The following is a 112,365-nucleotide window of genomic DNA, read 5'->3' as shown; positions in this document are numbered from 1 at the left end:
GCGGCCAATGCGTCTTCACCCAATTGGGCATCAGGAAGTTCGCCGAAATCGGCTCCCAGCCGCGCGCGGCGGCTTCGGTGACGCCCTTCGAGAACGGCGCCACGGCCGTCACGACGATTTCGGGATGCGGGCGTTGCAACGGGCGCGGTACATAACCTTGGCCGATCTCCGTCATCAGCGTGCGCGACGTCGAGATATTCCAATATTTGCCCGCGAGCTCGTAAGGGGCGGCCTGCGACCACAAGGCGAGCACGTGGTTGATGCATTCCAGGAACATCTCGTTGCGATTTGCGCCGAGATTTCCGAACGCTTCCGCATCCGACAGAAGGCCGCCGGGGCTGATACCGAAGATGAAGCGCCCGTCGAGCAGATGATCGAGCATCGCGATCTGCGCCGCCACACCCACCGGATGCGAATTGGGCAGATTGACGGTGCCCGTACCCAGCTTGATGCGCTTGGTTTCGCTGGCGAGGCTGGCGAGGAACATCGCCGACGAGGTGATGTTCTCCGACAGATCGGTCGCGTGTTCGCCCGCATAGGCTTCGACGAAGCCAAGCTCGTCCGCGAGCAGAAACGCCTCGCGGTCTTCCCGGAGACTTTGCCGCCAATCCTTGTCGAGCGGATGGATCGGCATGGTGAAGAAACCGAGCTTCATGCGGGGCGCGCCTCAACGTTCTTGTTCGCCGCTATCTTTGGCAGCGAACCGCGCGGCTGCGAAATCATCAGTTCTGAATGCGCGCATCACGTTTTTTACTGGCCGATTGCTGCCTTCGGCTTTGAAGGCGCGCGGCGCACCGGTGTATGTTGGCCGCAATCACGATCGACGAAACGAGGAAACGATGCCCAAGACCGCGACCGCACCGGCGAACATGACGCCGCGCAAGCCGCCGCCCGCCCAGAAGGCAGGCAAAGGCAAATATCTGTTCAAGATGGCGAACCTCAAAAGCGTCGAGGCCGGCCCCGAATATTCGACCGCGCATGGAGCGGTCGTCGAAGGCGAACGCTTTATGTTCGGCTTGCTGCGCATGCCCAAGGGCACGGGTGCTGCGGCGCATCACCATCCGAACGAGCAATGGGTCTATATCATCGATGGCGAGCTTGCTTTCGAAGTGGACGGCAAGAAGGGCGTCGCGCGCCCCGGCTCGCTGCTTTATTTCCCACCCAACGCGGTGCATTCGACATTGGCCGCCCCCGATCGCGACGTCGTGTTCCTGACCGGCAAGGATTTGAGCCACGGTCTGTGGGGCAAGCCGGTCGATGCGAAGGCCGGACCCCGTCGCGCGAAGCCTGCACCCCGCGCCAAAACACCCGCGCGCCGCAAGCGTTGATCGCGATGCGTCTTAAAAACAAAGTCGCGATCGTCACCGGTGCGGCGCACGGCATCGGTGCCGCCATCGTGCGCGCCTTCGCGCGCGAAGGCGCCAAGCTCGTTGTCGGCGATATTCTGGACGACGAAGGCAATACGCTGGTCGCTTCGGTGAACAAGGAAGCGGGCGCGGATATCGCCACGTATATGCGCTTCGACGTGACGCAAGCAGCACATTGGAACGACGCCGTTTCGCTCGCCGAAAGCCGCTTCGGCAAGCTCGACCTTCTGGTGAACAACGCCGGCGTTCCCGGCCGCCCCGGCGTGGAAGACACGACCGAGGAAAGCTGGAACCGCACGATGGACGTCGATCTGAAGGGCACGTGGCTGGGCATGAAAGCCTGTATGCCGGCGTTCCGTCGGGCGGGCGGCGGGGCTGTCGTCAACACCTGTTCCAACTACGCGCTCGTCGCCTCGGGCCGCGCCACCGTCTATCACAGTGCCAAGGGCGGTGTTTTGAGTCTGACGCGCGCGGCAGCGGTCGAATACGCGCGCCAGAAAATCCGCGTCAACGCGGTACTGCCCGGCGTTGTCGCGACACCGCGCAACGCCACCCTGCCCGCCGATTGGGCCAAGACGCTGATCGATCAGACGCCGCTGGGCCGCATCGCCCAGCCGGACGAGATCGCGCCCGCTTATGTCTTCCTCGCTTCCGACGAAGCGTCGTTCGTCACCGGTACGTCGCTGGTCGTCGACGGCGGCTATACGTCGATCTAGGTCCCGCACGACATGGAAAAGACCGAAATCCGCGACGGCATGCGCATCTCCTGGGACGCGCCCATCACGATGGACGATGGCTTGGTGGTGCGCGCCGATATCTTCCGCCCGATCGCGCCCGGCCGCTATCCCGCGATCCTGACCTACGGACCCTACGCCAAGGGCCTCGCCTTCCAGGAAGGCTATCCGACGGCATGGAATCTGCTGGCAAGCCAGCATCCCGCCGCGTTGGAAGGATCGAGCAATCTCTATCAAAGCTGGGAGCTGGTCGATCCGGAGCGCTGGGTCCCGGACGGTTACGTGTGCGTGCGCGTCGATTCGCGCGGGGCCGGCCGCTCGCCCGGCTTCCTCGATCCGTGGTGCCCGCGCGAGACGCAGGATTTCTACGAGTGCATCGAATGGTGCGCGCGCCAGGATTGGTCGAACGGCAAGGTCGGCCTCAACGGTATTTCCTATTACGCGATCAACGCCTGGCAGGTCGCCGCGTTGCAGCCCCCGCACCTTACCGCCATGTGCGTGTGGGAAGGGGCCGCCGATTTCTACCGCGACATGACCCATCACGGCGGCATTTTGTCGACCTTCTTCGCCAATTGGTACGACATGCAGGTGAAGACCGTGCAGCATGGCGTAGGCGAACGCGGCAAGCGCAGCCGCGCCAATGGCGAACTCGCCTGCGGCCCCGAAACGCTGTCGGACGCCGAACTCGCCGCCAATCGCGCGAAATTCGGCGAAGACGTTCTTGCCCATCGCTTCGACGACGAATATCACCGCGCGCGCACGCCCGACTGGGACAAGGTGGTCACGCCTTTCTTGTCGGCCGCGAGTTGGGCGGGCCAGGGCATGCATCCGCGCGGCAATTTCGAAGGTTTCATGCGCGCCAAAGCGCCGCAGAAATGGCTCGAAATCCACGGGCTGGAGCACTGGACTCATTTCTACACGCCCTATGGCGTGGCGTTGCAGAAGAGATTCTTCGGCTATTTCCTGAAAGGCGAGCAGAACGGCTGGGACAAGGAACCGCGCGTACTAATGCAGGTGCGCCGCCCAGGCGAGCACTTCACGCCGCGCGGCGAGAACGAATGGCCGATCGCGCGCACGCAATGGACGCGCCTGCATCTCGATCCCGCGACGATGGCGCTGACCGAAGCCGTTCCGGCCGCGCAAGGCAAGATCAGCTACGCGACGATGGGCGATGGCTTGACTTTCCTGCTGCCCGCCTTCGACGAAGAAGTGGAGATCGCGGGGCCGTCCTCGGCCAAAATCTTCGTCTCCTCGCCCACGAACGACGCCGACATCTTCCTGGTGCTGCGCGTCTTCGATCCGCAGGGCAAGGAAGTCGTGTTCTCGGGCACGGTCGATCCGCACACGCCGATCGGCCAGGGCTGGCTGCGCGCCTCGCGCCGCAAGCTCGATCCGAAATTGTCGCTGCCCTACCGCCCCTATCACACGCATGACGAGGACCAGAAACTGGTTCCGGGCCAAGTCTACGAGCTCGACGTCGAAATCTGGCCGACCGGCATCGTCGTGCCGCCGGGCTATCGCATCGGCTTGACGGTGCGCGGCAAGGACTACGAATGGGACGGGCCGGGCGTGCGCAATTCCAGCTTCAAGAACGATCTGCGCGGTTGCGGCCCGTTTCTGCACAACGATCCGACCGACCGGCCGCCGGCGGTTTTCGATACGACGCTGACGTTGCACACCGGGCCCGGCACGGCGTCGAGCGTGCTGCTGCCCTTCATTCCCAAGAAAGCGTGAACGCATGACTTCCGTTGCACTGATCGGTCTGGGCTGGTGGGGCAAGATCATGGCGAGATTGATCGCCGAAAGCCCCAAACTGCGCCTCGTGCGCGCGGTCGATATCGATCCGGCCGGCGAAGCGATCGTGCGTCCGCTCGGCGCCGCGTTCTCGACGAACTATGCCGACGCGCTCGCCGATCCCGCCGTGCAGGCGGTCATTCTGTGCACGCCGCACGCCCAGCATCGCAAGCAAATCTTGGCGGCCGTCGCGGCCGGCAAGCATGTGTTCTGCGAAAAGCCGCTGGCGCTGACCCGCACGCATGCGGTCGAATGCGTCACCGCGTGCCGGAACGCCAAGCTGGTGCTCGGCATCGGGCATGAACGCCGCTTCGAACCGCCGATTTTGGAGCTGCGCAAGCTGCTGAGCGACGGCACGCTGGGCACGCCGTTGCAGATCGAAGCGAATTTCAGCCAGGACAAATTCCTGAGCCTGCCCGCCGATAATTGGCGCCTGTCGGCCGATAACGCGCCCGCCGGGCCGATGACGGCGACGGGCATCCATCTGCTCGATCTTTCGGTGAGCTTGCTCGGCCCCGCGCGCCGCGTGGTGGCGAATGTCGCCCAGCTCGGCAGCCAATTGCGCAACGGCGACACGCTGGGCGTGATGGTCAATTTCGCCAGCGGTGCGAATGCCCTGATCAGCGCGATGCTGGCCACACCGTTCGTCGGGCGCTTCGCGCTTTACGGCAACAAAGGCTGGGCGGAGGTCGTCGACAAGGCGCATCCCGAAGCCTCGGAAGGCTGGACGATGACGACCTGCCTGCGCGGGGAAAAGCGCGTATCGCGCGATTTCGCCGCCGCCCCGGCCGTGCTGGTCAATCTCGAAGCCTTCGCCGACGCGGTCGCCGGCAAGGCGCCCTATCCCGTCACCGATGCCGAACTGACCGGCACGATCGCGGCCCTCGAAGCCGTGTTCGCTTCGGCACGCAACGGCGGCACGGTCGAAACGGTCGCGGGCTGATCGCGATGGGCGAAGCCGATCCCGCCGTTTCGATCGATGCGTTCCGGGCGGGCATGTCGCGCCTGGGTGCTGCGGTCAATATCGTCACCACCGACGGCCCTTCGGGTAAGCATGGCATCACCGCCTCGGCCGTGTGCAGTGTGACCGACACACCGCCCACGCTGCTGGTCTGCGTCAACCGCAGTTCCAGCGCGCATGACGTGATCGTCGGCAACGGCGCCTTATGCGTGAACGTGTTGGGCCAAGGGCACGAAGATCTGGCGATGCGCTTCGGCAAGCCGGGTATCGCACCCGAGGAACGCTTCGCGGCGGATGCGTGGACGACGCTGGTGACGGGCGCCCCGCTACTGAAAAGCGCCACGGCGGGTTTCGATTGCCGGGTGATCGAACGCCACATGGTCGGCACGCATAGCGTGGTGATCGCGCGGGTGGTGGGCATCGCCAAGGCCGATCTCGGTCAAAGCCTGATCTATTTCGATCGCAGCTTCCATGCATTGCCGCCGCGCGCCGCCGCCCCTCGCGCATAGAGGCGGACGAAACGTTCCAATGAAAATGGCCCCGGTCGGTAACCGGGGCCTTTGTTCGTCGGGGCCGATGGTGGGCGAAGTCGGGCTCGAACCTACGACCCGCTGATTAAGAGTCAGCGGGCAGTCGGAGTTGTCGCCAGAGCTCAATCATGGCCTTTTGCGACGGCGGCACAGTTAACGCTCCGACGGAAAAGACACTTCGAGGGACTCTCAGTCCTGCGGAACGATTGATAAATCAATAGGCCAATGGCACTGAGACCGACTATCCGTCGTCATTGCGTTTGAGATATTTTGAAGCGGCAGCTAAACGCGCCGTCAACACATCTCGGCTTTCTCCAACTTTTCAGTTTCAGTGAATTGATTCGCAGCGACATGCATATTGTCTCGGAGAATTCCACTGGCGATTGGAGTGCTTTTCAGCGATGTCCAAAGATCCGAGTTCGAAACCTAAGAGCCGGCCTGCTTTACCTGACGATAAGCCGCTTGAAAATTTGGCCAAGGATCCGCTGGAATGCCTTCCGTTCGCCCCACCGGGATTGGAAAGCCCGATGGCAGCGCTAGCTACGCGGATGACACGGCCGGAGACGCTAGCGCTGATCGACCGTCAGATCGCGAAGCGGCGAGCGCGGATCTAGAGAAGCTCTAACACCGGAAGTTCGGGCGCTGTTTCAGCCGGGCGATAGAGATGCGAATGGTCACGCCTTCTCCGATCGGGCACATTCGAGACGCGCTTGCGTCACTACGGATTCAAACTCAGTCGACTTGCTAGGTTGTTAGGCCGATATGCGCCCAAGTCGCACTGCTTACAGATGTCCATATTATGGCTTCCCGCGCCCCCCAACCCAGGGCTGGCCAATACGTTACTCCTTGGCACAACGATGCGTTATCTCACGCCGTGCAGGCCGAAAGATGTCGCGCAATAACGCATTAAAATCAGTATTTTAACGCCGGCGCACGGCGATTTTAAGTCCCCCAGCCTTATCATTTATGCCGCGAACGTAACTAAGCGGAATGAGGGACATCATGACGATCTATCGAAGACTCTGGAAAACGGCGAGCGGCGCGATACGTCGCGCTTGGATTGTCGAATTGTATGTCGAAGGTCGTCGCTTTCGCCGTCAGTTCAAAACCCAAAGCGAAGCGGCCGCATTCGCTGAGTCTCCGGGTACAACAAGGATGAACTCAGGCGCGCAAGCTAGGCCATTGACCTTTTCTGCGGTGGCGGCGGCGTATGTACTGGAGCAGAAATCGGGAGGTCTAGAGCGGTCAACATACGACAGTTATCAGCGACAAATTCAGCGTCATATCGAGCCAAAGATTGGCAGTTTGATGATACGTTATATCGATCGAATGAAAGGTCTCGAGATACTCGACGAACTGAAATCTCAGCTGACGCCGAGATATGCGAAAGTTGTATTTTCTACTTTTAAAAGACTAATGAATTACGCGCATAATGTTGGCGCGATCGAACAGAACCCCCTGACTAATTTACGCTACAGCGCCAGTCGCGACAGCGGATCGATCCGGCGATATGAACGAGCCAAGGTTCCATCGAAGCTTTTGATTTCCGACTTACGAGATAGAATTGAGTGGGGTGACGAAATCAACTGGAACTACATTCGCCGCGCGGACGTCGTCGCTGTGCTAGGGCTATTCGCTGGACTTCGACCGTCCGAGACGCGCGGCCTGATGATCCGGAACGTCGTGTCGATCAATGATTCGCACTATGTGCAAATCCGACAGCGCGCTGACATTTTCAATAAGATTGGTGACGGCAAAACGCCTGCCGCATTTCGCGACGTTCCGATCTCCAATCGCGTATACGCGATGCTTCAGACATATATTCAACAGCAGGCCATGCCAAGAGATGGTGGGATAAGCTCGACGTTGCCGGCTGGCGAAAGTTCGGGGTTCAAAATTTCTATGAATTTCGGAAAGGGTTTGGAAAGCCAGCCATTACGTTGCATGGATTGAGACATGCGTATGCAAGCTTGGAAATTGAACGTGGTGTGACTCCTAAAGTCCTCCAGCAACGCATGGGGCACTCAAGCTATCTGACGACCACCGATCTCTACGGTCATCTTTGGAAAGATCGTACGCAAGACAAGAATGATGCTGAGGCCCTGGACTCAAAAGTCACGGAAATAGGCGAGATGCTCGATCTTGATTTTGAAGCGTTCTGATTTGCGGCCGTTATGTGAACCGAGCGGCGATCTTCTCGGCGATCATCAGCGTCGGTAGATTGGTGTTCGTCCGCACGATGCGCGGCATGATTGAAGCGTCGGCTACCGTCAGGCCACGGACACCGATCACAGCACCGCTTGCGTCGACGACCGCATCGGGATCGTCCGCAGCCCCCATCCGGCACGTGCCCGACGGGTGCCACGACGTGCCGACGATCTGGCGGATATAGGATTCGGTCGTCGCGTCGTCGCGCAGAATGTCTGCAAGCGACGCGCCGTCGGTGATGACATTGCGGATCACGAAACGTCGCAATGTCGCCGAAGCGTCCATCGCGATCGCGCCGACACTTCCCAGCAGCGCGTTGAAGGCGGTGGGCTTGCTCAGTTTCTCGATCAACGGCGACAGGCGCGACGGGAATACGTCCGACACCACGCCGGGACGCATCATCCCATCCAGAATATGCGCGACCAAGCGGAAGCCTTCGACGAGGCGGCGCGAATCGCGTGGATCGGACATGCCGTTGAAATCGATGATCGGATCGACGCCCGGATCGGCGGCAGCAAGCGTGAGTTGGCCGCGCGAGTACGGCAGGCACAGATAGGCGCGCAGCGAGCAGATGCGCTCGCCCACATCGTGCCACATCGAGCGTGCACCTCCCGACAGCACCATGTCCGATGGCTCGCAATCCGGCACACCCGAGCTGTAGCGCAGATAGGTCGATACGCCGCGCGACGGCTTCACGCCCCGCGCTTTGGGATCGACATAGGCCGAAATCGAAACGATCGGATGGTCCTGAAGATTGCGCCCCACGCCAGGTCGATGCGCGCGGATGTCGATCCCGTGCCGCGCCAATTCGGCTTGATCCCCGATCCCCGACAGCATCAGCAATTGCGGCGAGCGGATAGCCCCCGCGCTCAGAATCACGTGATCGGCGTCGATCCGCCGCGTTTCGCCGTCACGGCGAAACTCGATTCCGGCGGCGCGACCGTTTTCGATCGCGACGCGCAATACACGGGCGTTCGCAACAATCGATAGATTGGGCCGCGCACGGACCGCGTCGGTCAGATAGGCACGCGAGGCGGAATGACGCAGCTGTCCGTCATTGCTGAACGGCAGCGCGCCATACCCATCGCCGAACGGGCCGTTGAGATCGTCGAGGCGCTTATGGCCGAGCTGTGACCATGCACGCATATAGGCAAGCGTCGCCGCATCCCAGGTCTCGGGCGGCGCGCGCCTGATCTTGATCGGTCCCGCGTCGCCGTGCAGCGGTCCGCCGAAATCAAGATCGGTTTCGAGCTTGCGGAAGAACGGCAGAACCGAATCCCAGCCCCAACCTTTGGCGCCCGCGACCGCCCAATGATCGTAGTCGGCGGGCGCGCCCCGTAGCGAAATCTGGCCGTTGATCGTCGATCCACCGCCCAGCAGCATGCCTTGCTTGAACGCATGCTCCGGCCCGCCGACGGCGTGGCGCGCGCGCAACCCCGGCCAGAAATAGGCCGGATCGACAAAGGCACGCCCGCCATAGGTATCGGTCAGGTCTGGGCGACGCTCGGGATCGAGATCGGGCCCCGCCTCGACCAGCACGATGCGCCGGCGCGGGTCTTCGGAAAGCCGGGCGGCGAGCACGCTGCCCGCCGCCCCGCCGCCGACGATCACGAAATCGACGCGGCTAGCACCGTGTGCTGCGTCCATCGTGTTAATGCGTGCCGGACAGAATCGCCCCTTGCGCCGCGAGACCTTCACGCAACTGGCGCACCGGCACGCTGCGGATATTGCCCGGATCGTTGCCGCGCAGGCTGATCACCGCCCCCAAGCCCGCCGCTTCGCCCTGCGCCATGCATGGCCCCATGACGCGCGCAGAGCCGTGGCCTTCGCGATCGGCCGACATGCAACGCCCGGCGATATAGACGTTCTTCAAGCTCTTGGTCAGCAGCATGTCGTAGGGCATGTCGTAGGATCCGCCGTGCTTCACCGGGATGCGGACTTGCTTGATGCCGTCCTGATGGATGTCGATATGGTGGGAGCCCTTGCCGATCGCGTCGTCGCGCTTGCGCGCATTCAGCACGTCGTCGCCGGTCAGCACGTAGTCGCCGACGATGCGGCGCGTTTCACGAATGCCCAAGCGATGCGCCAGACCCGAGAAATGCGCGTTCTCGAAGCCGGGCACGCGCTTGCGCATGAACGCCACGCAATTCCACACCTGATCGACCAGGCCGTTGAAAGCCTCCGACAATTTCACCGTATCGGTCGCATCGATATTGGCGATTCGCGTCGTGTTGATCGACACCTCGCCGCGTTCCGCCGATACCGGGATAATGCCGATCAAGGCGGTCTCGTACTTCAGATCGCCGTTACGGATACCGTCTTGAATCAGCGGGCCGTTGCCTTTGACGAACACGGCCGGATGCCCTTGTTCGCGAAGCTTCTCGGCGCATTGGCGCGGCGTCAGATCCGAACCCATCCATTCGCTTTCGCCGACCGCGAGGTTCTCCGGCGCCTCGACGCAGAAATCGAGCAAGCGCTTGGAATCCACACCCGACATGCGGAACAGCATCGTCAGCGGCTGGAACTCGCCCTTGTCGTTGGAGATCATCGCCTCGGCGCCCGCCATCATCGCGACATCGCCATCACCCGAGCAGTCGATGAACACCTTGGCGGAAACGAGCGTACGCTGGCGCTTGTTGAGCACGACCACGCCGCGCACTTCGCCATTGTCCATCACCACGTCTTCGGCGAAGGAGTACATCCACACATGCACGCCGTGGCGGCGCACGACATTGGCGACGGCGATCTTCATGATCTCCGGATCGATGCACACGTACCAGATCAGGCGCCAATCCTTGATCGGCCCGATATAGCCGCCCAGTCGTTCGTGCTCGTCCAGAATCTCCTTCAGCACGCCGCCGACGATCCATTCGCCGCGCGCGTTCAATGCGCCGTCAACCGGCAGGCCAGTGATTAGCTCGCCGCCGATCATCGAGCCCGCTTCGAGCAGCAGCGTCTTGGCACCGTTCTTGGCGGCACTGATCGCCGCGGCGACGCCCGCACAACCGCCGCCCACGACGACGACGTCATATTCCGCGTGATGGAGTTTCTGAGCCATAGGGGTAACGTCTCTCCTTGGTATGGAACGATCAGGCCGCGCCGTGATGGCGGGCGATTCCGGTTTCAGCGTCGAACAAGTGAATGCGCGCGGGATCGAAGGCGAGCGACACCGCCTCCCCCTCGCGCGCCGTGAATTCGCGCGGATCGGCGCGCGCAACGATCTCGGCGCCCTCGGCGAGGCGCACGGTCAAAAACAGATCCGGTCCGGCAAGCTCGGCGAGTGCCACCGTTCCGCGCAGATCGCCCTTGTCGCGGCCGGGCGCGATCGCCTCGGCGCGCACGCCCATCCTAAGCTTTCCGCCGCCGAGCACGGCCGCCGACGGATGGAGCGCAACGGAACCGCCCGCGCACACGAAACGCGGGACGCCGCCTTGAACGCCGAGCTCGCCGTCGAGGAAGTTCATCTCGCGATCGCCGACGAAGTTCGCGACGAAGGCATTGGCGGGCCGGTCGTAAATCTCGGCGGGCGGAGCGACCTGCTGCAGCTTGCCGTGATTGAAGATCGCGATGCGCGACGACAGCGTCATCGCCTCCGACTGATCGTGCGTCACATAGACGATGGTCGAGCCGAGCTGGGCGTGCAGCGCCTTGAGGTCCCGGCGCATGCGGATGCGCAAGCGCGCGTCGAGATTGGACAGCGGCTCGTCCAGCAGGAACACTTTGGGGTCGCGTACCATCGCGCGGCCCAGCGCCACACGCTGCTGCTGGCCGCCCGAAATCTCGCGCGGATAGCGCGCGAGCAGCGCGCCGATACCCAGCGCCTGCGCGACCGCCTCGACCTTGCGACGGATTTCGCCGGCGTCGGGCTTGGGTTTGCGCGCCTCCAGCGGGAAGGCAATGTTCTCCATCACCGTGAGATGCGGATAGAGCGCGTAGTTCTGGAACACCATCGCCAGATCGCGCTTTTCGGGCGGGAGCGCCGTTACGTCGCGTCCGGCGATCTCGATTTTGCCGCCGTCGGCGTCGATCAAGCCCGCGAGCAAGCCTAGTGTCGTCGACTTGCCCGAGCCCGACGGGCCCAGCAGCGACAGGAACTCGCCCTCCGCCACGTCGAGATCGAGACCCGCCAACGCAACGACGGGGCCGTAGTTTTTGGAGACGCCGCTGAAACGTACAGCCGACATGGCTCAACCCTTCACGCCGCCGCCGGTCAAACCGGAGACGAAATGCCGCTGGAGAAACACGAAGATCGCGACGATGGGCACGATCGAGACGATGGACGCCGCCAAAAGCGGGCCCCATTCCCGGCCGTAGAAGCCGAGATAGAAATAGATCGCCACGGGGAAGGTTCGCGCGGTCTCACTCGACGTCATCGTCACCGCGACGACGAAGTCGTTCCAAGCGAAGACCAGCACGAACAAACCCGCCGCGACCAAGCCGGGTTTCGAAAGCGGCAGCACGACCTTGAACAGGGTGCGCGTCGGCGAGCAGCCGTCGACGCGCGCGGCGTTCTCCACCTCCACCGGCAGCGATAGGAAATAACCGTAGAGCATCCACACGACGACCGGCAGCTGGTAGGCCGAATAGAGCAACACGAGCCCCAGGCGCGTATCGGCGAGACCGGTGGCGCTGAGGAGCGTAAATGTGGGCACGAGCAACGAGGCGATCGGGATCGACATGACCGCAACGGTCGAGACCATCAACGTGTCGCGGCCGGGAAATCGGAAGCGCGCGATCGCATATCCGGCAAGCGCTCCCAGCGCCAACGTCAGGAGGACGCTTGCGGCCGAGACGGCGATACTGTTGGCGATGAAATAGGCTGCGTTGTCGGCGAAGATACGCACGTAATGCTCAAGCGTCGGATTCTCGGGCAGTAGGCGCGGCGGAAACTCGACGATCTTATCGGTCGGCTTCAGCGACGACAGAAAACCCCACAGGATCGGCAGCAGCGCGAACAATCCGATCAGCGCGTTGACCGCGAGGCGTGCCGCCTTACGGCGCAAAGCATGCGCGAAAACGTCGGTCATTATCAGAGCCTCCCCGCGCGGCGAAACAACAGAAGCAGCATCGCGACCAGCGCCAGATTGGCGAGGAACACCAGGATCGCCAGCGCGTTGGCCGGGCCCAGAATGTGGTCCTGGAAGCCGAGGCGGAACATGCGCAGCACCACCACCTCGGTTGAATTGCCCGGCCCGCCGCCCGTTAAGATCAGTGGAAACGTCAGGATGTTGACGAAGTGGATCAGCAGCCGGACGACCGTGATCAGGATGGGGATACGCAGCAGCGGCAGCGTGATGCGCCGGAAGCGCATCCACGCATCGGCGCCGTCCACGCGCGCGGCCAGATGCAGAGATGGCGGTATGCTTTTAAGGCCGGCGAGCAACATGATCATCGCGAAAGCCGCATCGCGCCACATCGCGTTGAACACCAGCGCCGCCATCGCGGATTTGGGATTGGCGAGGATCGATACATCGCCCATGCCTAAAGGCCCAAGGGCGAGTTGCGACAATCCCGCTTCCTGGGAGAAGAGCCATTTGAGAAGCATTGAGCCGACGAGCATCGCGATCATGTAGGGAACGAGCACGATCGCGCGCATCAGTGTGGCCGAACGTCCGTCGCGCTCCAGCCACAACGCCAATGCGAATCCCAATGCGAAGGTCAATATCAGCGAGAAGAAGGCGAAGATCGCCGTCGCAGCGAGGCTTCCCAGAACCTCGGGCGAGGTGACGACGCGCGCATAGTTGTCCCAGCCGACGAAGGATCGGATCTGGAAGAAACGGACATTGTGAAGGCTGTACCAGAAGCCGACCAGAAGCGGCCCGATCACCAAGCCAGCCTCCAGTGCCACCGCCGGCGCAATCAGCCGATACGGCACCCAAAATTCGGCGCGACGCGTTTCCATTGACCCAATCCCGTGGGACGGCGGCGGACGACACCCGAAGGCGCCGCCCGCGACCGGCCTTTACTGGCGTTCCTGTGTCGTGCGTTCGGCGATCTTCAGCGCGTCGGCGGCGCTGCGCTGTCCCAGCACGAGTTGTTGCGTGGCGAGATTAAAGTCAGCCAAGGTGCGCGACCAATTGCAGCGGCCGGGCATCATGAAGCCGTTCGTCGAGAACTCGTTGGCGACGAGGCGCAGCGGCGCATTCGCGGGTTCGGCCATCCGCGGATTCGCGGCGAGGCTTTTTAGCATCGGCACCTGACCGCCCGGCGACTGCCACAGCGCCATCGCGTCGGCATTTGTCATGTGATCGATGAACGCCGCCGCTTGCCGCAGACGCGGCGAGTTACGCCAAGCGACCGCGAACCAGCCTGTAATGACGGCCGGGCCGCCCTTCTGTGCGTTCCAACCCGGAATGCCGACTTGGGCAAGATCGTCCTTGTTCCAGCCCGCCGCCGTGCGCTGTATCTGTTCAAAACGGCTATTGGCGATGATCATCATCCCGTAGCGCCCGGCGGCGAACTGATCGATCGCATCGTCCGACGTCATCGCAACGGCCTCGCGCGGCGTGACGCGATGCTTGGTGATGAGATCGGCCTGCCAGGTAAGGGCACGCTCGGCCTCCGGCGTCGCGATGCGCGCCTTGCAGTCGTCGGTGAATATGCCGTTCTGCCCGCCGATCGCCGCGAGCACTGCCGGCGTCGCCGAGAAACGTTCGCTGGCGAGGCCGAGGCCAAGGCCCCAAATATCCGGCTGACCGTCGCCATTCGTATCCTTGGTCATGCGCTTGGCGGCTTCGAGAACGCCGTCCCAGGTCTTCAGGCTGTCGGGCGTCAAGCCCGTTTGCGCCAGAAGATCGCGCCGGTACATCAGCGTCCAAGTGATCGCCATCAGCGGCATGGCGAGCACCTTGCCCCCGACGGTCACGGCCTGCAGGGCCGCGGGTACGGCCAAATCGTCGCGCCGCTGCGCCGACCACGTATCGACCACCAGCGGCTTCAGATCGGCGGCCGCGTCGGTGTTGAGGATCAGACCGAGATTTTCGGCATTGACCCAGCCGATATCCGGCGCGTTGCGCGTGTTGTGGCCGAGCACGAATTTCTCTGCGAGCGTCGTCCACACCTGCGGCTCGACGCGGATCTTCACGTTCGAATTTTTCGCCTCGAACGATTCAATCATTTGTTTGAGCGCGGATTCCCGCCCGCCCGGTTTGGCGGGATCGAGGAACGTCCACATCGTCACCGTCGCCGGCGTCTGCGCCGCGGCGTTGCGCCAGATCGCAGGTACCGCCAGCGCACCTGCGCCGGCCAACGCGACGCGCCTCGTCACTTGGATGGTCATCGCTTCCTCCGTTATCGCGCGTTCGACGCGCTTGGTCAGATTTTGGTATCGAAATAGAGCTTCTCGACCCGATCGAAATGGCGCCGCATTTCCTTGCGCGCCTTCGCCGGATCCTGCGCCGCCAGCGCGGATATCAGGCGCTCGCGGAATTCCAGACCGTCGCGCCAGCTTTGGGAGTTTTCGACGTGGCGTCGTAGCAAATCCCACATCTCGCCTTGGCGCAGGCGCCAAAGCTCTTTGACGGCCCCCGCCAGGATCGAGTTGCCCGCGATTTCGGCCAAGCGCGCGTGGAAATAGCGATGCTCTTCCGAAGGCGACTTGCCGGCCTCGATCAACTTGCGCATGCGCGCAACGCAATCGCGAAGGTCTTCGATCTCAGATGTCGAGGCGCGGCGCGCCGCCATCTCAGCGATGGTCGTTTCGATCGCACGGCGCGCCTCGAATTGTTCGAGCGTGCCCGGCCCCAAATCCTTCGACGTCTCCAGCGGAAACACCGGCTTGCCACCGGAGGCGTCGCGCACATAGGTGCCGTCGCCGATCCGCGTTTCGATCAGGCCGGCGGCTTCCAGCGCGATCAGCGCCTCGCGGATCGACGGACGGCTGACGCCGAGTTGCTCGGCCAATTCGCGCTCGGCCGGCAACCGTGTGCCCGGCGCGAAACTGCCGTCGCGGATCAGCGCTTCGACCTGCTCGGCGATCTGTTCGTAAAGCCGTTTGGGCCGAACGACGGCGAGACGGCTGAGCGTTGCTTTGGGGGTCGGTTTCATCGACCCAAGAGAAATCACATTTTGGCCTTACCTGTCAAGTGGCCTTACCAATTTTTCGAAAACAACGATCGGTGCCTCGGACGTATCCGCATCGTTGGCGCGCGCTCGATATTGGATTTTGGCGGGGCAAGTGGACGACGAAATGCGCCACGGACGAAGGCTGGACGAAACACCTCCGCCATCCCTCGCCGTGCCCGCTTAAAGGACCGAATCTTGGATTCTGACTGCCTAGCTAGCAATCAATTTAGCTGCCCAATCAATTTCGAAACAACTTACTGATATTATTATAGTAAATCTAACTCACCAGCCCTGGCCCTTGGCGGAATTGCGGGTAGCAACCGCATTTTTTTCAAGTCTGGTCGGGTAGCTGGCAAAAACAGGCTGGTAGCTGCGCCAAAATCGAGGGAGCTGGCCATAGAACCCAGGTACCAACGCCCAAAGACGTCGTAGCTGCAAATTTGCGGCATGCGCGGGCGTCCAGTGCGCTGGGGCCCTTCCGGGGCCGCTTGACCCGACAACAAGCGCCGCGACCTAGCCAACGATCGCAACATCGCGCGCCGATAGCGCCTAATCTGTGACCCAGAAAAACGAATCCCTTGGTCGGGGGTTCAAATCCCTCCGCTGCTACCAAATCTTCCGTCCGGACTGGCTCCGCTGGAGCACTTCGGACACTCGAATAACCATCTGAAAGACATGAACGATCCGGAACGCACGCGGCGAGCGTCGCGCGCCAATGCCGGCTTGTCGAGTGGCGGGACAAGGCCGGACGAGTTGCGCGTCGAAGGGACAGTCATCATCGCCGCGCGGTTGGGAACCGCAACGCAGGTGACGCGACGCCCCAAGGTCATGCGCTTGCCGTCACGCCGCTCACCAGGATTCGTCGACCGCGAGATGGGCGACGCAATCGCCGCGTTCCACGCGGCCGTAATGGCGCCGGCACACGACAAACCCATCTTCCCGATAATGGCACGGCACGGGTGCGCGCGCCGGATTGTCGATGAAATGGACATGGCCGCAGAGTTGGCCCTTGCGCACGTTTTCGCCCAGATCGGTCGCGGGCTCGAAGAGGCCGGGCTCGGGCGCGAACACGTGCCACGCATCGCCGGGAACGCTGGCGCGGCGCGGCGGCGGCAATACCGCCCAATCCTTCGACTTTTCCATAATCCCCATCGCGACGAGTTGGCGGCGCAGGCCGCGCTCGACCATCGCCAACGCTTTGCGATCGACGGCACCCGTGCCGCCGAACTCACCGCCGAGGGCCGGCACGCCGCGATGCATCGCCGCGGCGGGCGCGAAGCGTATGTCGTTGCCGAGTTTCCAGATCAGCGCGAGATCGGGCGCGAAAGCGAGCAACGCATCGCGGCAGCGCGCATTCATCGCCGCATCTTTGCCTTCATGCATCGACGCGAAGGGCATGTATTCGAGCGAGCCGCCGCCCGAATGCAGATCGTGAAACAGATCGGCGCGCGGGAACAATTCGCTGTCGATGTAATAGGCGATCTGCTGCGTGACCGTGCCGTCGGGATCGCCGGGGAACACGCGATTGAGATTGCCGCCGTCGATCGGCGACACGCGCGCACCCTCCATCGCAGCGGGTAAATTCGCGGCCGGCAAAATGATGACGCGGCCTTGGATCTCCCCCGGTTCGAGCGCCCGGATCAACTTCGCGAGCGCGATCTGCCCTTCGTATTCGTCGCCATGATTGCCCGCTTGGAAAAACGCCGTCGGCCCCTTCCCGTTTTTGATGCAAGCGATCGGTATCATGATCCGGCCATAGGCGGATCGCGTCACCGAATGCGGCAAGCCAAGCCAGGTGACTTGCTTGCCGTCTTTGTCGAAATCGATGTCGCTGACGAGCCGCGTTGGTTTTCCCATTTTCTTCGCCCCTTCCGCGCAGCGGAACCGAAAGGCTATGCTGGCCGAAACATCAAATCCAGGGAGAAGAATAAAAATGCGCCTGTTCGCCGCGACGATCGCGACCGAGACGAATACGTTCTCGCCGCTGCCGACCAGTCTTGAAGCCTACAAGGAATGCGTCTTCCTGCGGCCCGGCGAACATCCCGACGATACGCCGCTGATGTGCACCGCCCCTTTATGGGTGGCGCGCAAACGCGCGAAAGCCGACGGCTTCACGCTGATCGAAGGCAGTTGCTTCGCCGCGAGCCCGGCGGGCACGACGAACCGCAAAGACTATGAGTTCATGCGCGACGAGATCCTCGACCAGTTGAAAGCCGCGATGCCGGTCGACGGCGTGTTGCTGGGCTTGCATGGCGCGATGGTCGCGCATGGCTACGAGGACGTCGAAGGCGACATCATCGAACGCGCGCGCGCGATCGTCGGTCCGAAATGCGTGATCGGCGTCGAACTCGACCCGCATTGCCATTTGACGCTGCGGCGCGTGAAGTTCGCCGACATCATCGTTCTCTATAAGGAATTTCCGCATACCGACGTCGTCGAGCGCGCGGAGGACGTGCTGAACCTCGTGCTACGCACGATCCGCGGCGAGATCAAGCCCGTGACGTCAGTCTATGATTGCCGCCAGATCCAAAGCTATCCCACGACGCTGCCTTTGATGCGCGCCTTCGTCGATCGGATGATCGCGATGGAAGGCAAGAACGGCATCCTGTCGATCTCCATCGGCCATTGCTTCCCCTATGCCGACGTGCCCGAGATGACGGGGCGTATTCTCGTCATCGTCGACGGCGACAAGAAACAGGCCGACAAGCTCGCGACCGAGATCGGCGAGGAATTCGTCGCCATGCGCGGCAAGACGATGCCCGATTATCTCGACGTCGATGGCGGCATCTCCGCCGCGATGGCGTTCAACGCCGCCCCGGTCGTGATGGCCGATCCCGCCGACAATGCGGGCGGCGGTGCGCCGTCCGACAACACGACGATCTTGCGCCGCTTGATCGAACGCGATGCGCAGGAAGCGGCGGTCGGGCCGATCTGGGACCCGATCGCGGTGCGCTTATGTTTCGACGCCGGGCTCGGCGCCACGTTCGCGCTGCGCTTCGGCGGGAAGATCGGCCCCGCCTCGGGCCAACCGATCGACGCGAAGGTTACGGTCGTCGGCCTCAAGCGCGATTGCCGCCAAAGCTTCGGCCCCACCCAAGTTCCGCTCGGCGACTGCGCGGCGGTGAAAATCGGCGGCGTCGAGGTCGTGCTGATCTCCAACCGCACGCAGGCGCTGGGGCTGGAGCTGTTCGAGAATGTCGGCATCGACCCGCGCGCACGAAAAATGCTTGTCGTCAAATCGACGAACCATTTCATGGCGGCTTTCGGCCCGATCGCCAAGAAGGTGATCTATATCGATTCCGACGGCCCGATCCCGCGGGACTACCGGAAGATTCCGTTCACGCGGATTCAACGCCCGATTTATCCGCTGGATCCCACAACGTCGCCGGGATTGATCTTCTGATACCATTCATATGACCAAACCGGCCTTGCCGCCCGATTAGGGCTATGACAAGCTCGTGCTGTAATTAAGGGCGAAACAAGGCCCCGACCTGATCTGGCGTACCCGCAGTATCTGTATTCGCAGTACCTGTCTTCGTACCCGCAGCGTCCTCAGCATCAAAACAAAAACAGGGAGGGTCACATGACCAAGATTGCGCGACGCACAATTCTCAAGAGCTCGGCCGCCGCGATGGCGGCCATGGCGGCCCCGTCGTTGGCGATGGCCCAAGCGCGGCCTTCGGCGGCGCGCACGATTCGCGCCGTGTTCCACGGCGACGTTCCCAGCTACGACCCGATCTGGACGACGGCGAACATGTCCGCCTATCACGGCGGCATGGTCTACGACACGCTGTTCGGCATCGACAGCAAGGGCGACGCGAAACCGCAGATGGTCAACCGCTACGATTACGACGCCGGCTCGATGACTTGGACCTTCGAACTTCGCCCCGGCCTCAAATGGCATGACGGGACGGATGTGACGACGGCGGACGTCATCCCGTCGATCAAGCGCTGGGCCGTGCGCGACGGCGGCGGCCAGCACATGATGCAACGCGTCAAGGATATCGCCGCGAAGGACGAGAAGACCTTCACCATTTCGCTCAAAGAGCGTTACGGCCTCGTCCTCGACGTGCTCGCCAAGACCACGACGCCGGTCGGCTTCATGATGCGCAAGAAGGAAGCCGAAACCGATCCGATGCAGAAGATCGAGACGGTCGTCGGTTCCGGCCCGTTCACGCTGAACCTGGCCGAGACGCGGCCCGGCACGCAGTATGTTTACGACCGCAACCCGAACTACGTGCCGCGCAACGAAGCGCCCAGCGGGATTTCGGGCGGCAAGGTCGTCAAGGTCGATCGCGTCGTCTTCGTCAATATGCCCGACAGCCAAACGGCCGTGGCGGCGTTGCAGGCCGGCGAAATCGACTTCTACGAAATTCCACAGGCGGATTTCATGCCGCAGCTGGAAGCCGATCGGAACATCAAGATCCAAGTCCTCAACGAAGTGGGCTTGGTCGGTCAGATCCGGCCGAACTTCCTGCATCCGCCGTTCGACAACGTGAAGTGCCGCCAAGCGCTGCTTTACTGCGTCAAGCAGTCGGACCACATGCGCGCGACGTTCGGCACGTCGAAATACGCGAAGGACACGCCGTCCTTCTTCGGCATGGGCACGCCGATGTCGAACGACGCGAATATCGGCTGGTACACGGGCGGGCAGAACTTCGCCAAGTCGAAGGCGCTGCTGGCCGAAGCCGGCTACAAGGGCGAGGAAGTCCTGCTGATGCAGGCGACCAACATCCCCTATATGAGCAACGCGGCCCAGCTTCTGGCCCAAGAACTGCGCCAAGGCGGCTTCAACGTCCGCGTCGAATCGATGGATTGGTCGAACGTCGTCCAGCGCCGCGCCAACAAGGCGCCGCCCGCGCAAGGCGGCTGGAACATCTTCATCACCTCGTCGGGCGGCACCGCCATCGGCCACCCCATCCTGCTCGCCGCGCACGCCGCGACCGGCGACAAGGCGTGGTTCGGCTGGCCGAGCGACGAAAAGCACGAACAGCTGCGTGCCCAATGGGCGGTCGGCGAAACCCTGGCCGATCGCCAGCGCATCGCCCGCGAAATCCAGGAGAACGCCTGGAACTTCGTGCCGCAGGTCTATTACGGCCAGTGGATCCAGCCGGCCGCGATGCGTACCAATCTCCAAGGTCTTCTGTCGGTCGCGGAGATCATTCCCTGGTGGAACGTCGAGAAGGTCTGATCGGCATTCCTTTTCGTTTCGCGTTCGAGCCGCCGATGCGCCCCGTTCGGGCGCATCGGTGCGCTTGGGAATAGCCGATGCTCGCATATATCGTCCGACGCATTTTGATGACCGTGCCGGTGATGACGCTGGTCGCGATCATCGTGTTCATGCTGCTGCATCTGTCGCCCGGCGATCCCGCCGCGATCATGGCGGGCGACAACGCCACGACCGACCAGATCGCCGCGATCCGCGCCAAGCTCGGCTTCGATCAGCCGCTGTGGAAGCAGTTCGCGCTGTGGTGCTTCGCCCTGATCCAAGGCGATCTCGGCAACTCGCTGTTCTGGGGCGATCCGGTGATCGTGCTGATCGGCCAGCGCGCCGAGCCGACGATCTCCCTCGCCCTCACCACCATCTCCTTCGCGGTCGTCGTCGCCGTGTCGCTGGGCGTGGTCGCGGCCGCCAATCCGGGCACTTGGATCGACCGAAGCGTCATGGGCTTCGCGGTGATGGGATTCTCGCTGCCGGTTTTCGTCGTCGGCTATATCCTGATTTTCGTCTTTGCCATCGATCTGCGCTGGCTGCCGGTCCAAGGCTATACGCGGATTTCGGAAGGGATCGGCCCGTGGCTTCACAATCTCGTCCTACCGTCGCTAGCACTCGGCATGGCTTATGTCGCTTTGATCGCGCGTATCGCCCGCGCGGCGATGCTTGAAGTCCTGTCCGAGGATTATATCCGCACCGGCAAAGCCAAGGGCGTGGCGGCACGCCCGCTGCTGTTGCGCCATGCGCTGAAAAACGCGGCCGTGCCGATCGTCACGGTGATCGGCATCGGCGTGGCGCTTCTGATCGGCGGCGTCGTGATCACCGAGACGGTGTTCAACATCCCCGGTGTGGGCCGGCTCGTGGTCGACGCGATCTCGCGCCGCGACTATCCGATCGTCCAAGGCGTGATCATGATCTTCGCCGGCATCTACGTGCTGGTGAATCTGCTGGTCGATCTGTCCTACACTCTGTTCGATCCGCGGATCCGGTACTGAGATGACAGCGCGCGAGATCGCCATCTTCGCCCGGCGCAACCCGACGATCGTCGCGGGTGCGACGATCTTGGCGCTCATGACCGTGATCGCGATCTTCGCGCCCTATATCGCGGGCGATCCGCGCCATATGAATCCGGTCAACCGGCTTCTGCCGCCCTCCGCCGCGTTCTGGTTCGGCACCGACGGTTTGGGCCGCGACATCTTCGCGCGCTGCGTCTATGGCGCACGCATCTCGTTGATCGTCGGCATATCCGTCGCAAGCGCCTCCGTCGCGATCGGCCTCGCCATCGGCTTGGCCGCCGGATATTTCCGCCGCCTCGACAACGCGATCATGCGCCTGATGGACGGCTTCATGGCCATTCCGGCCATTCTTCTGGCCATCGCGATGGTCTCGCTCAATCGCGCGACCGTCGCGATCGTGATCGTCGCAATCATCATTCCCGAAGTGCCGCGCGTCGTGCGTCTCGTGCGCTCGGTCGTCTTGTCGACGCGCGAACAGCCCTTCATCGAATCCGCAATTAGCGGCGGCGGCCGTTCGCTCAAAATCGTGCTGCGCCACATCCTGCCCAGCACGATCCCGCCGCTGATCGTCCAGGCGACCTATGTGACCGCCTCGGCGATCCTGATCGAGGCCGGGCTCTCTTTCCTCGGCGCCGGCGTGCCGCCGGAAACGCCGACCTGGGGCAACATGATCGCGTCGAGCCGCCTGCTGCTGGCGCGCGCACCCTGGACGATCTTTTTCCCCGGCCTGTGCTTGGCGCTGGTCGTCCTCGCGGTCAATCTGCTGGGCGACGGATTGCGCGACCGTCTCGACCCGCGTTTGTCGCGGCGGATGTGACGGCCATGTCCGAAACGCCCGTTCTTAAAATCGACGATCTCCGCACCCATTTCTTCACGCGCGATGGTGTGACGCGCGCCGTCGACGGCGTGACGTTCGAAGTCCGGCCGGGCGAGACGCTGGGCGTCGTCGGCGAAAGCGGTTGCGGCAAAAGCGTGACGGCGCTTTCCATTCTCGGCCTGCTGCCGCCGAAGATCGGCCGGATCATCGGCGGTTCGATCAAGTTCGAAGGCCGCGAATTGATCGGCCTCGACGAAGCCGAGATGCGCAAGATCCGCGGCAACAGCGTCGCGATGATCTTTCAGGAACCGATGACGAGCCTCAATCCGGTCTTCACCATCGGCGAGCAGATCGCCGAGGCCGCGATGATCCATCAAGGGCTCGACCGCGAAGCCGGGATCGCGCGCGCGGCGGAAATGCTCAAACTCGTCCGCATCCCCGACGCCGAACGGCGCGTCCACGATTATCCGCACCAATTCTCCGGCGGCATGCGCCAGCGCGCGATGATCGCGATGGCGCTCGCCTGCAATCCGAAGCTTCTGATCGCCGACGAGCCGACCACGGCCCTCGACGTGACGATCCAAGCGCAGATACTGCGATTGATGCTCGACCTCAAAGAGAAGATCGGCGCGGCGGTTATGCTGATCACCCACGATCTGGGGGTCGTCGCGCAAACCTGCCGCCGCGTGGTGGTGATGTATGCCGGCCGCAAGGTCGAGGAGGCCGACGTGCTCGACCTTTTCGACCGCCCCGCCCACCCCTACACCCGCGGTTTGATGGCCTCGATCCCGCGCCGCAACGCCGGGCGCGGCGGCCAGCGGCGCTTGTCGGAAATCCCCGGGATCGTGCCGAATCTGCGCGACCCGATCGCGGGTTGCGCCTTCGCACCCCGCTGCGCCCACGCGACCGACCGATGCCGTAACGAGCCGCCGCCGATCCGCCCATTGGAAAACGGCCATCTTGTCGCCTGCTGGGAAGCCGAAAAGGTGCTGGCGTCATGACCGAACGGCGCACCGTGCTGGAGGTCAAAGACCTCGCCAAGCATTTCGACGTGACGCGCGGTCTGCTGCGCCGCGTCGTGGCGAAGATTCGCGCGGTGGACGGCGTGTCGTTCGATATCGCGGCCGGCGAAACGCTGTGCCTGGTCGGCGAGTCCGGTTGCGGCAAGTCGACCGTCGCCAAGCTGATCCTGCGGCTGATCGAGCCGACGAGCGGCCATGTGGCGCTTGATGGCGTCGACGTCACGACGCTCGACGAAGCGGGCATGCGCGCCCATCGCCGCCATGTGCAGATGGTGTTCCAGGACCCTTACGCGTCGCTCAATCCGCGTTTGCGCGCCGGCGCCATCGTGACGGAACCTATCGAAAACTACGAATCCATGTCCGTCGCCGACCGCGACGAACGCGCGGTCAAGCTGTTGACGCGCGTGGGCTTGCGCGCCGATTCACGCAACCGCTTTCCGTTCGAATTCTCCGGCGGGCAACGCCAACGTTTGGGTATCGCGCGCGCGCTCGCCCTCAATCCCGGCTTGATCGTCGCGGACGAGCCCGTTTCGGCGCTCGACGTTTCGGTGCAGGCGCAGGTCCTGAACCTGCTGATGGATCTGCAGGAGGAATACGGCCTCGCCTATCTGTTCGTGTCGCACGATCTGGGCGTCGTCGAGCATATCGGCCATCGCATCGCGGTCATGTATTTGGGCCGCATCGTCGAGCTCGCGCGGCGCGAGGATATCTTCGCCGATCCGCAGCATCCCTATTCCGAGGCCTTGATCGCCGCTGCGCCGATCCCCGATCCGCGCGCCAAGCGCGAAGCCCGGCTGCTGGAAGGCGAAGTGCCGAGCCCGATGAATCCGCCGTCGGGCTGCCATTTCCATACGCGCTGCCCCTATGCGGTCGCGCGTTGCCGCGAGGAATCGCCCGCCTTGCGCGAGATCGCGCCGGGCCGCTTCGTCGCCTGCCATTTGCGGGGCAATTGATGACCGGTATCTACGCCCGGCTCGGCGTCAAACGGCGGATCAACGCGGCGGGCACCCTTACGCGCCTGGGCGGCAGTTTGATGGCCGACGCCGTCCTCGATGCGATGCGCGACGCGGCCCAAGGCTCGGTCGATATCGGCGAATTGCAGGCGGCGGCCGGTCGCGCGATCGCGCGTGCGACGGGGGCGGAAGCCGGGCTCGTCACCTCGGGTGCCGCCGCCGCATTGACGCTGGCGGCGGCGTCCTGCATCGCCGGTTACGACGTCGCCAAGATGGCGCGCCTGCCCGATACGCGCGGGATACCCAACGAAATCCTGATCCCGCGCACGCATCGCAACGCCTATGACCACGCGCTGCGCGCGGCGGGCGCCGTGCTCGTCGATATCGGCCATAACGATCGCGGCACGGGGGCTGGCATTCGCGGGCTGGAAGCGTGGGAGATCGACGCCGCGATCACGCCGGCAACGGTCGCCTTCGCCTTCACCGCCACGCCCGAAACGATCCCCGCTTTGTCCGGCATCGTCGAGGCCTGCCGGCGGCGCGGCCTCAAGCTCATCGTCGACGCGGCGGCGCAATTGCCGCCCGCCTCGAATCTGCGCGCCTTCGTCGCGGCGGGTTCGGATCTGGTCGTGTTCTCCGGCGGCAAGGCGATCGGCGGTCCGCAAGCGAGCGGCATTCTCGCGGGCAAGCGCGATCTGATCGCCTCCGCGCTGCTCCAGCAACTCGACATGGATGTCGATCCCGCGCGCTGGGCGGCCCCCGAGATCGTCGATCGCGCCCGCGTGCCCGTTCCCCCGCATCACGGCATCGGGCGCGCCTTCAAGGTCGGCAAGGAGGAGATCGTCGGCCTGATCGTCGCACTCGAGATTTTCGCCGCGCGCGACGACGCCGCCCATATCGCCGGATTGCGCGCGCGGTTGGAAGCGATCGCCGCCTCGCTGCCCAAGGACCGGACACGAATCACCGGAAGCCGAATTCCGTTGTTGGAGATCGACGCGGGCGACGGTCCCACAGCTGCGGCGAAACTCCAGGCCGGCGACCCGCCGGTCCATATCGGCGAGCGCGATCTGGCGAAGGGCGTTCTGCTCGTCGATCTTCAAACGGTCCGCGCGGCGGACGACGCGAAGCTCGCCGCCGCCCTTGCGCGCGTCGTCACTTAAGCGTCAGTCGCGCCACCAGCGCCCGCCCAGCACGATCCCCTTGCAGCGCAAATGCTCGCTGCCTTCGCGGATTTCGCCCAGAACGTCGGGGAACGCGAACTTGCCCTTCTCAATATCGAGGATCGTCGCGTCGCCCAGCGTGCCGGGCGTCAACGTGCCGCGATCGGTTTTGCGCACGGCGCGCGCGGGATTGATCGTCGAGGCGCGGATCACCTCGACCAAAGGCATCCCGATCGCCAGGAACTTCGACATGGTCACGAGCTGGTCGAAAGCCGGACCGTTCTCCGACAACACATGCACGTCGGAGGAGATCACATCCGGCGAGAACCCTTGGCGCATCATCGCCACGGCGGTTTCGTAACCGAACGAGCCGCCGCCGTGACCGATATCGAAAATGACGCCGCGCTCGCGCGCCGCGCGCACATCGTCCTGCACGCGGCCGTCGCCGGTGATCGGCGCGTTCGGAAACGGCCGGTAGCAATGGGTCAGGATGTCGCCCTTGCGCAAGCGCGGCATCACTTCGCTGCGATAAGGCGGCGGATGGTCGAGATGCGCCATCACCGGCACGCCCAGATGATCGGCGACTTCCAACCCCATATCGAGCGGCGCCAGACCGGACTCGCCCGACGCCGATTTGCCCACGCGCACTTTGATGCCGACGATGAGGTCGAGGTTTTCGCGCCCGACATCGCGGCACGCGCGCGGATGCAGTAGGCGCAAATCCTCGCATTCGCCGACCATCACATGGGGGCTGAACGCGAAAATGCCGGGATAAGAGATGTTCATGAAGGGCAGAATGCGCACATCGGCGCGCCGGATAATGTGCTCGCGGAATCCCGGCAGATTGCCGGGGCCCGCGGTGCCCGCATCGATCAATGTCGTGCAGCCCGCCCGGCGCGCGTAGGAATCCGGATCGACGCCGATCGAAGTACCGCCCCAATAAACATGCGTATGCAGGTCGATCAAACCGGGCGTGACGATCTTGCCCGAGACGTCGCGCGTATCCGCCGCCTCGCCCAAATTCGATCCGACCGCCGCGACGCGCCCGTCTTTGAACGCGACGTCACTGACCGCATCGATCCCTTGCGCCGGATCGATAACCCGACCGCCTTTAAGCACCAAATCGAACATCGCCACACCCCCCGATTACCGGCCTCACGGCTCTTTTCCGAACCGAGGCTAGCCCATCGGTGAAAATTCTTCGAGCGGTCCGGATCGATCCTCAACGTCAAACATGCTCCGAAGCGAGGGACACCACGTCGCTCGGATGCGGGCCACAGAAAGACGGATTACGGATTCCGGACATTCCTCGCGCCGGATTCGACCGGCGCGGCGTAACGCGGAAATCCGAAAACACGTAGTTCCCGTAAGGTTGACAGGCTGCGGCAAGGGGTAAAATAGTGCGCGCCGGATCGACCCGGCTCGACATCGCGGGCATCCGACATCATCCGTACGAAGGAGCGACAACATGGCTTTCGAACTTCCCGCATTGGATTTCGCGCAGACCGCATTGGCCGAACGCGGCATGTGCCAGGAAACCCTGGAACTGCATCACGGCAAGCATCACCAGACCTACATCACCGCGCTGAACGGCCTGGTGGAGAAGAACGCGGCGCTGCAAAGCAAGTCGCTCGAGGAACTCGTGAAGATGTCGGCCGCCGACGCGGCGCTGACGCCGGTGTTCAACAACGCCGGCCAGCATTGGAACCATTCGTTCTTCTGGAAGTCGCTGTCGCCCAAGGGCGGCGCGATGCCGGGCAAGCTGAAGGCGAAGATCGAAGCCGATTTCGGCTCGGTCGAAGCGTTCAAGGATTCGTTCAAGACCGCCGCGACCACGCAGTTCGGTTCGGGCTGGGCGTGGCTCGTTCTCGGCGCGGACGGCAAGTTGAAGACGACGAAGTCGGGCAATGCCGGCACGCCGATCGCCACCGGCGAAGGCAAGCCGCTGCTGGTCATCGACGTCTGGGAACACGCCTACTACGTCGATTTCCGCAACCGCCGGCCGGATTTCACGACCAACTTCCTCGACAAGCTCGCCAACTACGAGTTCGCGGAGGCCAATCTCGGCTGAATCACGGCGGCGGCGGGCGCGCTATCCCGGCACAAGGGGACTTGTTCCGGGTAGTCCACATTATAGACCCGCAAGCGCGTTCCGCCGCCTTCGCCGCCACTCGTCGTCGCCGGCATCGACGACAACAAGGCGGCGATCTCCGCCGCCGTCGGCGGACCGCCCGGCCCGCGCACGACCAGCGTCAGGCTGCGCGCGGCGGAAAATCGATCCCGTCGATTCATCGTGATGGCGCCGGTCATCGTTTGCGCTCCGGCCGGCCCTGCGGCAGCACGACGCGCTGTGCGTACCAGCTCAACACCGCGCAGCGCACCTTCGACGAGAAATTCGCGTCGTCCGACAGGCCTTGGCGCAGTTCCGAAAGGAAGCGCGACATGGTCACGCCTTCGATTCGGCACATATCGCGCAGTGCGGCCTGGAATTCCGCTTCCAGGCGCAGGCTGGTACGCCCGCCCTCCGTGCCGATCTTGTAGGACCGCGGCGAGGGCCGCGATTTGCGCCCCTTCGCCCGCGCATGGGGGCCGAGCGGCAGGGAAATCGCCGAATTCGCGGGGACGGTGACGGGGATTGTGGTCGTTTCCATGGGTCGGTCTCGCCTTTCTCGTCTCCGGCCACCGCCCCACCCCAGGCCCCCCGAGGGAAATCGGGGAGCACTAGGCCGGAACGCCGTGCCGCGCTATTGTATGCCGGCCTGGGACGACCGGACTGTTCGACGGAAATCCTAGGCGTCCGGCACCCGCAGTTCTGCGGGTATGGAGAAAATTGTATGCCGAACGTGCGCGAACGATTTTTGGAGGCTTTGTCCCGGCGGCGGATCCGCCTGGCCCATGCCGCGCGCATCTGCGGGACCAGTTCCGACACGTTCGAGCGTTTGAGCGCCGGCCTGACCCGCAAGGTCAACGCCGATTGGCTGCAAGCCATCGCCGCGTCGCTGCCGATCACCGATCGTATGGCTTTCTTGCGCGAAGTCGTACTCACGCCCGATATGAAATCGACCGAACGCCTGGCCGGCGTGGAATCGGGCTGGATATCGGACGAAGGCGAATTCCTGTCCGCCCCCGACGGCTTGGTCGAGGAAGCGCGCCGCCGCCTGGGCACGCCGGGCGAAGGCTATGGCGATGTACGCGCCTTCGTGGCGCGCGGCTTCGGCTGGGCGGGGATCGAGCCCGTCGGCCATGACGGCATGCGCGTGACCTTCGACCGCATGGCGCTGACCGGTGCGGCGGCCGTGGCGCTCGAAGACGCGATCCATGCGAGCCGCGCGCGCTTCGCGCTGGTGGGTATGGGTGAGCCGAACGCGCCGCTGCAGAAATTCGAGACGCGCGAATTCGGCGCCGTCGTCGCGCGCATTATCCGCGCGCGCACGCCCATCCCCAAAGGCTGGGTCGATATGCGCATGCCCTATGGCGAGTTGAAGCCCGAGTTGCGTTCGGTGCTCGACAGCGGTGCCGCCGGCGACATGGCGCATTATTTCGTCGAGATGTTGAAGGGCGGCACCACGTCGCTATTCAAGATCGTCGACGGCGAAGCGGTGTGCCTGCATATTGGCTCGCGCTTCAACGTGCCCACGCGCCGCTGGATCGGCGCACGCGTGCTCGACCGCACGCAGCTCGTCCCCTACGCCGCGATGATCGACCGTCACGCGCGCGAAGCGGCCGAACGCGCCCAACCCGAAGCGCAGGTGCTGCGCGTCGACTTCGGCACGCACTGGACCGCCTATCAAAAGTTAATTTTGCCGTTCCGGCTCGACGACGCTACCTTCGTAGCGACAACGTCCGTCGTGCTCGAAGAAAGTTCGTCGCGCCCGCCGAATTGACGCGCGTCGCCCCTCCGGTCGTCGCGGGAATCGTGTTCAATGGCTACCTCCCCTTTTCGTTCCCGGAGGTACAAGCCATGAAATTCCTCGACGTCTTCCAACGCCCGGAAAAATCCGTTCTCGACCCCAAGATCGCCTTCACGCGCTGGATGCAGCTCGGCGCGTGGTTCGAAGCGCATGGCTACGACATCGACGTGAGCCACCGCCTCGACGACGTGCGCCGCTTCTGGGAAAAGCTGCCCGACGACAAGCGCGCGAAGGTGCGCATGCCGCCCGCGCAGGACAGCCGATTCCACAATCCCGCCGAAGCCGACGTGATCGTGTTCACCGCGTCGCGGCCCGACGAAGGTCCGGTCGCGACGATCGGCATGCGCCGCGTGTGGCTCGAACGTTCGCTCGCCGAAATGATGACCGATCTTTCCTTCTGGTACGGCGACCAGGCGCAGGCGATGGCGGGCGAAGGCCGCACTTGCGCGGTGTCCGCGCCCGCGGCTTACGAGCTTGAATCCTCGCATCTGGGCTGGTTCGGCGGCGGCATCAACGTGTCGAAGGACACGAAAATCTACAAGGCGCTGGCACGCGCGGCGTTGTTCTACGTCGCCACGCATTGGCAGATCAAAGCGGTCGCGGCGATCGTCGAAGGCTCGACCTTCCGCCTGCACGGTTTCGATTGGTACGGCTTCACGCGCTGCGAATTGGGCGTGTGGCGCGACCAGAACGAATTCCTGCTGGCCAGCATGTCGCGCCGCGAACTCATCGCCGCCGCGGCGATGCCGGGCTTCTGCGAAGCGGAAACACCGTTGAAGGGCTTCCTGCGCGATCAGTCGCGCGGACTGCTGCCGGCGTCGCTGCGCGCCTTGCCGGCGTTGACCTCGCCCGTTCCGCCGCCGTCGGCGAATTTCGCGTTGGAAACCGCCGAACCCGGCATGGTCGCCTGAACCGAAGGGGGCGGGCCGAACAAGCCCGCCCCTTTTCGCCTACGCCGCTTCGATCGAAATCGGCTGCGCGCCTTCCCACAGCACTTTCTTGCCGAGGGTGGCGAGGTTTTCGATCCCGTCGGTGATGGTCATGAAATGATTGCCGGCGAGCTGGCCCATCTTGCTGGCGAATTGCACGCCGCCATAGGCGACGATGATTTCGGTTTCGCTGATCCCGCCCGGATAAAGCAGGAACTGCCCCGGCGCGGGATAGCTCGTGTGATTCTCGTAGCCCAAACCGAAATCGAAATCGCCGAGCGGGATCCAGCAGCCTTCGCCGCTCCAGCGCACATGGATCAGCTTCTGGCGATAGGGCAGCAATGTGCGGAATTTCGCGACCGTCTTGGGTGCGGCATCCTCGAATTTCGCGCCGAAGACGAAACCGCCGGCGGTGATCTTCAACTTCTCCATACGCTGCCTCTCTCCAATTCTTGAGCGATCATCTTAGAACGTTCCGAGCTGTTCGGCGAACATCTCGGCGAACGAAGCCGCCGCGACCGGCAAATTGCGCCCGCGCAACTGGCCGAGGATCAGATCGGCGGGGGGCGCGTCGCGCTCGTCGATCGGGCGCGCGACGATCCCGTCCGTCGCCTTGGCGCGCGTTTTGACCACGCCGGCCTCGATCTGGAACGAAATCACGCCGGTATAGCGCACGCAGCCGCGCAACATTTCGAACGAATTCGATTCCACGGCGGGTGCGATCCGGATGCCCGCACGGCCCGCGAATTCCTCCAGCAACACGCGGGCCCCCAGCGGGCGCTCGGGCAGCGCCATGGGGTAACGCACGCAATCGCGCAGGCGCAGCGGCCCCTTGCCCGCCAGCGCGTGGCGTTCGGGCAGCAGCGCCACCAGCTTCTGCGGCAGGCGCTTCAACACATGCAGGACACCCGCCGCCGGGGCCGGGCGATAGACCAGCACCAGATCCACCCGATAATCCGCCAAGGCCGCGACCGCCGCCTCGCGGTCCAGCACCTCGACATGGAACGAGATTTTTGGATGCTTCTCGGTGAAGCGCGCGATCGCCTGGGGCAGCAGATGCGGGGCCGCCGCCTGGCTGCATGAAATGCGCACCGCCCCGCGCCGCACGCCGCGCATATCCTCGATCTGCGAAGCCAAACGCTGCGCCTCGGCGTTTTGCGCGCGGGCATAGGCGAGGAACATCTCCCCCGCCGTCGTCAGTCCCACGCCGCGCGCGCGCCGCTCGAACAACGGGGCGCCCAGCTCCTGCTCCAAATCCTGGATGCGCCGGACCAGCGCCGAGCCGGTGATATTCGCCCGCTCGGCGGCTTTGCGGAACGAGCCGGTTCGCGCCACCGCGTCGAAATATGACAATATCCGCTGATACTTCATTGGGCAGGCCTTCGCTTCCGGCGGGTCACGGCGCCCAAACGCCGGGCAGCGCCAAGGGGGCGTGTACTTTTTCGAACCGCTTTCCTTCGAAAGCGACAGTTTTTGGAAGCAATAACCGCGCCTAGGCTTTCCCCATGGAAAGCGAGAAACGGCGCAATGTGACGAGCTTCGTGCGGGAGGCCCCCGCCCCGCGCCGCGCGTTGATCGAGACCGATCCGCAGCCCATCGAAATCGATCTCGCGCGCACCGCTTTGCTGGTCGTCGATATGCAGAACGACTTTCTGCACGACGAGGGCTGGTTCGCCGCTTCCGGCATCGATCCCGCGCCGGTGCGCCGCGCGATCGGCCCGGTCAAGGCGCTGACGACCGCCGCGCGCAGCGGCGGCGTGCCGGTCTTCTGGGTGAATTGGGGCGTGCGCCCCGACGCCGCCAACCTGCCCGCCTTCGCGTTGGAGCGCGCGCGCAACGGCGGCGAACACCCAACCTATGGCGATCCTGCGATCTCGGGCAAGGGCCGCACGCTGGTCGCCGACGATTGGGGGGCCGCGAATATCGACGAGTTGCCGATCGAACAAGGCGACGTGCTGGTCAATAAGCACCGCCTGTCGGGGTTCTGGGACAACGAGCTCGATTCGATTTTGCGCCGCCGCCAGATCACCACGCTGGTCTTCGCCGGCATCAACACCGATCGCTGCGTGTTCGCCACGCTGAGCGACGCGACCTATCTCGGCTACGACGTCGTTCTGGCGCTGGACGCGTGCGCCACGACGTCGCCGCAATACGTCGCCGACGCGATCCCCTTCCTCGTGCGCCTGCTTTACGGCGCGGTCGCCGGCAACCCCGCGATCGCGCGCGCCTTCACGTCCGATATCGACAAGAAACCCCAAACAGGAGAGTCCGCATGAAATTGCGTTATCTCGCCGCCGCGATCCTCGCGCTGGCCGGTGCGGCGTTGTCGGCTCCGGCCGACGCGCAGACCAAGCTCAAAATGGTGCTGAACTGGAAGTATCAAGGCCCGCAGGGCTACTTCTTCCTGGCGCAGGATCGCGGTTATTTCGCGCGCGAAGGCCTGGAGGTGACGATGGACCCGGGGACGGGTTCCGGTGCGCCGATCCCGCTGATCGCGTCGGGCGCTTACGATGTCGGCTTCGGCGACATGAATGCGCTGATCGATTTCGCGACCCAAAAGCCCGACGTGGCGCCCATCGCCGTCTATGCGATGTTCAACCAGCCGCCCTTCACCATCGCGGTCAAGTCGGGCTCGCCGATCAAGACGGCGAAGGATTTGGAAGGCAAGACGCTGGGCGGCCCCGCCAATGACGGCGCGCTCAAGCTGTTCCCCGCCTTCTGCACATTGGCGAAGATCGACTGTGCGGGCGTGAAGCTCACCAACATCCAGCCCAATCTGCGCGAGCAATTGCTGATGCAAGGCCAGTTCGACGGCGCCTTCGGCTTCGTCAACACGATCCGCTTTTCGGCCAAGCTGATCGGCATCGATGCGGACAAGGAACTGCGCTTCATCAAGTTCGGCGATTTCGGGATGGATCTCTACTCGAACGTCATCATGGTGTCGCAGAAGCTCGCCAAGGAAAATCCGCAAGCGGTGCGCGGGCTTCTGAAGGCGATCAACCAGGGCGTCGTCGACGCGCTGAAGGACCCGACCGCCGCGGTCGCCGCCGTCGCCAAGCGCGACCAGCTGATCGATTTGAAGATCGAACGCGAACGCTTCGACGCCACGATCTTGGACGAGATGAACCATCCCGAAATCGCGAAGATCGGGCTGGGCGACGTGGACGACGCGCGCCTCAAAGCGTCGATCGACATTCTGGCGATGGCCTTCGACCTCAAAACCAAGCCGCCGGTGGAACAGGTCTTCAACCGTTCCTTCCTGCCGCCGCGCGCCGACCGTCCTTCGTCGATGAAGTGAGCCAGATGGACCTCCAGCTCCAAGGCAAGATCGTTCTCATCACCGGTCCCGCCAAAGGGATGGGGGCCGCCATCACCGCCGCGTTCGCGGCCGAGGGGTGCGACCTCGCCCTTCTCGGCCGCGACGTCGCGGCCATCGAACCCGTCGCGCAAGAAGCGCGCGCGGCGGGCCGCAAAGTCCAAGTCGAAGCCTGCGACCTGACCGATTCCGCGGCCGTCGAACGCGCGGTCGGCGCCTGCCTTTCGACCTTCGGGCGGATCGACGTGCTGGTGAATGTCGCCGGCGGTTCCGGCCCGATCGGCAAGACGGGCGTCGAGACCACGGTCGAGGAATTCGACGAGATCGTCACCCTCAACATGAATGGCTGCTTCCACACGATCCATGCCGTGGCGCCGGCGATGATCAAGCAGCGCTACGGCAAGATCGTGAATGTCGGCGGCACGTTCGGCATGCGCGGGCGCGCCGGGCGTCTTGCCTATTCCGCGTCGAAATGGGGCCTGCGCGGCATCACCAAAAGCTTCGCGCTGGAGCTGGGGCCCTACAACATCAACGTCAACAACGTCGCCCCCGGCATGGTGGATGGGCCGCGCTTCCGCGAAAAGGTCTGCGCGGAAATGGCGCGGCGCCTGAACATCACGCCCGAAGAAGCCGCGCAACGCCACGCCGCCGATTACGCGCTGCGCCGCGTGACGATCGACGCCGACGTCGCCAATGCTTGCCTGTTCATGGCGAGCGACGCGTCGCGCCAGATCACCGGCGTCGATCTGCCGGTCGATGGCGGCTGGGCCGCGCTCTAAAACGAACGAGGAAACGACAATGACCGTCACCGCCGATATCGTCTTGCGCAACGGCACGCTCGTCTATCCGGACGGCGTGCGCGACGGCAGCCTTGCCATCAAGGACGGCAAGATCTTCGCCATCGGCGACGATGCGGCGATGCCGCAAGCCAAGGAAACGCTCGACGCGACCGGCATGCATATCCTGCCCGGCGCCATCGACGCGCATGTCCATTTCCGCGAGCCCGGCTATACGCATAAGGAAGATTGGCAGACGGGCACGGCCGCCGCCGCGATGGGCGGTGTCACGACCGTATTCGAAATGCCCAACGTCAATCCGCCGACGGCGGGCAAGGTCGAGCTTGCGCAAAAACACGCGCTCGCCGCCGCCAAGGCGCATGTCGATTACGGGCTTTACGGCCTGCTGGGCGAGGAAAACCTCGCCAATCTGGAAGATCTGGTCGCGGGCGGCGTGATCGGTTTCAAATGCTTCATGGGCAACACTTTCGGCAATCTGCCCGCCCCGTCGACCGGCGCGATGCTGGAAGGCTTCGAGATCGTGGCGCGCCACGGCAAGCGCATTTCGCTGCATGCCGAAACCGCATCGATCATGGCGCGCCGCCAGAATCATTTGCAGGCGGCGGGTCGCAACGATCCTTTGGCGCATCTGGCCGCCCGCCCCGCCGTCGTCGCGATCGAAGCGGTCAGCCGTGCCGCGATCCTCGCCGAATGGACGGGGGCACGCATTCATGTGCTGCACATCTCCTCGGCCGAGGAACTCAAGCCTTTGCGCGAAGCCAAGGCGCGCGGCGTGGACGTGACCGGCGAGACCTGCCCGCAATATCTGCTGCTGGGGGCCGAGGATTACGGCCGCTTGGGCGGGCGTATCCGCGTCAACCCGCCGGTGCGCGAGGCGCGCAACCAAGGCCCGATCTGGGAAGCGCTGAAGGACGGCACGATCGACATGATCGCGACCGACCATGCGCCCCATGTGCCCGAGGAGAAGACGCGTCCCGCGATTTGGGATTGCGATTGCGGCTTCCCCGGCGTGGAAACGCAGATGTCGCTGATGCTGACGGAAGTGAACGCGGGGCGCATGTCGATCAGCGACTATGTCCGCTGGACGTCCTACAACCCGGCGCGCGCCTGGGGCCTGTTCCCCAGGAAGGGCATCCTCCGCGCCGGCGCCGATGCCGATATCGTGCTGGTCGATCTGCGCCGCTCGTCGATGATCTGCGACGCCGATCTGCAATCGCGCGCCAAGATTACGCCGTGGAACGGCCGCGCCGTACGCGGCGTGCCGGTCCACACGCTGGTGCGCGGGCGCTTCGTGGTGCGCGACCGTCAGTTAATCGCGGATACGAAAGGCTGGGGCCAATCGGTCCACGCGATCCAGGAAATGCCGCCGGCCAAGCCCCGCCATGTCGACCAAACGACGGCGGCGATCGTGCGTCCCCCGCTGGCGGCGCAATAATGCTGTCCGTCGCGGTCGACGGCCGGAAAATCGTCTACGAGCAATCGGGCGCTGGATCGCGGCCCGTAATTTTCGTCCATGGCGGGTTCGGCTCGTCGTCAGTGCTGTGGCGCGAGACGATGGCGCGCTTGCCCGCGACGCACACGGGCTACGCGATCAACAATTTCGTCTGGTCGGATGCGCCGCCGGACGGGTATTCGGTCCAGGCATTCGCGCGGCGGGTCGTCAATTTCGCCGCCGCGCTGGGTCTGGAGAAGCCCGTGCTGGTCGGGCATTCGATGGGCGGCGTGGTCTGCCAGCTTGCCGCCCTCGCCGCACCCGACAGAATCGGCGGGCTCGTGCTGATCGGCACGGGCGCTTCGGTGCGCGGGCACGGTCTGGCGCGCGGGCTGCTCGCGGAAATGGAACGCGACGGCGTGAACCCGGCGCAGATCCGCAAGACCAGTGAACACTGGTTCGCGACCGCACCGCGCGATTTCTTCGAACGCTATGTCGACGCGGCCGTGCTCGCCCCCGGCCAAGCCATCGTCGACGTGCAGCGCAGCCTGATCGAAACCGATCTCGAGGATCGCTTGAAAGAAATCGCCTGCCCTGCCTTGATCGTCCACGGGCGGCTCGACGGCGGGCGCACGGTCGATCACGCCGAAACGCTCCATCGCGGGATCAAGGACAGCGAATTGCTGATCCTCGACCAATGCGGCCATTCGCCGATGGTGGAAGCGCCCGCCGCCTTCGACGAACGCTTCCACGCATTTCTCGCGCGCGTTTAGAACAACTCGAAATCCGACAGCAGCGTGGCGAGGCCCAGCGCCAGGAACAGCGCCGCCGCGACGCGATGCACGAATTTGGTCGGAATCTTCGTCGCGAATTTGTCGGCGAGGAACACGGCCGGCACGTCCGCGATCAGCATGCCGAGCGTCGTGCCTGCGACCACCGCGACCGCCTGTGCGTAATGCGCGGCCAGCGCCACGGTCGCGATCTGCGTTTTGTCGCCGATCTCGGCGATGAAGAAGGTCACGAAGGTCGTACCGAACACGCCGATCTGGCGCGCGATCTTCGTTTCCTCTTCTTCGATGCTGTCGGGGATCAGCGTCCATACCGCCATGGCGATGAACGAGAGGCCCAGCACCCAACGCAGGATATCCCCGCCCAAAGCTTCGGCGATCCAAGCGCCGACCGCGCCCGCGATGGCGTGGTTGAGCACGGTCGCGGCGACGATGCCCGCGACGATCGGCCAGGGTTTCTTGAACCGCGCGGCGAGGAGAAAGGCGAGCAGCTGCGTCTTGTCACCGATTTCCGCGAGGGCGACGGCGCTGGTCGAGACGAGAAAGGCTTCCACTGATTACGCTCCCACGGCCAGACGCAACGCGACCTTGCGCTTTCCCCGGCCGTACCGGCAAAGCGAAGGTCCGTGGTCTTGCCAAACCCGCAGAAGCGGGCTGCTCGCGCCATGGCTCCGAAGAGCCAAGTATGTTGACGCGAACGCGTTTCGGGAACGCCGACTACTCCCCAAGGAGAATTGACGCGTACCAGCGCCGGTTTACCCGGTCAAGAATTTTGTGCACTGCGAAGAAGTCGCGATAGCTTCGCCAGCGCCGTCTCGCGCTGCTCGTGGAAATCGATCGTTCCGGCGAATTGGCCGGACTTGTCGACCATGAACACCGTCGCCGTGTGGTCGATCACGTAGCTGTCGCCTTGCGGCACTTTCTTGTAGACGACGCGCCAAGCATCGGCGATCCGCGCGGTTTCGGCCGGGGTGCCGACCAAGCCCATGATCCGCCCGTCGAACGCGCTGAGATAATCGCGCAGTTGTTCGGGCGTATCGCGTTCCGGATCGACGCTGATGAAATAGACGGCGAGATCCTTCGCCTCCTCGCCCAGCGTATCGAGCCAGCCCGAAATATCGGTCAGCGTCGTCGGGCAGACATCGGGGCAATAGGTGAAGCCGAAAAACATCAGCGACGGCCGCCCGGCGAGATCGCGCTCGGTCATCCGCTTGCCGTTCATGTCCGGGATCGAGAAGGTGCCGCCGAATTGCGACAAGGCGCTGGAAATCGGCACGGCCTCGGGCACGGGTTTCAAGGCGCGCGTCGCCCAAATGGCGCCCGTGAAGACGGCGACGACGACGACCAGAAACCACGCGGCGAGGCGGATGGTGCGCAACATGTTCATCGCTTTAATCAGATGTCCTCGTGGCGCGGCTCGCGGACATGCTCGAGCATGTCGGTCACCACGCGGGTGATGTGATCGTCGGCCGCCGAATAATAGACCTGCTTGCCCTGGCGTTCGGCGCGCACGATGCGCGCGGCTTTCAGCAGGCGCAAATGATGGCTGACGAGCGAGGCGGAGAGCCCCAGCCGTTCCGCGATCTCGTTCACCGGACGCTCGGACGCCGTGCACTCCAACACGATGCGCAGGCGCGTGGTGTCGCCGAGCAGGCGGAACAGATCCGCGAGCTCGGCGGCGTGATCCTGGGCTTTGCGGATTCCGATGCGGGGGCGGGCCATCTTCGTTTCCAACGAATGAACAGATGTTCAATATTATCAAAGCGCTGGCCGGTCAAGCCCGCCGTCGCCCAGTATCGCCTTGACTCAACAACATATGAATAGCTATTCATATATTGAAAGGGAACGGCGATGGGCGCGGCGGCGAAACACGACTGGCAAGTGAGCGGGATGGATTGCGCGGCTTGCGTCGCCAAAGTGACCAAGGCGGTCGAGCGCCTGCCGGGCGTTTCGGCCGTCGAGGTCAATCTGATCGCCGAACGTTTGCGTTTCGATTTGGCCCCCGAAGGGGCCGCCGACGCCATCGAAGTCCAGGTGACGGCGCTGGGCTACGGCGTCTCGCGCCAATCCCCGGCGGCGAAGCGCCGCGCGCATCATCATCATGACCATGGCGGCATCGACCACGATCGCGGCAACGCCAAGCTCCGCTTGGTCTTCGTGCTTGGCGCCCTCGTCGCCGCCGCCTATGCCGCGTCCTATGCGCTGCCCGAATGGGCGGACACTCTCTATCTCGGCGCCACGCTGCTGGCGCTGATCCCGTTCGGGCGACGCGCAATCGCGTTGGCGCGCGGCGGATCGCCCTTCTCCATCGAAACCTTGATGTGCGTCGCCGCGATCGGCGCCGTGATCATTGGGGCGGCGGCGGAATCCGCCATCGTCGTGCTGCTGTTCGCCATCGGCGAATGGCTGGAAGGGGTCGCCGCCGGAAGGGCGCGCGCGGGCATCCGATCGCTGGTGGCGATGATGCCGCGCGAGGCGCAGCGCCGCAAAGCGGACGGCAATTACGAAACGATCGACGCCGAAAAGCTGCAAGCGGGCGATATCGTGCGCGTGCGCCCGGGCGAGCGCGTGCCCTGCGACGGCGCGATCGTCGAAGGCGCATCGGCGCTGGACGAAAGCCCGGTGACCGGCGAATCCGTGCCGGTGGCGCGGGGGGTCGGCGACAACGTCGTCGCGGGCAGCGTCAACGCGAACGCGGCATTGGTGCTGCGCGTGACGCAAGCGGGGCCGGACTCCACGCTCGCGCGCATCGCGCGCATGGTGCAGGACGCCGCCGTGTCGCGCGGGACCACACAGCGTTTCATCGAACGCTTCAGCGCGATCTGGACGCCCGCCGCGATGGTGTTGGCGTTCGCCGTCGCCGTTTTGCCGCCGCTGCTGGGTGGCGGCGAATGGGCGACTTGGATCTATCGCGGGCTTGCCGTGCTGCTCGTCGCCTGCCCCTGTGCGCTGGTCATCTCCGTGCCCGCCGCGATGGCGTCGGGCCTGTCGGCGGGTGCCCGCAACGGTCTGCTGATCAAAGGCGGGGCTGCGCTGGAAGCGATCGGCCATGCGGCGACGATCGCGTTCGACAAGACCGGCACGCTGACCCAAGGCAAACCGCGCGTCACCGATGCGATTCCGGCCCCGGACACCACCGAAGACGAATTGCTGACGCTCGGCGCCAGCGTCGAAGCGGGCTCGGCGCATCCGCTCGCCAAAGCCATCGTCGCGGCGGCGCATACGCGCGGCTTAGCTTTGCGCGCTGCCGGCGACGCGACCGCCGAACCCGGCATGGGCGTGACCGCGCGCATCGACGGCGCGCTGGTGGAAATCGGCAGCCCGTTTTGGGCCGCAACATTGGGCCGCGCCTTGCCCGATGGCGTCGACGCGCTGGAACGCGACGGCAAGACCGTTGCACTCGTCTATCGCAATGGGACGGCGCTGGGCGCGATCGCGATGCGCGACGAGCCGCGCGCCGAAGCGAAAGTCGCCATCGCGCGCTTGCACGCACTGGGGCCACGCGCGGTGATGCTGACGGGCGACAATCCGCGCACCGCCGCCGCGATCGCCGGAACCTTGGGCATGGATTTCAAAGCGCAACTCACGCCGGCGCAGAAGCTCGCCGAGATCGATGCGCTGAAACGTTATGGCGGCGTGGCGATGGTCGGCGACGGCATCAACGATGCGCCCGCCCTCGCCGCCGCCAATGTCGGCATCGCGATGGGCGGCGGCACGGCCGCCGCACTCGAAGCGGCCGACGCCGCGATCGTGAAGGATCGCGTGTCCGGCATCGTGGATCTCGTGCGCCTGTCGCGCGCCACGCTTGCCAATGTGAAGCAAAACATGGCGATCGCCATCGGCTTGAAGATCGTGTTCCTCGGCACCACGATCGCGGGCATCACCGGCCTGTGGCCGGCGATTCTGGCCGATACCGGCGCCACGGTGCTGGTCACGCTCAACGCACTGCGCTTGTTGGGCTGGCGATCCCCGTCATAATCATTTGAAATATATTGATAAATCGGCGCGGACCAGCGTTGCGCCGATAGCGGTCGACGCGCGCGAGTCGCAAAGATTAATTCTTGGGGCTCTGGAGAAACAGCCCATGCCCGACGATACGCGCGGCCAAACCGCCACCCTGACCGCTTCCCCCGCCGATTTCGCCGCTCCGAAGATCGCGCCCACCGCCGCCAACGGCGCGTTCGCGGTCGTGTTTTCGCTGTCGTTCTGCCACTTCCTGAACGACACGATGCAGTCGATGATCCCGGCGATCTACCCGATCCTGAAGGAAGCGCATGGGCTGGATTTCGGGCAGATCGGTTTGATCACGCTGGCCTTCCAGATCACCGCGTCGATGTTCCAGCCGGTGATCGGTTTCGTCACCGACCGCAATCCGCGCCCCTATTCGCTCGCCATCGGCATGGGCTCGACGCTGATCGGCTTGCTGCTGCTGTCGCAAGCGCATAGCTATCCGCTGATCTTGCTCGCCGCCTGCCTCGTCGGCCTCGGCTCGGCGGTGTTCCATCCCGAAGCCTCGCGCGTCGCGCGCCAGGCGTCGGGCGGGCGCCATGGCCTGGCGCAATCGCTGTTTCAGGTCGGCGGCAACGCGGGCTCGGCCATCGGGCCGCTGCTCGCCGCGTTGATCGTGCTGCCGCATGGCCAAGGCAGCATCGCCTGGTTCTCCGCCGCCGCCTTCGTCGGCATGGCGGTGCTGTTCTGGATCGGCGGCTGGTACGCGCGCAACATGAAGCCGCGCGCCGGACGTGCGGCCGCGGCGGTGGCGGGCGATATGGCCGCCGCGTTGGGCAAGCGCAAGGTCGCGATCGCGGTCAGCGTGATGGTGGCGCTGATCTTCTCCAAGACCTTCTACATGGCGGCCTTCACGTCCTACTTCACCTTCTACCTGATGGGCCGTTTCGGCGTGGACGTGCAGACCGCGCAATACGCGCTGTTCTCCTTCCTGCTGTCGGCGCCCATCGGGGCGCTCGTCGGCGGGTGGCTGGGCGACCGCATCGGCCGTTTGCCGATCATCTGGTTCTCGATCCTCGGCGCGCTGCCCTTCTCGCTGGTGCTGCCTTATGTCGGGTTCGAGGCGACGCTGATCCTCGCCTTCATCGTCGGCTTCATCATGTCGTCGTCGTTCTCGGCGATTCTGGTTTACGCGCAGGAATTGATCCCCGGCCGCGTCGGCCTGGTCGCCGGCGTGTTCTTCGGCTTCTCGTTCGGGCTGGGCGGCATCGGCGCCGCGGCGCTGGGCGAGATCGCGGATATCCACGGCCTCGATACCGTCTACGCGATCTGCGCCTATCTGCCGGCGATCGGGCTGCTGACGATTTTCCTGCCGCCGCAGCCCTCGCGCGTCGCGAAGAAAGCCGCCGCCTAAACCGACATCCGGCGGCGGATTTCGTCTTCGTCCATATTCGCCTTGGTGCCGGCGAGGGAAACCTCGCCGCGCTCCATCACGTACCAGCGATCGGCGAGTTCCTTGGCGAAGTCGAAATACTGCTCGACCAGCACGATCGCCATGTCGCCGCGCTGGCGCAGATAAGCGATCGTCCGGCCGATATCCTTGATGATCGAGGGCTGAATCCCCTCCGTCGGTTCGTCGAGCACGAGGAGCTTCGGGCGCATGGTCAACGCGCGGCCGATCGCCAATTGCTGCTGCTGGCCGCCGGACAGATCGCCGCCGCGCCGCCCGAGCATTTCCTTCAGCACCGGAAACAGATCGAAGAGATCGTCCGGGATCGAACGCTGGCCGCGCGGCAAGGGCGCGAAGCCGGTTTCGAGATTCTCCTTCACCGTCAGCATCGCGAAAATCTCGCGGCCCTGCGGCACGTAAGCGATGCCCGCACGCGCGCGATCTTCGGGCGCCATCGCGTCGATGCGTTTGCCTTCGAAAGTGATCGAACCGGCCGAAATGCCGCGCTGGCCGGTGATGGCGCGCAACAGCGAGCTTTTGCCCACCCCGTTGCGGCCCAGCACGCAGCACACTTCGCCGAAATGCGCTTCGATCGAGATGCCGCGCAAGGCCTGCGCCTGGCCGTAATGGAGATCGATCTTGTCGACGGCCAACATGCTGCTCAGCGCCCCAGATAGACTTCGATGACGCGCTCGTTCGACGCGACCGTGTCGATCGAGCCCTCGGCGAGCACGGATCCTTCGTGCAGACAGGTGACACGGCAATCGAGCGCGCGCACGAAACTCATATCGTGCTCGACCACGACCACGGTGTGGTCGCGGTTGATCTCGCGCAGCAGCTCGGCCGTCGTCTCGGTTTCCGCGTCGGTCATGCCCGCGACCGGCTCGTCGACCAACAGCAGCTTCGGGTTCTGGGCGAGCAGCATGGCGATCTCCAGCCATTGCTTCTGACCGTGCGACAATTCGCCCGCCCGCCGGTCGCGATGGGCGAGCAAGCGCACGGTTTCCAGCGCCTCGTCGATACGTTCGCGCTCGACGCGCGCGCGCGCGCCCCACAGCGACGAGAACGCGCCGCGCGGGCCCGCCGTGGCGAGCAGCACGTTGTCCGCGACCGTATGGCTTTCGAACACGGTCGGCTTCTGGAATTTCCGCCCGATTCCCAGTTCCGCGATCGAGGCTTCGTCGTGGCGCGTCAAATCCACCGTGCCGTCGGCGAACAACACGTCGCCGTTGTCGGGCTTCGTCTTGCCGGTGATGACATCCATCATCGTGGTCTTGCCCGCCCCGTTGGGGCCGATGATGGCGCGCATGGCGCCGGTTTCGACCGTCAGCGACAGCGAGCGCAAGGCGCGGAAGCCGTCGAAGGTGACGTTGACGCCGTCGAGATAAAGGAGCGCGCGAACGACTGGGGTGTTCATATCCGTGCCCTCATTCGGCCGGCTTGCGGGCGGGCGAACCCGATCCGCGCAAGCGCTTGATGAGGCCTTCGGCCGCCCCCAGAATGCCCGCGGGCAAGGCGACGGTGACGAGCACGAACAAGGCACCCAGCACGAACAGCCAATACGGCGCCAAGGCGCCGGTGGTGAAGGTCGTCTTCAGCGCGTTGACGATGCCCGCCCCGATCGCCGCACCGACCAGCGTGCCGCGCCCGCCCATCGCGACCCACACGACCGCTTCGATCGAGTTGATCGGCGAGAATTCCGACGGGTTGATGATGCCGACTTGCGGTACGTAAAGGGCCCCCGCCACGCCCGCCATCATCGCCGAGACGACGAAGACCAGCAGCTTGAAGCGCTCAACCCGGTAGCCCAAGAACCGCGTCCGGCTTTCGCCGTCGCGGATCGCGACCAGCACTTTGCCGAAGGTCGACGTAACCATGAAACGCGCGATCAGGAAGGCAAGCACGAGACCCGCGACGCTCGCCAGGAACAGCACCATGCGCGTGCCGCCCGACTGGACGTTGAAGCCGAAGATGTCCTTGAAATCGGTCAGGCCGTTATTGCCGCCGAACCCCATATCGTTGCGGAAGAAGGCGAGCAGCAGCGCATAGGTCAGCGCCTGGGTGATGATCGACAGATATACGCCCGTGACGCGGCTGCGGAAGGCGAACCAGCCGAACACGAAGGCGAGCGCGCCGGGCACCGCCAGCACCATGAACATCGCGTAGAACGGGTTCTGGAAGCCCCACCACGCGACGGGCAGCTCGGTCCAATTCAGGAAGACCATGAAATCCGGCAGGATCGGATGGCCATAAACGCCGCGCGTGCCGATCTGGCGCATGAGGTACATGCCCATCGCATAGCCGCCCAGCGCGAAGAACGCGCCGTGACCGAGCGAGAGAATGCCGCAATAGCCCCAGACGAGATCGAGGGCGACGGCCAGCATCGCGTAGCACAGCCATTTGCCCATCAGCACGACCGTGCCGGTGCCGATATGGAAGGCCGAGCCTGCGGGCACGAACAGATTGCAGATCGGCACCAGGACGGCGAGCAGCGCCAGGAAGATCAAAAAGATCTTCCCGCGCCCGTCGAGTTTTTCGGCAAGCAACGCGGCGATCATTGTTCGACGGCCCGGCCTTTGAGCGCGAACAACCCGCGCGGACGTTTCTGGATGAACAGGATCAGCAGCACCAGGATCAGGATCTTGCCCAGTACCGCGCCCGCGAAGGGCTCGAGCAGCTTGTTGGCCACGCCGAGCGACAGCGCCGCGACCAGCGTGCCCCAGAGGTTGCCGACACCGCCGAACACGACGACCATGAAGCTGTCGATGATATAGCCCTGCCCGAGATTGGGGCTGACATTGTCGATTTGGCTCAGCGCCACGCCCGCGATCCCGGCGATGCCCGAGCCGAGGCCGAAAGTCATCGCATCGACGAAGCCGGTGCGAATGCCCATCGACGCCGCCATGCGCCGGTTCTGCGTGACCGCGCGCATATGCAGGCCCAGCGACGTGCCCTTCAGCACCAGCAGCAGCATCGCGAAGACGAAGATCGCGAAGACGACGATCCACAAGCGGCCATAGGTGATCTGCAGGCCGAAGAACTCGAAATAGCCCGACATGAAGCCGGGCGCCCCGACTTCGCGGTTCGTCGGCCCGAAGATGGTGCGCACCCCCTGTTGCAGGAACAGCGACACGCCGAACGTGGCGAGCAGCGTTTCGAGCGGCCGGCCATAGAGGAAGCGGATGATGCCGCGTTCGATCGCCACGCCGATGGCGCCCGCGACGAAAAAGGCGAGCGGCAGCGCAATCAGCAGCGAATAATCGAACAGATGCGGTGCCGACGCGCGGATCGTCTCCTGCACCATGAAGGTGACATAGGCGCCGATCATCACCATCTCGCCATGCGCCATGTTGATGACGCCCATCACGCCGAAGGTGATGGCAAGGCCGATGGCGGCGAGCAGCAGCACCGAACCGAGCGACAGACCGAACCAGAAGGTCTGCGCGATTTCGCGCATCTTCAGCACGTTCTCGATCTTCGCGATCCCGGCTTCGAGGGCGGGTTTCAACTCGGCCGGCGCGCGGTTCATGACTTGGCGCAGCAAACCGATCCGGTCGCGATCGGCGGACGCCGATACGATATCGACGGCCGCGATGCGATCGGCCATCGGCGTCGCGTCGTCGGTCAGCACGATCGCCGCGCGCGCCAGACGCAGCGCCTCGCGCACGCTGGGCAGGGTTTCGCGCGCCAAGGCCTGATCGATGGCCGGCAGGGCGGACGCGTCGCGCGAGCGGAACACGGCCTCGGCCGCTTGACGGCGGCGCACGGGATCGGGCGACAAAAGGGTCATGGCGCCCATCGCCGCTTGCGCGATGCCGCGCAGACGGTTGTTGAGACGCACGGTCGTGGGGCTATCGGGGGCGGCGGCAGGTTCGCCGGTGCGCGCATCGAACGTGGCGCCCGCGCGGTCGCGATAGACGATCGCCTTGGCCGCTTCGTTGACCAGCAAGCGCCGGTCGAGCAGCGCTTCGATGACGGGAACGCCGCGCGGATCGCCGGCGGCTTGCACGCCCGCGATCCCGGCTTCGGTATCCGAAAAGGAATCCGACAGGAATTTGTCGAGGGCGGCGTTGTAATCCTGCGCGCGCGCGGGCAAGGCCGCCAAGCATGTCAGTAGGAACAGGACCGCCAATGCCAGAAGCACCGGGGACGCAAGACCGGGCGCGATAGCGCGCGCCCGGTCCCGCAACGTCGTATGACGATGATTCACCAGCGTCGCTTCTCAGCTGCCGCAGGTGTTCGTCTTGGTGTTGAAGTTGCCGCAGTTGCGCGTCACCCAATCGCCGATCAGGTCCTTCGACCCGTCGAGATGCTTGGACCACGCGTCGCCGGGGACCAGATCCTTGGTCTGCCACACCACGTCGAACTGACCGTCCGCGCGGACTTCGCCGATCATCACGGGCTTCGTGATGTGGTGGTTGGGCAGCATTTCGGAAATGCCGCCGGTCAGGTTCGGCGCCTTGGTGCCCGGCAGCGCCTTGATGACGGCGTCCGGATCGACCGACTTGGCCGCCTCGACCGCCTTCACCCACATATTGAAGCCGATGAAATGCGCTTCCATCGGATCGTTGGTCACGCGCTTCGGGTTCTTGGTGAAGGCCTGCCATTCCTTGATGAAGGCGTCATTGATCGGGTTCTTGACCGACTGGAAATAGTTCCAGGCGGCGAGATGGCCGAGCAGCGGCTTCGTATCGATGCCGGCGAGTTCCTCTTCGCCGACCGAGAACGCGACGACGGGAATGTCCGTCGCCTTGATGCCCTGGTTGCCGAGTTCCTTGTAGAAGGGAACGTTGGCGTCGCCGTTGATCGTCGACACCACGGCGGTCTTCTTGCCGGCGGCGCCGAAGGTCTTGATGCTCGACACGATCGTCTGCCAGTCGGCATGGCCGAACGGCGTGTAGTTGATCATGATGTCGGCGTCGGCGACACCCTTCGACTTGAGATACGCTTCGAGAATCTTGTTGGTCGTGCGCGGATAGACATAGTCCGTACCCGCGAGGACCCAGCGCTTCACCTCGCCGCCGTCCTTCGACATCAGATAGTCGACGGCCGGAATGGCCTGCTGGTTCGGCGCGGCACCCGTGTAGAACACGTTGCGCTCGCTCTCCTCGCCCTCGTACTGCACGGGGTAGAAGAGGATGTTGTTGAGTTCCTTGAACACCGGCAGCACCGACTTGCGGCTGACCGAGGTCCAGCAGCCGAACGTCGCGGCGACCTTGTCGCGCGCGATCAGTTCGCGCGCCTTTTCGGCGAACAGCGGCCAGTTCGACGCGGGGTCGGCGACCACCGCTTCGAGCTTGCGGCCCAGAACGCCGCCCTTCTTGTTCTGCTCCTCGATCAGCATCAGCATGACGTCTTTCAACGTCGTCTCCGAAATCGCCATCGTGCCCGACAGCGAGTGGAGAATGCCGATCTTGATCGTCGGCGCCTGGGCGAATGCGCCCATACGGCCGTAGTGCAGAATCGCGGCGCCACCAACGGCGGTGCCCAATAGACGACGACGAGAAATACCCATTTTCGCGAAACCCCCATGTTTCGTTGCGCGGCCGATCGGCCGAATTCATGGGGGAGCAAGGGGCATGCCATACGCGGCAATACCTACGCTTGCGTGGCGAACGGCGCGCCGGGATACCACGCGCGGATGGGCAGGATCGCGGGGCACGCAACCGATACGATAGCCAAGCGTCTGCGCCCGCGGCATCGGCCACCGGCTATCGACGGCATTTGCTTAAATTTGCGCCGTCCCGCCTTTTACGAAGGCGACCAATCGGATTTGGTCAGGGAACGACGCCCGGCGGCAGGCTGGCGGCGTGCGTGGCGATCCGGCCCGAGGTCGTGAACCAAATCTCCGGCCAAGCTTGCCTTATATACGCGAGCGCGCGGCGCAGATGCTTCAAGCGATGCGGCTGGCCGACGAGATACGCATGTAGCGCAATCCCCATGACAAGCGGCTGGTCCTTCGATTGGCGCAACATCTCGTCGAACGCGTCGACGATCATATCGGCGAAAGCGTCGCCGCCGATCTTGCGCCCGACGATCATCGGAATGTCGTTGAGCTCCTGCGGATAGGGCACGGCCAGGATGCGGCCCTTGCGCGTCTTGAACCAGATCGGCTGGTCGTCCATGCACCAATCGAGCACATAGCTATAGCCCGCCTCGTGCAGCAGGTCGGGCGTGACGCGGCTTTGGCTGATCCAGGGGCCGAGCCAGCCTTGCGGCGCCTTGCCTTCCTTGGCGCGCATCGCGGCCGTCGCATCGGCGATCAACGCGGCTTCTTCCGCCTCCGGCAGCGTGCCTTGGCGTTCGGCGTTGGTGCGGCCATGGCCGACGAATTCGTCGCCGCGCTTGCGGAACGCCGCGAGCAATTCGGGCGCATAGTCGTACATCGACGAATTGATAAGCACCGATGCGGGCAGCGACAATTCCTCGAACAGCTCCAGCATGCGCCACGCGCCCACGCGATTGCCCCAATCGCGCCACGCGTAGTTCAGCACGTCGGGTTGCGGGCCGCCGGGGGCAAGCTCCGCGCCCAGCCCTTCGCCAAACGCGAAATGTTCGAGATTGAGCCCGAGATAGACCGCGAGCCGCGTGCCGTTTGGCCAATCGTAAGGCTTGCGCGTCGAAATCGGCGAATACTCGTAACGGCCATGCGTGGGAAGCTGCATCCTTGATCCTCGAAACATCGGCATACGTGGGAAAGCGGGAATGTAGCGCCCGCCTTGGCGGCGCGATAGGCTCGCAATATGCGCGCCATCGTGGCTTTGCTGGCCGTTTTAATCGCCTTGCCCGTTCACGCGGGCGAAGTGCTGCGCGATTTGTCGGCGCCGAGCGCGGCGCTGGGCCGTCCCCTCGTCTATGCGATCTACAGACCCGATGGTGTCGCGCGCGATTTGCCGGTCGTCTATCTGCTGCACGGGCGCAACAGCAAACCCGCCGATTGGCTGGACATGGCGCATGTGGCGCAAACCGCCGACCGGTTGATCGCCGAGCGCAAAATGCCGCCTTGCCTGATCGTGCTGCCCGATGGCGGCAATAGCTGGTACGCGGGTGCTATGGCCGCCGCCATTGCGACCGACCTGCCCGCCGAAATCGAGCGGCGCTTCGGCGCGAGCCCGTCGCGCGGCCAACGCGCGATCGCCGGCAATTCTATGGGCGGATTCGGCGCGCTGGGAATCGCCCTTGCCTATCCCGAGCGTTTTGTCGCCGCCGCGTCGATGTCCGGCGCGTTCTGGACGATGCTGGAAAGCGAGACGGCCCTCGACGACGCGATGCAAGCGCGCGTCGCGCGCGTGTTCGACGGCGCGTTCGGCACGCCCTTCGCGCGCACGAATTTCCTCAAACACAGCGCCCATGCGCTGGCGGTCGCGTTACCGGCCGCGATGCCTAAGCCCGCGATCTACCTCACCGCCGGCACGACGGATTTCGGGTCGATCCAAGCGCAGAGCGACGATCTCGCGCGCATGCTGAAAGACAAGGGGTTCGACGTCGAAAACGAGACCGCCCCCGGCGGTCACGAATGGGGCACGTGGGAACGCGCCTTGCCCCGCGCACTCGAGTTCATCGCGCGACGCTGGGCACGCTGATCGCCGCACCCGCCGGCGGCGGCTTCACGCCTGTCTTCCATGGCGCATTCTTCACGTAAGCGGCGATGCGCGCGACGGCGAACAGCGCCGCAAGGCCGAAACCATGCACCGCGATCTGATCTTCGAGATCGGTGCCGTAAATCGCCAGCGCGATCCCGCCCAGATGCGACAGCACCATGCCCGCGAAAAACACCGGCAGCGCTTGGCGGCCGAGAAGAACGAAGGGCTGTGCGAGGGCGGTTTCCAGCATCGCCGGGCGCTGGCGCACGATCCACAGCGCCACGATCGCCAGCGCCACGAAATGCGCGAATTGGCGCGCGTCGAGATTGGGCTTGTTGGCATGGGCATAAGCCCAATCGTGCAACGACGCGAGTTCGGGCAGCAGCGACCAGACCGCGCGGAACTCGGCGACGAAGCCGAAGACGAGATAGGCAAGACACAACGCCAGCACGGCGAGTGTCGGTTTGGGCGGGACGATCCAGCCGCGCGACAAGGCGAAACCCGCGAAGAACAGCATCTGCCAGGCGAGCGGGTTGAAGCCCCACAGCCGCCCGTCGCCCGCCGGCAGATTGAAGCCGGTGACTTGCACGACGCTCCATAAAGCGACGCTCGCCGCGATCACCAAACCGGGATGCACGCGCGCCAACGCCATCGCCAGGGGAACGGCGGCAAGCACGACCATATAAAGCGGCAGAATGTCGAAATAGGTCGGCACGTAGCGCAGCGTGAACAGATCGACGATATGGCGCATCGGATCGGCGAAGAATCCGTCGATGCCCAAAAACGCCGCGTAGCCGGGCGATAGCGAAGCGACCAGGAACAACGTCACGAAGAACAGCGCGATATGGCAGCCGTAAAGCTGTGCCGTGCGCCATGCGATGCGCGCCGTCCCCGTCGCGAAGCCCATCCGGCCGAACGTGCCGCCGAACGCGATCGCGGCGGCAAAGCCGGAGATGAACACGAACACATGCGCCGCGTCCGACAGGCCGAAGCGCGCCCAGATCACCTCGCGCGCCCAGCCGCCCGGCACATGGGCGAAGAAGATCGCGATCAGCGACAAACCCCGGAAAAAATCGAGGCGCGGATCGCGCGGTTTTTTGGCGATCACGCTCATGCGTAGCGGCCGACCACCGGCAATTGCCGCGCGAGATCGAGCGCTTCGTCGCGCCGCAGCCAGAGAATGGCAAGGGCGGCGAGCAGCACGAGGCAGGCTTCCGTGAACAACACGGCGCCGTCTTCGTAGGGGTCGATCCCCAGCGGCGAGACGACATGGAAGAAAATGGCCCCCGCCATGATGCCGGCGGACATCGCCGCGCCGAATACCTGCGTGCGGCGGATCAGCACCAAGATTGCGGCAAGAAGCTCGGCCGCGCCCACGCCGATGCGCATCGGCTTTTCGTAACCCGAAAAACCCAGCCAGTCGGTCAGCACGGTGAACAGCCAGACCGAACCGTCCGCGCCGGTGAATTTGTACTGGAGGTACCAAATGAAGATATAGGCGATCCACAGGGCCAGAAGCCACGGCATGGCCTCGAAGATCCGTCGCATTGCTGTCATTTCCCGCCTCCCGGACGCGGCTGTCGGTCCTTGTTCGCGCGTCGCCGCGCCCGGGTTACGCCGGTAACCTTTTCGCCGTCGCGCGCGAACCCGGTCCGCAATCTCCGGGGAAACCGCGATGCGTCTCGAAAATTTTCCGATCGCCCGTAAAATCCTGCTGGCGGTGATGGCGCCCAGCCTTCTCGCCCTCGCCATGGCCGGCGGCGCGGTCTGGAGTCTCGCCCAAGCCGTCGACCAAGCGCGCGCGATCAACAATGCCGCGCGCAACGTCGAAACAACCGGCTATATCGGCGCTTCGACGATCTCCTTCGCGCGCAACGTCGAAGCCTTGGGGCTCGACCTGCCGGCCGCACGGCGCGACGAACTCGCCGCCGCCGCCGTCAAGGATTTCGAGGTGATCCGCGACAATCTCGCCGCCCTCGCCCCCCATCTGCTCGACGCGCCCGCCCGCGAAGCGGCGGCGAAGGCGCGCGCGGCGCTCGACGCCTATAAGCCCGTCGCCGACAAGGTCGTCGCCTTGGCGAAAGACGGTGCCCGCGAACAAGCCGGCGCCGCCGCAGTCGACGGCGGCGGCTTGGTGCTGGAGGCGATCTTCGCGCTGACCGAACTCTACGATCGTAACGCCCGCGCGGCCGACGCCGCGACGGCCACGGTCGTCGGCTTGCTCGACCGTTTGGTCTTTTGGCTGCCGATCCTATCGGCGCTCGCGATGCTGATCGGCGCGGTCGCGGGGATCGCCATCGGCCGGCGCGGCATCGCCAACCCCCTCGCCGCCGTCGTCGCGCGGATGAAAGCGGTCGAAGCCGGCGACTATGCGGGCGACATCGTCCAATCGAGCCGCCGCGACGAAATCGGCGATGCGGCGCGCGCTTTGACGACCTTGCGCGACGGGCTGGCGGAAGCCGACCGTGCCCGCGCGCGTCAAGCCGAAGATCGCGCACGCGCCGACGCCGCACGGCGCGAAGCGCTCGCGCAGATGGCGACCACGGTGCGCGGCGCCACGAGTGCGGCCGCAGAAGCGACCGCGCGACGCACCGGCGAAATGACCGGGCTCGCCGGCGCGCTTGCCACGGCCGCGCGCGACACGGCGGCGGATTCCCGCGACGTCGCCGAAGCCGCGGACGCGGCTTTGCGCAACGCCGAGACGGTCGCGGCGGCGACGAGCCAATTGTCCGGATCGATCGATGAAATCGGCCGCCAGATCGCGACGGCGGCGCAGACCACGCGCGTGGCCGTCGAACGCGGCGGTGCCGCGCGCGCGACCGTGGCTCGGCTGTCGGACGCGGTCGGCCAGATCGGGACCGTAACCAAGCTGATCGCGGAGATCGCCGCGCAGACCAATCTTCTCGCCCTCAACGCCACGATCGAAGCGGCGCGCGCGGGCGAAGCGGGCAAAGGTTTCGCCGTCGTCGCGGGCGAGGTCAAAAGCCTCGCCGGGCAAACGGCCCGCGCGACCGAGGACATCGCCAAACGCGTCGCCGAAATCGGCGCGTCGACCGAAGCGGCCGTGCGTTCGATCGGCGAGGTCGAAACGACCATCGCGGCGATCGACGGAACCGCGTCGGCCATCGCCGCCGCGATCGAGGAACAAGGGGCGGCGACGCGCGAAATCTCGCGCGGCATCGCGGGCACGACCGACGCCGCGCGCGGCGTTTCCGCGCGCATCGCCGCCGTGGCGAGCGCCGCTTCGCGCGCCGATGAGACGAGCGCCAAGCTCGCCCAAACGTCCGAGGAAGTGGCGCGGGGTGCCGCCGCGCTCACCGAATCGATCGACCGCGCCTTGACGGAAGCGGCTTAGTACGCGCGTTCGATCGCGAAATCGATCAGGTCGATCAACGCGCGCTTTTCCGCCCCGTCGGCGAAGATGCCGAGCGAGTCCTTGGCGATGCGCCCATAATGGCGCGCGCGCTCGATCGTGTCGGCCAGCGCGTTGTGCTTGCGCATGAGTTCGACCGCACGGGTGAGGTCGCCGTCCTTCTGGTCGAGATCTTCGAGGGTGCGGCGCCAGAACGCGCGCTCCTCCTCGTCGCCGCGCAGGAACGACAGCACGATCGGCAGCGTGATCTTCCCGTCGCGGAAATCGTCGCCGACTTCCTTGCCCATCGTCGCGGTATCCGACGCGTAATCGAGCGCGTCGTCGACCAGCTGGAACGCGATGCCGAGATTGAGGCCGTAAGCCTCCAGCGCGTCCTCCTCCGCCTTCGGGCGGTCGGCAACGGCGGCCCCCACGCGGCAGGCGGCGGCGAACAACGCCGCCGTCTTGGCGCGGATGACTTCGAGATACGCTTGCTCGGACGTTTCGGTGTCGTTGGCGGTGGTGAGCTGCAATACCTCGCCTTCCGCGATCACGGCCGAAGCGTTGGACAGGATCGCGAGAACGGGCAGCGAGCCGTCCTCCACCATCACCTGGAAGGCGCGGCTGAACAGGAAATCGCCGACGAGGACGGAGGCCTTGTTGCCCCACACCGCGTTGGCGGTGGCGCGGCCCCGGCGCAGATCGCTTTCGTCGACCACGTCGTCATGCAGCAGCGTGGCGGTGTGGATGAATTCGACGCAGGCCGCGAGGCCGATATGGCGCTGGCCGCGATAGCCGCACATGCGCGCGGCGGCGAGGGTCAACATCGGGCGCATGCGCTTGCCGCCGGCCGCGATGATATGCCCCGCGAGCTGCGGAATCAGATCGACGGAGGAATGCATGCGCCGGACGATCGTCTCGTTGACGGCCTTCAGATCGCCGTCGACGAGGGCGAGGAGGTTTTGAAGCGCGTTCTTCGCACCGCTGGGGCGGGGATTCTTGCGCTCGCCTTCGAGATTGACGACGACGGCCACGTCCTGAATTCCTTTTTGCTGCATCCGGCGGCGGACGCGCTTGACGCCCGCACCCGCCGATTGCGAGCATAGAGCCCTCAACCGGGGAATCAACACTCGATGCGCGAAGTCCTGCGAACCACGGATGCGGTCGCTTTATCGTTCGCGCAGGCGCTTTTGCGCGACGCGCGCATCGAATTCGCGACGCTGGACGCGCATATTTCGGCGATCGAAGGCTCGATCGGCGCGTTTCCGCGCCGTCTGGCGGTCGACGAATCCGACTACGCCGCCGCAAGCGACCTTTTGAAGCAGGCGGGATTGGACGAGATACGATGATCGAAACCACGCAGGACAAGTTGCTGGGCGGCAAACTGCGCTTCGCGCAGCCCGCCGACGGCTATCGCGCGGCGATAGATCCGGTCCTGCTCGCCGCCGCCGCCGGCAAACCGATCAAGGCGCTCGATCTCGGCTGCGGGGCGGGCGCGGCGATGCTGTGCCTGCTGGCGCGCGTCGAAACCGCGCACGCCGTGGGCGTGGAAATCGATCCCGATCTCGCCGATCTTGCGCGCGAAAACCTTGCCGCCAACGATTTCACCATCCGCGCGCGGATCGTCGAAGGCGACGCGGCCACTTTCGGGGAAGTCGGTTTCGATCTGGTGATGGTCAATCCGCCTTATCTCGATCCCGCGCGCGCCGATCCCTCGCCCCACGCCCGCAAGCGCAAGGCGGATATGGAAGGCGAACTCGACCTCGCCGGCTGGGTCAAAGCCGCCAAGCGCGCGGCGTCGCCCAAAGCCCATATCCTGTTCGTGCAGCGCGCCGATCGGCTTGCCGATCTGCTGGCCGCGATGAAGGGCTTGGGCGAACTCGTCGTGTTTCCGCTGTGGCCCAAAGCGGGCGAACCCGCCAAACGCGTGTTGGTGCGCGCGCGCCTTGGCTCCAAGGCGCCGCTGACGCTTGCGCGCGGCCTGGTTTTGCACGGGAGCGACGGGAAATTCTCCGCCGCGGCGGATTCGATTCTGCGCGACGGCGGCGAATTGCCCTTGCTATAGAAACACGATGTTCGACCAACTCCGCCCCGCTTTCGCGCGCCTTCTCGGGCGCACGCCCGCCCCGATCGTCGCGGTCATGCGCCTGCAAGGCCCGATCGGCATGGGCGGGCGGCGCGGTCTGTCGATGGAGCGCCTCGCCGGGCCGCTGGAGCGCATGTTCAAGACCAAGGGTCTTGCCGCCGTGGCGCTGGTGATCAACTCGCCCGGCGGATCGCCGGCCCAAAGTGCGTTGATCGGGGCCCGCATCCGGGCCCTCGCCGACCAGGAAAAACTGCCGGTCTACGCCTATGTCGAGGATGTCGCCGCGTCGGGCGGGTATTGGATCGCGGCGGCGGCGGACGAGATCGTCGCCGACGCGAATTCGATCGTCGGTTCGATCGGCGTCATCTCCGCCGGTTTCGGCTTTCAGGAGATGATCGGCAAGCTCGGCATCGAGCGGCGCCTGCACACCTCGGGTGAACGCAAATCGCTGCTCGATCCGTTCGGGCCGGAGAAAGCCGAAGATATCGTGCGGCTCAAATCGATCCAGGCCGAGCTGCACGCGAATTTCAAAGCCTGGGTGCGCGCACGGCGCGGCGCCAAGTTGAAGGCCGAAGACGCCACATTGTTCGAAGGCGAGTTCTGGACCGGCACGAAGGCGCTCGATCTCGGCCTTATCGATGGGATCGGCGACGCGCGCGCCGATCTGCGCAAGCGCTTCGGCGAAAAAGTCCGCTATCGCGGCTTCGCGCTGCAAGGCGGCGGCTTCCTGCGCCGCTTGCTGGGCCTGTCGTCGCAAGCCGACTACGCGGGCGACGCATTGGACGCGATCGAAGCCCGCGCCGCTTTCGCGCGATTCGGGTTATAAGACCGCTATGGGTTCGATCGGCAAAATTCTGATCTTCGTCATCGTCGTCATGGTCGCGTGGTTCGGCTGGCGCTATTTCCGCATCCGGGAAAAGGAAGCGGATATCGCCGCCCAGCGCGCCAAGTCGCGTGACGTCGCCAAGGCCGATATGGATGCGGGGGCGACGACGATGCGCGCCTGCCCGCGCTGCGGCACGTTCATCGCGGCGGGTTTGACCTGCACCACGCCCGGCTGCCGCGCGAAAGCGTGAACCCGGCCCGATTATTGCTGCCCACGCGGCTATGAACCGCGAAGCGCTCGCCGCCCTCACCGCCCAAGCCCGCGCCGACATGGCGGCGATGGCGTATCCCGCCCGAATTTGGATGCCGGAACCCGCCGAATCCGGCCGTCATAACGTGCTGGTTGTCGGCGGCGGACAAAGCGGCCTGGGTGTCGCCTTTCAATTGGCGCGCGACGGCGTGGCGGGCGTGTCGGTCATCGACAAGGCGCCGCGCGGCGGCGAAGGTCCGTGGCTCAACTACGCGCGCATGGCGACCTTGCGCACGCCCAAGGATCTCGTCGGCCTCGATGGCGGTTTGCCGTCCTTGTCGGTGCGCAGCTGGTACGCCGCCGCATTCGGGCCGGACGCGTGGGACCAAATCGTCCGTATCCCGCGCGCGCATTGGGCGGCCTATCTCGACTGGTTCCGCGACACGGCCGCGATCCCGGTGCGCAACCAAGTGGAACTCCTACGCCTGGAACCGCAAGGCGATTGGATCGCCGCCGATCTCGCCATCGATGGCAAAACGTCGCGCGAATATGCCCGCCGCGTCGTGCTCGCCCATGGGTTCGAGAATGCCGGACAATGGACTCTGCCCGAATGGGCCGAGGCGTTGCCCGAACGCTTCCGCGCGCATTCCAACGGACCGGTCGATTTCGCCGCGTTGAAGGGCAAGCGCATCGCCGTCCTCGGCCATGGCGCGTCGGCGTTCGACAACGCGCTTGCCGCGCTGAAGGCCGGGGCCGCACGCGTCGATCTCTGTTTCCGGCGCGAAACCCTGCCGGAGATCAATCCCCATCGCTGGGCGGAATTCGCGGGCTATCTGCGCCATTACCCCGAACTGCCCGACGCGACCAAATGGGCGATCATGCGGCGCTTCCGCTTGATGGATCAGCCACCGACCGCCGATGGCGTCAACGGCTGCAAAGCTTTTGCCAACTTCGCCGCCCATCCCGGCCGTCCGTGGACGAAACTCGCGGTCGCGGGCGACGCAGTGCGCATCGACACGCCGCAGGGCCCGCTCGATGCGGATTACCTGATCTTCGCGACCGGCATGCGCGTCGATCTTTCGCTGCGCCCCGAACTTGCGGCGCTCGAAGCCGATATCGCGCGCTGGGGCGACGTGCACAGGACCGACGATCCCGATTCCGTGCTGGCGTCGTGGCCCTATCTGGGTGCGGGATTCGAGTTCACGCCGAAACCGGGGCGCGACGCCGAGCATCTGAGCCGCATCCATCAATTCGGCTTCGCGGCGGGGTTGAGCCACGGCGCGCAATGCGCGTCGGTCAGCGGGCATCGCCACGCATTGCCGCGCCTTGTCGCCGGGATCACGCGCGGGTTGTTCCGCGATATCGAGCCGAGCCTGATCGCCGATCTCGACGGCTACGACGCCCGCGAAAAACTGCTCTAGCGGATCTTGCCTCGCGCCGCGACGGGCCAAGCCATCGTCGGCTTGCCGCCCGACAGCACCTGATATTCGTCGTGCAGATTGATCGTCGTGTCGCCATGGGCGGGTACGATACGCAATTTCTCGCCGAGCTTGGGCAAGCGCACGGTCGCATCGGCGCGGCGCAGAATGCCATGCTCGTCGCCGCCGAAGCCGAAATTCCAACCGGGCAGATCCATCGCTTCGGGCATGCCGCCATCGACCGACAGCGTCTTGTAGCCGCAATCGAGCACGACGCGATCGTTCGAGGGGATGCTCATCACCGTCGCGAGCACGAACAACGCTTGCTCGAAGCGACCATAGCGTTCGCCGGTTTCATCGCCCACGTCGCGATACTGCTTGTCCATGAACACATAGGTGCCGCACTGGAATTCGGTGTAGCCGGCTGCCGTTTGGAATTCGTAGCTGCCGGTTCCGGCCCCGGAGATGATCGGCGTGGCGATCCCCGCCGCCGCGAACGCCGCGCGGAATTCGGCGAGCTTGGCGTTGCACGCCTCCGCCCCCGCCCGGCGCTGGGCCCAGCCGGCGATGTGCTGGATCTTGCCGTGATAGGCTTGGAGCCCGTCGAAGCGCACGCCCTTCGTCGCGATCGCGCGCTTGGCGAGTGCGACGGCCGCCACCGGATCGGCGATTCCGCAGCGGCCCATGCCGAGATCGCATTCGACCAGCACGCCGATCTCCACGCCCGCCGCGACGCAAGCGGCGGCGAGCGCATCGAGCCCGTCCGGATGATCGACCACGGTGCGGATCGTCGCGAGGCGGGCGAGGCCGACAAGGCGGGTGACCTTCGTGGAGCCGACGATCTCGTTCGTAACCAGAATGTCGGTCACGCCGCCCTCGACCATCACCTCGGCCTCGCCGACCTTCTGGCAGCACACGCCGACCGCGCCCGCGGCGATTTGGCGCCGGGCAACGGCCGGGCTTTTATGCGTTTTGGCGTGCGGGCGCAGCATTACCCCGGCTTTACGGGCAAATTCGGCCATCTTGGCGATATTCCGCCCCATCGCATCCAGATCGAGAACCAAAGCGGGTGTGTCGAGCGCGTCGAGATTCATGGGACTTTTTCCACCGCAAAACCGGCAAACCGGGCCGAAACCGGGTCTGCTTTAGCATAGGGCCATTGATCCGGCGAAACGGCTTTGCCAGAGTCGGCCCGGGCATTGACGCCCCCAGGGAGACGATAAACATGAAGACCCCCGTTCTCGCCGCGGCCCTCGCGCTCGCGATCGCCGGTTCGGCCGCCGCCCAGACGCCGCCCGCGGTGATGTTCGACATCGGCGGCAAGTTCGACCGCTCGTTCAACCAAGCGGCCTATGACGGCGCCGAGCGTTTCAAAAAGGAAACGGGCGTCATCTACAACGAATTCGAAATCACCAACACCGCCGAGCGCGAACAGGCGATCCGCAATCTCGCCCGGCGCGGTGCTTCGGTCGTGATTGCGGTCGGGTTCAACAACCACGCGGCGATCGAAACCGTCGCCAAGGAATTCCCGAACGTCAAATTCACGATCATCGATTCGGTCGTCGATCTGCCCAACGTGCAGTCGGTGACGTTCCGCGAGCACGAAGGCTCGTTCCTGGTCGGCATGGCCGCCGCCCTCACCTCGAAGACCGGCAAGGTCGGCTTCGTCGGCGGCATGGACGTGCCGATCATCCGCAAATTCTACAAGGGCTACGAGGAAGGCGCCAAACACGCCAAGCCGTCGGTCGAAGTGTTCATGAACATGACCGGCACGACGCCGACCGCCTTCCGCGACCCGACGCGCGGCGCGGAACTCGCGCGCGGCCAGTTCGATCGCGGCGTGGACGTCGTGTTCGCCGCCGCCGGCGCCACGGGGACGGGCGTCTATCAGGCCGCGAAGGACGCCGGCAAGTTCGCCATCGGCGTGGACAGCAACCAGAACCATCTGCATCCGGGCACGATGCTGACGTCGATGGTCAAGCGCGTGGATATCGCCGTCTACGAAGCGATGACCCAGGCCCGCGCCGGAACCTGGAAGGCGGGGGCGCGTGCGCTCGGCCTCAAGGAAGAAGGTGTCGGCATGGCGATCGACGACAACAACAAGGCGTTGCTGTCGGCCGACATCCTGAAGCGCATCGACGAAGCGCGCCAGGCGATCGTCGACGGGAAGATCACCGTCACCGACGTCATGCGTTGACGGCGGAATCGTGACGCAACCCGCCCTGCGCTTGTCGAACATCGACAAGCGCTTCGGCCCGGTGCATGCCAATCGCAGCATCGACTTGTCGGTCGCCAAAGGCTCGATCCACGGAATCGTGGGCGAGAACGGCGCCGGCAAGTCGACGCTGATGAGCATCGTCTACGGGTATTACCAAGCCGATTCCGGCACGATCGAAGTCGACGGCAAGCGCGTGACCATCGCTTCGCCGCAGGACGCGATCGCCGCCGGGATCGGCATGGTCCATCAGCATTTCATGCTGGTGGAGAATTTCACCGTGCTGGAAAACGTGCTGCTGGGCGCGGAGGGCGGCGCACTTCTCGCCAAAGGCGAAGCGGCGGCGCGCGCCGAGCTCATGCGCCTCGCGCGCGATTACGGCCTCGACGTCGATCTCGACGCGAAGGTCGAAACGCTTCATGTCGGTGCGCAGCAGCGCGTCGAAATCCTCAAGGCGCTCTATCGCGGGGCGCGCATTCTGATCCTCGACGAGCCGACGGCGGTGCTGACGCCGCAAGAGGCCGACAAGCTGTTCGAGCTGTTGGCGTTGTGGCGCAGCCAGGGCAGCACGGTGTTGCTGATCACGCATAAGCTGCGCGAGATCATGGCGATCACCGACCGCGTCACCGTGATGCGCCAGGGTGCCATCGTCGCGACGCGCGAGACCAAGGACACGAACCAGGCCGAGCTCGCCGAATTGATGGTCGGACGCCGCGTGACGACGCGCGTTCCCAAGGGTGCGGCCGAACCGGGGGCCGAGGTTCTGCGCGTCGAGCATTTAAGCTGCATCGACGCGCGCGGTGCCGCACGGCTTCAGGACATCTCGTTTTCGGTGCGCGCGGGCGAGATCGTCGGCATCGCCGGCGTGTCGGGCAACGGCCAGACCGAAATCCTGGAAACGCTGGCGGGGCTTCGTCCCGTCGCGTCCGGCCGCCTTCTCTATAAGGGCGAAGCGCTGCCGCCGCCGGGCGTGCCCGCGCGCGCCAAATTCGCGCGCAGCGTGGCCATCGCCCATGTGCCCGAAGACCGGCATCGCATGGGCATGGTCACGGGCTTCGACGCCTACGAGACCGCGATCCTCGGTTATCACGACGACGATGCGCTGCGCCGCGGACCGCTGCTGTCGGAAAGCCGGTCGATCGAACGCTGCCGCGATCTGATGGGCCAGTTCGACGTGCGCCCCGTCGATCCGCGTTTGCGCTCGGGCCAATTCAGCGGCGGCAACCAGCAGAAGATCGTGCTGGGCCGCGAGATCGACCGCGATCCCGACCTGTTGCTGGTCGGCCAGCCGACGCGCGGCGTGGATATCGGCGCGATCGAATTCATCCATAAGCGCATCGTCGAAATGCGCGATCGCGGCAAGGCGATCCTGCTGGTGAGCTGCGAGCTCGACGAAATCCTGGCGCTGGCCGACCGCATTCTGGTCGTGTGCGGCGGCCGAATCATCGGCGAGGCCGATGGGACCACGGCCGACGAAAAGCGTCTCGGCCTGATGATGGCGGGTATCGCGGCATGAGTTCGCGCGGCGATATGCCGGCCTGGGCGGATTACGTTCTGCTGCCGCTCATCAATCTCCTCCTCGCCTTCGTGCTGTCCGGGCTAGTCGTGCTGGCGATCGGCGAAGACCCGTTGCGCGCCATGCGCATTCTGGTCGAGGGCGCGATCGGCTATCCCGAAGCGATCGCTTTCACGCTTTATTACGCGACGAATTTCATCTTCACCGGTCTTGCCGTGGCGCTGGCCTTCCATGCCGGCTTATTCAATATCGGCGGCGAAGGTCAGGCTTACGTCGCGGGGCTGGGCGTGGCGCTGGTCTGCCTCTATCTCGACTTCCTGCCCTGGCCGGTCATCTTCGTCGGCGCCATCGCGCTCGGCATGGCGTTCGGCGCCGTCTGGGCCGCGATCCCCGGCTGGCTTCAGGCCAAGCGCGGCAGCCATGTCGTCATCACGACGATCATGTTCAATTTCATCGCCGCCGCGTTGATGACCTATCTGCTCAGCAACGTGATGCTGGAGCCGGGCCGGGGCGCCCCGGAAACGCGACGCTTCATCGCCAACGCCACGCTGCCGACGATGCAGACGATGCTGGGCTGGATCGGCATCGACGCCCCGCGCTCGCCGCTCAATTTCGCGTTCTTCCTGGCGCTCGCCGCCGCGTTCCTGGTCTATGTCTATATTTGGCGCACGCGCTGGGGTTACGCGCTGCGCGTCGTCGGCCAGAACGAACAGGCCGCGCGCTATGCCGGTATCGATCCGGCGAAGACCATCATCGTCGCGATGGCGATTTCCGGGGCGCTCGCCGGGTTGATGGGCGTCAACGAGATCATGGGCGCCCATCAACGCCTGCTCGTCGCCTTCACCGGCGGCTTCGGGTTCGTGGGCATCGCCGTGGCCCTGATGGGCCGCAACCATCCGCTGGGTGTATGCCTCGCGGCGCTGCTGTTCGGCGCGCTCTATCAGGGCGGCGCCGAACTCGCCTTCGAGATGCGCGCGATCAGCCGCGAAATGGTCGTCGTGATCCAGGGCCTGATCATCCTGTTCTGCGGCGCGCTGGAGAACATGTTCCGCCCTTGGATCGCGACGCTGTTCGCGCGGCGCAAGGCGGCCTGACATGGACGATTTCGTTCAACTCGTCTCGCTGCTCGCCTCGACCGTTCGCTTGTCGATCCCGCTGATCCTGTGCGCGCTGGCGGGCTTGTTCGCCGAACGCGCGGGCGTGGTCGATATCGGCCTCGAAGGCAAGATGCTCGCCGCCGCCTTCGCCGCCGGCACGGTCGCGGCCTTGTCGGGCTCGGCCTGGATCGGCTTGCTCGCGGCAATCGTCGTCGCGGTCGCGTTCTCGATGATCCATGCTTTCGCCTGCATCACCCATCGCGGCAATCAGGTCGTGTCGGGCATGGCGTTGAACGTGTTGGCCGTCGGCCTCACCGCCGTGCTCGCCTTCGCCTGGTTCCGCGAAGGCGGCCAGACCCCGGCGCTGTCGGGTGCCGCGAGATTCGCCCCCATCGTCCTGCCCTTCGCCGAGACGATCGGCCAAGCGCCGATCATCGGCCCGATCTATGCGCGTCTCATCTCCGGCCACAACGCGCTTGTCTATCTGACCGTCGCGATCGTGCCGATCGTCTCGTTCGTGATTTTCAAAACGCGTTTCGGTCTGCGCCTGCGCGCTGTGGGCGAAAATCCGCACGCGGTCGACACGGCCGGCATTTCGGTCGCGTGGCTGCGCTATCGCGCGCTGATCTGCACGGGCGTGCTGTGCGGCGTGGCGGGCAGCTATCTCGCCACCGCGATGGCGTCGGCCTTCCAGCGCGAGATGACCGCCGGGCGCGGGTTCCTGGCACTCGCCGCATTGATCTTCGGCAAATGGATGCCGGTGCCCGCCGTCCTCGCCTGTCTGTTGTTCGCCTTCGCCGACGCGCTGCAAGGCCGCCTGCAAGGTGTCGCCCTGCCGGTCGTGGGCGTCGTGCCCGTGCAGGCGATCCAGGCCTTGCCCTATCTGCTGACGGTGCTGCTGCTCGCCGGCTTCGTCGGCAAAGCCGTGGCGCCCAAGGCCAGCGGCATTCCCTACGCCAAGGAGAAATGAGTTTGTCCCCCGCAAAAGCCGCCGACGCGATCCGCCCGCTGCTAAAGGGTCTTTCGCCCAAGATCGCCATCGTGCTCGGCTCGGGCCTTGGCGGCATCGCCGACACGATCGCCGACGCACGCGTGCTGCCTTATGCCGAGATCCCCGGCTTTCCGGTCAGCAAGGTGCAAGGCCATTCCAGCCGTTTGATCGCCGGGAAAATCGCGGGCGTCGACGCGATCGTGCTGCAAGGCCGCGCGCATGTGTATGAAGGCGCGGATGCCTCGCAAATCAAAACGCCGATCCGCGCGCTGAAGTCGCTGGGAGTCGAAAAACTTCTGCTAACCAACGCGGCGGGCTCGTTCCATCCGGCGAGCGACGAAGGCTCGCTGCTGCTGATTGAAGATCATATTTCCTGGGCGGGCTGGTCGCCGCTGCAAGGCCCCAACGACGACGAATGGGGCCCGCGCTTCGTGGCGATGACCGACGCCTATGACCCGAAGCTGCGCGACGTGCTGAAGGCGCAGGCCGCGAAGCTCGGCATCGCGCTGCCCGAAGGCATTTACGCTTGGTATCTCGGTCCCAATTTCGAAACGCCGGCGGAGATCCGCGCGCTGCGGGGCCTGGGTGCGGATATCGTCGGCATGTCGACCGTGCCCGAGGTGATCGTCGCGCGCCATTGCGGGCTTCGCGTCGCCACGATCAGCGCCGTCACCAATCTCGCGGCGGGCATGCGCGTAAACCAGCATCTGTCTCACGATCATACGCAGCGTATCGCGAAACTCTGCGCCGAGAAGCTCGACCGCTTGATCCCGGCCGCTTTGCCTGATCTGGTACGGGCATGAGCGACCTCGCGCGCCGCGCCCTCGCCTGTCTCGACTTCACCAGCCTCAACGACGGCGACGACGAAGCCGCGATCGCCAAGCTTTGCGCGCGGGCACAGACCAAACACGGCAATGTCGCGGCCGTCTGCCTGTGGCCGAAATTCGTCGCCCAAGCCAAGACGGCGCTGGCGGGTACCGGCATCAAGATCGCGACCGTGGTGAATTTCCCGGGCGGACTGGAACCGGCCGCCGATGTCGTCGCGCTGACCAAGACCGCGCTGGCGGACGGCGCCGACGAGATCGACGTGGTCTTCCCCTATAAACGCTGGCTGCGCGGGGAGAAGGTGCCCGCCGTGACGGTCGTCGCGCGCGTGCGCGAGGCCTGCGGCACGACGACGCTGAAAGTCATCGTCGAAAGCGGCGCCTTTCCCGCCCTCGACAAGCTCGACCGCGCCTGCGGTGAGATCGTCGAGGCGGGGGCCGATTTCCTCAAGACCTCGACCGGCAAGATCGAGATCGGCGCCACGCCCGACGCGGCGCGCGTGCTGCTCGAAGTGTCGGCGCGTAATCCCTATCGCGACGTCGGCGTGAAGATCTCCGGCGGCGTGCGCACGCTGGCCGACGCCGCCGCCTATCTCGCTTTCGCCGACGAGATGCGCGGCCCCGATTGGGCGACACCGGCGACGTTCCGCTTCGGCGCGTCGGGCCTGCTCGACGCGTTGCTCGCCGATCTCGACGGCGAAGCCGCCCCCGTGCCCGCCAAAGGCTACTGACATGCTGCCGCAGGAAGTGATCCGCAAGAAGCGCGACGGTTTGCGCTTGTCCGATTCCGAAATCGAGTTCCTCGTGAAGGGCATCGCCGACGGCAAGGGTTTGGCCGACGCGCAGGTCGGCGCGCTCGCGATGGCGCTGTTCCTCAACGGCATGGACAACGCCGAACGCGTGGCGCTGACCCGCGCGATGACGCATTCGGGCGAAGTGCTGTCGTGGAAGGGCGAAGACCTGCCCGGCCCCATCGTCGACAAGCATTCGACGGGCGGCGTGGGCGATAAGGTGAGCCTGATGCTCGCCCCGATGGTCGCGGCCTGCGGTGCCTTCGTGCCGATGATATCGGGGCGCGGTCTTGGGCACACCGGCGGCACGCTCGACAAGTTCGAAAGCATTCCCGGCTATTCGGCCAAACCCGATCTGGCGCTGTTCCGCCGCGTGGTGCGCGACGCGGGCTGCGCCGTCATCGGCCAAACCGCCGATCTCGCCCCCGCCGATAAGCGGCTTTACGCGATCCGCGACGTGACCGGCACGGTCGAATCGATCGGCCTGATCACCGCGTCGATCCTGTCGAAGAAACTCGCGGCGGGTCTCGACGCGTTGGTGATGGACGTGAAGTTCGGCTCGGGCGCCTTCATGGCGAAATTCGACGACGCGAAAGCGCTGGCGCAAAGCATCGTCGATGTCGCGAACGGCGCCGGGCTTCGCACGCGCGCGCTGCTGACCGATATGGACCGCCCGCTGGGCCGCACGGCCGGCAACGCGCTGGAGATGCGTGAGGCGGTCGCGTATTTGAAAGGCGAACGCGACGCGCGCTTGCACGGCGTCACCAAGGCGCTGGCGGTCGAGATGCTCGATCTGTCGGGTGTGGCGCCGCGCGCCCAAGCCGAAGCGAAGATCGAAGCCGCGTTGGCATCCGGCCAAGCGGCCGAGCGTTTCGCGCGTATGGTCGCCGGTCTCGGCGGGCCAAAGGATTTTCTGGAACGCGTCGATTCCTATCTCCCGAAAGCGCCGATCGTGCGGCCCGTTTTTGTGCCGGCCAAAGGCGTCGTCGCGAAGATCGACACGCGCGCGATCGGCATCGCCGTGCTGGAACTTGGCGGCGGGCGCGTCGATCCGGCGCAAGCCATCGACCATGCCGTCGGATTTGCGGAGATCGCGAATACGGGTGCCGAAATCGGCCCCGATCGGCCGATCGCGATTCTCCATGCGCGCGACGCGGCGTCGGCCGAAAAAGCGGCGCGTACGCTGATCGCGGCGTATACTCTTGGCGATGCGCAAGCCGCTCCGCCGGTCGTGCGCGAAACCCTGGGGATGTGATGGCCCGCGCGTTCGTTCTGGTGATGGATTCCTTCGGGATCGGCGCCGCCCCTGACGCCGCGAAGTTCGGCGATGCGGGGGCCGATACCTGGGGCAGCATCAAGAATGCGCAGGCGCCGTCGGTGCCCAATCTCGTGCGCCTGGGTCTGGACGCGGCCCATGCGCGCGCCACGGGCCGCGCGTATGCGGGCCCCGCCCCCGAAGGGCTCTACGGTGCCGCGCGCGAGCGTTCGCACGGGAAGGACACGCCTTCGGGCCATTGGGAGATCGCGGGCGTGCCGGTCGAATTCGACTGGGGCTATTTCCCGCACACCGTGCCGAGTTTTCCCGCCGAATTGACGCAAGCCCTGATCGCGAAGGCGCGCTTGCCCGGTTTGCTCGGCGATTGCCACGCCTCGGGCACGACGATCCTCGACGAGTTGGGCGAAGAACATATCCGCACGGGCAAGCCGATCGTCTATACGTCGGCCGATTCCGTGTTCCAGATCGCCGCGCACGAAACGCATTTCGGCCTCCAACGACTCTACGACGTCTGCAAGATCGCGTTCGAGCTGGTTCAGCCCTATCGCATCGGTCGCGTCATCGCGCGGCCCTTCGTCGGCGAGAAAGCGGGCGAATTCAAACGCACCGGCAATCGCAAGGATTACGCGGTGATGCCGCCCGCCCCTACGTTGCTCGACGTCGCCAAGGCGGCGGGGCGCGAGATGCACGCGATCGGCAAGATCGGCGATATCTACGCCCATAGCGGCCCGACCAAGGAAATCAAAGCCGACGGCAACGCGGCGTTGATGGCGGCGACGATGGAAGCGCTGACGCAAGCGCCGGACGGCGCCTTCGTGATGACCAATTTCGTCGATTTCGACTCACTCTACGGGCATCGGCGCGACGTGCCCGGCTATGCGCGCGCTTTGGCGGAATTCGATGCGGCGCTGCCGGCGTTCCGCGCGGCGATGAAGCCGGGCGATATCGCCGTGCTGACCGCCGATCACGGCTGCGACCCGACCTTCAAGGGCACGGATCACACGCGCGAGCATATTCCCGTGCTGTGGTTCGGGCCCGGTGTGGCGGGCAAGGATATCGGTATTCGGTCGAGCTTCGCCGATATCGGCCAAAGCATCGCGGCGCATTTGGGGCTCAAGCCCCTCGCCCACGGCGAAAGCTTCGTCTAGGCCGCGATCGGGTAGGTCGCCAGCGCCCGCTGCCCGCCGGGTAGATCGATCCAACGCGAGTCGACGCCGAATACGCGCCGCACAAGATCGGGCGTGAGCGCTTCTTCGGGCGTTCCCCGCGCGACCAGCCGACCGCGTTCGAGAACCGCGACGCGCCGGCAATGCAGCGACGCCGAAAACAAATCGTGCAGCACGGCCAGCACCGCGCCGCCTTGCGCGGCGACGCGCTTGGCGAGGTTCAAGACCGCATGCTGATGCGAAAGATCGAGGCTCGAGGTCGGCTCGTCCAGCAGCAGCAACGGCTTCGGCGTGCCGCCGATCTGCGCCAAGGCGCGCGCCAGTTGGATGCGCTGCTGCTCGCCGCCCGACAGCGCCGCATAGCCGCGCGATGCGAGGGGCACGGCGTCGCACGCATCGAGCGCGTCGTTCACGGCTTGCGTATCCGCCGCTTTGGTCGTGCGCCCTTCATGTGGCAGGCGGCCGAGTTCGACGATCGCGCGCGCGTCGATATCGAACGCCACGGCCGCATGCTGGGGTAGCACGGCGCGGCGGCGCGCGAGATCCGCACGCGGCCAGGATTTGAGATCGGCGCCGTCGATCTCGACGCCGCCGCTTTCGGGCGGAAACTCGCCCGCCAATACGCGCAGCAATGTCGATTTTCCCGCCCCGTTGGGCCCGAGCAGGCCGAGGAACTCGCCCTCGCCCAGCGACAGCGAAACGCCGTCCACAAGGTTGCGCCCGGCGCGGCGCACGACGATGCCGGTCGCGCGGATCATGCGGCCAAGCGGCGCTTCTCGCGCCGGATCAGGAAGGCGAAGAAGGGCGCGCCGATCGCCGCGGTGACGAGACCGACCGGTAGCTCGGCCGGCGCGACGAGGATGCGCGCGAGCGTATCCGCCGCGACCGACAACGCCGCGCCATAAGCCGCCGCGAGCGGGATCAAGCGGCGATGGCCGGGCCCGTGCGTCAATCGCACGAGATGCGGCACGACCAAGCCGACGAAACCAACCGGTCCCGCGACCGATACCACGGCGCCCACGCCCAACGCCGCGACGCCGACGGCCAAGCGCTTCAACGTTTCGACCGGAATGCCGAGATGCCCCGCTTCGCGCTCGCCCAGCATCAGCGCGTCGAGGCCGCGCGCGAAAAACGGCAATGTGCCGGCCGCCAGAAGCGCGAAGGGTGCGATCAGCATCAAGCGATCCCACGAGGCGCCGGCGTAACTGCCCAGCAGCCACAAGGTGATGTCGCGCAACTGCCGATCGTCGGAGGCGTAGATCAACACGCCGGTCAGCGCACGCGACAGGGCTTCGAGCGCGATGCCCGACAGCAGCAGCGACGCGACCGGAATGCGTCCGTCGACGCGCGCCAATCGATCGACCGCGATCGCGGCCGCAAGCGCGCCGGCGAATCCCGCCAGCGGCAAAACGGCCCCGCCCATGGCGCTCGCCCCAAAGAAGATCGCCGTAACGGCGCCGAGCGTGGCGCCACCGGTGATGCCGAGCACGCCCGGATCGGCGAGCGGATTGCGGAACAGACCCTGCAACGTCGCTCCCGCCAACGCCAACATGCCGCCGACCAGCGCCGCCATCAGCATGCGCGGCAAACGAAGAGAGGCGACGATGGCGAGCGTGCGCTCGTCGACGCTGAAATCCAATCCGGCGCCATGCAGCAACGCCACCGCCACGTCGGTGGGCGGAATGCGCGACGGCCCCAGCGACAAGGCGGCCAGACACGCCGCCAACAACCACGCCCCCGCGACGACGACCGGGCGCATCGTCATGGTGCGGCAACCCAGGGCCGTTCGGGCAGCTTGGCGATCGTTTCGTTCGGGCGCAGCGCGGCCGCCAAGTCGCGCGCCGCATGCGCCGTGCGCGGGCCGAAGCCGAGCAAATAATCGCCATCGAACGCGACGACGCGCATACTCTTGGCACCGGCGAATTGCGGAAGACCGCGCATCGCCGCTTCGCCGCCCAAGGCTTGCAACGAATGCGTGACGGTGACGATCACCGTGGCGCCCGAGCCCGCCAACGCTTCGGCCGAAAGCGGCTTATAGCCCTTGTAGCCATCGATCGCGTTGACCGCCCCCGCGAGTTTGAAGATCGCTTCGGCCGAGGTTTCCGCGCCCGCCGCGAGAGGCGCCCCGCCGCCCGCCGACAGCACGAACACGATTCGCGGACGCGTCGGCGACGCGGCGAGCGATTGGGCGAGCGTCGCGAAATCCGCCGCGAGGCCCCGTTCCAATTCGTCCGCCGCATCGCCGCGTTCGAGGATCGAACCGACCATTCGAACGCGTTCGGCCAAAATCTCGGCCGAATGTCCTTCGCGCGCCTTCACCACGCGCAATCCCGCCCTCGCCATCTGCGCCAACACCGCCGGCGGGCCCGCATCGTCCGTCACGAGCAGCAAATCCGGCTTGAGCGAAAGAATGCCTTCCGCCGCCAACGCGCGCAGATAACCGACCTTCGGCAATTCCTGCGCGCGCTTCGGGTATAGGCTGGTCGTATCGACCGCGGCGACGCGATCGCCCGCGCCCAGTGCGTAGACGATCTCCGTCAGCCCGTTACCCGCGACGACGATGCGCTGGGGCGGCTCGGCGAAAGCCGGAACGGCGCCGGCAACAGTCAGCGCCGCCGCAAGGAGAAGGTTGCGCATCGCGTCAGGCGGCCGCGCGGCCGACCAGCGATTCGGCGAGTTCGCGCCATTCGGGCAGTTCGGGTTTGCCGGGTTTGCGCGCGCCGAACAACATGGCGATGTTCTCGCCCTGCTTGTCGAACACTTCGACCGAGGTGACGACGCCGTCGCTCGTCGGCTTGCGCACTAGCCAGACCGAGCCGATGCGGTCCTCGCGCAGATGCAGATTGAATGCGGGGTCCATCACGTTGATCCACGTACCCATCGGCACGATCTTGGAGACGGGCCCGGTATGAATCTGGATGCAGCCGGGATTGCCGACGAACACCATGATCGGCGTGTTGCTCGCCGAAGCACGCTCCAGCGTCGCGCGCAGATCGGACGGCGCCAAAGGCTGCGCCAATTCCGTGCCCGCCAAGCGCATCGCTTGCAGGCGCGAGGCGCCAACTTTGCGCACCAAACCGAAGAAGTCGTGCGTATCCTTCAGCGATTTCCAGCCGTCGCGCAGCGCCTTGGCGTCGATCTCGGCATCGGGCTTTTCCGCCTTCTTCGCGGCGCGCGCGGCGAAGATCGGCGCTTCGACTTCGGCAGGCGCCGTGAAATCCGCGACCAAGCGGTTCCACGCTGCCATGTCGGTCTCCGCCAGCGCATGCACCTTGTGCACGGCGTCGCCGGAAGCGTCGAAGAATTGCAGGCTGGGGTGGCGCTGCGCATCCTTCGGCGCCACTGCGTAGCCGAATTTCCACTGGCCGAGGAACAGGCGCAGATCGATATCGGGCCCGAGCACGAGACCGACATGGCCACCATCGGCCGAGAAATTCTCGTACACGCCCTTGCGTTCGTGCACGACGGATTCGTTGCGCGTCAGCGCCATCACACGGCCGAGGTCCTTGAAACGCGCCAACATCGCGGTGAATTCGGGTTTGAGGCGCGTGACGACGGCGGAGTTGTCGATCGGTAGCAGTGCTGCTTCGCCCACGCCCAGCTTCTGCGCCACATCGTAGGCGCGCAGCTTGGGTTCGGCGGCGAGCAAAGCGGCGCGGCGCGCGGCGAGATCGGTTTGGATCGGTTGGACGGACATGATGACTCCCTTCGTCAACGCAAAATGAAACGCACCGGCACTTCGACCCAGGCGGTGAGCAGCCGGTCGCCGCGCCGAGCCGGTTCGAACCGCCATTGGCGCGCGGCGGCCAAGGCGGCTTCGTCGAGCAGGCGCATCCCGGAGCCTTGCCAGACGACGAGTTCGAGCGTGTCGCCGGTTTCGCCGACGAGCGCGCGCAGCACCGTGGTGCCTTCGACGCCCATTTGGCGCGCGCGCGGCGGATATTCCGGGGCGGCCGGCCGCGCGCGGAACCGCGCGTCGGTCGTGACCATGATTTCGTTCGCCGCCGGTGCCGCCGCGGCGGCTGTTTGCGGCACGGATTCCGGGGCGGCGCTTGGAAGGGGTGCCGCGACGATGGGCGCGGGTGCGGGCGTCGGCGCAGCGGCGTGAACGGGCTCGGGCACTTGCGCCGGTGCGGGTGGCGCCTCGACCGGTTTGCGCGCCACTGGCTTGGGTCGCGGCTTCGGAACCGGCTTGGCAATTGGCGGCGGCGGTTCGGGCAGTTCCGCGACTTGCTCGAGGATCGGCTCAAGCACGGGCGGCGGTGGCTCGACGGCAACCGGCTCGACGATGGGCTCGGGCGCCGCCGCTTGCGTCACGACCGGCGCTTCGATGGGGGCCGCAAGGGGCGCTTCGTTCGGCGCGGCAATCGCGATCTCGATCAACTCGATCACGCGTTCCGATGGCGGTGCGGCCACGCCCCCCAGCGTGGCCGCGGCGGCGACCGCGCCGAACAGGAGCCCGTGCGCGAGCAGAGAACCAAGTGCCGCGCGCGGGTCCAATCCGGATCGCGATGTCGCCGTCATCGCCATCGCGTCAGAACTTATAGGTCAACGCGAGCTTGGCGTTGCGCCCCGTTTCGTAGAACGCGGCCGGCGTGGCCGAGTTCCAGTTGGAGCGGCGATAGACCTTGTTGAAGACGTTATCCACGCCCGCGTCGATCGTGAAGTCGCGCAGGAACGTGTCTTCGGGCGTCCAGCTCGCGTAGAGATCCCACACGGCATAGCCGCCGGTCACTGGCTGCGTGCCCGACACGCGATCCTGACGCGCGCTGGCGGTCACGCGCCCGCCCAGCGTCAAACCCCATTCCAGCCAGCGATGGCCAAGGCCGAGCGTCACCTTGTCGGCGGGCGTGTCGGTCAAAGGCAGCTTCGTCACGCGGTTCTCGCCGCGCAGGATCGACGTGCCGACCGTGCCGAACCAGCGGCCCGAATCGTAGCGCGCCTCGCCCTCGAAGCCCTGGATGCGCGCTTCGCGCACATTGGTCGTGGTCGTCGTCGTCGATCCCACGACCTGCTGGATGTAATCCTCCAGATCGTTGACGAAGTACGCGGCGCGCACGCGCAGGCGGTCGCGCGCGGCGAACACGTCGGAGAAGCGGAAATTCACGCCGCCTTCCTTGTTGAAGGACGTTTCCGGCTTCAGATTCGGATTGGGCACGAAATTGTTGCCGGGGAAGTGCTGGCCGCTGACGTAACGCTCGGTCAGCGACGGCACGCGGAACGCTTCGGCGTAGGACACGTAGGGTGCCGCCCATGGCGTGACCTGATAGGCGACCGACGCCTTGGGCGACACGCGCTCGTCGCTTTTTTGCGTCGGATTGCCGAAGGAAGATTGCTCGAACCGGTCGTAGCGCACGCCCGGCACGATCGTAACCTTGCCGATCTCGATCTCGTTCTGGAGGAACGTGCCGAACACGGTTTGATCGGCGTTGGGATATTCGGTGCGGCGCGCGCCGTTGCGCCGGCTCGACTGCTCGTCGCGATAACCGTCCACGCCGATCGTCAGCGCGTTCTTCTCGGCGCCGAACAGCGAGAAGCGCGACGTGTTCTGGATGTCGAAGCCGTTGGTGCGCAGATCGGTGTCGTCCTTTTCGATCGCCGTCGCGGGCAGGACGCGCTTTTCGTAGATATCGACTTCGTTGCGATAGACGACGGTCTTCAGGTCGACCAGCGGCGTCGAGGGTGCCGCGTAGGCCCAATTGACCGAGAAGCTGCGCTGCTTCGTGTCGCGGTCGACGATCGTGCTGGTCGTCGTCGCGTTGCCGAGATTGGCGTCGCGCGGAATCGTGTGGTCGTCGGCGTAGAGCAGCGTGGAAATGCCGATCTTGTGGCCGTTGCCCACGTCGTAGCCGCCCTTCAGCAGCCCGCTCCACACCTCGTCGCCCGAATAGGGAATGTCGATACCGCGCCCGTCCGTGTAGTTGCCGTTGCCGCGGCGCGTGACGTTGCCGACGATCTCGCCGCCGTAGCCGCGGGTAGCGCCGGTCAGACTTGCAAGGCGCGAGGAATTGTTCGTCTGGTAGCCGACGCGCGCGCGGCCGCCGAAATTGGCGCCGGGCTTCAGAATGTCCTCGGCGTCGACCGTGCGCATATTGACCGCACCGCCCAGCGCCCCCGAACCGAACAGCAGCGCGCCGGGGCCGCGCGAGACGTCCATGCTCTTCAGCAGATCGGGTTCGAGGAACACGCGGCCGCGATGGCCGGCGTTGAAATTGTTGCGCACGCCATCGACGCGCAGCACCACGCGCTCGTCCGACAGACCGCGCACGGTGAACTGGCGCACGGTGTTGCGCGGCACGCCGTTGGTTTCGACGCCGGGCATATCCTTGACCAGATCGTCGATGCTTTGCGGCTGGCGGCGCTCGATCTCCTCGCGGTCGACGACCGAGACGGAACCCGCGACGTCGCCCGCGACCTTTTCGGTGCGCGTGGCGGAGGTGGTGACGGCGTCGAGCGCCGTGACCGGCGCCGTTTGCGCATGGGCGACGGCGGTGAAGACGAGCAAAGCGGGGATGGCGCAGCTCAGCGCCGGACGGCGTGCCAACATGATAGGCGGACTCCTTGAACTTGGAGACCGTTGCTGGCTGGCTTGTCCGGAGCATTACGCCCCGCTTGGCTGGCTGGCTGGGTCGAAGATTGTTTAGGTCACTTGGTCAGTAGCAGCTTTCCCGCACCCGTTACCTTCAGCCGATAGATCGATCCGGCATGGACGATCTTCACTTCGGACCGCCCCGCCAATAATTCGCGGCTGTCGACCGTAAGTTCGGCGTCGGGCGGCGTATCGGCGGGCGCGGCAACGGGGGCAGTCGAGTTGCTGCGACGCATGGGGGTGAAATAGCACCGGCGAATCTTAAATGCAAATGATTCGCACTAGCATTCTCAATATAGATTGTAACGCCCTTAATATTTTGAAAAGTCGTCGTTTTTTACTTTTGCTTGCGCTGAATCCAGCCGCCACCGAGCACGCGGTGACCGTCATAGAACACGGCGGCTTGGCCGGCGGCGACACCGTACTCCGGCTCAGCCAGAACAAGCTCAGCCTTGTCCCCTTCCCCGCGTTCGAGATGCGCTTGCTTGGGCGAGGTGGTGGAGCGGATCTTCACGGCGACATCGGCCGCTTCGATCGCGCGCGGCCCGAGCCAATTCACACCCGCCAATGCCACGCGCCGTTCGGCGAGCGCTTCGCGCGGACCGACGACCACGCGCTTCAATTCGGGATCGACGCGCAGGACGTAAAGCGGCTCGGCATCGGGACCGCGCGATTGCGACAACGCCAACCCACGCCGCTGGCCGATCGTGTAATGGATCGTGCCTTCGTGGCGGCCCAGCACATTGCCCTGCAGATCGACGATGTCGCCGGGCTCCGCCGCACCGGGTTTCAAACGCTCGACGAGCTTGGCGTAATTGCCGTCGGGCACGAAGCAGATGTCCTGGCTGTCGGGCTTGGAAGCGACGGGCAGGCCCAAACGTTCGGCCTCGGCGCGCACTTGCGTCTTGGGCATGGCGCCCAAGGGGAAGCGCAAAAAATCGAGCTGTTCGCGCGTCGTCGCGAACAGGAAATAGCTTTGGTCGCGCGTGTCGTCCTCGGCGCGATGAAGCTCCGCACCCTCCGGCCCCGCCACGCGGCGCGCGTAATGCCCGGTCGCCAGCGCTTCGGCGTTGAGATCCTTGGCGACCGCCAGCAGATCGCGGAACTTGACCGTGCGGTTGCACTGGATGCACGGGATCGGCGTTTCGCCGCGCGTGTAGCTGTCGACGAATTCGTCGATCACCGCGTCGCGAAAACGGCTTTCGTAGTCGAGCACGTAATGCGGAATGCCGATCCGGTCGGCGACGTTGCGCGCGTCGTGGATATCCTGGCCCGCGCAGCACGCACCCTTCTTCTGGATCGCGGCACCATGATCGTAAAGCTGGAGCGTGACGCCAACGACGTCGTAGCCCGCTTCCTTCATCAGTGCGGCAACGACGGAGGAATCGACTCCGCCGGACATCGCGACGACGACGCGCGCACCCGGCCGCAGACCGATTGCGTCTTGCGTGGTCACGGCAGGCGCTCCAACCCCATCCGCCAGAACGACGTCTCCAGGCGGCAGGCGCGATCGAAAATCGTCGCCAAAGATTCGAAACGTCCGCCGCCGGCGCGCGTATGCCACAGGCGATCGACGAAATCGGCCTTGCCACGCGCGATGCGGCGATAATCGTCGCTGGAATAGGCGGCGATCCAATCGTTGTAGCGATTGCCGTCTTCGCGGCGCCAATCGGCTTCCTCGAGGCGCATCGCGATTTCGGCGTAACCCACGGTGCAGGGCACCAGCGCGGTCACGAGATCGAGGATGTCGCCTTGCATGCCGGTTTCGAGCACGAAGCGCGTATAGGCGATCGTCGCCTCGGCTTCCTCGTAAGTCTCGATCTCTTCCTTCGAGATGCCCCAGCTTTCGCAGTACTTCACGTGCATCGCCATCTCACCGTCGAGAATGGCTTTGACGCTGTTGTTCACGAAAGTCATGTCGGCGAGGTTGTCGGCCTTATAAACGGCCAACGCCCAGGCGCGCGCGAACTGCACCAGGAACAGATAATCCTGGATCAGATAATGGCGGAAGCTTTCGACCGGCAACGTGCCGTCGCCCAGACCCGTGGTGAAGGGATGGGTCGTGTAGGCGTCCCACGAATCGCGGCACGCGTCGCGCAGGCGTTCGAACAGACCGTCCTTCTGCCACAGCACGACGCTCATCGCCGTTCCTCCAGCCACGCCATCTGGATCGCTTCCAGGATCTTCTCGTTCGACTTGTTCGGGTCGTCTTCGAAGCCGGGCAGCGCCTGGACCCATTTCCACAAATCGGTGAAGCGCAGATTCTCGACGTCGGCGTCGGGATGCGCCTCCTCCAACTCGATGGCGATGTCGTTCACATCGGTCCAGCGCAGTTTCTTCATCGCATTCAGGCCTTGTCGACCATCATGTTGCGCGTGGCCGTCGGCAGCGCGACCGTCAGGCCGTCCAGCTCCTCGGTCATCGTGATCTGGCAGCCCAGGCGCGAGGTGTGCGTCAGGCCGAAGGCGAGATCGAGCATGTCCTCCTCGTCTTCCGACGCCTCGGGCAAGCGCTCGTAATCGTCCTTGTCGACGACGATGTGGCAGGTCGAGCAGGCGAGCGAACCTTCGCATGCACCCTCGAGCGGCACGTCGTTGCGATGCGCGATTTCGAGCACCGAAAGGCCGACCGGCGCGTCGACTTCCTTCTTCGTGCCGTCGGGATAGACGAAATACATCTTGGGCATGGGCTTCTCTTCTTGTCTGAAAGTTCTATCCGCCGATATCGGCGACGGCGCGGCCCGCGAGCGCTTTGCGGATTCCGCGATCCATCCGCCGCTCGGCGAAGATCTTGGTGCGGTGTTCGAGTTCTTCGGCAGCACCTTGAACTGCTGCACGATCGGTCGCCGACATCGCGCGCTCGACCATTTCGATCGTTTCGTCGATACGCGCGCGCTCTTCGGCCGACAGAAGATCGGCGTCGACCGCCAACGCGGCCTGCACCGCGTTGACGCCGCGCCGTGCTTCGACGCGCGCCTCGGTCAACAACCGGCGCTCCATATCGTCCTGCGCGTTGTCGATCGACGCGCGCAGCATCGCGGCCATTTCGTCTTCGGTCAGGCCATAGGACGGCTTCACCTCGATGCGCGATTCAACGCCGGTCGTCGCTTCCTTGGCCGAGACGGTCAGCAAACCGTCGGCGTCGACCGAGAAGGTCACGCGGATGCGCGCGGCCCCCGCGACCATCGGCGGGATGCCGTCGAGCTCGAAGCGCGCGAGGCTGCGGCATTGATCGACCATCTCGCGCTCGCCCTGCACGACATGCAGCGCCATGGCATTCTGGCCGTCCTGATAGGTCGTGAATTCCTGGGCACGGCTGACCGGGATCGGCGTGTTGCGCTCGACAACCTTTTCGACGATGCCGCCCATCGTTTCGAGACCCAGCGACAGCGGCAGCACATCGAGCAGCAGCGTGTCCGAGCCGGCGGTCAATGCTTCGGCCTGCAACGCGGCTCCGACAGCGACGACCTCGTCGGGATCGATATCGGTGAGCGGCGGCTTGCCGAAGAACTCCGCCACGCGCTGGCGCACCAACGGGACGCGCGTCGATCCGCCGACCAGCACGACGCCGCCAAGCGCTTCGGGCGCGATACCGGCATCTTCCAGCGTCGCGGCCGCGATTTGGATCGTGCGCTCGACCAAGGGGGCGATCAGCTTTTCGAATTCGGCGCGCGTCAGTTTGTGTTCGCTCTCGGCTTCGCCCAGATCGAGGAAGCCGTCCCAATCGTCGCGATCGGTCAGGCATTCCTTGGCGAGGCGCGCGGTGACCAGCGCTTGCTTGACGTGATCGCGATCGAGCTTGTCGCCGCGCTCGCCCATGAAGCGCGACGCGATCGCATGATCGAAATCGTCGCCGCCCAACGCCGCATCGCCGCCGGTCGCGAGCACCTGGAACACGCCGCGCTCCAAACGCAGCAGCGAGAAATCGAACGTGCCGCCGCCGAGGTCGTAGACCGCGTAAAGACCTTCGGCCTGGCTATCGAGCCCGTAGGCGAGCGCCGCCGCCGTCGGCTCAGCGACGAGGCGCAAAACTTCGAGACCGGCAAGGCGCGCGGCATCGCGCGTCGCGGTGCGCGCGGCGTCGTCGAAATAGGCGGGCACGGTCACGACCGCACGATCGACGGCTCGGCCCAACGCGATCTCCGCGCGCTGCTTCACCGCGCGCAAGATATCGGCGCTGATTTCGACCGGCGTGAGCAGACGCGCGCCGATCTTTAAGCGCGCCATCCCGCCTTCGGCCGGCGGTCCCAATTCATAGGGCAACGCGTCGCCGAGCTTGGCGAGTTCGTCGACCCCGCGCCCCATCAGACGCTTGATCGACGAGACCACCACTTCGGGATTGTCGAGCAACTCGCGGCGCGCGCGTTCGCCGACCAGCGGATCGCCTTCGTCGAAATAGGCGACGACCGACGGCACGAGCCCCACGCCACGGGCGTCGCGCACGATCTCGGCCTTCTGGTCGCGCGAAAACGCGACCACCGAGTTGGTCGTGCCGAGATCGATGCCGACCGCGAGACCCTTCTCGGTCTCGTGGGGCAGCGGCGTCTCGCCCGGTTCGTGAATCTGCAACAACATGTCGAGCGCGGCCGTTAGCCGTTAAAGGAAGCTGCGGGTTAGCAATCAGCGCGCCAGGGTCAGGCGTGCGCGCCGCGCGCGGGCCTCTTCGCCCAATTTGACCAAGTATTTGAGGCGCAGATAACCGCGTTTGGCGGCGATCTTGTCGCCCGAAGCGAAGTCCGACGCAAGGGCCGAAAGGGCGGCCTCGGCATCGAGTTTGGCTTGGCGCGCGATGGCTTCGACCGAAGCCGGATTATCGGCCTCCATCAAGGCTTCGCGGCGTTCTAATTGCTCCATGAGCAATTCTTCGTCGGCGATGGTGTGGGCCCCCTCGCCCTCGACCTTTTCGCCCCAAAGATCGAGCAGATAGGCCGCGCGCGTCAGCGGGTCCTTCAAGGTCTCGTAGGCGTCGTTGAAGGCCACCGCCTGACTCTGCGAGATCTGCTTGGCCTTGGGTGCCGCCGCCGCGAAGCGGTCCGGGTGCAGTTGGCGCTGGAAGCCGAAATAGAGCTGATCGAGGACCGGCACTTTGATGTCGAAATCGCGCTTGAGACCCAATCGCGCGAAATGGTCCAGCGGAACCGGCGGCTGCACCGCCTTGCAGGTGTCGCAAAACAGCCCGCCCCACGCGACCGGCCCTTTGCAGGACCAACAGACGGCGAGGGCCGGACCGTTATTCGTCGAAGCGGATGTCTGCGGCGCGTTCGTCATCGAGCATTAGAACCAGCGCCCGATCAGACGTGGAAACTATCCCCGCAGCCGCAGCGGCCCTTTTCGTTCGGATTGCGGAAGACGAAGCCCGATTGCAGCTTTTCCTCGACGAAATCCATCTCGGTGCCGAAGACGAACATCGACGCTTTCGGATCGATGAAGATCGAGATGCCGGCTTCGGGTTCGACCACTTCGTCGCCCGGGCCCTTCGCATCGGCGTATTCGAGCGTGTAGCTGAGGCCCGAGCAGCCGCGCGTGCGCACGCCCACGCGCACGCCCGCCGACGGCTTGCCGCGCTGGGCGAGCAGCGCCTTCACGCGCCCGATCGCCGCTTCCGTCACCGTGATGGCGGGCGGACGCGCGCGCGGTGCGCGCTTGGCCGGGGCGGGTGCGGGCGTCGTGGTCGTCGATGCGGCGGCGTCGGTCATCGCAAACTCCGCTTAAGCGCCGTGCTTGCGCTTGTAATCGTCGATCGCGGCCTTGATCGCGTCTTCGGCCAGGACCGAGCAATGGATCTTCACCGGCGGCAGCGCCAGATGCTTGGCGATGTCGGTGTTCTTGATCGTCGAGGCTTCGTCGATCGACTTGCCCTTGACCCATTCGGTCACGAGCGACGACGAAGCGATCGCCGAGCCGCAGCCGAAGGTCTTGAACTTCGCGTCCTCGATGATGCCGTCGGCACTCACCTTGATCTGCAACTTCATCACGTCGCCGCAGGCGGGCGCGCCGACCAGCCCCGTGCCGACGGCGGCGTCGTTCTTGTCGAACGAACCGACATTGCGCGGGTTCTCGTAATGGTCGACGACCTTTTCGCTGTAGGCCATGGGTGTTTCTCCTTCGCGATCCTTTATAGACGAAACCTCAATGGGCCGCCCACTGGATCGATTTGATGTCGATACCTTCCTGCGCCATTTCCCAAAGCGGGCTCATCGAGCGCAGCTTGGAAACGGCCTGGACGATGCGATCCGCCGCGTAATCGACTTCCGCTTCGGTGGTGAAACGGCCGAAGCCGATCCGCAAGCTCGTATGCGCGAGTTCCTCCTCGACGCCGAGCGCGCGCAGCACGTAGCTGGGTTCCAGCGACGCCGATGTGCAGGCCGAGCCCGAGGAAACGCACAGATCCTTGATGCCCATCATCAGCCCCTCGCCTTCGACATAGGCGAAGGAGAGGTTGAGATTGCCGGGCAAACGGTTCGAGAAATCGCCGTTGAGGAACACCTCCGGCAGCTTGTCGTGAACCGTCTTGAGGAAGCGATCGCGCAAAGTGGTGAGTCGCGCGTTTTCCGACGCCATTTCCTGGCGCGCGATTTCGGCGGCTTTGCCCAGGCCCACGCAAAGCGGCGTGGGCAACGTGCCCGAGCGCATGCCGCGCTCCTGCCCGCCGCCATGGATCAGCGCCTGCAAGCGCACGCGCGGCTTGCGGCGCACGAACAGCGCGCCGATACCCTTGGGCCCGTAGATCTTGTGACCCGAGATCGACATGAGATCGATCTTCATCGCCTCGACGTCGAGCGGGATCTTGCCGAAGGCCTGCGCGCAATCGGTATGGAAGAACGCGCCCTTCTTGCGGCAGATGGCGCCGATTTCGGCCAGCGGCTGAATGACGCCGATCTCGTTATTCGCCGCCATGACGGAGACGAGCACGGTCTTGTCCGTGATCGCGGCTTCCAGCGCGGCGAGATCGACGAGGCCGTCGGTCTTCACCGGCAGATAGGTGACCGTGAACCCTTCCTGCTCCAGATGGCGGCAGGTATCGAGCACGCATTTATGCTCGGTCACCACGGTGACGATGTGGTTCTTCTGGTCCTTGTAGAAATGCGCGACGCCCGCGATGGCGAGGTTGTTCGATTCCGTGGCGCCCGAGGTGAACACGATCTCGCGCTCGTCGGCGCCGATCAGATCGGCGACCTGCTTGCGCGCGATCTCGACCGCTTCTTCGGCTTCCCAGCCGTAATGATGGTTGCGGCTATGCGGGTTGCCGAACTTCTCGATGAAGAACGGCATCATCGCGTCGAGCACGCGCGGATCCATCGGCGTCGTCGCCTGATAATCCAGATAGACGGGCTTCGTCGGCGCGTTCGCCAGCCTGTCTTGTGTCGTCTGCGTGCCCATAACTCTCTCGCTCCCGTACCCGAAACCTACGCTGCCCGCGCCGAAGACCGGCGCCGGGCGAATTCGATATAAGCGGCGGCGAAACCGTCGAGCTGCGCCGCCGTCGTTGCTGGCCCGAATGAGACCCGAATGGCCTCGGCCGCGCCATCTCCCGCCCCCATCGCCAGCAACGCGGCGCTGGGGCCGACCTTGCCCGACGAACACGCCGAACCGGCCGACACCGCATACCCGGCCAGGTCGAGCGCCATGACCTGGGTATGCGCCGGAACGCCCGGCAGACCGATGCTCAACGTGTTGGGCAGGCGGGGGGCCTTCCTGCCATAGAAGATGGCCCCTAATCCCGCGGAATCAACCATGTCGATCACATGGTCTCTCGCCGCATAAAGCTTTGACCAGGCGTCGATTTCCTTGGCCGCCAATTCGGCCGCCATGCCGAAGGCGACGATCCCCGGCAGATTGGGGGTGCCGGAACGCCAGCCGCGCTCCTGCCCGCCGCCTAGCCACAGGGGCGAAACCGCGCGTTTTTCGCGCACGACCAGGGCGCCCACGCCCATCGGCCCGCCGATTTTATGCGCCGAAAGCGCCAGCGTATCGACGTCGAGGGCGGCGAAATCGACCGGGATTTTGCCGGCGGCCTGCACGGCGTCGCAATGGACGCGCGAACCCGCCGCATGCGCGCGGGCGGCGATGTCGGCGACCGGCTGGATCACGCCGGTCTCGTTGTTCGCCAGCATCACGGCGACGAGCTTCACGCCCGCGATGTCGGCGCGATTTAAATCCAGCACGCCGTCCGCCGTGACGGGCAGCACGCGGCCATCGGGCAGGTTGGCGCGCACCGCGTCATGCTCGACCGCCGAATACGCGGCATCGGCCCCGAAGCCCGACAGCGCCAGCGCGTTGGCTTCCGTGCCGCCGCTCGTGAACACGACGCGCTCGGCCGGCGCGTTGACCAAAGCGGCGACCTGCGCGCGCGCCTTTTCGATCAATGCGCGCGCCGCACGGCCCGCTTCATGGACCGACGACGGATTGCCCGCCGCGACCAGCGCGTGCGCCATCGCTTCGGCCGCTTCGGGCCGAACGGGTGCGCTTGCGTTCCAGTCGAGATAGGCGTTCGGCATCGTTATTGCGCCGCGACCATGGGTTCGGGGGCCGGAGCCGTTACCTCTTCGATCACGCCCGCCGTGCCGAGCACGCGGCGCGACACGACATTCGCCAGTGTCACCGACGAAAGATAGAGATGGATCTGGTTGCCCAGCTCCTCCCACAGATCATGCGTCAGGCAGCGCGCCTTGTTGGCGCGGCAGCCCACGGGCGAACCCGGCGCGCAACGCGTCGCGCGGATCGGCTCATCGACCGCGAGGATGATGTCGGAAATACGCGTCTGGTCGCTGGAATGCGCGAGCAGATAGCCGCCGCCGGGCCCGCGCACGGAGCGCACCAACCCGCCGCGCCGCAGCTTGGCGAAGAGTTGTTCGAGATAGGAGAGCGAAATCTCCTGACGCTCGGCGATATCGGCGAGCGCCACGGGATTGCCCTGGCTGGTCGATGCGAGATCGACCATCGCCATCACGGCGTAGCGGCCTTTGGTGGAAAGCTTCATGGGATCAACCTTCCGATCTCAGACGCGATCATTCGCGTAAACGCGCAACGGGGCGGCTTCGCGTTCGTCCAGCGCCTTGCGCTGGGCGGCGACGATGCCTTCGAGCTCGGCCATGCGCGCGCGCAGGATGCCGAGATCGCCTTCGAAACGTTCGAGCGCGCGGGCGACGGGGTCTTGCACCTCGCCCGTCATGCCATAGGCGCAGAAATCGTCGTTCTTCGGCCGGCCGACGATTTTGGCGGGAATGCCCACCACCGTCGCCCCCGCCGGCACCGCTTCCAGCACGACGGCGTTGGAACCGACGCGCGCGCCCTTGCCGACCGTGAACGGCCCGAGGATTTTCGCCCCCGCGCCGACGATCACACCGTCTTCCAGCGTGGGATGGCGCTTGCCCTTGTCGAGCGAGGTGCCGCCGAGCGTGACGCCTTGATAAAGCGTCACGTCGTTGCCGATCTCCGCCGTCTCGCCAATCACGACACCCATGCCGTGATCGATGAAGAAGCGCTCGCCGATGCGCGCGGCGGGATGAATCTCGATCCCGGTCAGGAAGCGCGACAGCACGGCGATCGCCCGCGCGACCAGCTTAAGGCCGCGCGTCCAGCACCCATGCGCCAGACGGTGCATCAGCACCGCATGGAAGCCCGGGTAGCAAAGCACAACCTCCAGCCGCGAACGGGCAGCCGGGTCGCGGGCCAAGATGGCCTCCATATCCGCGCGAATTGCCTTGAAAGTCATTGTCTTAACCAACTAACATTCGGGGCTGCCTCGACCATGCGGTAGCTGGAAACCTTTCCGGCCCGCCATACCCGAGAAACGCAGTCGGAATTTAGGGAGACCGACAAAATCGGTCAAGTATGTTTATCCCTTGCCGCCGGAAGCCGAGTCGTCGTTTCGTACAGCCGCAAAACATAAACAAATCCAATTAGGGCTCGATCGCCGCGGATTTGTCAGAACAGTTTCACTTCGTGGAGTAGGACCCGGGAATGCCGGATGTGACGATCAACGGTGCCGAAGGCCGGCTGGAGGGCAAATTCGCGCCCGCCAGTGCCGGCGACCGCGCACCCATCGCGCTTCTGCTGCATCCCCATCCGCAGCACGGCGGCACGATGCACAACAAGGTCGTGTACACGCTGAACTTGGCTTTTCAGAAGGCCGGGTTCTCGACCTTGCGCTTCAATTTCCGCGGCGTGGGCCGCAGCCAAGGCAGCTATGGCCGCGGCGAAGGCGAATTGCAGGACGCGGCTTCGGCGCTCGATTGGATTCAGCAGAACCTGCCGAATTCGCGCGGCTGCTGGATCGCCGGTTTCTCCTTCGGTGCGTGGATCGGCATGCAATTGCTGATGCGCCGGCCGGAGATCGACCGCTTCATCTCCGTCGCCCCGCCCGCGAATATTTTCGATTTCTCGTTCCTCGCCCCGTGCCCGTCTTCGGGCCTGATCGTTCAGGGCGACAAGGACGAGATCGTGCCCGAGGAATCGGTGCTCAAGCTCTCCGAGAAGCTGGCGAAGCAGAAGGACATCGTCGTCGATTTCCGCGTCATCAAGGGGGCGAACCATTTCTTCGCCGACCGGCTCGACAAGCTCGACGCCATGGTCGCCGAATACGCGGCTTCGGCCCTGCCCACGATGCGCGACGCGGCCCCGCCGCCGCCGGTGATGGCGCCCCCGCCGCCCCCGCAGCCCGAGCGTAAACCGCCGGCGATTTCGCTGCCGCCCGACGCGCCCAGCCGCGCCGAAGCCAAGAAAGCCGCCGCCGCCAAGGCGAAGCCCAAGGCCGCCGCGCCGAAGGCCGCCGTCAAGAAAGCCGCCGCACCCAAAGCGAAACGCTGACGGACACGGCCTCGGCGTGTTATAGCGCCGCCGCCATGACGAAATTCCGCTCCGAATTCCTGCAAGCGGCGCAAGCGCGCGGCTTCATCCACCAGATCACCGACCCCGAAGGTCTCGACGCGCGCTTGGCGTCGGGCAAGCAGATGGTCGCGTATATCGGGTTCGATGCGACGGCGGACTCGCTGCATGTCGGGCATCTGTTCCAGATCATGACGCTGCGCCTCTTTCAGCGCTGCGGTCACCGGCCGCTGGCGCTGATGGGCGGCGGCACGACGAAGATCGGCGATCCGTCGGGCAAGGACGAAGCGCGCAAGCTGCTCTCCGAAGCCGACATCGCGGCGAACGTCGCCAGCATCAAGCGCAGCTTCGACAACTATCTCGATTTCGGCGACGGCAAGGCGCTGATGGTCGACAACGCGGAGTGGCTCGACAAGCTGCTCTACATTCCGCTGCTGCGCGACATCGGCCGCCATTTCTCGGTCAACCGCATGCTGACGATGGATTCCGTCAAGCTGCGTCTGGAACGCGACCAGCCTTTGTCGTTCCTCGAATTCAACTACATGATTTTGCAGAGCTACGATTTCGTCGAACTCGCCAAGCGCTACGATTGCGCGATGCAGATGGGCGGCTCCGACCAATGGGGCAATATCGTCATGGGCGTCGAGCTCGGCCGGCGCGTGGCCGAAAAGCAGCTCTTCGGCCTGACGACGCCGCTGCTGACCACCGCGTCGGGCGCCAAGATGGGCAAGACCGCGGCGGGTGCCGTGTGGCTCAGCCAGCAGCGCCTGTCGGTCTACGACTACTACCAATATTGGAGGAACACCGAAGACGCCGACGTGATCCGCTTCATGAAGCTGTTCACCGATTTGCCGCTCGACGAGATCGAGAAGCTTTCGAAGCTGCAAGGGGCCGAGATCAACGAGGCGAAGAAGATCCTCGCCTTCGAGACTACGAAGCTGTGCCACGGCGAAGCCGCCGCAACCGAAGCCGCCGAGACCGCGCGCCGCGCGTTCGAGGAAGGCCAATCGGCCGAAGGTTTGCCGACGGTCGAATTGCCGAAAGCCGAACTCGCCGCCGGGATCGGCGTGCTCGATCTTTTCGTGCGTGCCGGCTTGGCCGCCTCGAAGGGCGAAGCGCGCCGCCTCGTCCAAGGCAAGGGCGCCAAGCTCGACGACGCGACGGTCGAAAGCGATACGCTGGTCGTGAAGCTCGATAGCGGCACGATCAAACTCACCGCCGGCAAAAAGCGCCACGCGCTGGTGAAGGCCGTCTAAGCGATCAACGCCGCGGGTTGCGCGCGAAATACGCGTCGATCGAGCGCACGATACCGCTCGCCACGCGCTGGCGATATTGCGGCCGGTTGAGCTGGCCTTCGTCCTGCGCGTTGGAAAGATAGCCAAGCTCGATCAAGGCCGAGGGCACGTCGGGGGCGCGCAGCACCGCGAAGCCCGCGAAGCGATGCGGGTTGACCGGCAGCAGCTGAACTTCGCGGCCCATCTCCTGCACCAACGCGCGCGCCAGCGAAATCGAGTGGTTCGAGGTTTCGCGCTGCGCCAAGTCGATCAGGATCGACGTCACGTCGCGGCTTTCGCGGCTGAGATCGACGCCCGCAATGATGTCGGCGCGGTTTTCGCGCGCGGCCAAGGCGGCGGCTTCGGAGTCCGACGCGTTTTCCGACAGCGTGTAGATCGACGCCCCGCGCGTTTCGCGGTTGCCCATCGAATCCGCATGGATCGAAATGAACAGATCGGCCGATTGCTGACGCGCGATGGCGATGCGATCGCGCAAGCGGATGAACACGTCCTGATCGCGGGTCAGGAACACGCGATACTTGCCCGTCGCCTCCAACTGGCGGCGGATCTCGCGCGCCATCGCCAGCGTGATGTCCTTCTCGTGCGTGCCGCCGATGCCGATAGCGCCGGGATCGACGCCGCCATGACCGGGATCGAGCACGATGGCCGGGCGTTCCGTCCGGCGCGGCGCTTGCGCGGACGGCGCGGCAGGTACTGCCGCGCGCGGGGCGGGTGCCGCGCTGGCGACTTGGCTCGAGGGTGCCACGGGTGCGGGTGCCGCGACTTGCGGCGGCGACGGCGCTTGAATGTTCGGCGGTGGCCGTTGCGTTTGTGCGGACGGTGCTTGCAATGTCTGCGGCGGCGAAGCCGTCGGCGCAGGCGCATCCGGCACCGGCGGGGGCATATTCGCCTGCATGGCGCGCAACACGCCCGAGGCACTCCAGGGCTGGACGTCCTGGGCGAAGGCTTCCGGGGTCGTGCGCTCGAACTCGATCGTCAGGCGATGCCCCGCCCCTTGGCGGGCGGGCAGTTCGAACCGCGCCTCGCGCACCCGCGCCGGCCCCGCGAGATCCAGGACCAGCCGCCCGGTCTTGGCGTCGAACGCGCCGTAGCGCAAACCGGCGACCAGCCCGCGCGGCGGCGGGTTACCGGCATTCTGGCGCCACGCGACCGCCGGCAGATCGACGACAGCGCGCATCGGTTCCGACAGAAAGAACACCTGATATTCGACCCGGCGGGAGATCTCGACCGTCAGCCGAACTCCCCAAGGTGAGTCCGTTAAATTGACCGATTGGACGGCAACTTCCCGTCCCGAGGCCGGACGCGCGGTATTCTGGGCATGGGCGGCCGTCCCTGCCAAGAAAGTCGCCAGCGCTAAAAAGACGGCGCCGAGGCGCCGGGCCCACAACATATTGTCAACTCCGTGCCAGGATCCCGCCAGCTATATCCCGCGACGCGAGCGAGCGACAAGCATCGAACGACTCGGGTGGAATTTCCGATTGTTACCAGGGGACCCGGTCTGTATGGTGGATTCGTCCGCTGGTGGGGGCCCCTTTAAGACCGGAGTGCCCTCCACCGTGCGAACGGCCTCGTGGCCTCCCGGCTTCCGACCCTTTTGGGGACGATCCGGGTTCGGTGCCTGGGACCGTCTCGCGGCGGACGCGCCAGGGCGGCCGGGTCATCTCCCGCGCGACGCCCCAGGGTTTCGGGTTCGATGCCCGGGCTGGCTTTCCTTCGGGGAAGACTCCCGGCGCGGCATCCCCGGAATTCGGATTACCCCGCGGCGCGGGCCAAGGAACCCGCGCGCGACACGCGAACTCCCCTTGGGGCCGTGCGCGACTTCGATCCGGTCTTTGATTTTTTGGGACGCGAACCCGCGCGGTTCTCGCGCGATGTGGCGTCCCCCAGATGAGTTCGGAGCGGCAGTATGGCCACCAAACGTATGTTGATCGACGCGACGCACCCCGAGGAAACGCGGGTCGTCGTGCTCGATGGTAACCGCCTCGCGGAATTCGACTTCGAAATCGCGAGCAAGAAACAACTTAAGGGCAATATCTATCTGGCGCGCGTCACGCGCGTCGAACCTTCCCTTCAAGCGGCGTTCGTGGAGTTCGGCGGCAATCGCCACGGCTTCCTCGCCTTCAACGAAATCCACCCGGACTATTATCGTATTCCGATGTCGGATCGCGAGGCGCTGGACGCCGAGCATGATCGCGACCACGACGATGTCCGCCACGCCGATCCGGAACACGCCGCACCCGCCATCATCGATGTGCCGGTCGACGAGCCGCCGATCGATCCCGCGTTGATCAACGTGACGCCGACGGAAAGCGCCGGCCCGATCGATCTGCTGCCGCCCCCGCATTTGCCCGAGGCGCCGGCGCCGGAAACGATCCCGCACGCCAGCGACGCCGCCCCGGAACTGCCCTTCGCTTCGCCCGCCCCGGCCCCGGTCGACGTTGCGGCGCCCGCGATGGACGCGCCGCCGGCCGACGGCGTCCCGGCCGACGCCGTTCCGACCGAACAGGTCACGGTGGAAACGGCCACGGTTGAAGCGGGGGGCGCCGACTTGCCGCCGCTAGAAGAACACGCCGAACCGCGCCAGCATCACGTCGAAGACCTCGGCGGCGACACGGTCGAGGAAGCGCACGAGACGCGCCGCAGCCGCCGTCCGCAGCGCCACTACAAGATCCAGGAAGTGATCAAGCGCCGCCAGGTGCTGCTCGTCCAGGTCGTGAAGGAAGAGCGCGGCACCAAGGGTGCGGCGCTGACGACGTATCTCTCCCTCGCCGGCCGCTATTGCGTGCTGATGCCCAATACCGAGCGCGGCGGCGGGATTTCGCGCCGCATCACTTCGCAGCAGGACCGCAAGCGTCTGAAAAGCCTGATCGAGGAACTCGACATGCCCGAAGGCATGGCGGTGATCCTGCGCACGGCGGGCATGGAGCGCGACACCTCCGACATCCGGCGCGACTACGAATATCTCATGCGCCTGTGGGAGGAGATCCGCGATCTCACCCTGCGCTCGTCCGCGCCCGCGTTGATCTACGAGGAGGGTACCCTTCTCAAGCGCGCGATGCGCGACATCTATTCGGCCGACGTCGGCGAGATCCTGGTCGAAGGCAAGGCCGGTTATGAAGGTGCGAAATCCTTCATGTCGATGCTGATGCCGTCGGACATCGGCAAGATCCGCCTTTACGAGGATCGCACCGCGCCCCTGTTCCAGCGCTTCCAGGTCGAGAACGAGCTCGACGAGATGCACCAGCCCACGGTGCGCCTCAAATCGGGCGGCTATATCGTCATCAACTCGACCGAAGCCTTGGTCGCGATCGACGTCAACTCGGGCCGCGCCACGCGCGAGCGCCATATCGACGAGACCGCGTACAAGACCAATCTCGAAGCTGCCGACGAAGTCGCGCGCCAGCTGCGCTTGCGCGATCTCGCGGGTCTGATCGTCATCGACTTCATCGACATGGACGACCATCGCCATCAGGCGGCGGTCGAACGCCGTCTGAAGGAAGCGATGAAGTCCGATCGCGCGCGCATTCAGATCGGGCGCATCTCGGCCTTCGGCCTGTTGGAGCTGTCGCGTCAGCGCCTGCGCCCGTCGATCGCGGAGATGAGCTTCGAGGTCTGCCCGCATTGCGAGGGCACGGGGCGCATCCGCTCGACCGAGTCCACCGGGCTGCATGTGCTGCGCGGCATCGAGGAGGAAATCTCCAAGGCGCGCAACACGGGCGAGTTCGTTGTCCATGTGCCGGCTTCGGTGGCGCTCTACCTTTTCAATCACAAGCGCGCGGCGCTGGCGGATATCGAAACCCGCCACGGCGTGCGCCTGACCTTCCAGGCCGACGACAAGCTGATCTCGCCCGCCTATCGCGTGGAGCGCGTGCGCGCCAAGCAAGGCGGCAGCGAAGCGGGCCCCGCCCCGATCCGCCACGTGGAGGATTTCACGCCCAGCGAGCCGCCGGTTCGCGAGCGCGAGGAATTCGCCGATGCGCGCCATGACGGCGAGGAAAGCGGCGAACGCGACTTCAATCGTCGCGACGGGCGCGGCGAAGGCCGCAACGAAGCCGAAGGCGAGACCGATGGCGAACGCCGGGGGCGTCGTCGCCGCCGTCGCGGCCGCGATCGTGACCGCGAGCGCGGCGATCGTCCGCAACACGCCGCCAACGGCGAAGCCCCGCAATTGGGGGGCGAACCTGCGGCACTGCAAGCGCCCACCGGCGATGCGCCGGTGGAAGTGGCCCCGATGGACCTCGTTCCCGGCGGCACGGAAGCCCATCGCCCGCGCGAACCGCGCCCGACGCCCAACGGCGAAGGCGGCGAGCACGGCGAAAGTGATGATTCGCGCCGTCGTCGTCGTCGCGGCCGTCGCGGCGGCCGTCGCCGTCGCGGCGAAGGCGGCGAAGGTATGGAAGCCGGTGCGCCGGAAGCCGCACAGGGTCAAACGCCCGATGCCGGGAACGGCAATGGCATTGGCAACGGCGATAATGCGGTTCCGCCGGCGGAAACTTACGCGCCCGCCCCCTATCGCGTGCCCGGCCCCGGCGACGATCTCGACCGGCCCGGCTTCGCCTCGGCCCCGCCGCCGCCGCGCGTTGCGGGTCCCGGCGATGCGCATGATTGGCCGTGGAACCGCCGCGTCGATCAACCCGCCCCGGCGGTCAATGTCGCCGCACCGGTTTCGGCGCCGGCACCGATCGTTGCGGAAACCAAGCCGGAAGAACCCGCGGCGCAAGCCGCACCGGTGGCACCGGCGCCGGCCGCCGAGCCCGCACCGCCGCCGCCCGAAGACGATCCCAACAAGCCCAAGCGTCGTGGCTGGTGGAATCGCCTGACGGGCTAAGGCTCGCCAAGGTCAAAGAAGAAGGGCGCCGGAATTCGTTCCGGCGCCCTTTTTATTTCCGCCAGGCTTTGAGGCGCGCGGCCGCTTCCTGCATATCGGCGAAAGTGCCGGCGAAGGAAAAGCGCATCGTGCGATGGCCGCGCAACGGATCGAAATCCTTGCCCGGCGTGGCCGCCACGCCCGCTTCATCGAGCATGCGGCGGCAGAATTCGGCGCTGTCGTTGGTCATGTGACCGACGTCGCAGTAGAGATAAAAAGCGCCATCGGGCGGCGCGAATTCCGCAAAGCCCGCCTTGGGCAACTCGGCGAGCAGGTAATCGCGATTGGCGCGGTAGTTGCGCACATGGCCTTCCAGCTCCTCGGTCGCATCGAACGCGGCGATCGCCGCGTGCTGGGCGAGCGTGGGCGGCGAGATGAACAGATTTTGCGCCAGGCATTCGACCGCGCGCACGAGATCGGGCGGCACGATCAGCCAGCCCAAGCGCCAGCCGGTCATCGAGAAATATTTCGAGAAGCTGTTCACGACGAACATGTCGTCGCCGTAGCTCAACGCCGTTTGCGTCTGCGCGCGGTTCTCGTAGACCACGCCGTGATAGATCTCGTCGGAGACGAGGCGAATGCCCTTCTTACGGCACGTCTCGACCAGCGCTTTGAGATCGCCGGGTGAGAGCATCGAGCCCGTCGGGTTCGCGGGGCTCGCGACGATCAAACCCGCCATCGTTTCGTCGAGTGCCGCGGGATCGGGCTGGAATTTGGTGCGCGCTTCGGCGGCCAAACCCACCGGCACGCAATCGAGCGCTTTCAGGATATTGCGATAGGCGGGATAGCCCGGATCGGCGAGTGCCACGCGGTCGCCCGCATCGAACGCCGCGAGGAAGGCGAGCAGGAAGGCCCCCGACGAGCCGACGGTGACGCACACGCGTTCCCAGGGCAGATCGATGCCGTACCAATTCTTGTAATGCCGCGCGATGGCTTTACGCAGTTCGGGAATGCCGAGTGCGAGCGTATAGCCGAGCTTGTCGTTGTCGATCGCGCGCTTGGCCGCTTCGCGCACCAAATGGGGCGCCGGCGTGCCGGGCTGCCCGACTTCGAGATGGACGGATTTTCCGCCCGCATCCTTGGCGGCGGCGTCGCGCGCGGCGGCCGCGCGCATCACGTCCATGACGATGAAGGGGGCGACGTCCGCGCGCTTGGCGATCTTATGCGCCATTAATTTGAACCGCCTCTCAATTCGAACCAATCGCGAGACCCGCACCGCGCCGATCGGTTTCGATCCGGCACGTATTGCCATCGGCGATCAAACCGCCGGGGCAATGGATCGCCTGTACGCGCGCGGCTTCGCCGTTCGCGGGCAAAGTCGCGCGCGGCGCTTCGATCGACGCCGCCAACGCTTCGCGCCCTTGCAGCGTGTCGAGGGCCGCGCGTGCCAGCGCCAAAGGTGCCGCCGCCCCGCCGGACGCCGCGCCGACGAAGGTCACGTCGTTGCGTTCGCGCAACGCGATCGCCACGGTCAGCCAGCGCGTATCGGGCCCACCGACACGCGGCGCGGGCGCCAGCGGAAACGCCGTCCCTTGCGGCAGTTTGGCGATGCCGAACGGCGCATGACCGGTCAGCGCGCAAGCGACCGCACCGCCGTCGCGATCAACGATCGCGAAACTCGTGCCCGATGCCGTATCGGGCTCGGAGGCGAATTCGCCGCCCACGCCGGCAAGGCTACGAATACGCGCGGTGGCCATCGCTTCGCCCATCGGCAGGCGCGACGATAGATCCGCCTGCAGCCATTGCGCGCGATCGCGCGACGCGGCGGCGGCGGTCGACACCAGCAGCGGCAAGCGCGCGTCGGGGGCCGTCGGCCGCCAGCGCGATTCAAGCGCGCCGAAGATTTGCCCCACCGCCAGCGCGCCGGCGGCGGGCGTGGTGCCGACGAACAGATCGTTGCTTTCGCCCACCCGGATCGACGGCTGGGTCTGCGCCATGCCGGACGCCAATTCCGCCGCCGTCAGACGGATCCCCGCCGCGTCCAGCGATTGCAGCATCGCGCGCGCATATTGCCCGTTATGCAAATCGCCGGGGCCGCGGCTGCGCAACACGCCCAACGCCGCCGCCATTTGCGGCTGCACCATGCGCTCGCCTTCCGCGATCGGGCGGCCTTGCGGCAGGAAGATCGCGCGCAAACCCGGATCCTCGGCCAGGCGTTGCGCGTTCGCGGCGACGTCGATGGCCAACGCCCGCGTCGCCTCGGTGCCGTTGCGCGCGAAACTTTCGGCCGGGCTGACGACCTGCTCCCAACGCAGGCGGCCATAGCGCGCATGCAGCGCGAACAACCCGCGCGGAATTCCCGGCGTGGCGATTTGCGCGTCCGCACTCGCCGCCGTCGCGGGGAACGAAATCGATTCGACGCTGCGCGTGCGCCCGCTGCCCGTCGCGACCAGGCAGAACCCGCCGCCGCCCAGCGGCGCTTGGCTCGGCAACGTAACGGTCAGCGTCAGCGTCGCCGCGACCGCCGCATCGGTCGCCGATCCGCCGGCGGACAGGATGTCGCGCGCGACCAATGCCGCCCGCGGCTCGGCCAATGTCGCCCCGCCCAGAAAGCCGCGCACCGATCCGACGACGCCCAAATCCTCGGTCTTCGTGCCGCCCATCCCGAGCCAGGAACAGCCCGACAAAGCCATGCCGGATGCGAGCAAGCCCGCCATGAAAAGGCCGTTCTTGGGCGATTGATTTGCCGTGCCGGTGGCCCTAGCTTGGGTCCGCACGCCGTGCGTCGGGCTTGGAAACAGGGTCATGCGATTGAAACTGCTCGATTATGCGAAATTCTTGCGGGCCGCCGGAAAAGCGGGCCTCGCGGGCGTTATCGCCTTTTCGGTCGCACTCTGGCAACCCCCGCCGGCGAGCGCACAGGCCCAGCAGCGCATCCAGTTCATCCGCGACGCGGAAACCGAAACGATCATCCGCGCCTATGCGACGCCGATTTTCCGCGTCGCCGGCCTCAATCCCGACGATATCAACGTCCATCTCATCAACGACCGGACGCTGAACGCCTTCGTGGCGATCGGCCAGAACATGTTCTTCCACACCGGTCTGCTGATGCGCACGGAGAATCCCGGCCAGTTGATCGGCGTGATCGCGCACGAAACCGGCCATATCGCGGGCGGCCATTTGGCGCGCCTGCCCGAAGCGATGCGCGACGCGTGGACGGCGTCGGTCATTTCGCTGCTGGGGGCCGCGGCCGCGGCCGTCGCCGGGCGCGGCGACGCGGCGATCGCGTCGGTGATGGCCGGTCAGCAAATCGCGGAGCGCAGCTTTCTGCGCTATTCGCGCGCCCTGGAATCCTCCGCCGATCAGGCGGGCACCACGTTTCTCGATCGCTCGCAGCAATCCGCCAAGGGCTTTCTCGAATTCATGCAGATCCTGCAGGATCAGGAATTCGCGATGATCGAGCGCCAGGATCCTTACGTGCGCACCCACCCGGTGACGCGCGAACGCATCGACTTCATCCAGAATTTCGTCGCCGGTTCGCGCTTCTCCAACGCGCCCACGCGGCCCGAATTCGTCGAGATGCACAAGCGCATGCGCGCCAAGCTGATCGGCTATATCGAGCCCGCGCGCGCGCTGTCGCAGTTTCGCGAAAGCGATACGTCGCTGGAGGCGCGCTACGCGCGCAGCTGGGCCTATTACCGGCGCGGCGACATGATGCGCGCGATCCCGTTGATGGACGCGCTGCTGAAGGATCATCCCGACGATCCGTGGTTCGCCGAATCGCGCGGCCAGTTCACCTACGAAAACGGCCGCCCGCGCGACGCGATCCCGTTCTACGAAAAAGCCGTCGCGAAGGTGCCGGCGAACGCGCTGCTGCGCTTGGGCCTCGCTTCCGCGCAGGTCGCGACCGAGGATCCGGCCCTGCTCAAAGCCGCGATCGACAATCTGATCCAGGCCCAGGCGCGCGAACCGGAAACCGCCGAAATCCACCGCCAGCTCGCCGTCGCCTATGGCCGCGACGGGCAAATGGGCATGGCGGCACTGTCGCAGGCCGAATACGCGCTGCTGATGGGCCAGCGCGTGGCCGCGCGCGGCTTCGCCGAGCGGGCGGAACGTTTGCTCCCGGCGGGTTCGACTTATATCCTGCGTGCCCAAGACATCAAAAACGCGATCGACCCAAACCCGCCCCGCCAATGAAAAAACACATCGTCATCGCTGCCGTCCTGCTCGTCCTCGCCGCGTGCGCGAGCGGACCGTCCGGCAACGCGCCGGCACCCGCGCAAGCGACGCGCGCCTCGGTCGTCGACGGCACGATCCGTTTGCTCGACCGCATTCCCGGCGCCCAATCCAATCCCGCCCCCGAACAATGGTGGACGCGCCGCCAGGCGAACGAGGGCCCGCTGACGGTCGTCGATCTGCAAGGCACGCTCGCCATCCGCCCCGACGCGCCCGGCGGCTCGATAATGGCGCGGCGCGTGGACGCGAGCCTCGCCGCGACGCCCTTCCTGCGCTGGAGCTGGTATCTGGAGCCCAGCGTTTTCGGCGGCGGGCCGGGCACGGGACAGGAGCGCGGCCTTCGCATGGTCGTGTTCTTCCGCTCGGTCGACCGGCCGTTCAGCGAGCGTCTTGCGTCGTGGGCCTTCGTCGAGCCCGCCGAATACGATCATTGGGTCGAAATCTCGTTCGGCGGCTTCGGCGCGGCGCGCGCCGAAATGGCGCAGCAGCGCAAATGGACCGCCGACGAATCCGGAAGGCGCATCGTGCTGCGCGAGCCGCGCGCCGAGCAGGCGGGCAATTGGCATGTCGAGGCGATCGACCTCAACGAGCTCTATAAGCGCTTCTGGCCGAGCGGCGATCCCGCCAAGATGCGCATCGTGATGGTGGGCCTGGGCGGCTTCTCCGGCCCCGTGCCCGACGGCGTGCCCGGCGCGATCGGCTATATCTCCGAAGCGTATCTCACGCGATGAAGCGCATCTTCGCCGCGGCGGCGTTGATGCTGGCACTTATCGGGCCCGCCCAAGCGCAAGCGCCGGCGCTCGATAAGGCGGCGATCGAACAGATCGTGCGCGATTTGATCCGCCGCGAGCCGGAGATCGTTCTCGAAGCGCTCGACGCGCTCGAAAAACGCGGCGAAGCCCAGCAGCGCGAAGCGGCCAAGCAAACGCTGACCGAGCGCCGGCGCGAACTCGAAAACGATCCCGATATCCCCGTCGCAGGCAATCCGCGCGGAACCGTCGTGCTGGTCGAGTTCTTCGATTATCGCTGCCCCTATTGCCGGCGCATGGCCGGGCCGATCAAGGAATTGCTCGCGGCCGAAAAGGACGTGAAGCTGGTGCGCCGCGATTGGCCGATCCTGGGCCCGCCCTCGGTGATCGCGAGCCGTGCGGCTTTGGCCGCGCGCGCGCAAGGCGACGCGCGTTACGATGCTTTCCACGACGCGCTGATGACGACGCGTTCGCAGATCGACGAGACTTCGATTTTCCGGATCGCGCGCGAGAGCGGGCTCGACGTCGATCGCCTGCGCCGCGACATGGAATCCCCGCGTATCGCCGCGATCCTTCAGAAGAACGATACGCTCGCCCGCGCCCTCGCCTTCACCGGCACGCCGGGCTTCGCGATCGGCGAGGCGCTCGTGCCCGGCGCGGTCGATCTCGCGACGCTTAAAAATCTGGTCGCGGCGGCGCGCGCTCCAGCACCAAAGTAAGGTTCAGCATCATGTCGGGCGTTTTGCCGTCCTCGGCCAAGGGCAGCATGATGCGTTCGATCGCGCGCCACATCTCTATGAAGCGGAAGGCGGGCGCGCCGCGCCGCCAGCTGATCGCCCCTTTCGCCACCGCGTGATAATCGGGCAGCGTCGGGTTGACCGCGAAATCGGGCGAGACCTCGTCCATGAAACGCCCGGTGGCGCCGGCGAGCGGCCCGGTATCGAGTGCTGTGCCGATCAGCCGATAGCGGAAGCGCGGCGGCGCGCCGACGATATCGAGCAGCCAGATATTGGGCATGAGTTCGGGCATCGCGGTCGGATCGAAATGCCGGCGTGCGGGCAGCAGACCGGGCCCCGGCGCCATGCGCCGCCAATACGCATGAAATGCGTGGACGCGCGGATCGGCGTCCGCCGGCACGTGATCGAGTGCGCCGGGTTCGCCGCCGATCATGTTTCGGCGTCCGGTTGATTTTCGGGCCGCGCCGCGTCGAAGGCGGGCACCGTCATGCAGGTTTTGAAAATCGCCATCAGGCGCGGCCAAGCGGCGTCGAGTTCCGCGTCGCTATAGAAGCGTTTGGCGTTGAAGGTTTGCGGCACCAGGCACACATCGGCGAGCGTGGGCGTATCGCCGTGGCAGAATTTCCCCGTTTCGGGCGACGCGAATTCCTTCTCCAGCGCGTCGAAGCCCACGGCGATCCAATGCCGATACCAGGCCGCCACGCCCGCCTTGTCGAGCTTCAGCGTGTCGCTCAAATAATTGAGGACGCGCAGATTGTTGAGCGGATGGATGTCGCACGCGATCGCGAAGGCGAGATTGCGCACCCGCGCGCGGCCGGGAATGTCGGGCGGCAGCAACGGCTTATCGGGATAGGCTTCGTCGAGATACTCGCAAATCGCCAGCGACTGCGCGATGCCGAGATCGCCGTCCCGCAGATACGGGATCAGGCCTTGCGGATTGCGCGCGAGGAACTCGGGCGACCGCTGTTCGGCCTTGCGCAGATGGATGAATTCGTTGTCGTAGGGCAAGCCCTTCAAGCCCAGCGCGATGCGCGTGCGGAAGGCGGCCGATGAACGGAAATAGCCCCAAAGTTTCATGACCGGTTTTCCCAACGATTATGCCGGGAAGATAGCGCCGGACGCTACGATTTGCACCCGCTCATCCCGCGTCCGGCTTGCGCCGGCTGGCCAGCGCGATCGCCACGGCGATACAGGCGAAACCCGCCCCCAGGCGCCAATCCACGGCCTCGCCCAGCACCAGCGCGCCGACCGCAGCGGCAGCGATCGGATTGAGCGTCACGAACAACGTGACGTTCGACGCCGAAATCCGCGTCAACGCGAAGAACCATAGGTAATAGCCGACGAGCCCCGCCGGAAAGGTGAGCCAGAACATCGCGAACCAGCCCGACGCGCTGAAATTTCCGAAGCCGGAGAAATCGCCGCGCACGACCAACGCGGCCCCCAGCGCGGCGGCGCCGGCGAGGCATTGCATCGCGGTCAGCGACATCGGCTTGTAGCGGCGCACGTAACGCGCCGACAGCACGGTGTGCGTCGCCCCGACCATTGCGGCGAACAGCATGACGAGATCGCCCTTCCACGCCTCGGGCCCGCCGCCCGCCCGGTCGCCCAGCGCCACCGCCACGCCCAATGCCGCCAGCACGCAGGCCGCGACTTTGTTGACGCTCAATTTCTCCTGCCCCATCGCCGCCGCCAGCGCCAAGGCGAGCACCGGCATCAGCGACAAGATCAACGCCGCGCGCGCGGCGGGGATGTAGCTTGTACCCGTCGCGAACAGCCAGCCGAAGCCCGCGAACATCAACGCGCCCAGCAGAATGATCGGCAGAATATCGCGGCGTGCGATCCAGCCCGCGCGCCGCCCCGGCACGCCCCAGGCGATGATCGCAAGCCCGACGCCCGCCCCCAGCGCCCGCAGGAACGCGACGGTCATCGGTTCGCTTTCGGCGACCGCGTAGCGCGACGCGACGAACGCGGTGCCGCCCAGAATGGCGGCGACGGCGGCGAGAAGGACGGCGACCTGTTCTTTGCTCATGACGTTCCTTGTGCGGGCGGGGGCATCATGCCCGGCAAATCGCCCCCGGCCACGCAAAACACCCGCAACCGTCCCCTGCGCGCGGCGCAACACCCGGAAATCCCGGCCGGATTCGGCCGAAAAGAGCGATTTGCGCCCCCCTCCCCCCTTGCTATAACCGCGCCCTAGCGACTCGTCCCCCTTCGGAGGCCCGACGCCCTTGGAGCCCAAGCCAACTCTGCTGATCCTGAACGGGCCCAATCTCAATATGCTGGGCACAAGGCAGCCGGAAATCTACGGCCGCACGACCCTTGCCGACGTCGAAGGCGAGTGCCGGGCGCTGGCCGAAGATTTGGGCGTCGAGGTCGATTTCCGCCAGTCGAACCACGAAGGCCACCTTATCGACTGGATCCAGGAAGCGCGCCGGACCGCCGACGGCATCATCATCAATCCGGGCGGTCTGACGCATACCTCCGTGGCGTTGATGGACGCGCTGACCGCCGCCGATCTGCCGGTCATCGAAGTCCACATCACCAACATCCACGCGCGCGAGGAATTCCGTCACCATTCCTATGTCAGCCGCGTGGCCAAAGGCGTCATCGCGGGCCTCGGCCCGCAAGGTTATCTCTTCGCGCTGGAAGCTTTGGCGCGCATCGTCGATCCCGATCTCGAGTAAAATCATGGCAGCCAAGAAATCGAAACCCGCCCCCGTCAAGAAACAAGCCGCCAAGCCGGCCGCGAAAGCCGCCGCCCCGGCGCTGCCGAGCTTCGGCCCGTCTTCGGCCGACGTCGAACGCCTGGCCAAGCTTTTGGAAAAGACGGGCCTCGTCGAACTCGAATATCGCGAAGGCGACAAGCGCCTGCGCCTGTCGCGCAGCGGCGGCGCGGTCGCTTACGCCGCCGCCCCGATCGCCGCGCCGGCCCCGGCGGCGGCACCCGTCGCGTCGGCCGCGGCGGCCCCCGCCGCCGAGGCGAGCCTTGAAAACGCCGTGACCTCGCCGATGGTGGGGACAGCCTATCTTTCGGCCGAACCCGGCGCGCCCGCTTTCGTGCGCGTGGGCGACAAGGTCAAGGAAGGCCAGACGCTGCTGATCGTCGAGGCGATGAAGGTGATGAACCCGATCCGCTCCCCGCGCGCCGGCACGGTCGCGCGCGTCATCGTGCAGAACGGCGCGCCGGTCGAATACGGCGAAGCGCTGATCGTGATCGAGTAGGCGCGCCCGGGATGTTCGAAAAAGTCCTCATCGCGAATCGCGGCGAAATCGCGCTGCGCATCCATCGCGCGTGCAAGGAGCTGGGCATCCACACGGTCGCGGTGCATTCCACCGCCGACGCGGACGCCATGCATGTGCGCCTGGCCGACGAAAGCGTGTGCATCGGCCCGCCGCCCGCGCGCGACAGCTATCTCAACAAAGCCGCGATCATTTCCGCCGCCGTCATCACGGGTGCGGACGCGATCCATCCCGGTTACGGCTTCCTGTCCGAAAACGCGGATTTCGCGCGGATGGTCGAGGATCACGGGATCGCCTTCATCGGCCCCACGCCCGACCATATCGCGATGATGGGCGACAAGATCGAAGCCAAGCGCGCGATGATCTCGCTGGGCGTGCCGTGCGTGCCCGGCTCCGACGGTCCGGTCGCCGACATGGAAACCGCGCTGAAGCTGGGCAAGGAAATCGGCTACCCGGTCCTCATCAAGGCGGCGGGCGGCGGCGGCGGCAAGGGTATGCGCGTCGCCAATTCGCCGGCCGAGCTCGAGGAGGCCTATCGCGGTGCCCGCGCCGAGGCGGGGGCGAATTTCGGCAACGACGTCGTCTATATCGAGAAATATCTCGGCCATCCGCGCCATATCGAATTCCAGATGCTGGCCGATACGCACGGCAACGTCGTGCATCTGGGCGAGCGCGATTGCTCGCTGCAGCGCAAGCACCAGAAGGTTCTGGAGGAAAGCCCCTCGCCCGCGCTCAATGCCGCGCAGCGCGAAAAGATGGGCAAGATCGTCGTCGACGCGCTGAAGAAGCTCGGCTACCGCAACGCCGGCACGCTCGAATTCCTTTACCAGGACGGCGAGTTCTACTTCATCGAAATGAACACCCGCCTGCAGGTCGAGCATCCGGTGACCGAGATGGTCTGCGGCCTCGACCTCGTGCGCGAACAGATCCGCATCGCGTCGGGCGCGCCGATGGCGTTCACGCAAGATGAAGTGCGCCTGCAAGGCCACGCGATCGAATGCCGCGTGAACGCCGAGGATCCCGAGACCTTCGCGCCGTCGCCCGGGCGCATCGCCGAATATCACACGCCCGGCGGCTTGGGCGTGCGCATCGATAGCGGCCTTTATTCGGGCTACCGCGTGCCGTCGAATTACGATTCGATGGTCGCCAAGCTGATCGTGCACGGCACCAGCCGCAACGAATGCCTGATGCGCCTGCGCCGCGCCCTCGACGAATACGTGATCGGCGGCATCCAGACGACGCTGCCCTTGCATCGCCGCCTGACGCGCTCGCAGGAATTCATCGACGGCAATTACGACATCCACTGGCTCGAACGCTGGATGGGTCTCAAGAAATGACCCGCCTCGCGCCGCGGCGATGCCCGCAGCGATGGAGAGTCTGACTTACCGCCATCTGCTGTGGGCCTACGCCAACGGGGTTTTCCCGATGGCGCAGACGGCCGACGACCCGGAAATCGGCTGGTACGATCCCGATCCGCGCGGCGTGCTGCCGCTCGATGGCGTGCATATCCCCCGCTCGCTCGCCAAGCGCCTGCGCAAAGCCCCGTTCGAATTCCGCCTCGACACGGCGTTCGCGGCGGTGATGGAGGGTTGCGCGGCGCGGCCGTCGACCTGGATCAACAATACGATCCGCGATCTCTATCGCGAACTTCACGAAGCCGGCTACGCGCATTCGGTGGAGGCCTGGGCCGACGGCGAACTCGCCGGCGGACTCTATGGCGTGCGATTGGGGTCGGCGTTTTTCGGCGAAAGCATGTTCGCGCGCAAAGACGACGCGTCGAAAGCCGCCCTCGTCCATCTTGTGGCGCGGTTGCGCGCGGGCGGCTTCGTGCTGCTCGACACGCAAATGACGACCGAGCACATGGCGCGTTTCGGCACGGTCGAGATTTCGCGCGCCGAATATCGCCGGCGCTTGGCGCGCGCCTTGAAAGGCGAAGCGCCGTTCGCGGAAATTCCGCAAACGCGCATCGACGCCGAGTTTTCCAAACTGATCGGCCGCGCCTAACGGCAGCCGACGACCCAGATATCGTAGACCGGGTGATCCATCGCCGACACGGCGGGGGCGGAAGCGAACATCCAGCCCCGGAACACGCTTTGCGCCTGCTCGCCCGATTTGCGCTCGACCACGTCGAGATAGGCCGCACTCTCGGGCGGCTCCTCCGGCGGGCGCTTGCGGCAGGCGCGCACGACGACCGACAACGTGCCGAGCATCACTTCGCGTTCCACCGGCGCTTCGAGCGTGCGCACGCGGCCCGTGACCTTATCCAGCGTCTGGAGCTGCGCCGTTTCCAGCGTGCGCCACGACGCAGCCGGCGCCGTTTGCGCCCCGGCCGGGGCGGCAAGCACGCACAGGATCGCGGCAAGGGGGAAAAGAACGCGCATGGTCAGCGCGGACTTAACCCCTTGTCGCAAGGCGCGCAAGAACCGGTTTAACGGCCGTATTCGGCGGCCGTATCGACGTCGTAGGGATCTTCCGGCAGGCCGCTATCCGCCCGGCGCGGCACTTCCTGGAAGCCGCGCTGGCCCGGCTGGCGCAGGCCGATTTCGACCGGCGCATTGGCGACCGGACCGGCGGCGGAAGGCGGATTATGGGCGTCGCGCAACAGGATGGCCGCCCCCTGCCCCGTCGCGGCGACGAGAACCACCATCGCCAGCACGCAGGCCGATTGGCCGAAGGTCCGGCACAGCCACGCGAACGGCGCGAATAAAATTCCGTTTCGCATCGTTGTCCTCCACCACCAGTCACATCGTGTCGAATTGCACGATGTCAATATGGCGTGGCCGAATTATGGCGGCAGTGACACCTGTCACAGCCCGACACAATGCGACGCAAATATTCGTCAGCGCGTGGGTGTGAAAAGGAAATCTTTCGGCAGATTCATCGCGCGCAGCACGACGCGCGCGATCTGGCGGCCCAGGCAGTCGTAAAGCATGTCGGCCACCTTGGTCATTTCCTCGCGCGGCACGTTTTCGAGTTTCATCTGCCCGCTTTCGATCCAATGGCGCATCGTCTCGTAGCGCGGGAAAATCGCCACGTCGTGCCGCAAGCCCGCCTGGTTCATCGCATCGATATAAGGCTGGAAACCGATCAGGCGCACCGTGTCGCGCGCGTATTGCGGCGTCACCAGCAGCGTATCGGCTTTGGCGGCGGCGATCGCCGCGATCCCGTCCTCCAGCGTCGTGCCGAATTGATCGAGATCGATCGAGCGCACGGCGTCCGCCGTGCCGGTTTCCCAGACGACCAGATCGGGCTTGAGCGACAGCACGTCTTTGGCCAATCGCTTGGCCATCTGATCGGCGGTCTCGCGCGGCTTGGCGCGATTCTGCACCGTGACGGCGACATTGGGCAAACGGCGGCGCAGATCGGCCTCGAGCCGGGCGGGCCAGGCCGCGTCGGCGGACGAAGCGCCCATGCCCATCGTCGAGGACGAGCCGATCGCGACGATCGACAGGCGTTTTTCGAGCACGACGCGCTTGGACGTGTGGACGAGCTTCGCGTCGGTGACGAAGACCGAAGCCGGCACGCGGCACGCTTCGGGCATCGTGTTCACCGTCGGGGTTTGGGCATGGGCGAACGACGCGGCGATCAACGCCACCCCCATCGACGCCCAGAACCTCAATCGTGACCCACGCCCCGCCATGGATCAGCCCTCACCTTTGCGCGGCTTGCCTTGCGCCTTATACCAAGAAAACAGCTTGGCGAGGGACAGCAGAATGAAGCATCCCGCCGCCGTCACCACCGCTTGATTGGCGACCGACGCGCCGTATTCGACCAAGGCCGCATGGCCCAGGACCGAGAGGAAAATCCCCAGACAGAATATGGCGAGTGAGTTCGTGCCGCAGCGCGTGATGGCCCTGGCCCAGCGCAGATTGAGCCAGGCCGCATCGCGGGGCACACGCCACACCACGACGGCGCACAACGCGAGAATGCTGAGCAACCGCAGCGGGCCTTCGTTGGTCTTGTCGGCGAATTTGTAGATCGCTTCGGCGAAGGCGATCGGCACGGTATCGAAATAATAGCCGATCGTGATCCATGTGCGGACCGGGATGGTCGCGGCCAGGAAAATCGCCGCCGCCCAGAAAACCCAATACGGCACGCCGACCGGCTCGCCGTCCACGCCCGAACGCCAGCCGCAGAAAATCCCCAGTGCGAACAGGAACTGCCATGCGAAGGGATTGAAGAACCAACCGCCTTCGGGATAGCCGGGCAGATTCCAATCGAAGATCGGCACGCCGATATAGACCGCCGCCGACAGCACCAGCAGATAGCGGCCGTAGCGCGGGATCAGCGGCAGCAGCAGCGCGAAGCCCAGCAGCAGCGCGATATAAAGCGGCAGGATGTTCATGAACAGCGGCTGATGCGCCAGCAGCAGCGCCTGCACGATCGCGACATGCGGCCGGTCGAGGAACGCGGCGATCTGCATTTCCTCGATGAACAGCGGGTTGTCGAAATTCTGCGCCGTCCACGCGACCTGGGCCGTGTAGATCACGAACAAAAAGATATGCGCGACATAGAGCGTCCAGACGCGCGCCATCACGTTGGCCATCGCATAGGCCGTGCCGTCGGCGCGCGCGCGCCGTCCGAACACCAACGCGGCGGCGTAGCCCGACAGGAAAACGAAGATCTCGGCCGCGTCGCAGAACAGGAAATTCGCGAGCGTCAGGAACGAGAACGCGTTGTCGGGAATATGGTTGATGAAGATGAACAGCAGCCCGAGGCCGCGGAAGAAATCGAGCCGCTGGTCGCGGCCTTTGGCGGACGCGCTCATGGGGGGCGGCCGCGCCGGCGCTTCAGTTCGGCTTGGCCGGTTGCTGGGTGGCGCTTTCGGCCGAATTGAAGATGAAGCGGCCGAGCAGCTGCACGAGATTGACCGGCGATTGGGTGAACTGGATCGTGCCGCCCGCGGCCAGCATCTTGTCGTCCGAGCCCGGCGACAGCGCGAGATAGGTACCGCCCAGCAAGCCTTCGCTGGTGATCTGGGCCGACGTATCGCGCGGCAACTTCACATGCGCGTCGATCGACAGCGTCAGCACCGCTTCGTAGGTCTCGGGATCGAGCGATTGCGCGAGGACCGAACCGATCTTGATGCCCGCGAGCTTCACGTCGGTGCCGATGCGCACGCCGTCGATGCTCTGGAATTTCGCGGTCACCTGATAGCCGCGCACGGGGCGGATATCGGCCGTCGAATAGGCGAACACGACGAACATGCCGGCCACGACCAGCACAAGCGCGCCCATCAGCGTTTCGACCAGATTCTTGCCCATCGTCCTCGATCCGATTCGCGAATGACCGCCTCAGCTATGCGGCGGAATCAGTTCGGCGTCCAGGGTTCGTAATCGCCCGTCGCCTTCGCGCGCTGGCCGCCCTGGAAATCATGTCCCGGCGGACGATAGGCCTGGGGCGAGCCCGTCAGATTGGGCTGGTGCGGCGCCTGCCAGGGCTTGCGCGTGGGCAGGCCCGACGCGGGCGGCGGCTCGGCCATCAGATGATGCAGCCAGGCATGCCAATCGGGCGGCACTTTCGACGCTTCGGCCTCGCCCTCGTACACGACCCAGCGCTTTTCGCGCCGCGCGCGTTTCAAGCCGGTCTTGTCGCGGAAATAGCGATTGCCGAATTCGTCGCGGCCCATTTCTTCGCCGCGCAGCCACGTATAGATCAACGTCCCGATGGTCATAAATGCCCGTCCCTTGAAGCGGGCGGACTATCGCACGCGGCTTCGCGAGTCGTCCAGAATGCCGGGGCGGAATCGCGTTCGCTGTCCGCGGTCGCGGCCCCGATTCCTTCGGGGGAGTCGCGCATGACGGTTTCAAGCATTTGGGGGAGTCGCGTCCCCGTTTCGGGTCCGCCGAAGCCGGATCGAGCGCGACGCGGCACCGCAAATTCCTCGCGTCGCGCGGCCAATGCCGTCTTTCCATGAACTTCAGAATTATACATTTTACCCGGTGTAGAATTAGATCGCTGAAATTATTTGAAAAAATCCGAAATATGACAGGTTTGCAACAGCTCATGCTGCATTGCACACCAAGCTCCGGACATATTCGAACCCATCGTTAGTGCCTTGATATCGCGCTGAAAATAAGCGCTTGACGGTTTTCGCCCTGGATTTTAGCGGTTTCCCGTCGAGGCACCCCCTGTATCTAGTTGTCGTATCTACATTTTGTGGTTCTTGCCGTGATCTCGCCAAAATCCTGTTGCGGGTGAATCCGGGGTTTGTTCAACATTTGGTAACGAGCTTCGCCATCCACCACGAAATCTAGTGAGCGGTTTTCACCCGCAACATTCGGGATCGGGGGACGAGTCGGCGAAGACGGGGGCTGATTCTGCGCTTTGTCCGGCAACGGGTCACGCGCGATCGGCTCAAGCAATCAGGCGATGAAGCGGGCCGAGAGAGGCCGCGCACATCGGGATCGAAGACGGCTGGAGGCTAGGATGCGGATCGAGCGGCGCTTTACGACGGACGGGGCCGATGCTTACGCGAGCATCGCGTTTACGACCACGAACAGCGAAATCAAGAACCCCGACGGCTCGGTCGTCTTCCAGGCGAAGGACATCGACGTCCCCGCCGGCTGGTCGCAGGTCGCGTGCGACGTGCTGGCGCAAAAGTATTTCCGCAAGCGCGGCTTGCCCGCCGCGTTGAAGGCCGTCGAAGAAAACGACGTGCCGTCGTGGCTGTGGCGCAAGAAGGCCGACGAAGCCGCACTGGCCAAGCTGCCGGAGAACGCGCGCAATGTCGGCGAAAATTCCGCCAAACAGGTCTTCGATCGCCTCGCCGGTACGTGGACGTACTGGGGCTGGAAGGGCGGCTATTTCGATTCCGAAGCCGACGCCCGCGCCTATTTCGACGAGATGCGCTACATGCTGGCCGCGCAGATCGCGGCGCCGAACTCGCCGCAATGGTTCAACACCGGCCTGCACTGGGCCTATGGCATCGACGGCCCCGGCCAGGGCCATTTCTACGTCGATTTCCGCACCGGCAAGCTGACGGCGTCGACCTCGGCCTACGAGCATCCGCAGCCGCATGCCTGCTTCATCCAATCCGTCGAAGACGACCTCGTCAACGAGGGCGGCATCATGGATTTGTGGGTACGCGAAGCGCGCCTGTTCAAATACGGCTCGGGCACGGGCTCGAACTTCTCGCGCTTGCGCGGCGAGAGCGAGAAGCTGTCGGGCGGCGGCAAGTCGTCGGGCCTGATGAGCTTCCTGAAGATCGGCGATCGCGCCGCGGGCGCCATCAAGTCGGGCGGCACGACGCGCCGCGCGGCCAAGATGGTGACGGTCGATATCGACCATCCGGATATCGAGAACTACATCGACTGGAAGGTCGTCGAGGAACAGAAGGTCGCGGCCCTCGTCGCGGGCTCGCGCCTCGCCGCCAAGCATCTCAACGAGATCATGGCCGCGTGCGACAAATCGGCGGGCGACGCCGGTTACGATCCGAAGAAGAACACCGCGCTGCGCGGCGCCATCAAGGCCGCGCGCAAGGTACTGATCCCCGAGAACTATATCCAGCGCGTCATCCAGTTCGCCAAGCAAGGCTTCGAAAAGATCGACTTCAAATCCTACGACACGGATTGGGATTCGGAAGCCTATCTGACCGTTTCGGGCCAGAACTCGAACAACTCGGTGCGCGTGACCAACGCGTTCCTCCAAGCCGTGCTCGACAACGGCAAGTGGGAACTGATCCGCCGCACCGACGGCAAGATCCATAAATCGGTCGACGCCAAGGCGCTGTGGGACAAGATCGGCGAAGCCGCCTGGGCCTCGGCCGATCCGGGCCTGCAATACGACACGACGATCAACGAGTGGCACACCTGCCCGGAATCGGGGCGCATCAACGCCTCGAACCCGTGCTCGGAATACATGTTCCTCGACGACACGGCGTGCAACCTCGCCTCGGTCAATCTGCTGGCGCTGCGCCGCGAAGACGGCTCGTTCGACGCGCCCGCTTTCGAGCATGCTTGCCGCCTGTGGACGGTGACCCTCGAAATCTCGGTGCTGATGGCGCAGTTCCCGTCCAAGCGCATCGCGGAACTCTCCTACGAGTACCGCACGCTGGGTCTGGGCTTCGCCAATATCGGCGGTCTGCTGATGGCGATGGGCCTCGGCTATGACAGCGACGAAGGCCGCGCGATCGCGGGCGCCATCACGGCGATCATGACGGGTGTCAGCTACGCCACGTCCGCCGAAATGGCCGCCGAGCTCGGCGCCTTCCCCGGCTACGAGCCCAACCGCGAGCACATGCTGCGCGTCATCCGCAACCATCGCCGCGCGGCCTATGGCGAGGCGTCGGGCTATGAAGGCCTGACGATCCTGCCCGTGCCGCTGCCCGCGAAGCATTGCCCCGATCCGCGCCTGATCGACGCCGCGCGCAAGGCGTGGGACGACGCGCTGGAACTGGGTGTCGCCCACGGCTATCGCAACGCCCAAGCCACGGTCATCGCGCCCACCGGCACGATCGGCCTGGTCATGGATTGCGACACGACCGGCATCGAACCGGACTTCGCGCTGGTGAAGTTCAAGAAGCTGGCCGGCGGCGGCTACTTCAAGATCATCAACCGCGTCGTGCCCGTCGGCCTCGCGACGCTGGGCTACAGCCAGTCGCAGATCGACGACATCATCGCCTACGCGGTGGGTCACGGCACGCTGAAGGGCTCCAACGCCGTCAGCCATGGCGCCTTGAAGGCCAAGGGCTTCGGCCAAGCGCAGATCGACACGTTGGAAGGCGCCTTGAAGTCGGCGTTCGACATCAAGTTCGCCTTCAACAAGTGGACGCTGGGCGAGGAGTTCTGCCTCAACACGCTGAAGCTGACCAAGGAACAGCTCGACGATCCGGCGTTCGACATGCTGGCCGCGTTGGGCTTCTCGAAGGCCGAGATCGAAGCCGCAAACACCTGGTGCTCGGGCTCGATGACGCTGGAAGGCGCCCCGCACCTCAAGGAAGAGCATCTTTCGGTGTTCGACTGCGCCAATCCGTGCGGGCGCAACGGCAAGCGCTATTTGTCGGTCGATAGCCACATCCACATGATGGCGGCGGCACAGCCGTTCATCTCGGGGGCGATCTCCAAGACCATCAACATGCCCAACCAGGCGACGGTCGAGGATTGCAAGGACGCCTATCTGCTGTCGTGGCGCCTGTGCTTGAAGGCCAACGCGCTCTATCGCGACGGCTCGAAGCTGTCGCAGCCGCTCGCCGCGATCGTCGGCGACGACATCGACCTGCACGAGGAAGTCGAGGCGATCACCACCGCCCCGCAAATCGTGAAGGTCGAGAAGATCGTCGAGCGCATCGTGGAACGCGTGGCAGCCACCGCCCGCGCGCGCCTGCCCAACCGCCGCAAGGGTTACACCCAGAAGGCGGTGATCGGCGGCCACAAGGTGTATCTGCGCACCGGCGAATACGAAGACGGCAAGGTCGGCGAGCTGTTCATCGACATGCACAAGGAAGGTGCCGCCTTCCGCAGCTTGATGAACAATTTCGCCATCGCCGTGTCGATCGGCCTGCAATACGGCGTGCCGCTCGAGGAATACGTCGAAGCGTTCACCTTCACGCGTTTCGAGCCCAACGGCATCGTCCAGGGCAACGACGCGATCAAGAACGCGACGTCGATCCTCGACTACATCTTCCGCGAACTCGCCGTGTCGTATCTCGGCCGCGACGACCTCGCCCATGTGGTGCAGGACGATCTCGAACCCGACGCGATGGGCAAGGGCGAGAAGGATTCGACCCTGCCGGGTGCGGGTTCGGCCGCCGCGGCCGCCGCGCTCGACGCGGTCAAGAAGGTCGCGTCGACCGGCTTCGTGCGTCAGCGCTTCAAGGTGCTGCCGGGCGGCGCGCCGGCCTCGTCGGCCGTGGCGCTGGCGGGCGATGTCGATCTGCTCGAACCGGAAGTCGAAGACGAAGCGACGGTCGGTCTCGCCGAACCGGCGGAAGCCCCGGCACAAGCCGAAGGCGACAAGCAGCCTATCGGCTTCGCGATCGAAGCGGTCGCCGCGGCGATCGGCACGGCGATGGAAGCCGCCCCGGCCAAGGGCGCTTCGAAGATGGACAAGATCCGCGAAGCGCGCATGAAGGGCTACACGGGCGATCCGTGCGAGACCTGCGGCTCGATGGCGATGGTGCGCAACGGGACCTGCACCAAGTGCATCGATTGCGGCTCGACCAGCGGCTGCTCGTAAGCCGCGCGAAATCGCGAAACGCGAAAAGGGCCGGGAGAAATCCCGGCCCTTTTTCGTTGCGGCGGCACGCTCTAAATAGCCCGCGTCAAAATTATAACCGTAAAAATTCCGGATTAGCTTGCTGGGTGGAACACCCCTTGCTACCAAATCTCCATGGCGATCCAGGGTAACGATCCGCGCCGGCCGGGCGAGGATATCGACAAATACGACGATCGCGGCTTGCGCGAGATGCTGCGCCTGGCCGCCGAAGGCGTCGAAGGCCTGTTGATGCGCCACGTGCCCGGCAAGGAAAGCGATATCGATCGCGAGATCTTCGAGGATATCGGGCGCAGCAGCTGCTTCCGCTTCAAGGAATCGACCGGCGCCTTCGCCGACGCGCCGATCCGCTTCGACGCCGAGCGCGGCCGCCTGGACGTGGTGATGAACCTCAACCAGACGGGCCAGGAGACGGGCATCCAATTCGTGCGCTCGGGCTCCGACGCGTCGCTGATGCGCGATTACGATCCGGGCTCCGACTACAACCGCCGTCTCGTCGAACTCGTCTCCCAGGTGCTGGGCCTGGGTATCGTCGACGAGGTCGTGTTCGGCCAGCCTTTGCCCGAAGCCTCGCTTCTCTATTTGCGCCCGCTGCCCCAGCCCGAGGAAAGCTGCGAGCGCTTCATCAACGACATCGTCACCGCGATCGGCAACTACAAGCCGCAGCCGATCCGCAACAAGCAAGCCTTCAACGAAGCCTATGCGCGCCTCGTGCAGCGCCTCGCCAAATCGGGCGTGCCGCCGTCGCGCCTCAACCCCATCGACATGCAGCACACGCTGCAGCAGGAAATGCTGCGCGGCATGGTGAAGGTCGAGATTTGGCGCAAGCTGTGGCGCTGGGTGATCGATTGCGCGGTGAAGGTGCAGGATCTGCGGCCCATCCCGGCGATCCTGTCGGACAAGCCGCTTTCCGCCCAGGTCCGCGATCTGGAGGACGCGTTGAAACGCGCGGGCAAAATCATCGGCACGCATGTCTACAACGCCAGCATGCTCTACGACCGCGCGGTGAAGGGCGTCAATTTCTACGTCGAGGCGATGCCCGCGATCCTCTACATCCGCGAGGCGCGGCCGGTGGTCGAGGAGCTTTACGTCAAGGTCAATGGATGGTCGTCCGCCTGGACCCATATGCCCAAGACCGCGTCGATCGGCGAAGCGACCAATCTTTTGGCGCAGACCGCCGCGGGCGTGAAGGACGTGCTGTCGCGCCCCGCCCCGCGCGCGATCGGCGCACCCGCCGGCGCGAAAAACTAACGGATCATCCCGAAGCGGCGCAGCGTGAGAAGCAAGGTCTCCCCCGCGACCGGCACGACGCGGATATCGGCGGGCGCTTCGAACAACGCCGCGTCGAATCTTCCCGGCGTCACGTCCTCGAAATTCCAATCGAGACGGCCGGGCTGACCGCCGACCGTGCCCGTCCCTTCCAGGCGCCACAACACGCCGCGCCGATCGACCAGCGCCGTCGCGTCGAGCGCCACATCCGCCGCATCGCGCTTCACGCGCAATTGCGACGCGGGCACGCCGTCGACCGTCGTCGCCCGGATCGGCGATTCCTGGAAGCCGCGCCCGCGCAAAATCGCGGGCGGCAAGCCCAGCCCGGTCAAATCGGTTTCGAACGCGACGCGCAAGGCGGGCGCCGCCAGCCACGCCTTGTCGCGATCGAGCCTTGCGATCACCACATGCTCGATCCCGTCGGTCGCGTGATAGCGGATCGCGTCGCGCGTGCGATGAATGCGCGCCGAACGCTTGGCGTCGCGCCCGAACCAGCCGATCGCGGTGTAATCGATCTGCGGCGCGAAAATAGATGGCCGCGCTTGGCCGTAAGCCGGCGCCGCGAACAACGCGAGCCCCGCCAAAGCGCTGCGACGCGAGATC

Annotated in this window: 109 protein-coding genes (2 of these 109 cut by a window edge); 50 read left to right on the top strand and 59 right to left on the bottom strand. The window is 65.3% G+C overall.

Features of this window, described 5'->3' with window-relative positions; translation table 11 throughout:
* A protein-coding gene (locus tag J0H39_07290) for an LLM class flavin-dependent oxidoreductase (protein MBN9496542.1) crosses the window boundary here: on the bottom strand, positions 1-655 show its 5' portion. 446 nt of this gene lie to the left of the window's left edge; the window shows 655 of its 1,101 coding nt (coding positions 1-655); the start codon lies at positions 653-655; its stop codon lies beyond the left edge, outside the window.
* A 214-nt stretch (positions 656-869) separates the two neighbouring features.
* Between J0H39_07290 and J0H39_07285 the strand changes: the two genes are divergently transcribed.
* From J0H39_07285 to J0H39_07260, 6 genes are all read left to right on the top strand, one after another.
* Positions 870-1,328 carry a cupin domain-containing protein gene (locus J0H39_07285; protein MBN9496541.1) on the top strand — a complete coding sequence of 153 codons (459 nt, stop codon included), beginning with the start codon at positions 870-872 and terminating at the stop codon, positions 1,326-1,328.
* Positions 1,328-2,083 (top strand): glucose 1-dehydrogenase, encoded by a 756-nt coding sequence (locus J0H39_07280; protein ID MBN9496540.1) that lies wholly within the window; start codon positions 1,328-1,330, stop codon positions 2,081-2,083. The genes J0H39_07285 and J0H39_07280 overlap by 1 nt, the downstream gene beginning before the upstream one ends.
* Positions 2,084-2,122: 39 nt before the next feature.
* A complete protein-coding gene (locus J0H39_07275; protein ID MBN9496539.1) occupies positions 2,123-3,835 on the top strand; it encodes a CocE/NonD family hydrolase in 1,713 nt (570 codons plus the stop codon).
* 4 nt (positions 3,836-3,839) lie between these two features.
* The gene (locus J0H39_07270) at positions 3,840-4,838 is read left to right on the top strand and encodes a Gfo/Idh/MocA family oxidoreductase (protein ID MBN9496538.1); all 999 of its coding nucleotides are present in this window, start codon (positions 3,840-3,842) and stop codon (positions 4,836-4,838) included.
* A 5-nt stretch (positions 4,839-4,843) separates the two neighbouring features.
* Positions 4,844-5,365 (top strand): flavin reductase, encoded by a 522-nt coding sequence (locus tag J0H39_07265; GenBank protein ID MBN9496537.1) that lies wholly within the window; start codon positions 4,844-4,846, stop codon positions 5,363-5,365.
* A 1,790-nt stretch (positions 5,366-7,155) separates the two neighbouring features.
* Positions 7,156-7,548 carry a tyrosine-type recombinase/integrase gene (locus J0H39_07260; GenBank protein MBN9496536.1) on the top strand — a complete coding sequence of 131 codons (393 nt, stop codon included), beginning with the start codon at positions 7,156-7,158 and terminating at the stop codon, positions 7,546-7,548.
* 10 nt (positions 7,549-7,558) lie between these two features.
* Here the strand turns inward: J0H39_07260 and J0H39_07255 are convergent, their stop codons facing one another.
* From J0H39_07255 to J0H39_07220, 8 genes are all read right to left on the bottom strand, one after another.
* On the bottom strand, positions 7,559-9,241 hold the full coding sequence (locus tag J0H39_07255) for a GMC family oxidoreductase N-terminal domain-containing protein (GenBank protein MBN9496535.1): 1,683 nt from the start codon (positions 9,239-9,241) through the stop codon (positions 7,559-7,561).
* Between the two features lie 4 nt (positions 9,242-9,245).
* On the bottom strand, positions 9,246-10,652 hold the full coding sequence (locus J0H39_07250) for an FAD-dependent oxidoreductase (protein ID MBN9496534.1): 1,407 nt from the start codon (positions 10,650-10,652) through the stop codon (positions 9,246-9,248).
* 31 nt (positions 10,653-10,683) lie between these two features.
* Entirely contained in the window at positions 10,684-11,778 is a 1,095-nt protein-coding gene (locus J0H39_07245; GenBank protein ID MBN9496533.1) for an ABC transporter ATP-binding protein, read from the bottom strand.
* A 3-nt stretch (positions 11,779-11,781) separates the two neighbouring features.
* Entirely contained in the window at positions 11,782-12,621 is an 840-nt protein-coding gene (locus tag J0H39_07240) for a carbohydrate ABC transporter permease (protein MBN9496532.1), read from the bottom strand.
* 2 nt (positions 12,622-12,623) lie between these two features.
* Positions 12,624-13,496: a sugar ABC transporter permease gene (locus tag J0H39_07235; GenBank protein ID MBN9496531.1), complete on the bottom strand. Its 873-nt coding sequence runs from the start codon at positions 13,494-13,496 to the stop codon at positions 12,624-12,626.
* A gap of 60 nt (positions 13,497-13,556) precedes the next feature.
* Positions 13,557-14,873 (bottom strand): extracellular solute-binding protein, encoded by a 1,317-nt coding sequence (locus tag J0H39_07230; GenBank protein MBN9496530.1) that lies wholly within the window; start codon positions 14,871-14,873, stop codon positions 13,557-13,559.
* A 35-nt stretch (positions 14,874-14,908) separates the two neighbouring features.
* A complete protein-coding gene (locus J0H39_07225; protein ID MBN9496529.1) occupies positions 14,909-15,640 on the bottom strand; it encodes a FadR family transcriptional regulator in 732 nt (243 codons plus the stop codon).
* A gap of 867 nt (positions 15,641-16,507) precedes the next feature.
* Positions 16,508-17,515, bottom strand: a complete 1,008-nt coding sequence (locus tag J0H39_07220; GenBank protein ID MBN9496528.1) for a succinylglutamate desuccinylase/aspartoacylase family protein — start codon at positions 17,513-17,515, stop codon at positions 16,508-16,510.
* Between the two features lie 76 nt (positions 17,516-17,591).
* On the opposite strand from J0H39_07220, the gene J0H39_07215 reads away from it, so the two are divergent.
* From J0H39_07215 to J0H39_07185, 7 genes are all read left to right on the top strand, one after another.
* Complete coding sequence (locus tag J0H39_07215; protein ID MBN9496527.1) at positions 17,592-19,061, top strand: M81 family metallopeptidase; 1,470 nt, start codon at positions 17,592-17,594, stop codon at positions 19,059-19,061.
* A gap of 180 nt (positions 19,062-19,241) precedes the next feature.
* Complete coding sequence (locus tag J0H39_07210; protein ID MBN9496526.1) at positions 19,242-20,849, top strand: ABC transporter substrate-binding protein; 1,608 nt, start codon at positions 19,242-19,244, stop codon at positions 20,847-20,849.
* A gap of 77 nt (positions 20,850-20,926) precedes the next feature.
* On the top strand, positions 20,927-21,868 hold the full coding sequence (locus J0H39_07205) for an ABC transporter permease (protein MBN9496525.1): 942 nt from the start codon (positions 20,927-20,929) through the stop codon (positions 21,866-21,868).
* A gap of 1 nt (position 21,869) precedes the next feature.
* Positions 21,870-22,706 carry an ABC transporter permease gene (locus tag J0H39_07200; protein ID MBN9496524.1) on the top strand — a complete coding sequence of 279 codons (837 nt, stop codon included), beginning with the start codon at positions 21,870-21,872 and terminating at the stop codon, positions 22,704-22,706.
* Positions 22,707-22,711: 5 nt separating this feature from the next.
* Positions 22,712-23,707: an ABC transporter ATP-binding protein gene (locus J0H39_07195; protein MBN9496523.1), complete on the top strand. Its 996-nt coding sequence runs from the start codon at positions 22,712-22,714 to the stop codon at positions 23,705-23,707.
* Positions 23,704-24,681 carry a dipeptide ABC transporter ATP-binding protein gene (locus J0H39_07190; protein ID MBN9496522.1) on the top strand — a complete coding sequence of 326 codons (978 nt, stop codon included), beginning with the start codon at positions 23,704-23,706 and terminating at the stop codon, positions 24,679-24,681. The genes J0H39_07195 and J0H39_07190 overlap by 4 nt, the downstream gene beginning before the upstream one ends.
* Positions 24,681-25,841: a hypothetical protein gene (locus J0H39_07185; protein ID MBN9496521.1), complete on the top strand. Its 1,161-nt coding sequence runs from the start codon at positions 24,681-24,683 to the stop codon at positions 25,839-25,841. The genes J0H39_07190 and J0H39_07185 overlap by 1 nt, the downstream gene beginning before the upstream one ends.
* A 3-nt stretch (positions 25,842-25,844) precedes the next feature.
* Here J0H39_07185 and J0H39_07180 read toward each other — a convergent pair whose 3' ends face one another.
* On the bottom strand, positions 25,845-26,972 hold the full coding sequence (locus J0H39_07180) for an amidohydrolase/deacetylase family metallohydrolase (GenBank protein MBN9496520.1): 1,128 nt from the start codon (positions 26,970-26,972) through the stop codon (positions 25,845-25,847).
* 337 nt (positions 26,973-27,309) lie between these two features.
* On the opposite strand from J0H39_07180, the gene J0H39_07175 reads away from it, so the two are divergent.
* Positions 27,310-27,912 carry a superoxide dismutase gene (locus tag J0H39_07175; protein ID MBN9496519.1) on the top strand — a complete coding sequence of 201 codons (603 nt, stop codon included), beginning with the start codon at positions 27,310-27,312 and terminating at the stop codon, positions 27,910-27,912.
* Here the strand turns inward: J0H39_07175 and J0H39_07170 are convergent.
* Positions 27,882-28,151 carry a hypothetical protein gene (locus J0H39_07170; GenBank protein MBN9496518.1) on the bottom strand — a complete coding sequence of 90 codons (270 nt, stop codon included), beginning with the start codon at positions 28,149-28,151 and terminating at the stop codon, positions 27,882-27,884. The two genes, J0H39_07175 and J0H39_07170, sit on opposite strands and share 31 nt — an antisense overlap.
* Complete coding sequence (locus J0H39_07165) at positions 28,148-28,492, bottom strand: ribbon-helix-helix domain-containing protein (protein MBN9496517.1); 345 nt, start codon at positions 28,490-28,492, stop codon at positions 28,148-28,150. The genes J0H39_07170 and J0H39_07165 overlap by 4 nt, the downstream gene beginning before the upstream one ends.
* Before the next feature lie 183 nt (positions 28,493-28,675).
* Here J0H39_07165 and J0H39_07160 point away from each other — a divergent pair, with 183 nt between their 5' ends.
* Positions 28,676-29,725 carry a hypothetical protein gene (locus J0H39_07160; GenBank protein MBN9496516.1) on the top strand — a complete coding sequence of 350 codons (1,050 nt, stop codon included), beginning with the start codon at positions 28,676-28,678 and terminating at the stop codon, positions 29,723-29,725.
* Between the two features lie 77 nt (positions 29,726-29,802).
* Positions 29,803-30,663, top strand: coding sequence for a hypothetical protein (locus tag J0H39_07155; protein ID MBN9496515.1), 861 nt, complete (start codon positions 29,803-29,805; stop codon positions 30,661-30,663).
* 39 nt (positions 30,664-30,702) lie between these two features.
* Here J0H39_07155 and J0H39_07150 read toward each other — a convergent pair whose 3' ends face one another.
* Together J0H39_07150 and J0H39_07145 are read right to left on the bottom strand one after the other, a co-directional pair.
* Positions 30,703-31,113, bottom strand: a complete 411-nt coding sequence (locus J0H39_07150) for a DUF3830 family protein (GenBank protein ID MBN9496514.1) — start codon at positions 31,111-31,113, stop codon at positions 30,703-30,705.
* A 33-nt stretch (positions 31,114-31,146) separates the two neighbouring features.
* A complete protein-coding gene (locus J0H39_07145; protein MBN9496513.1) occupies positions 31,147-32,052 on the bottom strand; it encodes a LysR family transcriptional regulator in 906 nt (301 codons plus the stop codon).
* 134 nt (positions 32,053-32,186) lie between these two features.
* Here J0H39_07145 and J0H39_07140 point away from each other — a divergent pair, with 134 nt between their 5' ends.
* Genes J0H39_07140 through J0H39_07120 form a run of 5 tightly spaced genes read left to right on the top strand, consistent with a single transcriptional unit; the run spans position 32,187 to position 36,999 of the window.
* Positions 32,187-32,957 (top strand): cysteine hydrolase, encoded by a 771-nt coding sequence (locus tag J0H39_07140; protein ID MBN9496512.1) that lies wholly within the window; start codon positions 32,187-32,189, stop codon positions 32,955-32,957.
* A complete protein-coding gene (locus J0H39_07135; GenBank protein ID MBN9496511.1) occupies positions 32,954-33,979 on the top strand; it encodes an ABC transporter substrate-binding protein in 1,026 nt (341 codons plus the stop codon). The genes J0H39_07140 and J0H39_07135 overlap by 4 nt, the downstream gene beginning before the upstream one ends.
* Before the next feature lie 5 nt (positions 33,980-33,984).
* Positions 33,985-34,776, top strand: coding sequence for an SDR family oxidoreductase (locus J0H39_07130; GenBank protein MBN9496510.1), 792 nt, complete (start codon positions 33,985-33,987; stop codon positions 34,774-34,776).
* A gap of 19 nt (positions 34,777-34,795) precedes the next feature.
* The gene (allB, locus tag J0H39_07125; protein ID MBN9496509.1) at positions 34,796-36,229 is read left to right on the top strand and encodes an allantoinase AllB; all 1,434 of its coding nucleotides are present in this window, start codon (positions 34,796-34,798) and stop codon (positions 36,227-36,229) included.
* Complete coding sequence (locus J0H39_07120; protein ID MBN9496508.1) at positions 36,229-36,999, top strand: alpha/beta hydrolase; 771 nt, start codon at positions 36,229-36,231, stop codon at positions 36,997-36,999. Before allB ends, J0H39_07120 begins: the two co-directional genes overlap by 1 nt.
* Here the strand turns inward: J0H39_07120 and J0H39_07115 are convergent.
* From J0H39_07115 to J0H39_07105, 3 genes are all read right to left on the bottom strand, one after another.
* The gene (locus tag J0H39_07115) at positions 36,996-37,568 is read right to left on the bottom strand and encodes a TMEM165/GDT1 family protein (GenBank protein ID MBN9496507.1); all 573 of its coding nucleotides are present in this window, start codon (positions 37,566-37,568) and stop codon (positions 36,996-36,998) included. The genes J0H39_07120 and J0H39_07115 overlap by 4 nt on opposite strands.
* Before the next feature lie 209 nt (positions 37,569-37,777).
* Positions 37,778-38,395, bottom strand: coding sequence for an SCO family protein (locus tag J0H39_07110; GenBank protein MBN9496506.1), 618 nt, complete (start codon positions 38,393-38,395; stop codon positions 37,778-37,780).
* Between the two features lie 14 nt (positions 38,396-38,409).
* On the bottom strand, positions 38,410-38,736 hold the full coding sequence (locus tag J0H39_07105; GenBank protein ID MBN9496505.1) for a winged helix-turn-helix transcriptional regulator: 327 nt from the start codon (positions 38,734-38,736) through the stop codon (positions 38,410-38,412).
* 168 nt (positions 38,737-38,904) lie between these two features.
* Here J0H39_07105 and J0H39_07100 point away from each other — a divergent pair, with 168 nt between their 5' ends.
* Positions 38,905-40,992 carry a heavy metal translocating P-type ATPase gene (locus J0H39_07100; protein ID MBN9496504.1) on the top strand — a complete coding sequence of 696 codons (2,088 nt, stop codon included), beginning with the start codon at positions 38,905-38,907 and terminating at the stop codon, positions 40,990-40,992.
* A gap of 106 nt (positions 40,993-41,098) precedes the next feature.
* Complete coding sequence (locus J0H39_07095) at positions 41,099-42,376, top strand: MFS transporter (GenBank protein ID MBN9496503.1); 1,278 nt, start codon at positions 41,099-41,101, stop codon at positions 42,374-42,376.
* Here J0H39_07095 and urtE read toward each other — a convergent pair.
* The 6 genes from urtE to J0H39_07065 form a co-directional block, all read right to left on the bottom strand.
* Complete coding sequence (urtE, locus tag J0H39_07090) at positions 42,373-43,068, bottom strand: urea ABC transporter ATP-binding subunit UrtE (protein ID MBN9496502.1); 696 nt, start codon at positions 43,066-43,068, stop codon at positions 42,373-42,375. The genes J0H39_07095 and urtE overlap by 4 nt on opposite strands.
* Positions 43,069-43,073: 5 nt before the next feature.
* Positions 43,074-43,829 (bottom strand): urea ABC transporter ATP-binding protein UrtD, encoded by a 756-nt coding sequence (urtD, locus tag J0H39_07085; GenBank protein MBN9496501.1) that lies wholly within the window; start codon positions 43,827-43,829, stop codon positions 43,074-43,076.
* Between the two features lie 10 nt (positions 43,830-43,839).
* Entirely contained in the window at positions 43,840-44,970 is a 1,131-nt protein-coding gene (gene urtC, locus J0H39_07080) for an urea ABC transporter permease subunit UrtC (protein ID MBN9496500.1), read from the bottom strand.
* The gene (urtB, locus tag J0H39_07075) at positions 44,967-46,556 is read right to left on the bottom strand and encodes an urea ABC transporter permease subunit UrtB (GenBank protein MBN9496499.1); all 1,590 of its coding nucleotides are present in this window, start codon (positions 46,554-46,556) and stop codon (positions 44,967-44,969) included. The genes urtC and urtB overlap by 4 nt, the downstream gene beginning before the upstream one ends.
* Before the next feature lie 78 nt (positions 46,557-46,634).
* The gene (gene urtA, locus J0H39_07070; GenBank protein MBN9496498.1) at positions 46,635-47,927 is read right to left on the bottom strand and encodes an urea ABC transporter substrate-binding protein; all 1,293 of its coding nucleotides are present in this window, start codon (positions 47,925-47,927) and stop codon (positions 46,635-46,637) included.
* A 262-nt stretch (positions 47,928-48,189) separates the two neighbouring features.
* Positions 48,190-49,077: a polysaccharide deacetylase family protein gene (locus tag J0H39_07065; GenBank protein MBN9496497.1), complete on the bottom strand. Its 888-nt coding sequence runs from the start codon at positions 49,075-49,077 to the stop codon at positions 48,190-48,192.
* Between the two features lie 78 nt (positions 49,078-49,155).
* Between J0H39_07065 and J0H39_07060 the strand changes: the two genes are divergently transcribed.
* Positions 49,156-49,995 carry a hypothetical protein gene (locus J0H39_07060; GenBank protein MBN9496496.1) on the top strand — a complete coding sequence of 280 codons (840 nt, stop codon included), beginning with the start codon at positions 49,156-49,158 and terminating at the stop codon, positions 49,993-49,995.
* Here the strand turns inward: J0H39_07060 and J0H39_07055 are convergent.
* The gene (locus tag J0H39_07055; protein MBN9496495.1) at positions 49,970-51,109 is read right to left on the bottom strand and encodes an OpgC domain-containing protein; all 1,140 of its coding nucleotides are present in this window, start codon (positions 51,107-51,109) and stop codon (positions 49,970-49,972) included. The two genes, J0H39_07060 and J0H39_07055, sit on opposite strands and share 26 nt — an antisense overlap.
* Positions 51,106-51,543, bottom strand: a complete 438-nt coding sequence (locus J0H39_07050; GenBank protein MBN9496494.1) for a DoxX family protein — start codon at positions 51,541-51,543, stop codon at positions 51,106-51,108. Before J0H39_07050 ends, J0H39_07055 begins: the two co-directional genes overlap by 4 nt.
* 127 nt (positions 51,544-51,670) lie before the next feature.
* Here J0H39_07050 and J0H39_07045 point away from each other — a divergent pair, with 127 nt between their 5' ends.
* Positions 51,671-53,350, top strand: coding sequence for an MCP four helix bundle domain-containing protein (locus J0H39_07045; protein ID MBN9496493.1), 1,680 nt, complete (start codon positions 51,671-51,673; stop codon positions 53,348-53,350).
* On the opposite strand, the gene J0H39_07040 is transcribed toward J0H39_07045, so the two are convergent.
* Positions 53,347-54,405, bottom strand: coding sequence for a polyprenyl synthetase family protein (locus tag J0H39_07040; GenBank protein MBN9496492.1), 1,059 nt, complete (start codon positions 54,403-54,405; stop codon positions 53,347-53,349). The genes J0H39_07045 and J0H39_07040 overlap by 4 nt on opposite strands.
* A 75-nt stretch (positions 54,406-54,480) precedes the next feature.
* Here J0H39_07040 and J0H39_07035 point away from each other — a divergent pair, with 75 nt between their 5' ends.
* From J0H39_07035 to J0H39_07015, 5 genes are read left to right on the top strand one after another with little or no spacing between them, the layout of a single operon-like run.
* Positions 54,481-54,696: a DUF2007 domain-containing protein gene (locus J0H39_07035; protein MBN9496491.1), complete on the top strand. Its 216-nt coding sequence runs from the start codon at positions 54,481-54,483 to the stop codon at positions 54,694-54,696.
* A complete protein-coding gene (locus J0H39_07030; protein MBN9496490.1) occupies positions 54,693-55,412 on the top strand; it encodes a methyltransferase in 720 nt (239 codons plus the stop codon). Before J0H39_07035 ends, J0H39_07030 begins: the two co-directional genes overlap by 4 nt.
* 7 nt (positions 55,413-55,419) lie before the next feature.
* On the top strand, positions 55,420-56,259 hold the full coding sequence (locus J0H39_07025) for a S49 family peptidase (protein MBN9496489.1): 840 nt from the start codon (positions 55,420-55,422) through the stop codon (positions 56,257-56,259).
* A gap of 7 nt (positions 56,260-56,266) precedes the next feature.
* Positions 56,267-56,509: a hypothetical protein gene (locus J0H39_07020; GenBank protein ID MBN9496488.1), complete on the top strand. Its 243-nt coding sequence runs from the start codon at positions 56,267-56,269 to the stop codon at positions 56,507-56,509.
* A 31-nt stretch (positions 56,510-56,540) separates the two neighbouring features.
* The gene (locus J0H39_07015; protein ID MBN9496487.1) at positions 56,541-57,929 is read left to right on the top strand and encodes an NAD(P)/FAD-dependent oxidoreductase; all 1,389 of its coding nucleotides are present in this window, start codon (positions 56,541-56,543) and stop codon (positions 57,927-57,929) included.
* Here J0H39_07015 and J0H39_07010 read toward each other — a convergent pair.
* The gene (locus J0H39_07010; GenBank protein MBN9496486.1) at positions 57,926-59,020 is read right to left on the bottom strand and encodes a DSD1 family PLP-dependent enzyme; all 1,095 of its coding nucleotides are present in this window, start codon (positions 59,018-59,020) and stop codon (positions 57,926-57,928) included. The genes J0H39_07015 and J0H39_07010 overlap by 4 nt on opposite strands.
* Before the next feature lie 131 nt (positions 59,021-59,151).
* Between J0H39_07010 and J0H39_07005 the strand changes: the two genes are divergently transcribed.
* From J0H39_07005 to J0H39_06970, 8 genes are read left to right on the top strand one after another with little or no spacing between them, the layout of a single operon-like run.
* Positions 59,152-60,123, top strand: a complete 972-nt coding sequence (locus J0H39_07005; protein MBN9496485.1) for a BMP family ABC transporter substrate-binding protein — start codon at positions 59,152-59,154, stop codon at positions 60,121-60,123.
* A 7-nt stretch (positions 60,124-60,130) separates the two neighbouring features.
* Complete coding sequence (locus tag J0H39_07000) at positions 60,131-61,657, top strand: ABC transporter ATP-binding protein (GenBank protein ID MBN9496484.1); 1,527 nt, start codon at positions 60,131-60,133, stop codon at positions 61,655-61,657.
* On the top strand, positions 61,654-62,751 hold the full coding sequence (locus J0H39_06995; protein MBN9496483.1) for an ABC transporter permease: 1,098 nt from the start codon (positions 61,654-61,656) through the stop codon (positions 62,749-62,751). Before J0H39_07000 ends, J0H39_06995 begins: the two co-directional genes overlap by 4 nt.
* A 1-nt stretch (position 62,752) precedes the next feature.
* Positions 62,753-63,724 (top strand): ABC transporter permease, encoded by a 972-nt coding sequence (locus J0H39_06990; GenBank protein ID MBN9496482.1) that lies wholly within the window; start codon positions 62,753-62,755, stop codon positions 63,722-63,724.
* Complete coding sequence (locus tag J0H39_06985; GenBank protein MBN9496481.1) at positions 63,721-64,548, top strand: purine-nucleoside phosphorylase; 828 nt, start codon at positions 63,721-63,723, stop codon at positions 64,546-64,548. Before J0H39_06990 ends, J0H39_06985 begins: the two co-directional genes overlap by 4 nt.
* Complete coding sequence (deoC, locus tag J0H39_06980; protein MBN9496480.1) at positions 64,545-65,300, top strand: deoxyribose-phosphate aldolase; 756 nt, start codon at positions 64,545-64,547, stop codon at positions 65,298-65,300. Before J0H39_06985 ends, deoC begins: the two co-directional genes overlap by 4 nt.
* A 1-nt stretch (position 65,301) precedes the next feature.
* Positions 65,302-66,615 carry a thymidine phosphorylase gene (gene deoA / locus J0H39_06975; protein ID MBN9496479.1) on the top strand — a complete coding sequence of 438 codons (1,314 nt, stop codon included), beginning with the start codon at positions 65,302-65,304 and terminating at the stop codon, positions 66,613-66,615.
* Positions 66,615-67,784: a phosphopentomutase gene (locus J0H39_06970; protein ID MBN9496478.1), complete on the top strand. Its 1,170-nt coding sequence runs from the start codon at positions 66,615-66,617 to the stop codon at positions 67,782-67,784. Before deoA ends, J0H39_06970 begins: the two co-directional genes overlap by 1 nt.
* On the opposite strand, the gene J0H39_06965 is transcribed toward J0H39_06970, so the two are convergent.
* The 19 genes from J0H39_06965 to cysE form a co-directional block, all read right to left on the bottom strand.
* Complete coding sequence (locus J0H39_06965; GenBank protein MBN9496477.1) at positions 67,781-68,560, bottom strand: heme ABC transporter ATP-binding protein; 780 nt, start codon at positions 68,558-68,560, stop codon at positions 67,781-67,783. The genes J0H39_06970 and J0H39_06965 overlap by 4 nt on opposite strands.
* Positions 68,557-69,567, bottom strand: coding sequence for an iron ABC transporter permease (locus J0H39_06960; protein MBN9496476.1), 1,011 nt, complete (start codon positions 69,565-69,567; stop codon positions 68,557-68,559). The genes J0H39_06965 and J0H39_06960 overlap by 4 nt, the downstream gene beginning before the upstream one ends.
* A complete protein-coding gene (locus J0H39_06955; protein MBN9496475.1) occupies positions 69,564-70,439 on the bottom strand; it encodes an ABC transporter substrate-binding protein in 876 nt (291 codons plus the stop codon). The genes J0H39_06960 and J0H39_06955 overlap by 4 nt, the downstream gene beginning before the upstream one ends.
* 4 nt (positions 70,440-70,443) lie before the next feature.
* Complete coding sequence (locus J0H39_06950) at positions 70,444-71,499, bottom strand: hemin-degrading factor (protein MBN9496474.1); 1,056 nt, start codon at positions 71,497-71,499, stop codon at positions 70,444-70,446.
* Positions 71,500-71,513: 14 nt separating this feature from the next.
* Positions 71,514-72,326, bottom strand: coding sequence for a TonB family protein (locus J0H39_06945; protein ID MBN9496473.1), 813 nt, complete (start codon positions 72,324-72,326; stop codon positions 71,514-71,516).
* A gap of 10 nt (positions 72,327-72,336) precedes the next feature.
* Positions 72,337-74,349, bottom strand: coding sequence for a TonB-dependent hemoglobin/transferrin/lactoferrin family receptor (locus J0H39_06940; protein ID MBN9496472.1), 2,013 nt, complete (start codon positions 74,347-74,349; stop codon positions 72,337-72,339).
* Between the two features lie 98 nt (positions 74,350-74,447).
* Positions 74,448-74,627 carry a hemin uptake protein HemP gene (locus J0H39_06935; protein MBN9496471.1) on the bottom strand — a complete coding sequence of 60 codons (180 nt, stop codon included), beginning with the start codon at positions 74,625-74,627 and terminating at the stop codon, positions 74,448-74,450.
* A gap of 101 nt (positions 74,628-74,728) precedes the next feature.
* Entirely contained in the window at positions 74,729-75,793 is a 1,065-nt protein-coding gene (gene mnmA, locus J0H39_06930; protein ID MBN9496470.1) for a tRNA 2-thiouridine(34) synthase MnmA, read from the bottom strand.
* A 50-nt stretch (positions 75,794-75,843) separates the two neighbouring features.
* The gene (gene tenA, locus J0H39_06925; GenBank protein MBN9496469.1) at positions 75,844-76,533 is read right to left on the bottom strand and encodes a thiaminase II; all 690 of its coding nucleotides are present in this window, start codon (positions 76,531-76,533) and stop codon (positions 75,844-75,846) included.
* Positions 76,530-76,733, bottom strand: coding sequence for a Fe-S cluster assembly protein IscX (gene iscX / locus J0H39_06920; protein MBN9496468.1), 204 nt, complete (start codon positions 76,731-76,733; stop codon positions 76,530-76,532). Before iscX ends, tenA begins: the two co-directional genes overlap by 4 nt.
* Positions 76,734-76,738: 5 nt before the next feature.
* A complete protein-coding gene (locus J0H39_06915) occupies positions 76,739-77,077 on the bottom strand; it encodes a ferredoxin family 2Fe-2S iron-sulfur cluster binding protein (GenBank protein MBN9496467.1) in 339 nt (112 codons plus the stop codon).
* A 25-nt stretch (positions 77,078-77,102) separates the two neighbouring features.
* Positions 77,103-78,965 (bottom strand): Fe-S protein assembly chaperone HscA, encoded by a 1,863-nt coding sequence (hscA, locus tag J0H39_06910; GenBank protein ID MBN9496466.1) that lies wholly within the window; start codon positions 78,963-78,965, stop codon positions 77,103-77,105.
* 45 nt (positions 78,966-79,010) lie between these two features.
* Positions 79,011-79,658, bottom strand: coding sequence for a Fe-S protein assembly co-chaperone HscB (gene hscB / locus J0H39_06905; GenBank protein ID MBN9496465.1), 648 nt, complete (start codon positions 79,656-79,658; stop codon positions 79,011-79,013).
* Positions 79,659-79,681: 23 nt separating this feature from the next.
* The gene (locus J0H39_06900) at positions 79,682-80,086 is read right to left on the bottom strand and encodes an iron-sulfur cluster assembly accessory protein (GenBank protein ID MBN9496464.1); all 405 of its coding nucleotides are present in this window, start codon (positions 80,084-80,086) and stop codon (positions 79,682-79,684) included.
* 12 nt (positions 80,087-80,098) lie between these two features.
* Entirely contained in the window at positions 80,099-80,482 is a 384-nt protein-coding gene (gene iscU / locus J0H39_06895) for a Fe-S cluster assembly scaffold IscU (GenBank protein ID MBN9496463.1), read from the bottom strand.
* Positions 80,483-80,519: 37 nt separating this feature from the next.
* Positions 80,520-81,770, bottom strand: coding sequence for an IscS subfamily cysteine desulfurase (locus J0H39_06890; protein ID MBN9496462.1), 1,251 nt, complete (start codon positions 81,768-81,770; stop codon positions 80,520-80,522).
* Between the two features lie 26 nt (positions 81,771-81,796).
* The gene (locus J0H39_06885; protein ID MBN9496461.1) at positions 81,797-82,888 is read right to left on the bottom strand and encodes a cysteine desulfurase; all 1,092 of its coding nucleotides are present in this window, start codon (positions 82,886-82,888) and stop codon (positions 81,797-81,799) included.
* A gap of 2 nt (positions 82,889-82,890) precedes the next feature.
* Positions 82,891-83,370: an Rrf2 family transcriptional regulator gene (locus J0H39_06880; GenBank protein MBN9496460.1), complete on the bottom strand. Its 480-nt coding sequence runs from the start codon at positions 83,368-83,370 to the stop codon at positions 82,891-82,893.
* 18 nt (positions 83,371-83,388) lie between these two features.
* Positions 83,389-84,105 (bottom strand): serine O-acetyltransferase, encoded by a 717-nt coding sequence (gene cysE / locus J0H39_06875; protein ID MBN9496459.1) that lies wholly within the window; start codon positions 84,103-84,105, stop codon positions 83,389-83,391.
* Between the two features lie 248 nt (positions 84,106-84,353).
* Here cysE and J0H39_06870 point away from each other — a divergent pair, with 248 nt between their 5' ends.
* Positions 84,354-85,199: an alpha/beta hydrolase gene (locus tag J0H39_06870; protein ID MBN9496458.1), complete on the top strand. Its 846-nt coding sequence runs from the start codon at positions 84,354-84,356 to the stop codon at positions 85,197-85,199.
* A 35-nt stretch (positions 85,200-85,234) separates the two neighbouring features.
* Positions 85,235-86,473, top strand: a complete 1,239-nt coding sequence (locus J0H39_06865; protein MBN9496457.1) for a tyrosine--tRNA ligase — start codon at positions 85,235-85,237, stop codon at positions 86,471-86,473.
* Positions 86,474-86,477: 4 nt separating this feature from the next.
* Here J0H39_06865 and J0H39_06860 read toward each other — a convergent pair whose 3' ends face one another.
* Entirely contained in the window at positions 86,478-87,851 is a 1,374-nt protein-coding gene (locus J0H39_06860; GenBank protein ID MBN9496456.1) for an N-acetylmuramoyl-L-alanine amidase, read from the bottom strand.
* A 567-nt stretch (positions 87,852-88,418) separates the two neighbouring features.
* On the opposite strand from J0H39_06860, the gene J0H39_06855 reads away from it, so the two are divergent.
* A complete protein-coding gene (locus tag J0H39_06855) occupies positions 88,419-91,340 on the top strand; it encodes an Rne/Rng family ribonuclease (GenBank protein ID MBN9496455.1) in 2,922 nt (973 codons plus the stop codon).
* Between the two features lie 52 nt (positions 91,341-91,392).
* On the opposite strand, the gene J0H39_06850 is transcribed toward J0H39_06855, so the two are convergent.
* Positions 91,393-92,550 (bottom strand): aminotransferase class I/II-fold pyridoxal phosphate-dependent enzyme, encoded by a 1,158-nt coding sequence (locus tag J0H39_06850; protein MBN9496454.1) that lies wholly within the window; start codon positions 92,548-92,550, stop codon positions 91,393-91,395.
* A 16-nt stretch (positions 92,551-92,566) separates the two neighbouring features.
* Positions 92,567-94,036, bottom strand: coding sequence for a gamma-glutamyltransferase (locus J0H39_06845; GenBank protein ID MBN9496453.1), 1,470 nt, complete (start codon positions 94,034-94,036; stop codon positions 92,567-92,569).
* Between the two features lie 88 nt (positions 94,037-94,124).
* Here J0H39_06845 and J0H39_06840 point away from each other — a divergent pair, with 88 nt between their 5' ends.
* From J0H39_06840 to J0H39_06830, 3 genes are read left to right on the top strand one after another with little or no spacing between them, the layout of a single operon-like run.
* A complete protein-coding gene (locus J0H39_06840; GenBank protein ID MBN9496452.1) occupies positions 94,125-95,516 on the top strand; it encodes a M48 family metalloprotease in 1,392 nt (463 codons plus the stop codon).
* Positions 95,513-96,286 carry a DUF3047 domain-containing protein gene (locus J0H39_06835; GenBank protein ID MBN9496451.1) on the top strand — a complete coding sequence of 258 codons (774 nt, stop codon included), beginning with the start codon at positions 95,513-95,515 and terminating at the stop codon, positions 96,284-96,286. The genes J0H39_06840 and J0H39_06835 overlap by 4 nt, the downstream gene beginning before the upstream one ends.
* 26 nt (positions 96,287-96,312) lie before the next feature.
* Positions 96,313-97,023: a DsbA family protein gene (locus J0H39_06830; GenBank protein MBN9496450.1), complete on the top strand. Its 711-nt coding sequence runs from the start codon at positions 96,313-96,315 to the stop codon at positions 97,021-97,023.
* Here the strand turns inward: J0H39_06830 and J0H39_06825 are convergent.
* The 3 genes from J0H39_06825 to J0H39_06815 all read right to left on the bottom strand — a co-directional run bounded on the left by J0H39_06825 (position 96,980) and on the right by J0H39_06815 (position 99,070).
* Positions 96,980-97,474: a PAS domain-containing protein gene (locus J0H39_06825; GenBank protein ID MBN9496449.1), complete on the bottom strand. Its 495-nt coding sequence runs from the start codon at positions 97,472-97,474 to the stop codon at positions 96,980-96,982. The two genes, J0H39_06830 and J0H39_06825, sit on opposite strands and share 44 nt — an antisense overlap.
* Positions 97,471-98,118: a maleylacetoacetate isomerase gene (gene maiA / locus J0H39_06820; GenBank protein MBN9496448.1), complete on the bottom strand. Its 648-nt coding sequence runs from the start codon at positions 98,116-98,118 to the stop codon at positions 97,471-97,473. The genes J0H39_06825 and maiA overlap by 4 nt, the downstream gene beginning before the upstream one ends.
* A 61-nt stretch (positions 98,119-98,179) precedes the next feature.
* Complete coding sequence (locus J0H39_06815) at positions 98,180-99,070, bottom strand: DMT family transporter (protein ID MBN9496447.1); 891 nt, start codon at positions 99,068-99,070, stop codon at positions 98,180-98,182.
* A 199-nt stretch (positions 99,071-99,269) separates the two neighbouring features.
* On the opposite strand from J0H39_06815, the gene aroQ reads away from it, so the two are divergent.
* The 4 genes from aroQ to J0H39_06795 are packed head-to-tail and all read left to right on the top strand — an operon-like array spanning position 99,270 to position 102,285.
* Complete coding sequence (gene aroQ, locus J0H39_06810; protein ID MBN9496446.1) at positions 99,270-99,725, top strand: type II 3-dehydroquinate dehydratase; 456 nt, start codon at positions 99,270-99,272, stop codon at positions 99,723-99,725.
* Positions 99,726-99,729: 4 nt separating this feature from the next.
* Entirely contained in the window at positions 99,730-100,263 is a 534-nt protein-coding gene (gene accB / locus J0H39_06805) for an acetyl-CoA carboxylase biotin carboxyl carrier protein (GenBank protein MBN9496445.1), read from the top strand.
* A gap of 11 nt (positions 100,264-100,274) precedes the next feature.
* The gene (gene accC, locus J0H39_06800; protein ID MBN9496444.1) at positions 100,275-101,618 is read left to right on the top strand and encodes an acetyl-CoA carboxylase biotin carboxylase subunit; all 1,344 of its coding nucleotides are present in this window, start codon (positions 100,275-100,277) and stop codon (positions 101,616-101,618) included.
* Between the two features lie 31 nt (positions 101,619-101,649).
* Positions 101,650-102,285, top strand: coding sequence for a leucyl/phenylalanyl-tRNA--protein transferase (locus J0H39_06795; GenBank protein MBN9496443.1), 636 nt, complete (start codon positions 101,650-101,652; stop codon positions 102,283-102,285).
* On the opposite strand, the gene J0H39_06790 is transcribed toward J0H39_06795, so the two are convergent.
* The 6 genes from J0H39_06790 to J0H39_06765 form a co-directional block, all read right to left on the bottom strand.
* Positions 102,282-102,662 carry a DUF2155 domain-containing protein gene (locus J0H39_06790; GenBank protein ID MBN9496442.1) on the bottom strand — a complete coding sequence of 127 codons (381 nt, stop codon included), beginning with the start codon at positions 102,660-102,662 and terminating at the stop codon, positions 102,282-102,284. The genes J0H39_06795 and J0H39_06790 overlap by 4 nt on opposite strands.
* Positions 102,663-102,709: 47 nt before the next feature.
* Positions 102,710-103,003 carry a hypothetical protein gene (locus tag J0H39_06785; protein ID MBN9496441.1) on the bottom strand — a complete coding sequence of 98 codons (294 nt, stop codon included), beginning with the start codon at positions 103,001-103,003 and terminating at the stop codon, positions 102,710-102,712.
* Positions 103,004-103,120: 117 nt separating this feature from the next.
* Positions 103,121-103,876, bottom strand: a complete 756-nt coding sequence (locus tag J0H39_06780) for a hypothetical protein (GenBank protein ID MBN9496440.1) — start codon at positions 103,874-103,876, stop codon at positions 103,121-103,123.
* A gap of 48 nt (positions 103,877-103,924) precedes the next feature.
* Complete coding sequence (locus tag J0H39_06775; GenBank protein MBN9496439.1) at positions 103,925-105,049, bottom strand: OpgC domain-containing protein; 1,125 nt, start codon at positions 105,047-105,049, stop codon at positions 103,925-103,927.
* A 22-nt stretch (positions 105,050-105,071) separates the two neighbouring features.
* Entirely contained in the window at positions 105,072-105,545 is a 474-nt protein-coding gene (mlaD, locus tag J0H39_06770; GenBank protein MBN9496438.1) for an outer membrane lipid asymmetry maintenance protein MlaD, read from the bottom strand.
* A gap of 47 nt (positions 105,546-105,592) precedes the next feature.
* A complete protein-coding gene (locus J0H39_06765; protein ID MBN9496437.1) occupies positions 105,593-105,955 on the bottom strand; it encodes an NADH:ubiquinone oxidoreductase subunit NDUFA12 in 363 nt (120 codons plus the stop codon).
* A gap of 755 nt (positions 105,956-106,710) precedes the next feature.
* Here J0H39_06765 and J0H39_06760 point away from each other — a divergent pair.
* Positions 106,711-110,457 carry a vitamin B12-dependent ribonucleotide reductase gene (locus J0H39_06760; protein ID MBN9496436.1) on the top strand — a complete coding sequence of 1,249 codons (3,747 nt, stop codon included), beginning with the start codon at positions 106,711-106,713 and terminating at the stop codon, positions 110,455-110,457.
* 153 nt (positions 110,458-110,610) lie between these two features.
* A complete protein-coding gene (locus J0H39_06755; protein ID MBN9496435.1) occupies positions 110,611-111,744 on the top strand; it encodes a hypothetical protein in 1,134 nt (377 codons plus the stop codon).
* Here the strand turns inward: J0H39_06755 and J0H39_06750 are convergent.
* On the bottom strand, positions 111,741-112,365 hold the 3' portion of the coding sequence (locus J0H39_06750; protein ID MBN9496434.1) for a hypothetical protein. It continues 2 nt past the right edge of the window; 625 of the gene's 627 nt are visible here — the last part of the coding sequence; only part of the start codon is in view: it crosses the right edge, with 1 base visible at position 112,365; the stop codon is at positions 111,741-111,743. The genes J0H39_06755 and J0H39_06750 overlap by 4 nt on opposite strands.

The organism is Alphaproteobacteria bacterium, assembly GCA_017308135.1.
Lineage (GTDB): Bacteria > Pseudomonadota > Alphaproteobacteria > CACIAM-22H2 > CACIAM-22H2 > Tagaea.
This window is presented reverse-complemented; position numbering and strand designations above follow the sequence as displayed.

What these genes read in the sequence shown, in the direction of transcription:
- J0H39_06945 (MBN9496473.1), bottom strand. Translation starts at nt 72,326, where the DNA reads ATGACGGCGACATCGCGATCCGGATTGGACCCGCGCGCGGCACTTGGT.
- iscU (MBN9496463.1), bottom strand. Translation starts at nt 80,482, where the DNA reads ATGGCCTACAGCGAAAAGGTCGTCGACCATTACGAGAACCCGCGCAAT.
- J0H39_07245 (MBN9496533.1), bottom strand. Translation starts at nt 11,778, where the DNA reads ATGTCGGCTGTACGTTTCAGCGGCGTCTCCAAAAACTACGGCCCCGTC.
- J0H39_06835 (MBN9496451.1), top strand. Translation starts at nt 95,513, where the DNA reads ATGAAAAAACACATCGTCATCGCTGCCGTCCTGCTCGTCCTCGCCGCG.
- J0H39_06830 (MBN9496450.1), top strand. Translation starts at nt 96,313, where the DNA reads ATGCTGGCACTTATCGGGCCCGCCCAAGCGCAAGCGCCGGCGCTCGAT.
- J0H39_07210 (MBN9496526.1), top strand. Translation starts at nt 19,242, where the DNA reads ATGACCAAGATTGCGCGACGCACAATTCTCAAGAGCTCGGCCGCCGCG.
- J0H39_07035 (MBN9496491.1), top strand. Translation starts at nt 54,481, where the DNA reads ATGCGCGAAGTCCTGCGAACCACGGATGCGGTCGCTTTATCGTTCGCG.
- accB (MBN9496445.1), top strand. Translation starts at nt 99,730, where the DNA reads ATGGCAGCCAAGAAATCGAAACCCGCCCCCGTCAAGAAACAAGCCGCC.
- hscB (MBN9496465.1), bottom strand. Translation starts at nt 79,658, where the DNA reads ATGACGAACGCGCCGCAGACATCCGCTTCGACGAATAACGGTCCGGCC.
- J0H39_06765 (MBN9496437.1), bottom strand. Translation starts at nt 105,955, where the DNA reads ATGACCATCGGGACGTTGATCTATACGTGGCTGCGCGGCGAAGAAATG.
- J0H39_07130 (MBN9496510.1), top strand. Translation starts at nt 33,985, where the DNA reads ATGGACCTCCAGCTCCAAGGCAAGATCGTTCTCATCACCGGTCCCGCC.
- J0H39_07190 (MBN9496522.1), top strand. Translation starts at nt 23,704, where the DNA reads ATGACCGAACGGCGCACCGTGCTGGAGGTCAAAGACCTCGCCAAGCAT.
- J0H39_06900 (MBN9496464.1), bottom strand. Translation starts at nt 80,086, where the DNA reads ATGACCGACGCCGCCGCATCGACGACCACGACGCCCGCACCCGCCCCG.
- J0H39_06785 (MBN9496441.1), bottom strand. Translation starts at nt 103,003, where the DNA reads ATGCGAAACGGAATTTTATTCGCGCCGTTCGCGTGGCTGTGCCGGACC.
- J0H39_07215 (MBN9496527.1), top strand. Translation starts at nt 17,592, where the DNA reads ATGCGCCTGTTCGCCGCGACGATCGCGACCGAGACGAATACGTTCTCG.
- J0H39_07275 (MBN9496539.1), top strand. Translation starts at nt 2,123, where the DNA reads ATGCGCATCTCCTGGGACGCGCCCATCACGATGGACGATGGCTTGGTG.
- J0H39_06990 (MBN9496482.1), top strand. Translation starts at nt 62,753, where the DNA reads ATGGACGATTTCGTTCAACTCGTCTCGCTGCTCGCCTCGACCGTTCGC.
- mnmA (MBN9496470.1), bottom strand. Translation starts at nt 75,793, where the DNA reads ATGTCCGGCGGAGTCGATTCCTCCGTCGTTGCCGCACTGATGAAGGAA.
- J0H39_07195 (MBN9496523.1), top strand. Translation starts at nt 22,712, where the DNA reads ATGTCCGAAACGCCCGTTCTTAAAATCGACGATCTCCGCACCCATTTC.
- J0H39_07230 (MBN9496530.1), bottom strand. Translation starts at nt 14,873, where the DNA reads ATGACCATCCAAGTGACGAGGCGCGTCGCGTTGGCCGGCGCAGGTGCG.
- J0H39_06935 (MBN9496471.1), bottom strand. Translation starts at nt 74,627, where the DNA reads ATGCGTCGCAGCAACTCGACTGCCCCCGTTGCCGCGCCCGCCGATACG.
- J0H39_06825 (MBN9496449.1), bottom strand. Translation starts at nt 97,474, where the DNA reads ATGATCGGCGGCGAACCCGGCGCACTCGATCACGTGCCGGCGGACGCC.
- J0H39_07240 (MBN9496532.1), bottom strand. Translation starts at nt 12,621, where the DNA reads ATGACCGACGTTTTCGCGCATGCTTTGCGCCGTAAGGCGGCACGCCTC.
- cysE (MBN9496459.1), bottom strand. Translation starts at nt 84,105, where the DNA reads ATGACTTTCAAGGCAATTCGCGCGGATATGGAGGCCATCTTGGCCCGC.
- J0H39_07200 (MBN9496524.1), top strand. Translation starts at nt 21,870, where the DNA reads ATGACAGCGCGCGAGATCGCCATCTTCGCCCGGCGCAACCCGACGATC.
- J0H39_06850 (MBN9496454.1), bottom strand. Translation starts at nt 92,550, where the DNA reads ATGGCGCATAAGATCGCCAAGCGCGCGGACGTCGCCCCCTTCATCGTC.
- J0H39_07140 (MBN9496512.1), top strand. Translation starts at nt 32,187, where the DNA reads ATGGAAAGCGAGAAACGGCGCAATGTGACGAGCTTCGTGCGGGAGGCC.
- J0H39_07045 (MBN9496493.1), top strand. Translation starts at nt 51,671, where the DNA reads ATGCGTCTCGAAAATTTTCCGATCGCCCGTAAAATCCTGCTGGCGGTG.
- urtD (MBN9496501.1), bottom strand. Translation starts at nt 43,829, where the DNA reads ATGAACACCCCAGTCGTTCGCGCGCTCCTTTATCTCGACGGCGTCAAC.
- J0H39_07205 (MBN9496525.1), top strand. Translation starts at nt 20,927, where the DNA reads ATGCTCGCATATATCGTCCGACGCATTTTGATGACCGTGCCGGTGATG.
- J0H39_07015 (MBN9496487.1), top strand. Translation starts at nt 56,541, where the DNA reads ATGAACCGCGAAGCGCTCGCCGCCCTCACCGCCCAAGCCCGCGCCGAC.
- urtC (MBN9496500.1), bottom strand. Translation starts at nt 44,970, where the DNA reads ATGATCGCCGCGTTGCTTGCCGAAAAACTCGACGGGCGCGGGAAGATC.
- tenA (MBN9496469.1), bottom strand. Translation starts at nt 76,533, where the DNA reads ATGAGCGTCGTGCTGTGGCAGAAGGACGGTCTGTTCGAACGCCTGCGC.
- J0H39_06955 (MBN9496475.1), bottom strand. Translation starts at nt 70,439, where the DNA reads ATGCGCAACCTTCTCCTTGCGGCGGCGCTGACTGTTGCCGGCGCCGTT.
- allB (MBN9496509.1), top strand. Translation starts at nt 34,796, where the DNA reads ATGACCGTCACCGCCGATATCGTCTTGCGCAACGGCACGCTCGTCTAT.
- J0H39_07040 (MBN9496492.1), bottom strand. Translation starts at nt 54,405, where the DNA reads ATGCAGCAAAAAGGAATTCAGGACGTGGCCGTCGTCGTCAATCTCGAA.
- J0H39_07225 (MBN9496529.1), bottom strand. Translation starts at nt 15,640, where the DNA reads ATGAAACCGACCCCCAAAGCAACGCTCAGCCGTCTCGCCGTCGTTCGG.
- J0H39_06845 (MBN9496453.1), bottom strand. Translation starts at nt 94,036, where the DNA reads ATGGCGGGCTTGCTCGCATCCGGCATGGCTTTGTCGGGCTGTTCCTGG.
- J0H39_07060 (MBN9496496.1), top strand. Translation starts at nt 49,156, where the DNA reads ATGCGCGCCATCGTGGCTTTGCTGGCCGTTTTAATCGCCTTGCCCGTT.
- J0H39_06940 (MBN9496472.1), bottom strand. Translation starts at nt 74,349, where the DNA reads ATGTTGGCACGCCGTCCGGCGCTGAGCTGCGCCATCCCCGCTTTGCTC.
- J0H39_06885 (MBN9496461.1), bottom strand. Translation starts at nt 82,888, where the DNA reads ATGCCGAACGCCTATCTCGACTGGAACGCAAGCGCACCCGTTCGGCCC.
- J0H39_06815 (MBN9496447.1), bottom strand. Translation starts at nt 99,070, where the DNA reads ATGAGCAAAGAACAGGTCGCCGTCCTTCTCGCCGCCGTCGCCGCCATT.
- J0H39_07220 (MBN9496528.1), bottom strand. Translation starts at nt 17,515, where the DNA reads ATGGGAAAACCAACGCGGCTCGTCAGCGACATCGATTTCGACAAAGAC.
- J0H39_06855 (MBN9496455.1), top strand. Translation starts at nt 88,419, where the DNA reads ATGGCCACCAAACGTATGTTGATCGACGCGACGCACCCCGAGGAAACG.
- accC (MBN9496444.1), top strand. Translation starts at nt 100,275, where the DNA reads ATGTTCGAAAAAGTCCTCATCGCGAATCGCGGCGAAATCGCGCTGCGC.
- J0H39_07285 (MBN9496541.1), top strand. Translation starts at nt 870, where the DNA reads ATGACGCCGCGCAAGCCGCCGCCCGCCCAGAAGGCAGGCAAAGGCAAA.
- mlaD (MBN9496438.1), bottom strand. Translation starts at nt 105,545, where the DNA reads ATGGGCAAGAATCTGGTCGAAACGCTGATGGGCGCGCTTGTGCTGGTC.
- J0H39_06760 (MBN9496436.1), top strand. Translation starts at nt 106,711, where the DNA reads ATGCGGATCGAGCGGCGCTTTACGACGGACGGGGCCGATGCTTACGCG.
- urtA (MBN9496498.1), bottom strand. Translation starts at nt 47,927, where the DNA reads ATGGGTATTTCTCGTCGTCGTCTATTGGGCACCGCCGTTGGTGGCGCC.
- J0H39_07235 (MBN9496531.1), bottom strand. Translation starts at nt 13,496, where the DNA reads ATGGAAACGCGTCGCGCCGAATTTTGGGTGCCGTATCGGCTGATTGCG.
- deoC (MBN9496480.1), top strand. Translation starts at nt 64,545, where the DNA reads ATGAGCGACCTCGCGCGCCGCGCCCTCGCCTGTCTCGACTTCACCAGC.
- J0H39_07010 (MBN9496486.1), bottom strand. Translation starts at nt 59,020, where the DNA reads ATGAATCTCGACGCGCTCGACACACCCGCTTTGGTTCTCGATCTGGAT.
- J0H39_07265 (MBN9496537.1), top strand. Translation starts at nt 4,844, where the DNA reads ATGGGCGAAGCCGATCCCGCCGTTTCGATCGATGCGTTCCGGGCGGGC.
- J0H39_07175 (MBN9496519.1), top strand. Translation starts at nt 27,310, where the DNA reads ATGGCTTTCGAACTTCCCGCATTGGATTTCGCGCAGACCGCATTGGCC.
- J0H39_06790 (MBN9496442.1), bottom strand. Translation starts at nt 102,662, where the DNA reads ATGCGCGTTCTTTTCCCCCTTGCCGCGATCCTGTGCGTGCTTGCCGCC.
- J0H39_07135 (MBN9496511.1), top strand. Translation starts at nt 32,954, where the DNA reads ATGAAATTGCGTTATCTCGCCGCCGCGATCCTCGCGCTGGCCGGTGCG.
- J0H39_07270 (MBN9496538.1), top strand. Translation starts at nt 3,840, where the DNA reads ATGACTTCCGTTGCACTGATCGGTCTGGGCTGGTGGGGCAAGATCATG.
- J0H39_06995 (MBN9496483.1), top strand. Translation starts at nt 61,654, where the DNA reads ATGAGTTCGCGCGGCGATATGCCGGCCTGGGCGGATTACGTTCTGCTG.
- J0H39_07020 (MBN9496488.1), top strand. Translation starts at nt 56,267, where the DNA reads ATGGGTTCGATCGGCAAAATTCTGATCTTCGTCATCGTCGTCATGGTC.
- J0H39_07150 (MBN9496514.1), bottom strand. Translation starts at nt 31,113, where the DNA reads ATGGAGAAGTTGAAGATCACCGCCGGCGGTTTCGTCTTCGGCGCGAAA.
- J0H39_07170 (MBN9496518.1), bottom strand. Translation starts at nt 28,151, where the DNA reads ATGACCGGCGCCATCACGATGAATCGACGGGATCGATTTTCCGCCGCG.
- J0H39_06880 (MBN9496460.1), bottom strand. Translation starts at nt 83,370, where the DNA reads ATGAAGCTTTCCACCAAAGGCCGCTACGCCGTGATGGCGATGGTCGAT.
- J0H39_06840 (MBN9496452.1), top strand. Translation starts at nt 94,125, where the DNA reads ATGCGATTGAAACTGCTCGATTATGCGAAATTCTTGCGGGCCGCCGGA.
- J0H39_07160 (MBN9496516.1), top strand. Translation starts at nt 28,676, where the DNA reads ATGCCGAACGTGCGCGAACGATTTTTGGAGGCTTTGTCCCGGCGGCGG.
- J0H39_07155 (MBN9496515.1), top strand. Translation starts at nt 29,803, where the DNA reads ATGAAATTCCTCGACGTCTTCCAACGCCCGGAAAAATCCGTTCTCGAC.
- J0H39_07165 (MBN9496517.1), bottom strand. Translation starts at nt 28,492, where the DNA reads ATGGAAACGACCACAATCCCCGTCACCGTCCCCGCGAATTCGGCGATT.
- J0H39_06970 (MBN9496478.1), top strand. Translation starts at nt 66,615, where the DNA reads ATGGCCCGCGCGTTCGTTCTGGTGATGGATTCCTTCGGGATCGGCGCC.
- J0H39_07255 (MBN9496535.1), bottom strand. Translation starts at nt 9,241, where the DNA reads ATGGACGCAGCACACGGTGCTAGCCGCGTCGATTTCGTGATCGTCGGC.
- J0H39_07250 (MBN9496534.1), bottom strand. Translation starts at nt 10,652, where the DNA reads ATGGCTCAGAAACTCCATCACGCGGAATATGACGTCGTCGTCGTGGGC.
- J0H39_06795 (MBN9496443.1), top strand. Translation starts at nt 101,650, where the DNA reads ATGGAGAGTCTGACTTACCGCCATCTGCTGTGGGCCTACGCCAACGGG.
- J0H39_07030 (MBN9496490.1), top strand. Translation starts at nt 54,693, where the DNA reads ATGATCGAAACCACGCAGGACAAGTTGCTGGGCGGCAAACTGCGCTTC.
- J0H39_07105 (MBN9496505.1), bottom strand. Translation starts at nt 38,736, where the DNA reads ATGGCCCGCCCCCGCATCGGAATCCGCAAAGCCCAGGATCACGCCGCC.
- J0H39_06890 (MBN9496462.1), bottom strand. Translation starts at nt 81,770, where the DNA reads ATGGGCACGCAGACGACACAAGACAGGCTGGCGAACGCGCCGACGAAG.
- J0H39_07025 (MBN9496489.1), top strand. Translation starts at nt 55,420, where the DNA reads ATGTTCGACCAACTCCGCCCCGCTTTCGCGCGCCTTCTCGGGCGCACG.
- J0H39_06865 (MBN9496457.1), top strand. Translation starts at nt 85,235, where the DNA reads ATGACGAAATTCCGCTCCGAATTCCTGCAAGCGGCGCAAGCGCGCGGC.
- J0H39_06775 (MBN9496439.1), bottom strand. Translation starts at nt 105,049, where the DNA reads ATGAGCGCGTCCGCCAAAGGCCGCGACCAGCGGCTCGATTTCTTCCGC.
- J0H39_07095 (MBN9496503.1), top strand. Translation starts at nt 41,099, where the DNA reads ATGCCCGACGATACGCGCGGCCAAACCGCCACCCTGACCGCTTCCCCC.
- J0H39_07065 (MBN9496497.1), bottom strand. Translation starts at nt 49,077, where the DNA reads ATGCAGCTTCCCACGCATGGCCGTTACGAGTATTCGCCGATTTCGACG.
- J0H39_07100 (MBN9496504.1), top strand. Translation starts at nt 38,905, where the DNA reads ATGGATTGCGCGGCTTGCGTCGCCAAAGTGACCAAGGCGGTCGAGCGC.
- J0H39_06755 (MBN9496435.1), top strand. Translation starts at nt 110,611, where the DNA reads ATGGCGATCCAGGGTAACGATCCGCGCCGGCCGGGCGAGGATATCGAC.
- J0H39_06915 (MBN9496467.1), bottom strand. Translation starts at nt 77,077, where the DNA reads ATGCCCAAGATGTATTTCGTCTATCCCGACGGCACGAAGAAGGAAGTC.
- J0H39_07055 (MBN9496495.1), bottom strand. Translation starts at nt 51,109, where the DNA reads ATGAGCGTGATCGCCAAAAAACCGCGCGATCCGCGCCTCGATTTTTTC.
- J0H39_06965 (MBN9496477.1), bottom strand. Translation starts at nt 68,560, where the DNA reads ATGATCCGCGCGACCGGCATCGTCGTGCGCCGCGCCGGGCGCAACCTT.
- J0H39_06985 (MBN9496481.1), top strand. Translation starts at nt 63,721, where the DNA reads ATGAGTTTGTCCCCCGCAAAAGCCGCCGACGCGATCCGCCCGCTGCTA.
- iscX (MBN9496468.1), bottom strand. Translation starts at nt 76,733, where the DNA reads ATGAAGAAACTGCGCTGGACCGATGTGAACGACATCGCCATCGAGTTG.
- hscA (MBN9496466.1), bottom strand. Translation starts at nt 78,965, where the DNA reads ATGTTGTTGCAGATTCACGAACCGGGCGAGACGCCGCTGCCCCACGAG.
- J0H39_07185 (MBN9496521.1), top strand. Translation starts at nt 24,681, where the DNA reads ATGACCGGTATCTACGCCCGGCTCGGCGTCAAACGGCGGATCAACGCG.
- J0H39_07050 (MBN9496494.1), bottom strand. Translation starts at nt 51,543, where the DNA reads ATGCGACGGATCTTCGAGGCCATGCCGTGGCTTCTGGCCCTGTGGATC.
- maiA (MBN9496448.1), bottom strand. Translation starts at nt 98,118, where the DNA reads ATGAAACTTTGGGGCTATTTCCGTTCATCGGCCGCCTTCCGCACGCGC.
- J0H39_07180 (MBN9496520.1), bottom strand. Translation starts at nt 26,972, where the DNA reads ATGTTCGATTTGGTGCTTAAAGGCGGTCGGGTTATCGATCCGGCGCAA.
- J0H39_06960 (MBN9496476.1), bottom strand. Translation starts at nt 69,567, where the DNA reads ATGACGATGCGCCCGGTCGTCGTCGCGGGGGCGTGGTTGTTGGCGGCG.
- urtE (MBN9496502.1), bottom strand. Translation starts at nt 43,068, where the DNA reads ATGTTGGCCGTCGACAAGATCGATCTCCATTACGGCCAGGCGCAGGCC.
- J0H39_06950 (MBN9496474.1), bottom strand. Translation starts at nt 71,499, where the DNA reads ATGTCCGTCCAACCGATCCAAACCGATCTCGCCGCGCGCCGCGCCGCT.
- J0H39_07120 (MBN9496508.1), top strand. Translation starts at nt 36,229, where the DNA reads ATGCTGTCCGTCGCGGTCGACGGCCGGAAAATCGTCTACGAGCAATCG.
- J0H39_07145 (MBN9496513.1), bottom strand. Translation starts at nt 32,052, where the DNA reads ATGAAGTATCAGCGGATATTGTCATATTTCGACGCGGTGGCGCGAACC.
- deoA (MBN9496479.1), top strand. Translation starts at nt 65,302, where the DNA reads ATGCTGCCGCAGGAAGTGATCCGCAAGAAGCGCGACGGTTTGCGCTTG.
- J0H39_07110 (MBN9496506.1), bottom strand. Translation starts at nt 38,395, where the DNA reads ATGTTGCGCACCATCCGCCTCGCCGCGTGGTTTCTGGTCGTCGTCGTC.
- J0H39_06870 (MBN9496458.1), top strand. Translation starts at nt 84,354, where the DNA reads ATGCCGGATGTGACGATCAACGGTGCCGAAGGCCGGCTGGAGGGCAAA.
- J0H39_07005 (MBN9496485.1), top strand. Translation starts at nt 59,152, where the DNA reads ATGAAGACCCCCGTTCTCGCCGCGGCCCTCGCGCTCGCGATCGCCGGT.